Raw genomic sequence first — 115,343 nt, 5'->3', positions numbered from 1 at the left:
TCGTGTAAAATTTCTTCGCCGCCCGTTTTCCCGTCTTCAAAATAAACAGTTACCTCCCCAGCGGCCGTCTTTGGCAATCGTTCAATTTTCAAACGGCCGTACTTCTCTGTTTGTACAGTCATCGCCCCGCCATACTTGCCGCCTTCTTTCGGTTCATAACGGCGCTGTCCTCTCGTCGGAAAGCCGAACAAAATACTTTTCATAAACGAGCGAATTGTCGATTTTCCCGCTTCATTTTCACCGTACAACACCGTCAGCATTGAAAGATCCATTTCCACATTTTCTAATTTTCCGTACCCATAAATATGGAGTTTTTCCATTCTCATTTTTTATCCCTCTCTTGCTGGAATAATTGTTCTAAAATAATATTTTCCGCTTCCTTCTGAATCTCTTTCTTCTCTTCTTCTGTAAAAGATTCAATACTATTACGCGCTACAGGAGATGTCCAAATGGTGCGCAATACTCCGTCCATATTTGTGAAAGCTTCTAACTCCTTTAGCACACTACCGACGAAATGATTTTCTTCTTTCAAACGTTCGATTTCCGCAAAAGAGACCGTCTCATTTTTCCACTTCATCGCATGTACGAAATCTTTTCGTTCTTCGCCAGATGCTAATATATGAAAAATCTCTTCTACACGTTTTTCATCACGTAAATAAGGTGAAAGCGGGCCCTGCCCCGTGAATACGACAGTTAGTAGCGTACCTTCCTCTTCTCTTCGGCACTCATTCATCACAGTTGATGCCGCCGTCATAAGTTCATCAACAGTTTCAAGTCCATCAATATTCACTTCTATCTCATCCCACACAACATCAGCCGTATGGAAAAATGAACATTGCGTTCCTTGTTTCGTAAGTTCAATCAGGTACGCACCCTTCTCGCCTGTTTCCTTACGATGACGACCTTGTATGTTCCCTGGATAAACGATGTATGGCTCTTCTAATAAAATTTCACGTTTATGTATATGGCCAAGAGCCCAATAATCAAACTGCTTTTCTTTCAGCTCACGAATTTGAAACGGTGCATAGCGATTATGCTCTGCATCCCCTTCCACACTTCCGTGAAGCATGCCAATATGAAAAAGCGCATCACTCATTTTCGTATACTGCGCTGTCATATTATCCGTTACCGCTTGCTGCAAATAACTAAACCCGTAAATAGAAGCTAACAACTCACCATTTTTATAAAATGATTTCTCTTCTACGTAAGGCTCCGTAAACACGTGAACATTTTCCGGAAACTCAATTGCTGCCCAGCTTCCCCCTAAATGATCGTGGTTACCGTGAATAATAAAAACAGGGATATCGTACTGCGAAAGTCTCTTCATTTGCTCGCGCACAAACACTTGCGCCCTCAAACTTCTCGTCTCCGCATCATACAAATCCCCGGCTAGTAATACGAAATCCACGCGCTCTTGAATCGCTTTATCAACAATACGCTCGAACGATTCAAACGTACTTTGCTTCATTCTCTCCCAAACAGACTGCGGTACATTCATCTCCATTCCTTTAAACGGACTATCTAAATGCAAATCAGCCGCATGTATAAACTTCACTTGTTTCACAAATAACGATCCTTTCTATGTTTCAAAAGTTTCATTTTATCCGCATGAACACAAACAATAAATGCTCAATTGGTGAAAACTAGTAATAAGCGGGAAATAAAAAAACTCCCCACTGATTAAAGTTTCACCTTATTGTAACACGCAATGTCATATATTTCTTTGCATATTCTAGTGATTTATGCCAAAATAGTTATAAGATTCTGATTTTTATTATTGGAGGGAATTTTCATGGGAGTATACGTTCTAACAGTCTTTGAAAAAGATGGTTCAAAAGCATTAGACGAATCATTCGAGGCGGCAACTGAAAAAGAAGCGAAAACAAAAGGTGAATCTATTTTACGAGAAAAAGGATTGTATGAAAAAACACATCGCTGCACATCTTCTGCAGGTAAGCTCGTTTTATTCCAGCGCTAAAAAAAGAAGCGTCATCCGCTTCTTTTTCACTCTACTATATCTTCGTCACACCACGTAAACACCACATCTAGAATGCGATTACCGATACGTACGCGCTTATTCCATTTTCCTGTTTGGATCTGATGTTGCAATTCTGCTTTCATCTTTTCCGTCCAGTCGTGAATCGTTTCACTACCGTCGTACGGATATACGCTTGGAAACTCTTTCTGCAGTAGATGCAAGCTCTCTGCATCAAAATGAAAATGGAAGAAGTAGTTTGCTGTAAGCGATGGTTCTTGCAATCGTAAAAACTGATCATCAATTTGCTTTCTATTTCGATAGAAAGTAAAAATATTCACTTTACCGCTCGTAATTTGGTCAATTTGAATTTCGTGCTTCTCTATAATCACGTCTTGTCCACCTCGTTGTATACTATCTTTAGTATATATGTCTTTTGCAACAAAGTTAACCATTTTCGCGCGAAATTCATTTCCTTCATTATAATCCTGTACCTCCATATGCAATCAGAACAAATAAAACAAAGTTGAAGGGGAGCGATTGCATGTATTTCGGAAGCAAAGGTTGGTATGTAAAAGAACTAAAAAAATTAGGTATCCGTACTTATGAAGGTAAAAAACTAGAATCGTATCGTACGCATGTGTTATCTAGTTTACTTGAGAGAATGAAGAGAGCTTCGGCTTAATAAAAAATAGAAGAGGCCACTTTTCAAGTGGCTTCTTGTCAGAGTATTAGGAAACCCTTCCATGGTAGTATCTTTATCCATCTCTTTAACATAAGGTTTATCCGTGAGAATTAATTCCGTATGCTCACCAATCCACTTATGTATCCATAGCAAATCTAGCTGCTCGTAAATCAGTGTCATTAATTTCAAATCCACCTCCTTGTAAGGGTTCAACTGCAACATCAACTAGTGTAAAATTATGTCTTTCATTCACAAAGACATTTTTATTTTCCATTAAACCTGCTATGTGCATGGCTATCAATAATCATATTATTCTCCATCCCTTACGTTTTTTTACTTTGTTGCCATTTTTCTTTCTTCAAATACTTCCGTAGCAACTGTCAAAATCGTATTTAAAGCTATTGGAAAACCACCATAAATCAACATTTGCATCATTACTTCTACAATTTCTTCTTCTGTCCACCCTACATTTAAAGCTCCATTAATATAAAACTTAAGTTGTTGCGTATTTCCTAATACCGTTAACCCAGCTACTGTAGCTAATAGACGAGACTTTAAATCTAATCCTGGTCTTGAAAAAATTTGTCCGTAATTAAATTCAACAGCTAATGTGCCTAAATCTGTTGCAATAGAATCTTTAAAACTATCGACAATCGCTTGATAATTCTCCTCGTCTATTTTTTTCAGAATATCTAGACCTTTTTGATAATTCTCTTCATTCCTTACCATTATGCATCGCCCCTTTTCATATTTTCAACCATTTTTAAGCTCTTAACCTCATTTTTCATGTTTAAAAGACTCGTAAATCCTAAACTCACCATCACCATACCTGTTATGCAAACTCCTAGCCAACCCCAATTGCTCCAAGCTAATACCCCTATATACGATCCAAGTGCCCCACCTAAAAAAGTGGCTACCATATACAGTCCATTTAATCTACTACGTTTATCTGGGGAGAGCTGAAATATTCTGGCTTGACATGCAACTTGATTTGCTTGTGTACCTACAGTTACTAATAATGCAGATAAAATTAAAGCAGTTAACCAGTAACCTAACGTAATAGAAATAATAAATGCTATGAATGTAATTGTCATACAAAGAGTATTCGCATAAATTGGGCCCTTTTTATCAATTACCCGCCCAATTATAGGAGTAGCAAATGCACCTCCTATTCCAACTAACCCGACTAATCCTACAACATCACTTCCATATGAATAAGAAGGTGATTGTAGAAGGAAGCCAAGAGTTGTCCAGAACACGCTAAATGCACCAAATATCATTCCTTGGCTTATACAAGCTTGACGCAGTACTTTTTCTTGTATCAACATAGGGCCTAATGAAGTCAATAACTCACTATACTTCATAGAAGCAACCCCTTGACTTTTGGGTAGTAAAAGTCTTGTGAGTACAATGATTACCAGCATACTTGCAAAAGAGACCCAATACATTGCTCTCCAACCAAAATGCACGTCAATCAAGCCACTAACAAAACGTGCTCCTAAAATCCCACATACCAAGCCTATGGCTACATTTCCTAGGACCTTTCCGCGCACCTTTTCATCAACCAAACTAGCTACAAGGGGTACAATTATCTGAGGAATAACCGTACAAATCCCTATCAAAAAGTTGGTCACCACAAGCCAAGTCACATTTGGTGAAATAGCGGCTGCTGCTAGTGAAAGACTTACTGCACATAGCAACGTTAAAATTAATTTTCTTCTCTCAAATATGTCCCCAAGTGGTACTACTAAAAGATTCCCTAAAGCATATCCTACTTGTGTTAAAGTGGCTACAATACCAATAGATGCTGCTGCTACATTAAATGTCTTCCCCATGCTTACAAGCAAAACCTGATTTAAATACACATTCGCCACTGTAAATCCACAAGCAACTGCCATGAAAAAGATTACTCCCTTTGTAACTCTTGGGTTTTCTTGTACAGAAGCATTGGTTTTATTCACTTTATTCACCCCCTTTATCAAAACTACAACTTTAATATAAAACAAATATTTTAATGTAAATAGATATCCAGTTATACTAGTATTAACAGTACTACCTTAAAGAAAGGGGCTTTTTATGAACAGTGAACAGGAAAGAAAAAAAGAACTCGGAAATTTTTTGAAGTCTAGACGCAACCGACTTTCTCCACAAGATTTTGGATTACCAATTAGTTCACGCAGAAAAACCAAAGGATTACGTCGTGAAGAAGTAGCACAACTAGCTAATATTGGGGTAACTTGGTACACGTGGATTGAGCAAGGCCGAGATATCCAAGTCTCAATACAGGCTTTAGAAAGTTTAGCTGATGCCTTACGCTTAGATAAAGAAGAACGTGAGCATATGTTTTTATTAGCTCATCAACAGTTACCTCCTGAAAAGCCTTTAAAAACTGATGACGAAGTAAGCCCTGTACTACAAAATTTTATAGATGATTTAAAGTTTTACCCGATATATGTAACAGATCAACTTTGGGATGTTGTAACCTGGAACCGTGTTGCAAGTGCAGTATTTGGAGATTTTGAAACTATGAGTTTCAAAGAAAGAAATGCAGTTTGGAGATGTTTTGCCTCTCAAGAATATCGAACCTTATTAGCAAATGATTGGGAGGCCCATGCAAGGAGACTTTTAGCACAATTTAGAGCTACATGTAGTCGTTTTGTTGGTGAAGAATGGCTCAAAGAAGTAGTGGAAGAATTAATGGCTATTAGCGTAGAGTTCCAAGAATGGTGGCCCGCTCACGATGTTCTCGGTACACCGAGTGGAAAAAAAGAAATCCATCATCCAATAGTAGGCACACTATTATTCGAACATATTACATTCCGGGTGTATGACGCTCCAGACTTAAAACTCACTATGTATCGACCTAAAGACCCAGAAACTTTAAATAAATTAAGACAATTACTACAATTAACTTCCAATTAAATATAAAATACATACTCATACTAATTATTAAATAAGGCCTACACTGCAAATTATGCAATACTAGGCTAAACCTTACAAACTAGAACGGGAAGAATAATAGCCTTTTGTTCCCTTTTATTCATTTTCAACAAAATAGCCCTTCAAACCAAAAATGCTATAATAAACCCAATCAAACTAAGGGGGAACATTTATCGTGCACGGAAAACACATTCAATTTCACAAGTTCGGCAATCCAAAAGATGTACTACAAGTTGAATATAAAAATATAGAACCATTAAGAGATAATGAAGTGCTAGTTCGTATGTTAGTTAGACCGATTAATCCATCTGACTTAATTCCCATTACCGGAGCGTATGCACATAGAATTCCGTTACCTAACATACCTGGTTATGAAGGCGTTGGTATTGTAGAAGATGTGGGAGCTTTTGTTTCAAGAGACCTTATCGGCAAACGGGTTTTACCGTTACGTGGAGAAGGTACTTGGCAAGAGTATGTGAAGACGTCAGCTGACTTTGTAGTCCCTATTCCTTATTCTATTGATGATTTTACAGCGGCACAAATGTATATTAATCCTCTTACGGCGTGGGTCACTTGTACAGAAACGCTAAACTTACAGCGTAATGATGTTTTATTAGTGAATGCTTGCGGATCCGCCATTGGTCATCTTTTTGCGCAGTTATCAAACATTTTAAACTTCCGACTCATTGCCGTGACAAGAAATAATAAGCATACAGAGGAGTTACTACGCCTTGGTGCTGCATATGTAATCGATACTTCCACTACCCCGCTTTATGAAACCGTTATGGAATTAACGAACGGGCTCGGCGCGGATGCTGCAATTGATTCTATCGGGGGATCAGATGGAAATGAATTGGCTTTCTCCTTACGTCCAAACGGGCACTTTTTAACGATCGGTCTTCTATCAGGTGTACAAGTTAACTGGGCAGAGATTGTCACGAAAGCAAAAGTGCACGCGAACATATTTCATTTACGACATTGGAATAAAGAAGTGTCACCATATAAATGGCAAGAGACGTTTCGTCATTTAATTCACTTAGTAGAAAATAAGCAATTACGTTTTATGAAAGTACATTCTACATATGACTTAGCGGATGTGAAAACGGCGGTTGATGTTGTGCAGTCTGCTGAGAAAACGAAAGGGAAAGTCTTTTTGACGAGTTATTGAATGCACATGAAGCGTATAACAAAGAACTACGTTTAAATAACAGTGTTTGTTAGAACTTCTTGTTTTAATTTCAAATACAGGTTGTTGAAACGTTTTATTTCATTTTGATACTTATGGAGGTTACCATGTCCGCTGTAGGTTTCTATTCCTACCTCGGTTAGTTTGTTAATTACTAATTTCCATTCTTCCCATACTGTTGTTTTACTTAGCTTTCCATTGTAAAATGTATCAAATTGCTCAATAAGATAAAAGTTTGAGAATATCTCTGATACATCCCTTTTTGTATGTAGTGCAACAATGCAAAAAGGGATTATTTGTTGTGTAGTTGGTATAGATTCTCTAGTAAAACCTATTCTCTTTTCTAACCAATGATTTATACCTAAAACACCAAATGCTGTATCAATAGGAATCCATTTTTCAAGCTGTTTGTTGTAATATTCCAGCCATCTATGGTCGTTATGATTCCAACCAAAGATCGAATAGAAATCTCCATGTGTTTCAATTAAATGAAGAGAAAAGTTTTGTCTTTCCATACTTTCGGGATGAGAATTTATTTCCAAGATCCACCTAGTTTCTATTCCGATATGAGTTAATACTTTTTCAACTACCTTTGCCTGTTCAGCGCAATTCCCTGCTTTTCGTGCTAGAATCTCTTCTACTGTCCTGTCCACATAGTCAGTTTGCACCCATTCAAATTCTTCATTTAACCAAGAGAAAATTGTATTCACCTTTTCACTTTCATCTTTGATTTCTCGTATTCTCGCGTTAATTTCATTAGATATTCCAATATTAAATTCCAATTTTAAGTTTCCTCCCTTTATCTTTTTATCCACAATATTTTAACATATTCCCTAATTTTCAAATAACTATATCCACATTAATATTCAGCAAAAAAAGAAGCGAAGAGAAAGATCATATCTCCGCTCAAATAAAACAATGTTAATATATGGTATTGTTAAATCAAAAGGTGAAAGGAGATTCTAACATGTGGTTACTTACAGCAATTGCTCCCGTTTTAATAGTCGGTGGGATCGTATTATATGTGGTTGGAAGGCTTAAACATAAATATAACAACGGCACATTAGGTAAGAAAAAGTCAAAAAACGCTCAAATTTTATTAGATAGCTTCATACCAATGGGAATGCTCGTTGGCTGTATAATCGGTTTAATTTCCGGCATGTTTTTCCCGGGTTATTCACTTCTTGCGGTGAGTTTAGGAGCTGGAATCGGCTATTTATTTGGATTTTTTGCTTATGAAATTTATAGCAAGACAGGAAATAATTATTCATAATCCAAAAAAGAAGCGACCTTGGAATAAGTACGGACAAAAAAATCCCCTCAAAGCATAAGCTTCGAGGGGTGAGCCTGTTTTTTTACTTATATACGTACAGCTGTACCACTTACAGCAACCATTAACATTCCATCACGAACAACCTCGTAATCTACGTCAACACCAACGATAGCGTTCGCACCTTTTTGTTTTGCAAGTTCTTTCATTTCATCCATTGCGATATCACGAGCTTCTTTTAGCTTACTTTCATAAGAACCAGCACGACCACCGACAACATCACGAACAGAAGCGAATAAATCGCGGACAATATTTGCACCCATAATAGCTTCACCATTTACAATATCGATATACTCAATAATTTCTTTACCTTGAATTCCAGACGTTGTTGTTACAATCATGACTGACACTCTCCTAATAAATTGTAGTTTTAATTAGCTTTCTTATGTCTTTATTATGACATGGAACAAGCAACGAATCTATTGAATTACCTTACAGGAATGTGACAGTTTTGTAAGAATACAGCGACTATTTTGTTTAATAAAGTGCTTTAACATTAGGATACATAAACGATTCCCTATTTTCTTTCCAGTCGCGTTCTACTTCTTTAAAAGTTGGTCGTCCTAATTCTTCATTGTTTTCATGTTTACGAAACCATTTCTTCACATACTGATCCCCGTTTTTATTTTGCACTGTACAAAGGAAACTATTATTACTATCCTTTAATATTTTTACAATCACGAATAGACACCTCTTTCCTTTTAAATAATAGAATAGAACTTGATCTTGTACTATAAGCCCTTCCTCTCTTATAGTCATACGACTCCTCGGTCGCGCCAAATTTGTAAGACCAAAAACGATATTTACTTTGTTTACATTTTATTTAAAGAAATCAGAGTTATAAGCATTATGCTTATCAAATATTTTATAGATTTCTAACTTATCATCTAATTTTGCATCTACTAAAATTAATATATTTCCATCGTAAATGTATTCTTCATATTTCTTAGCGTGTTCTTCTGGAATGCCTAATCCGATAAATGCTCCTATTAAACTTCCAGCTCCTCCGCCAATACCGGCTCCCCCAATTGCTGCTGCGATCGGTCCTGCTGCTACAATTGGGCCCAGTCCAGATACAGCAAGTACACCAAGGCCTGTTAATAAACCTCCGAGTCCGCCTGCTACTCCTCCAGCTACAAGCCCTGTCGCTGAAAAGATATCTCCTTTATGTGCAGTTTCATGATTCACTTTCTCACCTGATTTTTCTTCCAGATGTTCAATTTCCTTTTGATCTTTCGCAATAGCTGAAATGTTATCTGCCGAGTATCCTTTTTCCTTTAATTCATTAATAACGAGTGCCGCATCATCAATTGTTTGAAAAACACCTACTATTTTTCTATCCACATTCATAACTATTAACCTCCTAAAGTTTTATATAATATATCTTTATTACTCTTCGTTTTTATATACACTAATTTTTTTATTCACATATCCATTCACAAAAAACGCCAATAATAAAAGGATTACAAGAGAACTACTTAACAAGTAAATGAAATTAAATGTAATATCCGTTATCATTTTATCCATATGTAACAGTCTCCTTTTTATTTAAAGTAAAAGTATAAAACCTTACAATTCATCTTCGGTCAATCTCTTTGTAGTATATGTATACCCTCCATAACTCTTTCTAAACGTAAAAAACTATAATTATATTTTTTAAATTTTATAGGTTTAACATTTTTTTAAACGGGTATGTTTATATTGTTATGCTTATTATATGGAAAGGAAAATTACGATGAACGCCATTCACTCTACTACTATTCTTTATAATGAAACACCTACAATAACGCAGATTCATCATTTTTATGCTTTAATGACAACATTTCAAACGAATGTATTTATAAGTAAACAAGGAACACTTACTTCTATTAAAAACTTAAGCACATTAGTATCATTTTTCCTTACTGTAAAAAAGAGAGAGCTTGTATTATTTATATTTGAAGGAATAGATGCAAAAAGAGCTTTAAGAACACTCTTTCCTTCTTAAAGGTTTTATTATCCCCTATTCCCTCGATTGTTACTTTTCATACATAGTTTTATACTTCAAAATGATTTCCTCTATTCAAAACGAGACCCCCTAATACAATAGGGGGATTTCTAGTTTAGCCCTATGAAAACTGATATAATATATATTACGTTTTTCATTCTTTAAAATAGAAAACTTTTAATAACCTTGAAGGTAGGAATTTTTAATGAAATCGAAAGCAAAATTTAGTATTCGCTACAAAATTATGGCTGGTTATTTAGTTATCATTTTGTTTTTACTTATTTCTTTTATTATGTTAAACAATCAGATTTCCAATTTACAAAAATCTCGCAATTTTATTATTGATCACGATTTTAAAGTTCTCAATTTAACGAATCAAGTGGAGAAAGACTTGCTAACAATCGAAAATAAAGCGAAAGGCTTTATCACTTCTAATAACGTGAACTATTTGCAATCTCTTAACTCTGCCGAAAGAGATTATGAAAAACATTACCATAATCTTTTTTCTTTATTAGAAGATAATCCATCTCAGCAAGAAAAATTAAAAGAGATTAACGGAAACATTACTAATTGGATGAATAAAGAGATTCACCCGTTAATTGCAAATCATAATAGTAATAAAATACAAGAAATCGACACTACCGAAATCCAATCATTACAATCACAACTAACTGACTTCCGTAGCACTGAGGAGCAATTAACGAAAAAAAGAGCTGCACAATTAGATACTAAAAATAATAAATTAGAGCTTTGGTTATACAGTTTATTGTTCTTACTATCTTGTATTTCTATTATCGTTTCACTTTATATTTCCAATTCCATTACAAAAACGATTAAAAATGTAATTCAAGCTATTAAATCCATTTCTTCTAAAGAAAAAATTACGGAAAGAATTCATGTAAATACACATGATGAAATAAAAGATCTTGCTCATACAACGAACCATCTGCTAGACGAAATATCGAAAAGAGAGTGGTTACAAACGGAGATTGCAGAATTAATTTTAATGTATCAAGGTGTATCTTCTATTGAGATGTTAGGTAACAAAATTTTGAGTGGCATTATACAAAAAACGCAAACTTCTTGCGGTGCATTCTATGTACGTGAAGAAGTTGAAGAAACTGTCTACTTTGTGAAAAAAGCTTCTTTCGCCGATCAAGGTATTGATATTGGAAAACAATCCATTAAAATGGGTGAAGGTTTCATTGGACAGTCTGCTTTAGAAAAGAAAAGTTTTATTCTTAGGGACATACCTGAAGAGTTTCGTTACGTTACTACTGGATTATTAGAAATACGCCCTAAAAATTTACTAGTCATCCCTGTCTTATTTGAGGATGAAGTGATTGCAGTAATGGAGTTAGTAAGTGTAACTGACATTTCAGATTTACATCAAGATTTAATTCACCAAACTGTTGATAATCTAGGTTTAACAATCCACAGCATTATGGGACGTATGCGAATTCAAACTCTTTTACATGAATCACAAGCAATGACAGAAGAGTTACAAGTTCAATCAGAAGAATTGCAAACGCAAGCGGAAGAACTACAAATGCAAGCCGAGGAATTAAGAACAACGAACGAACAGTTAGAGTCTAGAACGGAAGAGGCCGAGCAAAAGACAGCTGACTTACAAGTGACTAAATTAGAATTAGAAGAAAAAGCAAGCGAGTTGTTACGTAGCTCAAAATACAAATCAGAATTCCTAGCAAATATGTCACATGAATTACGCACACCATTAAATAGTATTTTACTATTATCTGAAATGTTAAAAGAAAATCACGATAACAATTTATCGGATGATGAAATTGAATTAGCAACCGTTATTCATTCATCAGGGAAAGATTTACTTACTTTAATTAATGACATACTAGATTTATCTAAAGTAGAAGCCGGAAAACTAGACGTCATTTTTGAAGCAACGAACATAAGTGACATGGCAGCAAGTATGCACCAAAACTTCTTACATATTGCTGCACAAAAAAATGTTGAATTTACTGTTGAAGACAGTGATACGATTCCTGATTTGTTTTACACAGATGCAAAACGGATTGAACAAATTATTAAAAACTTATTATCCAATGCATTTAAATTCACGGAAAAAGGATCCGTCTCTTTACATTTTGATTCAATCAAAACAAGCAATTTAAGTCATGATATGCAGTCTGTAAGTAAAGACTGGATTACAATTTCAGTAAAAGATACTGGTATTGGCATCGCTAAAGAACAGCATCAACTTATTTTTGAAGCCTTTCAACAGGCTGATGGCGCAACAATTCGGAAGTATGGTGGGACAGGATTAGGATTATCTATTTGTAAAGAGTTTGCTAGATTGTTAGGTGGTTGGATTACGTTAGAGAGTCATGTAGGAGAAGGCAGTACTTTCACCGTATATATTCCCAACCTTCCAAATGGATTACATGATGTACAGTTATCTAATTTAGAAGTCGCAGCAACCGTAGATGAAGTTATTCCTGCTGAAGTTGTGGAGGAAACTATCGTGACTCCTGAAACAAATAATGTCTTCCAAGAGAAAACTATTTTAATTGTCGATGATGATCATCGAAATATATTTGCATTACAAAATGCATTAAAAAAACAACATGTCAACATTATTACTGCACAAAACGGCATAGAGTGTTTAGACATACTAAAACACAATACAAATATCGACCTTATTTTAATGGATATTATGATGCCAAATATGGACGGTTATGAAACGATGGAACATATCCGAATGAATTTAGGCTTACATGAAATACCTATTATCGCATTAACTGCTAAAGCAATGCCAAATGATAAGGAAAAATGTTTATCTGCTGGCGCTTCAGATTATATAAGTAAACCATTAAATTTACATCAACTCTATTCAGTAATGAGTGTATGGTTAATAAAATAAGTGAGGTTTCGTTTCAGTGGAAAATAAGTATTATAATTTTGATCCATCAGTAGATACGGACAAGCGTACGAACTTAGAAATTGACTTACTATTAGAAGCGGTATTTAAACTATCTGGCTTCGATTTTCGCCAATATGCTCGTACATCTATTTATAGAAGAATTTGTAATCGAATGCAGCTCTCTCATATCCCAACCATTTCAAAATTAATTGAAAAAGTAATTCATGAGGAAGGGGTTTTAGAACAGTTATTAAATGATTTCTCCATTAACGTAACTGAAATGTTCCGTAACCCTATCTTTTTTAAAGCGCTAAGAGAGCATGTGATTCCGGAATTAAAAAAGTATCCTGAAATTAGAATTTGGCATGCTGGATGCGCAACTGGTGAAGAAGTATTATCCATGTCCATCTTACTTCATGAAGAAGGACTAAGTGAAAAAGCTATTATTTACGCAACAGATATGAATACAAATGTGTTAGAAAAAGCAAAACAAGGCGTCCTTCCGTTAAATAAAATGCAAACTTATACGAAAAACTATTTACAAGCTGGGGGTACACAAGCATTTTCTAACTATTATTCAACAGATAATCGTTTCGCTTATTTTAATCCTTCTCTTTTGCAAAACATTATTTTTGCGCAGCATAATTTAGTAACTGATCAATCTTTTAACGAATTTCATATTATACTTTGCCGTAACGTTTTAATTTACTTTACGAGTAAACTTCAAAACCAAGTACAACAACTATTTTATGAAAGCTTAGGTCACAATGGATTCCTATGTTTAGGAAATAAAGAAACTCTCCGTTTTTCTAATATAATGCCGCATTATATCCAATTTAATCCGAACGAACAAATCTATCAAAAAATACAATAAAAAGCGTATGAAATCCTCTGTTTGGATTTCATACGCTTTTTATTTCGCATTCGTTTGTATCATAATGAGACACATATCATCTGATTGCGCTTTCTTTTGTTCTTCCTTGTAAAACCCTTCTATCTCGCCTTCTAAATCTCCCCATTTTCTTTCTGTAAAAGTACGTAATTTCTCTTCAGACTCAAATTCATCATTTGCAATTGCTTCAAGAACACCATCTGTAAACAATAATATTTGAGCGTTCTTCTCAAAAGGTATAACTGTTTTTTTAACTTTTATTTCATCAAAAAACCCTACCGCACAACTCCCGCGATTTAGTTCCACTACATTTGTTTCATCAACTAAAACGTACCCAGAAGGATGCCCTGCATTTACATATTCAATCGTTCTCTTTTCTGTATCTACTACTAAATATATCGCTGTAAAATAATATGGAATATCGTCATTCTCATTATGCAAAAGAGTCATATATTTATTTAAGTCTTTAATGACAAGTTCTGGATCGATTAAAGATTTAATCGTTTCACGTAATACAGATGAAATAAACATACAAACTAATGAAGCAGATATACCATGTCCCATCACGTCTAATAATATAATACCGTAGCGGTTTTCATCGATTTTATACCAATAATACATATCTCCAGCTAGTTTGAATGAAGGTAAATAGCTTGCTTCAATTTTTATATGATCTTCTCTTAATGGGCTACTTAATAAGTTTCTTTGTACTTGTGTAGCTAAATCCAATTCATTACGAAGGTTTTCTTCTTGTTCTTTATGCCAATTTAATTCCGATTTCAAGCGTAATGCTACACGCATACGCGCTAATAGTTCCACTTTATTTATTGGTTTCGTAATATAATCCATTGCGCCTATATCAAGCGCTTCAGCTAATTTATTCGCATCTTCTAAAGCTGTTACAAAAATAATAGGAATATCTTTAAACTTCTCCTCTTTTTGTAATCGCCTACAAACTTCAAGTCCATCAATTTCAGGCATCATAATATCTAATAGGATTAAATCAATTTCATTATGCCTGGAAGAATCTTTTCCAAAATGGATGTATTCGAAAAGATCTTGTGCAGAATTCAGCGATACAAGATCCTGATATCCGGCTTGTTTTAAAATTTTTTCAATTACAAAAATGTTAACCGGATTATCATCAACAATTAAAATGGACACAAGTTATTTCCCCTTTTCTTATATAAAATGTAAATCGATTATCATTTTCTATTTTTCTAGTATTACATACTCAGTTATAAAATGAAAATTTCCTACTCTAACATAATTTTTATACAGCAAAAGAACAAACCCCCAGAAATGAGAGTTTGTTCTTTCATTCTATAAATTTCCACTATTAATTTAACACTAGTGCTTTGTCACTTAAAAGACGATCTAACTCTTCCATATGATTGGTTTCATCTGCGATCATATCTTCTAATTTTACAACTAACTCTGTCATGTTTAATTTCGTTGCCTGTTCTTTTCGCTTTTCATAACGCTTAATTGTTTCATATTCTGATTGTCTAGCGTATTCTAACATTTCTCTAACATCTTCTGCTTGTTTCACTCGTAAAGGGATTGTAGTAGGTGTACCACCTAGCGTCTTAATTTTCTCCGCTAAATATAGGGCATGTCCTTGTTCATCACTAATTTCAGATTCAAAGAAAGGTTTTAACACTTGTCTATATATACCAGAAACCGTAGCAGCATTATGGTTATACATAATAATTGCTGAGTATTCTCCTGCTAAATCTTCATTCAATCCTTCGATTAGTTCTTTCACATCGTGTGACATTTCATATCTCCTCCTATACTTAATAAGTACCCCTTTTCTCGTGTTTTAAACATAATTCTTTAAAATTTTTATGTATCTAAAAATGCGGCTTGTTTCAACTTACTTATCGCTTGTCTTTTAATACGAGAAACGTGCATTTGTGAAATACCTAACCGTTCCCCTGTATCTTTTTGATTTAAATTTTCTTCAAATATATAATGAATAACACTCTTTTCCGTATCATTTAATACGTTAAAAATATCCTCTAAAACGAGACGTCTTTCTGTCTCTTCATATCCTTGCTCTACTTCACCTACAGATTCAATTCTCGCTACCGAACTGCCATCAGATGCATTTTCAACTACATCATCTAAGGAAGATACGCGATAATTATTTTTCGCATCCATAATTTCTAGCACTTCCTCTTCGGATAGTCCTAAATGATCCGCAATCTCTATAATCTTCGGTGAACGTTGCAGGTGATCTGTTAGTTCCTCTATCGCAAGTTTAATTTTTCCGCCTAAATCTTTAATTCGCCTTGGAACGTGAATGCCCCAAGTTTTATCGCGTAAATACTTCTTTATTTCCCCTACTATCGTAGGTATTGCAAACGGCTCAAAAGCATTCCCTATCGAATAATCATACCTTCTTATTGCGCCTAAGAGCCCTAACATTCCTACTTGTATAATATCCTCATGCATCGGCCCACCTTTTGAATAGCGATATGCAATGGAATATACGAGATTTTTATAATGCTCAACTAACCTTTCCTGCGCTTCATCACATTGGTTTTGTTGGAAGTCTGCAAGTAGTTTAATAACGTCTTCTTTAGTAAGAGTTGTAGGTTGAGATTGGATTTCCATCATTCTCCACCTGCTCTCTTTGTATATATTTTGTCATTAAAACTGTCATGCCCTCATCATGCATAATTTGTATATCATCCATTAACGTATTGATTAAATATAAACCTAAACCATTTTCCGGCAAATGTTCTACTGGTTTACTAATATCATACGGACCAACTTTCCTTTTTAAAGTGCTAAAATCAAAGCTAACCCCATTATCAGCAACCATAATTTCTAATCGATCTTCATATAGCCCAAAGACAATTGCAATTTCTCCAACGTCTTCTTTGTATGCATGTTGTACAATGTTTGTACATGCTTCACTAATAGCAATTTTCATATCTTCTATATCGTCATAAGCAAAGCCCATTCGATTCGCAACACCAGCCATTGTTAAACGAATAATAGCGACATATTCTGCCTTTGCAGGAATTTTCATTTCTATCTTTTCAAATCTCTCCATCATCCCTAGTCACCTTCTTTCTACTTTTTCAAAATCGGAATTCAAATTTAATATTTCTGTTAGCCCTGTAATATCAAACAATCTTTTTAACCTTTTAGATACACCAATAAATTCTAGCTTTCCATCATTTTTCTTAACCGCTTTTAATAGAGCTATAAACACGCCTAAGCCTGTACTATCCATATACTCTACCTCAGTAAAATCTACTACAATATGAACCTCTTTTTCGCTTGCAATAGGCATCATCTTATTTTTTAAATCTGATGCCGTATATGCATCAATCTCACCATTAAGTTGTACCCTATAACCTACATCATTTTGCAAAATATTTATTCCCAAATTCATCATTTCCGCCCCCTTATCTCAAACTATTACTATGTAATTACCCATAAAAATTAGTTTTAAACATATTTTTTCATTTTCATTATAAATAAATTTTCTACACCTTTCTCAGCTTAGCACTTAAATCGTACTAATAAATGTTTAAAACTTATAAATTTGTGTATGTATAATGTATAAACATTATTTTTAGGGGGATCTATCTATGGAAGAGCACAGCTTTAAAAAGGGAGATTTCGTTCAATTTTCTTATCGACACGATCATGCTACAAAATTAGTTGGTTCCATTATTAACATACTAACGAATACAATTGTAGTGGATATAGGTAATAACGAAGATGTATCTCATATAGAACCGAGGCAGGTCGTAAGAATAAACAATTGTAAGAAAGTAACGATGGTTTAATATAAAGTGAAACTTTAAAGAGTGGGGGGATGAAGAATCCCCCCACTCTTTCCTATATAGATTACATAAAAAAGCATCCAAATTATTTTAATTGGATGCTTTTTTATGTATATTTATCACTCTTTTAACTTTATAGTTACATATAATAAACTTAAGATTACTATTCATGATCAAACTTACGCTTTCCGCAGCATTCTAGAGAAGAATGTAACGATTAAAATAAAGACGATTGCACCTAATAACGCTGGAAGAACGAAAATACCTCCCCATTCAGGACCCCAATGACCAAATAACGCACTACCTACCCAAGATCCGATTAATCCAGCAATCACATTACCAACTATACCTAAAGGAAAGTCTTTTCCCGTAATCATTCCAGCTAACGCACCAATAAGTCCACCTACAATACACGTAATAATAAGTCCCACAATTAAACCTCCCATATTATTTTTATAATGGATTTATCAAGCTTTGGTTTGTAACCAAAGCTTGATAAACATGTATTATTCTTTATTATCCAGCCCATCACTTATCTTTTGTTTCACTTTTCCGACTTTTTCTTTTATCGTTCCCTTCGTCTTCTCCCACTTCCCTTCATTTTTCAACTCTCTATCTTCTGTAACTTCACCAATTCCTTCTTTTACTTGTCCCTTTGTCTTTTCAACTTTACCTGTAATTTGTTCTTTTAGTCCGCCACTCATATTTCCCATCTCCTTTTCTTAATAGATTTATAGGATACAAATTTAAATAGAATACGTGCATCTTCTTTCTTGTAACCATTCACCGACTCTTTCTAAATCCTTAACGAATAACAAGATTTTCCCTTCATCCAGCTTTTCTTCATAGAAGTTCGCTTCTTCCTCATTAAGCCCTAACTCCTGCATCTTATTTCTTAACTGATCTCCCGTTTTTTGAAAGACATTAATAATGCTTGTCCCAAGCCCCTCCTCTTTTATACCAATTGTATTTACGTCTGCATTGTCTGCGATTCTATCTGTCCTTTCTTTCTCGTGTGTTAATACGTAAATATCTTTTTGGTCTATTCCTTTCTTCACTAGATCATTCGCCGCATTCATGACCTCTTTCTCCGTAATAAATTCATATACAAAAGGTTTACTATACTTCGTTTCCATCTTTAACTTCCTCCTTTAAAATGAATTATTTGTTATATTATATGTAGTACACCCATTTTCGAAATGTTAAACATAAAATTTGAAAAAAAATGAGAAGGAGAGTACATATGCACTTTCGTCTAGAGTTATTTGTAGAAGATTTGCAAAGGTCTATTCGTTTTTATGAGGAAATCCTTACCCTTGTATTCTCAAAAAAGAATACAACTGGTGCAATGATTAAACTAGGGGATTTTTCTTTATTATTGACCCCTGATTATATTCTTAATGAAAATCATTATTTAAAAACAGATGGACTTAATCCAAAAGGTAAAGGTGTTGAGATTATCATAGTTTTTGATCATATCGAACAAATATACCAACATGTATTAGAAAAAAATTATCCAGTGGAATCTAACCTTAAAATGCAATCTTGGGGAATGAAGGATTTTCGTATCGTAGACCCTGATGGTTATTATTTACGATTAACCTCCTCTTGAATTTTCTTTATCCCAAAACTAGTAGAATAAATCCCCTTACAATAACTACCTAAATTAACAGAAAATTGTTATAATTAAACATAAGGAGGGATACTATGAAAAAAATCATATCTATATGCGCTCTAACCGCTCTATCTTTCACTTTAATAGGCTGTACAAGCACCTCAGCTACAGATAAAGCTTCACAAGCTAAGCAAGAACATACACAAACTACCTTTCAATTAAAATCCGCAAATATTACAGACATTGAAATACTTAGTACAATAAATAACAACGTTTCAAAATCTCAAACAGACAACGAAGAAATGATACAATCTATCGTTTCAGCAGTTCAAAAAGGCACGCCTAAAACAATCACTTTAGATCAAAAAAAGCGAGAATCTGCACATTCTACTATTACCGTTACATATAAAGATGACGCAAAAGAAGAATTTCTTGTTTGGGTTGATAATAAAGAGCAAATTACGATTGCTAAAGATGAGAAGAAGGATAAGGTCGAAGGGGTGATTGTGAATATTGAAGATGCTAAAATGATGAAGGATTTTTTTAAGAAAACATCTTAGCAGATAACTTTTCTTTATACATTAAAAAAGCCCACCTATTTCCGTAGGCGGGCTTTATCTTTATTACACAATAAGAAAGTATACTCTCATTTCCTCTGAAATTTCATGTAATTATACATATTTATGAACATAAATGTATTGATGAACTTTATCTACATACGCATGGCATTAATCCATTGAAAATTTATCTTCTTTAAAGCTAAAGCAAAACTCTCTTTTAGAAAAAAGAAAAGACACCCTAAGGTGCCTTCCTCCGACTTGAACCATCTTAATTTTAATAATATGTATTGGACTCCCATCCAATTATTATTTTACCATGTTAAGTTGTTTTTGTTTATTGAGAAATACAATAATTTACTTGTGCTGGTTGTCTGTATGAGGTCTTTTTGTAGTCCATGCAGCGATTAACAAAAGAACAATAGCCGTGATAACACCTAAAAGTCCTTGCTTGAGCCACATGGATAATGCGGCATTTGAGCCAATGGCTAGAAACATAAGCATTACTGTGTATTTATTAAATCTCATTATAAGTAACCTCCCAATGTAACTGCACATAAGAAAATTTCACCATTCATTTATTACGTAAAAAATGGTATTAAACAAACTTTAGGTCCCTTATTTACAACTAAAATCTATATTTTAAAAAATGATATAGAAGCGAGCTTGAGTAAAATTATGCGCTAAGCCAATGTGACACTATCTCCGAAGGAAATACCGTATTGCAGAGTAAAAACATTATACTTCCTAGTGGAGTGAAATTCAGTGTTATTTTTATAACGCTCCATTTTTCCATTCTTTATTATGAATATCTAATCCTTCTTGGCCAAAGAAATGGAGAATAAATTCTTTTTCATCACTAACAGTTTTTTTAGCTAGTTTAGATCCTTCCATACTTTTCCTTGTTCCAGAACGTAAATAATGAATTTCCCCAAAGTCTTCAACTGCAGATTCGAAATTTCCATCGTACCATTTGTTCAGAATAGATTCATATTTTTGTCTTTCCTCATTATTTATAACATGTAAGTTGTTTTTTAAGTATTGAATGTTTTCTTTTATCATTTGAAATCGCCCTACATCACGAGTACCAGAAACATGAAGATTATTCCCATTGAATGTGAGTTTTTGTAAAGACATATGTATCATCATATCATTTATCGTTTGCTCGTTTTGGATTTCCCCAATCGACTGTGCCGCTTTAGATAATTCATCTTCACTTACTACATAACTATCTTTTTGTTGCTTTTGAATGGTTTGAACTTTTGATTTTTCCTGAACCTTTTCTTCTTGTTTAGGTTTTGATTCAGGTGTAGCCTTCTCATTTGAGCTACAAGCAGACGTTCCCATAAGCAATGTACTGCATGTTAACGTCATAAGTAACTTTCGTTTCATTTTTTCACGCCTATCTGTATTGGTTATTTTAAATAGATTTTTTAGAATGTAAGATTTCTCATCTCATAGTAGCAAACAATTGATTTGTACATTGTCATGTTTTGTCGAAGGGTAATAAAAAATACCTTATGATGTCTTCCTTCGATTTGAATTATCTTAATTTTAATAATATATATTAGACTCCCTTCGCCTATCAAGCTAAGAAAATACAACTACCCCAGAACGAGATTGTATCCTAACTTGCAATAAAAAAGTTCATCTTTTCCTTTTAGGGTAATTTTACATTTTCAAGTTGATAGGCACAGGGCACGCTCTATAAAGCAGATTTTTTGAACAGCGTAACATAATTAATAAAATGTATACTATATATCTTATATGTTATGTGGGAGCCAGAAGCTAAAGGAATTAGTACTTGATTATCATGAAGAAAAAGCCACAGTGAAAGTGTTGATGAAGATTTTTACTAAACTACGCATAGGTAGAAAAGTATATATACTTCTCTACCTATCTTAATGTTACTTGATAAGTGCTTATTTGTATTATATATACAAGGAAATGAAACCGGCTATAACAATCAATGGCAGGATTACTGCGAGTTTATTTTTTAGAGGGACACGTTTGTCTGGGACACCGGGGTGGATAACAAATGCAAGTAAAACAATTGCTCCAATAATACCTAAAAGTGTATGAATGACCATCCTCCTAAGGAATATTATTGTTAATTTTATCACACTCAAATAAAAAAAGGATACAAATAACAATTAACCCTAAATACACCATTATGAATTTCAATTATACAGCTTCACCAAACATAAAGTGAAACTATAATCAGCGATGAGTGCCCTTCCCCACTGATTATTAATTGACCCTCTCGAGCATTTACGGGCAAATGAGGGATAACAGTAAAAATAATATAATTAAGAGAGGAGTGAAATTTCACTCCTCTTTTTTACTTGTGGATTTTAACACTCATTAGATCGCTACTAGAATTTTGCTTCTCTAAGCTTATCTCTATTTTAAGATTGTTTTTATTTATATCAAAATTACCTGTGCGTGTATTAGAAGCCACTATATTATCAATCTCTGTACTCAAATCTAAGTTTGGATTTATCATATTGATCCATTTTTCCCCTAACTCTACTAACGCCTTCTTATCTTGACCTCTATCAATTACAAAATTAACAGTAAAGTTACTTTCATTATCGCCTTCTACAGTGAAATTCCCATTAAATTCTGGAATCCCTTCTAATACCGGAGAGAATAACACGACCTCTGAACGTGGACCGCCTATCCCTATATATTTTAGCTCCGCATTATATTTTGCGTTAATTTCAGTAATAAGATTTTGTGCTTCCTTAGATATAGATTTTTTTAATACCGAAGAGCTATCCATCCAACCTTCATGATAATAAATGAGCTCGTCTGCTAAATCTTGTGGGATAGCAGTAGGCTTTGACTCATGCTCTTTTTCCGATTTATTAATTGCATTGTATAAGAATAGTGCATACTGCTCACGAGTCACGAGACTTTGTGGTTCAAACTTATTATCACCTGTGCCCGTCGTAATTTTATTTTCTTGTAATGCACTGATAGCATTTGTTGCCCAGTAATTTTTATCTACATCTTTGAAAGTGGTAGTAGATGTTGCTTTAAAGTTAAAAGCCTTTGTTAATACAACAGCTAATTGTTCACGCGTTAAAACGTTATCTGGACCAAATTTCCCATTACCAAATCCGTTCATAATACCTGCTTTATTAAGAGCTAAAATTTCTTTTTTAAACATATGCTCTTCTATATCTGTGAAAGGGTTTTGTGTATTAAGTTCATCTACTGGCTTCAAGTAGGCATATATTAGTCTAGCTACTTGTCCTCGTGTAATATTATCACCAAAACCAAACATTCCGTTTCCATAACCAGCCACAATATTTTTCTCTTTTAAATCCATAATTGCTTGATAAGACCAGTGATTTTCAGGAACATCTTTAAATCCTAGTGTATTTTCTGCTTGCACATTTGTTAGAGGTGTTAGTGTTGTTGATGCAATAACTGCCCCTGCTAAAATTAATTGTTTAAAATTCATAATTGAATCCCCTTATCCTTAAAATAATATATTAAAAAAATACCGTAAATATTCTTTTTAATATTAACATATAAAGATACTTTTTGTAGGTTAATTATGGAATATTTAAAGAAGATTATTCCAGCATATAATGTTTATACAACTAAATTAAAATCATACTAACTTGCTTCCAATACGCACTCATTTCCTTTACCAATTTTTAAAAAATACAATTTATAAATGCAAAAAATCCCCTCAAAGCATCAGCTTTAAGGGGACCCCTCCTATCATCTTCTCTCTTCATACAACCGATGTGCCTTATATGAGCAAATTAAATACATAACAATTGCTGTAGGAATAAACAACCATGCAAAGCCTCTCATCAATGCTAATGGTGTTTCAAATAAGAATGACCATAGAAATGATACACCTTGCTTATCCCATAGTCCTGGCGTAAAATATAGTTCTTTCGGATTTGCAAGTGCTCCTAAATGAATCGTGTCATTAAACATAAATAGGATTAATATCGGAATAGAGCATATAGCTAACTCTAAAAATGTTTTAGATAGACGTTTATATTTCCCTGCTCGTGACATTTGATCTGAAAAAATGTCATCTTCGCTTTCCTCATCTACCTTTTTAAAATAGTGCGTACCTGACCACCAATTACCAGCTATATGCTCCCAGCCACTATCTTCAAATAATGTGCAGTAATTCATAAAATCACTTTTTCTACTAAATACTCTATGGTCTATTTTAATCGTCGCATCTTCCGGTTCTGTATATCTAAATGTATAACCAAATGTATTACTTTCTAGTTGATATCCTTTCCAAGCCATCTCTTCTAACCACTTTTCCTCTTTCTCAAAGTCTAAAAAGAATCTCAATCTCCACATCATCGTTTCCCCCTAACTATACGTGTAATAAACTTTTTGTAACCTCAATAATGTGCTGCATTCTCATAAAGTCTAAATGCAATACTTCTTTCCCACGTTCCGTAATGGCATACACTTTTCTTCGTTTATCTTCACTTTTTACCGATTCTATTAACCCTTGTTTTAATAAATTTTCAACCGCCCCATACAATGTACCCGCTGCAATTTTCACTTGATGATTACTCAATTCCTCTACCTTTTGCATAATTAAATAACCATGTGCTGGCTCTAATAAAGCTAAAAGAACGTAATACGTCGTTTCCGTTAATGGTAAATTTTTATCTCTATTCATAAAGACCTCCAATGTAACGATAAATATATAGCTAAACTATACAGTCAAACTGTATAGTTTGATTTTATACAGTTTGACTGTATATGTCAAATTAAGTTATAAAAAAATAACCTAGATCCCATAGGATCTAGGTTATTTTTTTACATAAATGTAATCGTTACTAAAGAATATCCTTCTTTCGCATTATACGGCTCCGCTTTATAAGAAACACGGTTCGCCCCTTGCGGATAACCAATTTCTCCAATTGCTTTTTTCACATCTTGCAATGCGCCATCCATTGATTGTTTATAAAGGATTTCAATCTTTGGTGACTTTTCATTATAACGTTGCTGCATTTTATTTTTGAATTCATTATAGTTGTTTGCAATGTATTCATTTCCTAAATAATTTAACTTTGTATCTTTTAAAATTTGCTGATATGCAGAAGTTTTCGTACCACCTGCCGCAATTTTATTTGTTAATGTACTATAATAATTTGTTGTAGCTTGCGGATAGTCCCCTCGGTTCCACTCATGATTTCTTGCGATTTGCTCATCTGATAAGTTGAAATAAGAATACGTTACGCGGCCTTGTTCATCTGGCACCGGATCATCGAATGTTGTATCAAGGTGATACCATTTGTTTTCGATTTTCACCAAGTTCCAAGCATGAGGCTGACCGTCTCCAGTTCCTACTACAAAATGATTCTCAATTCCCGCTTCTTTTAATAATTGATAAGTTAATAGTGCGTAACCTTGGCAAACTGCAGAACGATTTACGAGTGCTTCATATGCTGTGTAAGCTTTATAAGACGTATCATAAGAAACATGTTTTACGACATAATCATGAATCGCTTTCACTTTTTCATGATCATCCATCCCAACTTGTGTAATAGAAGAAACAATTGCCTTCGCTTGCTTCATTACATATTCTGTTTGTTCTTTCGTTTCACGATATGTAATTTTCAGCGTAAACGTATAATTTCCAGGTGATCCAGAAAGTCCATATGAAACATTCGATCTATTATTATTTGTATACTCATTTTTACTTGCCACTTCTTTATAAGCGTTAAAAAGTGTATTCATCACTTCTTTTGTATTACTATTTGTCGTTTTATATGGAAGTGTAATATTCGTTTCGTACGCATTAATACGCTTTTGCACTTCATCTTTAAATGCTGCTAATAGTGCTGCATCTCCTGTATCTTGCACCGCAACCGCAGGCTTTTTATACTGCAAAGCATTATATAAAAACTGTGCATATTGTTCACGCGTTACCGTTTTAGCAGGTTCAAATTTCCCGTCGCCTGTACCAGATGCAATCCCGTTTGACTGCACCGCACTAATCGCCCCTTCTGCCCAAAAGCCATCCGGAACATCATTAAATGTATGCTTTTGCTTAGCCGAAACTTGAAAAGCGTTTTTAATAATTTGCGCCATTTCTGCACGGCTAACAGAATCTTTCGGTCTAAAACCTCCATTTCCATCCCCGTTAAAAATCCCTAATTTCGTTAACGTTAAAACCTCTTCTGGAAACAATGTGGATCCTGCGCGAATATCTCGATACGGATTGTTTAAAGTAGATCCATCTTGTAATACGTAACGAGCACCATCATTACTAAACGTACCACCTTGCTTATTCGGTAACAACGCACGATAAATTAAAGCTGCAACTTGCTCTCTCGTCGCAACATCACCGAAACCAAACTTCCCATTTCCATAACCAGAAATAATATTTTTACCCGCTAAATCTTTAATTGCTGGATACGACCAATGCGATGTAGGCACATCGGAAAAAACACCCGCCTCAGCAGCTCTCACATCACTGCCGTTTGTATACAGTAAAGCACCACCAATAAGTGATAATGATGTAATTGATTTTAGTAGTTTCGTGTACATAATTCCTTCTCCCAATACCGTTCTCTATTTATGTTGTTTTTTGTCGAAAAATCTAAAAGAATATGACAAAACATATTATACAATTAAAACTTTTTGAGGGATACACTAATTTTTGAAATATGCAAAAACTCATATTAATATATTTTTTCGTATTAATATTATGTTGCTTTATTTATGAATATGTATAGGTAGTAACTCCTTATAACTCCCCTCATGATAATCTCTAATTTTATATTGATATTCTTTAGAATAATTATTCTTTATTTCTCAATATAAGAAGCCTTGGATTTTCATTAACATTCCTGTATTATATAAACAAAGAGTAAGGTAAGAGTTACTCTTTGCCATTTTAGAAAAGGTTCTGTTGGAGACAGCAGGATCTTTTTTCATATAGAGATAGTTTTGCTGAATTTTTCACCACTAACCACAAAAAACATCTTGTAATCATCATATATCGAATTAATATACCGAGAGAGAATCAAATACCAGTTACACTAGAACTTATTCTTATAGCAATTAGTGTGTTGGCTATTTAATAAAATAATTTCAAAAAACTAGGAAAAGAACGAAGAATTCCTTCGAATAAAACTCAATATTATGTCCATAATGTTGATAGGCTGTATGCCAAAACCCATTTAGGTTTCTCTGTATCTCCTTGTATTGAGCAGTTAGCCCTTGCTAGCTGCTCTTTTATTGGTAACCTTGTTAGACAAGTTTTCATATAATGTAGTCATTCCTTTCTTATAAATTAGGCTCGTCACTTGAATTATAGAAATGGGATTATATCCTATAACATTTTCAGGAATCATCCATATTTTATTTCTGAAAAAGTGCTTTGTTTTGCTGAAGGTGGTTGCGGAAACAACCGCCTTTTTATTTATGGCAAAATGAAATTTCTATTACGATTCATTACAAAGTATGTTATTACTGGTACAAGCTGGTATAATAAATACAGATCAAACATTGAAAGGAAATATGACAATGAAAAGATATTTCAACTTCATTTCACTTTTCTTAACTGTACTTGTAATAATTAATCTTACAAATATACATACGAAGTACCAATTCTTTATAGGTGCATCTATAGCACTATGTTTAACTATTCTTTCTACAAATGAAATTATAAAATTCCTTGCTACTAGTAGCTTGTTACTTTACGGATTTGCCGCTTTTACTTTTTTAAGTATTGCTTGCTAACTTTCAATTTCACCTTATATTAAAATAGCGTTTTTATTTAATTTCACTACAATAATATAGAGACACATACGATTTTCTTTGTTTATGGGTTCTTACGTAATAGTAAGAACCCTTTTTTATCGAGAATCAGTTTAAAAACTAAAAATAAAAGAACCTCATTAAATGAGGTTCAAAAAATCTACTATTTTAAATTACCTTCATAAAAAGCAACTCCATTTTGAACATGTTTTAAATACCATGTAATCGTCCCGCCACAAACATTTTCATTAAAACTATTAGCATATACTCCATTTGAGTAATAAAGAGTTCTTTTGAATTTACCATTAGAATACTCATAAGGAATTGAGCATGCTGCTTGCTTCGGAGAGCTCACATCTTTTTGCGTGTCAGCTGAAGCCGCTCCAATTCCTCCTGTTAATGCAATACCAGTTGCCAATAGCCCTACTACTAATTTCTTAAACATAATAAATCAACCAGATATTATGATATACTCACAAAGAACTGATACAAAATTTCTTTAGATTGGAAAACTAAAGTCTTATCTACCTAAAAGGAAGGCGCCTAATGGCGTCTTTTCTTTATTTTCAAAAGGACCTGCTCAATTCATTCTTTAAAACATAAGGTAAAGTGAACCCGTTAAAATCCATGGAATGAACCCTAGTTTTACCCTTTTATCTAAAGGAGGCACTATTGTTATGGGATATGGTGGTAGTTGCGGAGAAGGCTGCGGTTTCGCTGGAGGATTTGCTTTATTAGTTGTATTATTTATTCTATTAATCATTATCGGATGCAGCTGTTTCTGCTAAAAAACTATTAGAAAGAGGTTGTCCCAAAAGCAGCTGAATAAATACTTTTGAGCAACCTCTTTTTTATTGTTTCTTATAAGTAAATTATTTGTATTCCTGTCTATATAATTTAAACGAATAAATAGCTCCAACGAAGAATACAAAAGCTTCAAATAATATAAAGATTTGACGGAAATTCTCGATATCTTTACCAACTAAAGAAATAAATATAGCATTCATTAGAATTTGAGTAGTAAACATACGAGAAGTAATTTTTAAATAAATAGCATTTGTTCTTTCATCTGGTTTACCAATTTTTTTGTAAATAATAATAAGTGCAATTACTGAACCCAAAAATAGAAGTGCTGTAAGTCCTACAACAATATTGAAATTCCCTGTGCTTTCTAACATCCATTTATTTAATAAATCAATCATTATTATCTTCCTTTCCTACATAAGAGAATATTTCGTTCTTCTTCACTATAATAAAAAAAGAAAAAGGAAAACATCGAACTTTCTTACAAACATTCTTGTATTCTTACAATTTCGTCATTTTGTAAATGTATTCATAGCCTTGCCTTTCACTATTTTCTTTGGAAAACATAGTGAATTACGAGAAAGAGCGCTACAAGATCAACTTCCAAGAAGTAGTGCACGAAACCTCTTAATTAATGAAATTAGTATGTGGAATACAGCTTATTTAAATAAAGCAATAAAAACTTTGAAGAAAAAAGAACATTTCGTTAGCGCTACCCCACATCCATCATTTCAAGCTTGCTGACTATTTTTAAAATTGAATAGTTTTATCCATTAAGAAGATAAAGGAATGAGAAATACGATGAAGAATTAGAATAGATAATGTGAAAAAATGGAAAGAGGAGAAAAGATGAATCTAAAATTAATAGATGTAACAGAAGAAAATTTCTTTGAAATTATTAATTTAAAATCAGATAAACTTCAAGAAAAACACATTCAAATATATGAAAGATGGGTTGGTTCAAACGCTTTCTTTCTTGCAGCTTGCCAAACGTTTGGGTTTACTCCGAAAGCTATATATGATAATGATGTTTTAATAGGTTTTGCTTCGTATGGGTTTAGAAATGAAACGAAGCAATATGAGTTAATTAGCATGATGCTTGGCCATCAATATCAAGGGATAGGGTATGGAGTTCCTGTTTTAAAAGCAGTAATAGATAGTATGGTTCAGACGTACAAATGTGAAGAAATATTCTTATCGGTTATTTACGATAATGAACGCGCAAAGCGGATTTATGAAAAAGTGGGTTTTAGGCCAACAGGAGCGATTGAAGAAGGACACCATCCAGAATTAGTTTACTGTTTAAAATTAAAAAACTATGTAAATGTATAAAATTATATATACCTATAGTTCTGTACGAATCATTTCATTTTCTGATTTTTTCCCCATATTCTTTAACATATGAAGCAAAAAAAATCTTGAAACACCCATTGCATCTAAAAATTAACCAAGATGTATATATCTCTTATAACGTAAACGGCAAGTAACTCCAAAATATACAATGAAAAATCCCTGTAGGAATTTACATATGTCAAATATAATAGAAAGAATATTCTGTTCATTATCCCAACGCGCTGAATAAGTACATTATTGTATGTTAAAAATTTAGCTTAAGGTGGGATTGTATATGACTGAAGATAAAAGACTGAAAAAGCCCGTAGTAAGTTTTATATTACTAACCAACATTATTTTTTGGCCACTTTTTCTGCTTGTAGGAATTACAAAGTTATTACATGTTCCAACTTGGATTTTTGATGTAATGCTCTGCATATCAGCTTGGTCTTCCACTTTTGCTTTTATATTTCTATTTAAAAGAATTTATCCTGGACAGAGTTTTATTCAATTCGTAAAAGATAGATTTAAAAATAAACTTAATTACTCTATCGTTCTTACTGTAAGTATCATTCAAATAATTATATTTTGGACGATGTTGTTTCTCATTTCAACTAACAGTGAAGCAAACTCTATTTTTAATAGAACTACATGGGGCGTATTACTTTATTATGTTGTTAAAACTATTGTATCCGGACCACTAGGAGAAGAATTAGGGTGGAGGGGTTTTGCATTAATGGAGCTTCAGAAAAAATACTCACCATTAAAATCTTCAATCATTATTGGTTTTTGGTGGGGAATGTGGCATCTACCTATATGGTTTACTACAGGTTTTACAGGCAGTAATTTAATCAAATATATTTTGTTTTTTATGATTGCAATTATATCTACTACAATTATCATGACAACATTTTATAATTTAAATCAAAATTTAATTGTTCCAATGATCATCCACTTTTTCTTTAACTTATTTATTGGCATAATCAATGGACAATTAATTGAATTAATTATGTATACTGCAATTTTTTATTCCATAGTTGCGATTTTACTTATAATTATAAATCCAAAGAAAGTTTTATATGGGAATAAAATTAAAAAATTTGTTAATAAAGAACATGATTTGATTTAGTAATAGTTTCTACAATTTTTTATAGTTTTTAAGCAATATAATACCTTCTTACTATCAAGTACAAATAAGAGAAGACATCTTAATCGATGTCTTCTTTTCTTATATAATAACAACACAATAAAATTAAGTTGATTCAAGCTGCAGGATGCTACCCTGATATGACAGTAAAGAATACATCATCACGATGTCAGCAGGCAAGAGTAAAAGTATATTCTGCATTTCTGAAAACAGTAGATGGCAGATTGTGACCTGCTGAATCTGCTAAGAAAGAGTATACAAGAACATCCTTAACATCATATTTATTTCCACTAATGATGACATCAAGAAAATCTTCTATTTGGAATTCTGGAGTAAACAACACAATCTTAGTTGTACTGTTTGGTTCTAAAGAAACAAACGTACGAGAGATTTCAACTAATTCAGTTTGAGTTGGGAAAGAAATATTTCGACTTCTCTTAACACTTACCGTTACCTTACTAGTATGGTGACGTGAATCATTGTTTAACATAATGTTGAGAGCAGTTGGAATAATTCCATTCTCAGAAACTGGAACTCGAAACACTCCAGTAGATTTATGAGCCATATAATCACATCCTTTCAAAATAAAGTGAAACTTTAATCAGCCCTCGCCAATCGGGCTTTTACGGGCAGTTGATCCCTCACCTAACTTCTTTGCTTCCGCTGAATTTTTCGGTGGGGGTCTTACTGCCCGTTAATGCGGGATAAAATATAGTTACAATATATTAGATGCAAGAAACGTTCATTTTGATAGGAACAAATTATATGATTAATATATCTATTTGATTGAAGAAATCTCTCAAATAAGCAAAAACATTGAAAGATTTGATATAGGTACAAATGAATCATATATAAACATAAAGCTATTGATTTAATGAATCGTTGGTTTTCCCAAAAAAAATGCTCCATTAAAAACTAGGAAATAAAAAAGAACTAATCCCTAGAAGGGATTAGTTCAATATCTCAAAAGCTATTATATTACATAGTTTTATGAGCAAACGTTATATAATGTTGTGTGGGATACATAACCTGTCATCCCTTTATAAGTAACTTTTAACCACTGTTTAGAATTACTATAATGCCCTTGAACATACTCACCTGTTACCCATGTGCCAGTAATTTTCTCACCACTATTAAATGTATGTAACACAGGTGATCCAACAGTGTAACCACTGCGCATCTTTGCACCATATGTACCTACCGTACCTCCCTTTGCACAAGCTGCTTCTACTGTTTCATTTTCAGTAGTATTCGTAGCCGCGAAAGCAGAGCCGTTAAATGTAAACAAAGTAAAGATAAAAGCTGTTAATAAAGTACCAATAGATAAGCGACGTAACAAAATAAATTCCCCCTTTTTATAATTTATTTCTTCACAAACGATCACCCTAAATATTCTAACTATTTTCAATATATTAATGTTGAGAAATATTAGTTGTATTTTTGAAATAAGATTTTATCAAAAATATTAACAAACTCATATCTTTACAGAGAGAGCGTCGAAGAAGTCTTCTACATATCAACTATATAAAAGTCCCTCCGCCTTAAGGCAAAGGGACTTTCTCATTCCTATTTCAAACTACCCGCAATCTCCGTAAAGATCACTCCAAGTGCATGCGCACCTGCATCTGGATAGCCTAAGCTTCTTTCACCAACTGTACCGGCGCGGCCCATGCGAGCTACGATTTCTTTCGTATACTCTGCTCCTTTAACGGCTGCTTCTGCTCCTTTTTCAAAGGCAGTTTTCATGTTTTCTTCGTTTAAAGTGCTAGCTAACCAAGAATCTACACATGGAGCAAGTGCATCAACAAGTGTTTTATCACCAACTACCGCTCCTCTGCCGAATGATCTTTCACCGATAGATTGTATACCTTGCAGTGCCGCTTGTAACATTTCAGCGAATTCTTTCACTGTTAACTCACGCTTCTCGCCTGCTGCTTTACTAGCTGCACGGAATGCTCCGCCCCAAATTGGACCTGAAGCTCCGCCGCAATGTTCCATAATAATCATGGAACAACCATCAAGGAATGATCCGATCGTTACATTTTCTTGTTCTACAATCGAATGCCACTCACGTTTTAATTGCTTAAATCCTTTTGCTACACTCATTCCGAAGTCTCCGTCACCAGCATGCGTGTCTAGCTCACAGAACGGTACTTCATTTTTAATAATAATATCACTCATTTTATCAACGAGATAAATCATGTTGTTTAATGTAATAACATTATCTTTAATCACAGCGTGCTCTTCTGCTGTTTCTATTTCAAAGGAAACTTCTTTCTCTTCTGTTTCTTCAAGTACATTTACGTACTCTACACTTTCAACTGGCCCATCTACTTTAAACGCTGGTGTATTACACTCTTTTGATAGTAATGTTTTTAGCTCATCATCTAATTTCATCACCGTTAAAGACATACCAGCCATATCAATACTCGTCATATAGTTACCAACGAATACTCTATTAATTTTAATGTTTCTAGCAGCTAATTCTCGTGTAACTGCGTTGTTAAATAAGTAAAGTTCTTGCAGTGGTGTACCGCCAAAACCGTTAACTAGAAGTGCAATTTCCTCGCCGTCTTTTACTCCTAAATCTTTCATTAAATCATTTGTCATACGGTTCGCTAATTCATCAGCCGACAGCATTTTTTCACGTTTAATTCCTGGTTCGCCGTGAATACCTACGCCGTATTCCATTTCATCTTCCGCAAGTGTGAAAGTAGGTGATCCACTCGCTGGAACTGTACAAGACGTTAACGCTAAACCGATTGTGCGCACGTTAGCAGCTGCTTTTTCTGCGACAGCTTTCACCGCTCCTAAATCCATACCTGCTTCCGCTGCTGCACCAGCAATTTTATGAACTAAAATAACGCCCGCAACGCCGCGGCGCCCTACTGTGTACAGGCTATCTTCTACCGCAATATCATCGTCCACTTTTACGTAATCTACTTCAATTCCATCTTCCGTCGCTAAATGCGCACCATTTTTGAAATTCATAATATCGCCGCTGTAATTTTTAATAATTAATAACGTACCTTTTTTACTAGCTGTCTCTTTAATTGCTTGGTATACCTGAATTTGTGAAGGCGAAGCAAACACATCTCCGCATACTGCCGCATCTAACATTCCTTTTCCGACTAACCCTGCATGTGCCGGCTCATGACCACTACCGCCGCCACTAATTAACGTTACTTTATTTTCGTTCATTTCTTTCTTCTTAATCACTTTATATTTTTTCAAAAGCTCAAGCTCTGGATGAGCCATAACCATTCCGTTACACATTTCCATTACTAATGTTTCTGGTTTATTTATAATCTTTTTCATTGTAGTTCTCCCTCAATTCCTTTAATATATTGTGATATATTTGAAATCTTCTTCTTACTACTCATGTTAAAATGAAAGCGTTTTATAGTAAACGGACAAAATGGACAATCTGTCTAAAGACACCGCTCTCATTTATGGGTAGGATTTTCATATTACTAACATTCTAGGGATGATTCAGATGACCTCTTCTATAATTTCTAAAAAGATAATCGCGAACTCATTGAAACATTTAATGGAAACAGAGTCTTTTCATAAAATATCAGTGAGCGATATTATGTTACACTGTCAAATGCGTAGGCAAACTTTTTATTATCATTTTAAAGATAAATTTGAACTATTAAGCTGGATTTATCGAGAAGAAACGAAAGAAAACATTATCGACTTTCTCGACTATGAAACGTGGGAAAACATTTTCGATTTATTATTTGATTACTTTTATGAAAATCAAAAATTTTATCGAAATGCTTTTAAAGTCATTGAGCAAAACTCGTTCAATCACTATTTATTTGAGCATACGAAAAACTTATATATGAAAATTATTGATGAACTATCCGTGAGCTGCGGATTCAGCCTTTCTGATGAGACAAAAAATACGATTGCCTCCTTTTATAGTCACGGCTTCGTCGGAACGATAAAAGATTGGATTGAAAGCAAATGCGAAGTAGATCCTTCCATTATGTCTTCTCTTATGAAAAATATGATAAACAATCAATTACTACTATTACTGGAGCAATCAGCAAAGTAATTAAAGGGTGGCAAAAGCAATGAAAAAGATTATGAATGATGTACAACATATCGTTCAAGATATGATGCATGGCTTTTATTTTGAACATAACGACAAAGTAAATTATGACGAAACAAATAACATCATTTATGTGAAAAATATTGAAAAACTGAAGCAAAGCGTCGCTATTATAAGCGGCGGTGGTAGCGGACATGAACCTGCTGATATTGGTTATGTAGGGAAAGGTATGCTTACAGCGGCAGTAAACGGCAGTATTTTCACTCCGCCTACAGTGGAACAAATTGTGACGGCAACTCGCCTCGTGCCAAAAGATAAAAGTATACTATTCATCATCAAAAACTTTAAAGATGACGTTGAGAACTTTCTAGCGGCTGAAAAAATTGCCAAAGAAGAAGGAAGAAAAATTGACCATATCATCGTAAATGACGACGTTTCAATTGAAGATGATGCTTCTTTTAATAAAAGAAGACGCGGCGTCGCTGGCACTGTTTTCGTTCAAAAAATACTTGGTGCGGCCGCTCTTGAAGGTCACTCTTTAGAAGAACTGACTGCACTCGGCCGTTCTATCACTGAAAACTTACACACATTAGGAGTCGCTCTTTCACCTGCCAATGATCCAGTGAAAGGAAAAGCTTCTTTCACGTTAAACGACGATGAAGTCTTTTATGGCGTCGGTATCCACGGCGAAAAAGGTTACCGTAAAGAAGCGCTATCCTCTTCTGAAATATTAGCGATCGAACTAATGAACAAACTAAAAAGCATTTACCGCTGGAGAAAAGGCGACAACTTCGCCATCCTCATTAACGGACTAGGCGCAACTCCGCTAATGGAACAATACATTTTTGCAAATGACATTCGCCGTTTATGTGAGCTGGAAGGATTACAGATTACATTCGTAAAAGTTGGTACGCTACTAACTTCTTTAGATATGAAGGGTGTTTCTTTAAGTTTACTTAAGGTAGAGGACTTGAACTGGGTGAAGTGGTTGAAAGAAAATACGGAAACTGCTAATTGGTAATATAAATAAAAATAGGATGGCTTCAATTGGCCAGCCTATTTTTGTACGTAATTCAGCTATTTAAAAATTTTCGTCCTCAATATTACAGCACATTCACATCAAAAATGTAAATCCTCATTTCCTTCGTATTTTCCTTTATTAAGCCTTTTTCTTATGAATAATTCTGCGACAATTAAATTGGGTACCCATGCTAACCAAGCAATAATAGCGTAACTAAGTTCAAAATGTTCTATCCCAAATAGAACGATAAACAAAGGTAGCCAAATTCTTAATGTAACTGCCGCAAAGGTTAAAGCATAATTTCTAATCATCCAATTCCGATGCTCTTTAATTTTTTTATTCTTAACTCTATGTAATGCTTGATATGCTGATGTTAGCCAAAGTACGGATAACAAACCGAAACCTAGCTTCGCTACCAATCCTCCCGTAGCATAAAAGGATAGGTATAGTCCAGAAACGCCGCCTAATAATATACCAACCATATAAATTCTCCCAGCTATTCGATGACGGTTCATATTCTTTTCTCTAAATTGAGTGGATAATGTAAAAGGGCCAATTACTAATGCTACTATACTAGTTGTAATATGTATAAATAACATCATATACCAAAACTCACTTAATTTAGATCCATACATAAGCTTCGCTTTTACAAGCCCTGTTTGAAATCCATCCATAATAAAATATTGGACAACAATATAACTAGCTACTAAAAAAGCGAAACAAGTAAATACATACCAAATTTTCCTGTTCAAACTTTACTGCCTCCCTATTACATTCATGGAATTTAGATTATATATTACTGTTCATTCTCGAGAAAAATAGAAAAGCCTTCTTTACTGATTTATTCAACACATTGTTTTTATAAACCGAATGACTTACATGCAGCGACGAATAAAATATATGATATAAGTTCCTTCTTCATACATAAAAAACCCTCAAGTATATCGTTTTATACTTGAGGGTTTACTCGTCTCTCATTTTCTTAAATCAATAATTAGCTCATCTGTAATCTGCTCAAGATGGAAAAATCTTTTTATATAATGGATATCAGACCACTTTTCTTCTCCACCAATAATAAATAATTCTTGCGCATCATACATAAATGAAAAGCTTGGATAGAAACTGTCCGCTTTTATTTCAATCCCACCAGTACGATTACTGATAATCTTACAGTCTGCCGAATAGCTTACTAACGTATAGAGAGAATCTTGTGCTGATTGAAAGAAATACTTCATAAGTGTAGTTATATCATCACCATTGGTAATGCACACTTTAAAAAAGCTCGTATCCCTTTTCTTATTAGTAAAAACTAGCTCAAATTGAAGTTTATTCTCTTCTAAAAATCCTTCAATAAAGTCTCTACATAAATAAGTTTCAAATAACATATACATAGGAAATTTGTTATGTGTACCCATAAATCCTTTAATGATTTCTTCGAATCCTGTATGCTGATTCCAATTCGTTCCCACTCCTATCATAATAGGGTGATTTAAATAAATAGGATACAGTGATAACCCTTCATCTTTTAACATATACACTCGTTTTTCATCTGTATGAAGAGCTGGTTTAGATTCTTTTAGTAAGTATTGAGATAATTGAACATGTAACACCTTTACACCTACCTATCATGTAATACATAAACTATATCTATTAAGTTAGAAAAAGAGAATGCGTCATTCACATTTTACTGTGGTTGGGTGTGGAGAACGAGAATCATTTAATAAACGAGATGACACATCTCATTGGAGAATTACAGGTCTTCCAAACAAAGCTGGATAATAAATTAACATCGCTCCTACAAATGAACACACTAAACAAAAAATAGCCTCGTATTTTATGACTAGCGAAGAGTTCATATCAATCTTTTTTTCCTCTCTTTTCAATATCATTTTAAATAATGCTGTATATAATACTTTATATAATACATACCCAACAATCGTCCCGAGAGTATTCGTAAATAAATCATCAATATCTGTAATTCTATTATTTAGTAATTGATTTAACTCAATTGCCAATGAAAAAAAGAATCCCGCGCATACGGTGTTTTTCATTTTTCTAAATTGCGGCCAAATGGTCGGTAATAAAAAACCTAAAGGCATAAACAGTAAAATATTCAAAAGATACGTCGTACTACCTACCGTATCAAATAGAGTCAAATTAATTTGATTTACACGAATCCACGTTTCATATCTACTTATATCCCATACAGTCGCGATTTGCGTCACTTTATACACTAGCGAAAGGTAGAATAGAAAAACATATACCCATAAAAAATGCCGAATAGATATATTGTTTTTCGCTTTAAAATAACATCCAATTTGAAATACAATACAAAACATAATTGTAAAAAAATACGTATACAAATAACTCATCAAAACTTCTGTGTGCATGTGGAATCCCCTAACTTTACATTTTCATCTATTATTTAGAACATAGTTTAAGAGTCGGTACTTTGTTCATATATTTAATCTTCTACTTTGTCTTCGAATATCGGGAATATATTAAAAATAAACAATCCCCACTTCTTCATTTTCAGTCTCCTCCTTGATGTAACTTGTTTATAGGATAGGAGAAACTTTTAAAATAAAGAGTGGGGTAAATATAAAATTTTTCTTAAATCTTCACATGCAACCCTTGTAGTATTTTCATCAATACAGTATGGAAGTCTGACAAGAGAAAACAGTTAGCGTGAATGAAAAGGTACTTGCAATTTGTAATAAAATTTTAGAGTTGGATGCTTCTAATGAAATTGCTAGGGAAACTATTAAGGAACTAAATTAGTTAAGGGATTGCCATATAGCAATCCCTTAACTAATTCATATTTCTTCCTTCTCATCCCTCATACTATAATACCCCAAATTAACAATAACCAAGAAATACCCACCCATAATTCCAGCTGCAAATGTCCACATGTACTCACGGTGTTCAATTTCATACATAATAATCGCACCGAGTATGGCGGCTGCAAATCGATTCATCATGCCAAGCATCGGTGCTTTTTCTTTTTTTACGATGCTATTTCCAAACTTTTCGATACGCCTTCCTAAAATCCAGGCGCAGTACATACTAACTATAAGGCCAATGCTTATTCCTACAAACTGTGCTCGAAAAGGTGTCATCAGCCATCCCAGTAACATCACGCCTAGCAAACAATATATTTGTATGTTAAATGATCTTAATGCCATACGAATCATGTTATGCTCCTTACCTTTCCTATTACTCCCATCTTTCGGACTTCAAGCTTTCCGATATATCTTTTTTAAAATGAGGGAATTTGATTTTGCTCACCATTAAATAAGCAAGTACGCATGTGCCAAATGCCACGGAAACTGGTTTATTTAAGAGGCATAAAATGAGGAGACACATTGCTGCAAATGGAATGGGCATTCCGATAAATGTCGGGAGTTTGCTTTGTTGTGTATTAAATCTAGCGAGCCGAAGCATTCCGCAAATACTATAAGCTAGTGCACATATCATCCCGATAGACTGCAAATCTTTTAACGAGGCACTATAGGCAAGAATAGACGGTGCCACGCCAAAGGTAACTAAATCCGCAAATGAGTCTAACTCTCCGCCAATTTCCGAAACAGCATCCAGTTTCCGAGCCACCATACCATCAAATAAATCAAATACCATGCCTGTAATAATGAACATGACTGCACCATATATATCTTGAAAGAAAACAGAATAGATGGCCAATATCCCACAAATAAAATTCGCTATCGTCATCATATTTGGTATGTAACTCATCACACGCTTCTCCTCCTTTCTACTCATTACCTCATTCAAGTTCTTACTCATTACAATCAAGATCCTTCTGTTTTTCTTCCAATATCACCTTATTTATTTTCTTTAACGTATCCGTCATTTGTTCTAAAGCATTTATATCGATTTTAGAAAAATACTTCTCAATTAATACATCATCTAACTTAGACAACTGCTCCATATACTTACTACCGTTCGGACCAAGTGTAAGGAAATACTCCCTTTTATTGTTCGGATTCACTTGTTTTGAAATCATCTTCTGCTTTTCCAATTTCGATAAAACTTGGCTCACAGCACTTTTCGTTATATTAAACGTACTCGCAATGTTATTGGCTGTCGTGTTTTCATTTAAATTGATATGAAATAGCATACTCTCTTGCTGTCCAGTAAGACCATACTCGTCCTTTAAATCTTGAAATAGTAAAATGTAAAATTCAGTGTAGGCTCGGTTCATTTCATTAATTACTTCTTTATATGATCTCGTCATAGCGTTCTTCCTCCAGTCACGATTTTATATAGTTTAGTTTAGTTTAGTTAACTAAACTATATTATACCTTTATGTTCGTGTAAAGGGAAATATAGCTCCGTACTTTATTCACAATGAAAAAAGAAGACACCCATTAAGATGTCTCCTTCTCCTACTTAAGACTCCAAACTCTTACCATTCGTCGCAATTACTTCCTTATACCAATCGAAGCTTTTCTTCTTCGATCTTTTTAATGAACCTTTTCCTTCATTATCTTTATCAACATATATATATCCGTAACGTTTTTTCATTTCTCCAGTAGAAGCACTTACAAGGTCAATCGGGCCCCAACTTGTGTATCCGATAATATCTACTCCATCTTGGATGGCTTCGGACATTTCAATCATATGCTTCTCTAGATAATCAATACGGTATTCATCATTCACTTCATCTTCACCATTTAATTGATCGATTGCACCGAGACCATTTTCAACAACAAATAAAGGTTTTTGATAGCGATCGTACAGTTGGTTCGCTGTAATACGGAAGCCTTTCGGATCAATCGTCCATCCCCACTCTGATTTTTCAAGATATGGATTTTCAACAGAACCGAATACATTTCCGCTCGTTATGCTTTTTAACACTTCTGGATCTGTACTTGTTGCTCGGCTTGAATAGTAGCTAAAGCCAATATAATCAACCGTATGCTCTTTTAAAATTTCCTCGTCTTCTTTTTCCATTTCAATTGTTACATTATTATCTCTAAAGAAGCGTTTTGCGTATCCAGGATATGCTCCTCTTGCTTGTACATCAATGAAGAAGAATGATTCACGGTCTTGTTCCATCGCGCGTTGAACGTCATCTGGATTACATGTGTACGGATACGTTGCACCAGCAGCAAGCATACAACCGATTTTTGCATCTGGAATAATTTCATGACACGCTTTTACAGCTAACGCACTTGCGACAAGTTGGTGATGCGCTGCTTGATATTGAATTTGTTTTTTATTATCCCCTTCTTTAAACGCTAATCCTGCTCCCATGAAAGGTAAATGTAAAAGCATATTAATTTCATTAAACGTCATCCAATATTTCACTTTATCTTTATATCTATTAAAAATCGTTTTTGCGTACGTCTCAAAGAAAGTGACAAGCTCTCTACTTCTCCAGCTTCCATACTTTTCTACTAAATGAACAGGTACATCAAAGTGAGCCATCGTAACGACTGGTTCAATGTCATGCTTTAACAGTTCATCAAACAAATTATCATAAAACTGTAACCCTGCCTCATTTGGCTTTTCATCATCACCATTTGGGAAAATACGTGTCCAAGCAATCGATACGCGTAACGCTTTAAATCCCATCTCTGCAAACAACGCAATATCTTCTTTATAACGATGGTAAAAATCAATCGCTTCATGTGACGGGTAAAACTCTCCTTCTACCGGTGTAAAGGAATGAATATTTCCTTTCATAATATCCCAACGTTTCTCACCAGTTGGTAATAGATCAACCGTCGTTAATCCTTTTCCGTCTTCTACATATGCGCCTTCAACTTGATTGGCTGCAGTTGCTCCACCCCATAAAAATCCTTTTGGAAAATTAACTTTAGACATATAGAAAAACTCCTTTATATAAGAATGAACGAGGAAAGGTATTACGATTCTCAAAGAATACCTTTCTTCGTTTGAACCTGTATGAAATGTACTACTATTTAACTCCTAACTTTAGTAAGGAATCTCCTGCTTGAATCTTTTCTATTTCCGTTTTTTTGATGCTATATTTATCATAATTTGTAACAACAACTGGTGTTGTCACAATATAACCCGCCTTTTGAATTTCAGATATATGAAACTCAATAAGTAACTCCCCTTTTTCTACTCTCATTCCTTGTTCAATATGAGAGTAGAAAAATTCTCCATTTAATTTCACAGTATCCATCCCAATATGGATTAAAATTTCAGCACCTGAATCTGCCGTAATTCCTACTGCATGATTTGTCGGGAACAGCGCAGAAATCGTACCTGAAACGGGTGAAAACAACTTTCCTTCTGAAGGCTCAATCGCAACTCCTTCCCCTAACGCACCCGATGCAAATGCAGCATCGTCAATATTTTGAAGTGGCATAACGGCGCCATGGAAAGGACTAAATATTACTTCATCATCGCTTGATGCGGCAATTTTATTACTTGTTTCCTCTGTAGATGTTTGTTTTTTCGTAAAGCCGAATAAGTAAGTCAGAATAAAACCGACTAGTAAAGAAACAACCATCGAAACAATTGCGCCCCAAAATCCAGCTGTAATCCCATCTTTCGGACTAATAAATGTCGGAAGCGTAAATATGCCAAGTCCACCTGTCATATAAGCTTGTGTACCAAATACGCCAAGTATTGCGCCGCCAACTCCCCCAGCAATACAGCTCATAATAAACGGCTTTTTAAGGGGAAGTGTAATACCATAAATCGCTGGCTCTGTAACACCGAAAATACCTGAAATAAAAGCTGGAATACTAAGTGTTTTTAATTTCTGATCTTTCGTTTTCACCCAAACGCCAAGTACAGCACCTATTTGGGCAAATGAAGCAGCAAATATAAGTGCTAGTATCGGATCGATGCCGTGTACTGCTAAATTGTTATAGCCAATCGGAACGACGCCCCAATGGAGGCCAAATATAACAAGTACTTGCCAGAAAGCACCTAGTAAAGCACCCGCTACTAATGGGCTTGCATTATAAACCCAAAGCGTCGCCTGTCCTAAAAACTGTCCTGCCCACGTCGCAATTGGGCCAATAACGAGAAATGTAACTGGTACAACGATTAGTAACGTTAAGAATGGTAGTACAAATGTTTTCACAACATCCGGAATCACTTTCTTTAAAGACTGTTCAACTCTCGCTCCAAAATAAGCAGCAAGAATAATTGGAATAACAGATGATGCGTAGTTCATTAAAATAACTGGTATTCCTAAAAACGTAATATGAATTGGTGATTCAAACATCGTCCCCGCAAATAGCGTATATAATGGCTCACTTGCTTTTAAACCAGATAAAGCCGGATACACTAACGCTCCCCCTATTGCCATACCGATGAATGGTGATCCTCCAAATTTCTTACTTGCTGTATATCCTAAGAAGATTGGGAAGAAATAAAATAACGAATCGCCAACTGCATTTAATATTTGATACGTTCCTGACTGCATACTTAACCAGCCTAACGCTACAAATAGTGCATTCAATCCTTTAATCATCCCAGTTGCAGCTAACACTCCTAAAATAGGAGTGAAAATGCTAGAAAGAATATCTATAAGACTACTCTTTTTCTTCTCACTCGCACTTTCTTCCTCTGTTTCTTGAAACCCTCCAACAGCAATAACTGCTTTATATACGTCGGATACATGGTTACCAATTACAACTTGATATTGTCCGCCACTTTTCATAACAGTCACAATGTCTTCCATACTTTTCAGTACTTCTGTATTTGCTTTCCCCTCATCTTTCAACTGAAATCGTAAACGAGTGACACAATGTACAACGCTACTTATATTTTCTCTCCCGCCAACATTCTTCAGTATGTCTTTTGCTAATTTTTCATACTTCATAGTAACTTTCCCTCCCTACAATCATGCCTTTTATCATTTTTATAAAAGAAAAAACCTAAACTAACCGTAACGACGTGATACATACGAATCACTCCATTACAAGTCAATTTAGGTTTTGCCTGCCAAACAGTAACAATCCCGTTTATTCAATTACATAATGCATTGCGTTTCGTTACACGATGAATGTGCAACGTTAAGTACACTTTTTCATCTTTTGAAAGATGACTATTATGTGCTTTTTGTAAGTATGCTTCAATTTTTTCTGTACAACAATATGCCTCTTCATACTTAGTTTTCACTTGCTCGTATAAAAAATCATCCTCTGCCGAATGCAATTCCTTCTGCATTAAACGCTGGGCAAAGTATCGTAAATGCGTTACGAACCGACTATAATTAAATGAATTTTCATCTAAGTTCATCTTATAGTGGTACTTTACGACATTTAAAATATCTTGGACGATTTTCGTCATCGCCACCGTTTGCTGCATTGCCGGCTCTCCTTGCTGCGCATTCACGAAATGCAAGGCAATTGACCCTGCTTCATCTTCAGAAAGTCTAAAGCCAGTCTCTTCTTCAATAATGTTCAAAGCTTGTAGACCAATTTCAAACTCTTTCTGATAGAATCTCTTAATCTCCCAAAGCAAAGTATTTTTCAGATCCATTCCTTCTTTATGCCGAGTTAAGGCGAAACTTAAGTGATCCGTTAATGTAAGATAAATATAATCACTTAAAGTCCCCGGCAAAACTGTCTTAGCAAACTGAATAATTCTCTCGGTAATCTCTAAATTTTCTACAGGAATTTCAGTTAGCAACCTAGCAAGTTTCTCTGATAATTCTCTTGTTTCTAGCACAAAGGTCTTTTCTATCTTAGATTCATCAATCGTATCGCCTACTTTTTTCTGAAATCCCAAACCTCTGCCCATAAGTACAACCTCTGTCTCATTATCCTTCATCGTACAAACAACATTGTTATTTAAGATTTTATGGATTCTCATAGTGTTCCGCCTTCTTCTTCTTAAATTCACAAAAGGTAATAAAAAAACCTAAACTGATTCCAAAAGCCACACTACACCCGTAGCCTCTAGATCAATTTAGGTTTTGCCTGCCGAACAGTAACAATCCTTTTACTTATTAACTTACCTTCATTATACACAAAAAGTAAGCGGTTGCAATGGTGAATTATTGAATATTTTTTTACAAAGCAAACATCATTATATTTTACAATTGCTGCAGGTAGTATTTATCTTTCACTACATCTATCATTCTGAATAAATAAACATAATCATCACAAAAATTCCATATAGACCCATTACTGGTTAAAATGTTATAATGAAATCACCCTACATAGTTACTCATATTTAACTTGAGGAACTAGCGTCTTATTAAGCAATGCGCATAAATCAAATAAAAAAGACACTTTTTACAGTGTCTTTTTTATTTATATTCTCATAGAAAATATCTCTTTTATACACAAAATCTAGCAAATGAAAAAGGAGACTATCATATGGAGCATCCTCTAGCAAGAGAACTACGTAACATACGTATATGTCTTATTATCTTGATCATTGTCATTGCATTTTGGGATCGTGACAAACCTGTGGAAATCACTGATCATGATAGTGACCCTATCTTAAACACTAGCAATATGACCCAAATTGGCGATCATACATTTGCCTATAAAGATGAATCTGATCAAATTAAAATATTTAACTTTAACCCAGATACAAATGAAATAAAGCTAATAAAAGAGTTTTATGCTAACGAATATTAATTACATCCATTGAACAGAAGGCACCTCAAGGTGTCTTTTTTATTTTCAAAAGGACCTGCTCACATTCATGCGTCAAACATAAAGTATATAGAATCCGTTAAAACGCATGAGTGATCCTTTGTTTTCTCCCTCTTATTTAAAGGAGGAACTATTATGGGCTTTGGTGGTAGTTGTGGAGGCTGTGGCTTCGCTGGAGGCTTTGCTTTACTAGTTGTGTTATTCATTTTATTAATCATCGTTGGAGCTGCTTGCTTCTGCTAAACAAACTATCGGAAAAGACACTCTTATATGGGTGTCTTTTCTTTGTAAACTTAATAAGTATGAGAATCCGATCCTTTAGCCATAATTACGACTAAAGGCTTTTTTGTATATAAATAAAAAGGAGCTGACTGTATGGAACATAATAAAAACGGAATCCTTGCTTTAATCGTTTTATTTGTAGGACTAGCATTTTTTGTTATCGGTATGGTTTATCATTTATGGGGCACGGTTTAAGAAAAAAAGTACTCATATGAGTACTTTTTTCTTAAGATTTCATGTAAAACCATTCTAAACTTACTTACATGCATACAATTATCAATGACGGTTATATAACCGATAAGATTATAGATTATCAATTTAGCAATCTACATTTATATGATTAGGAAAGGAGCTAACAACTGAAAATGTTAGAAATCATTTTTGTTGCTGTATTACTTTTGTCTAGCATCCAACTTATCTTTATCAAGCGTGGGTTGACGAAAAAGAATGTATTCATCTTAATAATAAATTACATATTCTTATTAGCCACCATCGTATTAATTGGCGCAAACTGGCGTATGATACCTGCTTATTTCTTATTGTTCGTTTTAACATTACAAGTTTTTTTGAAACCAAAAACTACAGCTGTTTCTAAAAAGTTAGTGATGAAAATTTTAAAAGGGGTAGGAATTATCGTAACTGCTATCGCAATGTTCACGTTACCTTTACTTTTCCCGATCATAACACTCCCAGAGCCTACTGGAAAATATACAGTAGGAACGAAAGCTTTTCATTTAATTGATACAAATCGAAAAGAAACCACTGTACCGAATAATCATGGAAATCGCGAGTTAATGATACAAGTGTACTATCCTGCCGAAAAAGGAGCTGGGAAACCTTCTGCCTACTTTGAGAATATAGAAGCCCTCGCTGAACAATTGGCTGTAACAAAAGGTGCTCCGTATATCGTAATGACACATTTAGGGCTGACAAAAACACATTCTTACCAAGATGCTAAGCCACTTCAAGTTAAAGAAAAATTCCCACTCCTTTTATTCGGCCATGGAATGGAATTATACGGACAACAAAATACATTCCAGTTAGAAGAATTAGCTAGTCAAGGTTATGTAGTAATCGCCCTTAATTTCACAGGATACGCAGCAACAACAATTTTCCCTAATGGAAAACGTATAGATTCCGTACCAATTGAATTTACACCTAACGCTTTAAATAACATGGTTCGAAATTGGGAACAAGATACTACTTTTATTTTAAATGAAGTAATAAAAGGCAATTTTGATAAAAACTTTACAGCCATTGCAAATTTAATTGACGATGACAAAATTGGCATGTTTGGTCACTCTTATGGAGGAGCAACTGCCGCGCAAATGTTAGTAAAGGATAACCGTATTAAAGCTGCGATTGATATGGATGGTGGATTGTATGGCGATCCAATGCCTAAAGACGGCCCTCAAAAACCATTCATGTTGATGAATGCTGAAGCTACCATTCAGTATATGAAAGAAGCGGAGAATCAAAAGACAGATGGAATCCAAGATGAATTGTTTGAAATATCCTATTTAAGAAATAAAACCATTGAAAAACCTGGCGCGTACACAGTTGTACTTCCAAAAACAAATCATAATAGTTTTACAGATTTAGCAGCATTTTCACCTATTATTAACGAACCCGGTGAAGATGTATCCGCAAATTATACACTCATTAATAAACTAGTAACTAGCTTCTTCGATCAAACTTTAAAAGGGATAAACGAAAATCATTTAGAAGAAATTCAGAAACAATATCCTGAGCTTCATCTCATTAAACACTAATAATCATTTACCTAGTTATGGAACCCCTCTCTTATCCTTGAGGGGTTTCTACTTTAACACAATTATAAAAAAAGGCCCCATCACTGGGGCGCTCAAAAAATAATATAAGTAAATGAATTAAAACAAATAACAGACAACTAAAATATACAAGATTAACATTATATAATCTATATATATGCAATATTACATAAAAATCTTTATTATAACATGCTATACTAAAACAGGAGTCGACAATCGTTATTTTCTTCTTAGTTTTAAAGCAATATGGATATATACCTTCTTATCGCATTTGGATTGTACAAGCAAAAGAAGACATCTTAATGGATGTCTTCTTTTCTTATATTTTTATGAATTCCTTTGAGCAGATGCTCTCCAAGCACGAAAAGATGTTGGGTGTCCAGAATGAGCTCTTTGCTTTGCAGCAGCAGCAGCTGGTTTTTCTTCAATAGTCTTTGGTTTTGCTTCCACAATCGCTGATTTTTCTTCAAGAATAGTCACAGCTGTTTGAATCTTTCCTAACTGCTCTTTTAAAGCTTGCTGCTCAATTTTTAAATCGGTAAGTAATCGTAAAATCATTTCAGAATTGGCCATAAAGATCCTCCTTCCCCCAATGCACAGAATAAAATAGAATATGTCATCAACGGAATAGCGGTGACAAAAATAAGGTCGTCAACTCCCTTAAAATCTAAGCACCTTTATTTTTCAAAAGGACCTGCTCAAGATTATCCGTAAAAACATAAAGTAAATTAAATCCATTAATTAATGGTCTTTATGGAAGGAGGAGTTAATATGGGCTATGGAGGTAGTTGTGGTGGAGGCTGCGGTTTCGGCGGCGGTTTCGCTTTACTAGTTGTACTCTTTATCTTATTAATCATCGTTGGCGCTAGCTGTTGGGGCGGCGGATTCGGCTGCTAAGGGGAGGCACTCTTGAGAGTGTCTTTTTTTGTGTTTTTGGATGTACAGCCCCTCCCTATCCGTCGTTTACCAGCGCTAAAAAACAATGTTCTTGTTATCTTCTCCCTCAAAATTCGTACATTTTAAAATTGACATAGCATTTCATGCACCTTATACTGTTAATGACAGTATACTGTCATTAACAGTATAAATTCTAATTCATTCTAGGAGGTATATCCATGAAACATACAGGAAGACATACAGGCGCATTTCTTTTGTTATTTTTAGCTGAGGGCGATAACTATGGCGGGCAATTACTGCAAAAGTGCGAGGAAGAACTTCCCGTCAATCCAATCGATAGTGCCATTTTATATCGTACGCTAAAAAAATTAGAAAACGAAGGTGCAATTGAATCTTACGTAAGTACAGATCATCAAGACAAACCGAGAAAGATGTACAAAATTACGCCTGCTGGAAAGGAACAACTGGCAGATTTTCAAATGGATATTGAAGAAAAAATGAAGAACTTATCCTTTTTCCTGGGAAAATATAAAGACTTACAGGAATCCGATCATGATTAACGGCGTGATTCTTTACACGTTAGCCATTATTCTTACGGGGATTTCTTTTATGAAGGACCGCAGTAAAACGAAAGATGCTCTAATGAAGTCATGGAAAATGTTTCGCAACCTTCTCCCTGCGATGCTCTCCATCATGCTTTTCGTTGGCTTATCGCTTTCTATATTAACGCCGTCCTTTATCTCTTCTATCATTGGAGAACAGTCCGGATTATTAGGTATTATGTATTCGGCAATACTCGGATCTATTGCACTTATTCCAAGCTTTGTTGTATTTCCTCTCGGTCATACGTTAGTTCAACACGGTGCAGGGCTACCTCAAGTTGCGGCACTTATGTCTACCCTCATGTCAGTAGGACTTACAACTTTACCGATGGAACAAAAAATATTCGGACGAAGCTTTGCTTACGCACGTAATGCAGCTGCTTTGCTCATGTCTCTTCTATTCTCCTATATCATTTGGATGGTGATGGTATGAAAGAACTAAAAAGATATCGCTTCTTTTTCGTCTTACTACTCGGGCTCTTCATATTAACGTTTATAAATCAATCTTTAGGATGGAGTGCATTACAACTAACAGGAAATAGCATTTTAGATATGCTGTTTCTCCTCCCCCCTGTCTTACTATTTGTAGGGCTACTTGATCAGTGGGTGAAAAAAGAAACGCTCATGAAATATATGGGCAAAAAATCAGGTATATACGGAATCTTATTTTCTCTATTATTAGGAGGCATTGCAGCTGGTCCCCTCTATGTCGCCTTTCCAATCGCAGCACTACTATTAAAAAAAGGTGCAAGCATTCGGTACATCGTATTTTTCTTAGGCGTTTGGACAACTGCGAAATTGCCAATTCTCGTGTATGAATTTTCTTCATTTGGCACTACCTTTACACTTATTCATGTTGGTTTCGGTTTAGTATTCTTTTATGTAATGGGGATTATTTTTGAGAGGTTTTATAATCAGGGCAAGTTGCTTCGGTATGATGTTACGGAGGAAATGTAATCAAATTGACCATAAAATAGGAATATGATATATTTTCGGTAGAGTACTATATAAGTATGACATCCACTAAAATGGCATATAATAAAAGAAGAGATGCGCTAACATCTCTTCCCTAACTGCTACCGTATAGGGTGGTGGTTATTATACGTTATTATTTTTTACGAAACCCACCCTTTTGCTTCCTACGGCGCGGAGTGGGTTTTTTGTTGTCCTTACCCAGAAGTTGCTTCCGCAAAAAATACGCTGAAACTTCACGTACAGTCGCTTTTACAAATTCTTTTACAAGGTCAAACAAAAACTCCATATTATCACCCCCTTTCCTTCCAAATGGAAAGAAGGGATAACCACCCACCCTCACAATATGCAGTTGACTTTATTTTATCAAATGATTGTAAAGATATTATGTAAACAAATAAAATCTCACAGAAAAAAGTCCTTCTAAACTGGGCCTTTTTTTATACATACCAATACTTCCCCAGTATTCGGAAAAGAAAAATACGTCGATAAATTTTCATTTAAAATATTCAGAATTAATATTAAAATAAAAAATGGGGATAGGGGTATGGACTTATAAAATTTATACATAACGAGGAAATTGAAATGAAACTACAATTAAAAGCGGATTTAATGCTACTACTAGTTACATTCTTTTGGGGTGCATCCATCTTACTTACAAAAGTTGGACTCGAAGGCATAGAAGAATACAATTTAATCGCATTACGATTTATTATTGCCTTTGTTTTATCAGGTTTAATATTTTACAAACATTTATTCAAAATCGATTTTAAAACGGTAAAATATGCATTTATACTCGCTTCTGTCTTATTTATCGTTTACATTTTCGCTACTTTCGGCACAAAGTATACGAGTGTTTCTAATGCTGGATTCTTACTCTGTCTCACTGTCATTTTCATTCCGATCTTATCAGCTATATTTTTAAAACACATTCCGGAAAAGAAAGTTATAGTAGGAATCATTTTAACGATTATAGGAATCGGCTTGTTAACATTAACGAGCGAATTCAAGATCGGTAACGGTGACATATTTTGCATACTGTCCGCCCTATTTTATGCGATCCACGTCATCATTACTGGCAGCGTAACGAAACATGTGAACTCCATTGCACTTGGGGTAGTGCAACTTGGTTTCGTCGGTCTATTTAGTCTTATTTTTTCATTCATAATAGAAACGCCAAAGCTTCCTAGCACAATCAACTCATGGCTCATCATCTTAGCCTTAAGCATCTTTTGCACTGCAGTCGCGTTCATCGTGCAAGTGATTGCCCAGCAATACACGACGCCTACACATACCGGACTCATCTTTTCATTAGAACCTGTCTTTTCCGCAGGCTTCGCTTTCGTTTTCACCGGTGAAACACTTACAGGAAAAGGATACTTAGGGGCGACGCTTATATTAATCAGTGTGTTAATTGCTGAGGTAGATTTTAAGAGTTTATTACGAGTTAATTATAAAAAGAATGTGGAATAGATAAACATACCCCGAGAAAATATTCGTTACTATTATTTTCATTCTCTTTTAAATGAGACTTTTTTAGATGCTACCTTCGAATAAGATAGCATCTAAAAAATGTTACAAGGAATTATTATATTTATGTAGCTTGCATAGTTAACCTTTTCTACATTACTTACTGCACATAGTCATACAGATTTTTCGCTAACAATAAACAAGTTACTGTAATGAAAAGGGCGCGAACATACCCGCTTCCTTTTTTTATAGCAAATTTGGAGCCAACAATCCCTCCAGCAATTTGAGCAATTCCCATTATGAAACCATACGCATAGTTTACTTGCCCTACATACATAAACATGAACAATGCACCAACGTTACTTCCTAAATTAAGAAATTTCGCCGTACCTGCTGCTTTTAAAAAATCATACCCAATAAATAAAAGAGAAAACATTAAAAATGAACCTGTACCAGGACCTAGAAATCCATCATAAAAACCAATAGCAAAAATAAAAAAGGTAAAAATAATGAAGTGTCGACCAGACAATTTTTTATGAGTGGAAATACTTCCCCAATCCTTCTTGAATATCGTATAAATAGCGACCACACCAAGCATGATTAGCATTAATGGCTTCAATACTTCTGGATTCATTAAATGAACGGTCCATGCCCCTATTATGGAACCTATGAAAGTGATTGGAAATAATTTAAACGCCGATTTCAAATCAAGATTACCAGAACGATAAAACACAATATTACTAGTTGCACTTCCCATTGTCGATGCTAGCTTATTTGTGGCTACTGCACTTGCTGGATTCAACCCTGTAAATAATAAAGCTGGTAAGGCGATCAATCCACCACCACCTACAACTGAATCAATAAATGCAGCTACAAATCCAAAAACAATCAAAATCATTAATACAGATGGGTCTAAATAAAAATCCATATTAGTAGCCTCCCCTTTAGTCACTATTGTAATAGTAACTATCAATTTGCTAAATGTAAAGAGTTATTGTAACGTTGAAATATAAAGTGAAACTTTAATCAGTGGGGGGGTTTGTTCATCCCCACTGATTATCAGCCCTCACCAATCGGGCTTTAACGGGCAGCCCGATCCCCACCTAACTTCTTTGCTTCCGCTGAATTTTGAGGTGGGGGTCTTACTGCCCGTTAAAGCGGGATAAAAGCAAACATCGGAGGAAAAAAAGTGGACTACATAGTGCAACAGCTTAAAAAAATTGGTTTTAATGAATATGAAGCTAAATCTTATGTATCTCTTGTGAAACAGGGGCCTGTCACAGCCTACCAAGTGAGTAAAGATTCGGGTGTCCCAAGAGCGCGAATTTATGAGATTTTAGGTAACCTTGTAGAAAAAGGAATTGTCATGAAAGAAGAAATAAATGACACTACTCGCTATTCACCTCTACCCGTTGAAATCTTTTTACAGAAGGCGCAATCAGAATGGCAGTCTACTTATGAAGGAATTAGTGATTCATTAAAAAAACTAGAAACTTCCGAGGAAAAAACGGATAATCGAGTGATTACGTTAAAAGACAATCAAACAATCATTAGCTACTGTCAGACATTAATAAAAAAAGCAGAACAACGTATTGTCATTTCAATGTGGGATGAAATGTATGAAGCGTTAAAAGAGGATCTAACTGAGGTAGCTGATAAAGTCACAGTACAAGGTATTACCTTACATGTTGAAAATCCCATTAAAAATCTAGAAGCCCATCGTATCACACCCTATACAGAAACTCGCTCTACAGAACATTGGTTTATTTTATCAATAGATTCTAAAGAGATGATTTACGGCCCATCACTTGAAGAGCGTAATATTGCTTTTTATACAGATGACCCCGTTCATATATACTTATTAGAGGATTATGTATGGCATGATGTTTTAGTAAATCGCCTTGTCCGACGTAGCCAAGATGACTTGGAGCAATGGATTACTGCAGAGAGAAGAGCTTTCTTTATGGAGAAATAAGAAACATATTCAAAAAATAAAGCATAAGTGAATACATTGGAAAACTTATGCTTTATTTTATATGCAAAGTAATACTCAAATCTTTTCACTATTTCCCCTCCACAAACCTCCCAAACTCCTTCAAAAACCGCAGCTTAAAACTCCCCACAGGCCCATTCCGATGCTTCGCCACATGAATCTCTGTCATCTCTTTCTGCATCGTTTCCTTATCATAATAATCCTCGCGATACATAAGCATAATGACATCCGCATCTTGCACAATTTGTCCTGTTTCTCTTAAGTCGGATAAAAGAGGTCGCTTATCTTGACGCGACTCTACAGAACGAGACAATTGTGACAATGCTACTACACAAACATTTAATTCCCGCGCTAATAACTTAAGCTTACGAGAAATCTCACTAATCTCTTGGAATCGGTTGCCCTTATGCTTCGGATCGCCCGTAATAAGCTGCAAGTAATCTACAATAATTAAAATCTTTTTATCACCGTGCTTCCTCTTTAACTTACGAGTTTGCATCCAAATATCTTGCACCGTAACACCTGCATGATCGTAAATTTCAAGTGGTAGTTCACCAATCTCCGCAAATGCCCGACTCACCTTTTCCCAGTCTTCTATCGCAAAACGATGCTTCGGATTTTTCAATCTGCCTCCTGACACTTCACCTACGCAAGACGCCATTCTTTTTAACAATTGCTTACTACTCATCTCTAATGAAAATAGTCCAACCGCCGCTCCAGACTTCGCCGCATGCAGTCCAACATTTAACGCAAACGCAGTCTTTCCCATAGAAGGACGCGCACCAAGAACGACAAAATCCCCTTCCTGCAAGCCGCACGTCATTTTATTTAGCGATGTATAACCAGTCTCAATACCCGTAATCTCTTTCGCATCTTGATGAAGCTCTTCATATAAATTAACTAGCGCATCCTTCAAATCAAACTCACATACACAGTCCTTTTCCTCTAACTCACAAAGTGCCGTAATCGTCTCACCAATAATTCCCTCATTCTTCTCCGCAATAAGACGCTCTCCCATTTTGTGCCCGAGAACACCCGCCTGATACATTTTCCAGGCACCTCGAACAAGCCCCTCATAATAAGAGAAGTTGCTAGTAGTAGGCACACCATCCATTAACCCTATAAAATACTCCATTCCCCCGATCCCCTCTAAAAACTTCGGATCTACCCTAGAAATGAACGTCACAAGATCAATCGGTTGCCCCTCTTCTTCCATTTTTCGCATTAACTGAAATATAGACTTGTGCACCGACAGAGAAAAATACTGCTCCGTCAAACGGCACTCCTTAATAAGCTCTCCATCAAGTAATAGAGAACCTAACACCGTCTTTTCCGCCTCCACATTTTGAATACTCATGGACGCCACCCGCGCTCCGCTAAAAAGCGCTGCAACTCTTCCTCAGACGGCGCATTCTTCTCCCATTCCTCACACCTCGCCAAAAACTCCTCTGTCTCCCCCGTACTAACAGACGACTCCTTCTTCCGAAAGCTCGCCGTATCCGCCTCAACCTCACAAACTTTCGTAAACCCTTTCCCGTGCCAGCCTCTCAAAATGCCCTTCACATAAGCAACCGTCCGCTTATTATTCTCAAACGCAATTTGAAGAGCCTTCAGCACAAGCTCCTCTGACAAATCTTCCATCCACGCACTTAGTTCCTCCACAGTATGCGGAGACAAACTACCGAAATGTTGCTCATAAAAAGAAAACACGCGACTTCCCATTTCTTCTATAACCTCTTCTTCCTCTGTCTCCTCACAAATCGGATCAACATCATCCACAGCCAGATCACTCGGCATACCGAAATGTGCTAAAAGCATTGGAACATTCAGCTCCTCCTCTACGCACTTCTGAAGAAACATATGTACAAACTCCTTATTCTTCACACCCTTCAGCTCACGAAGAACGCACTTCTCCACATTCGTATTCGTCACAGGATTATAACGAAGCCAATTTAAAACGAATAACTCCCGCGTCTCCGCATCATAAAGAATCTTCCCATAATCAATGAAGCGCTGCACAAGCTTATCAACAGTCTCCCGATTATAACCCGTCTCCATCTCAGCTAACCGCTTCGGAAAAGGAAAAATCCCACACTGCGTCGTCTTCGAACAAGTCAGCAAATACACATAAAAATACCGCTCCTCCGGCGTCAAATCCAAAACAAAATCATCCTGCCAAAAATTCACCTGCACAGTACGATACACCGCCATCCCAATTCCTCCCGTCTCCGTTCAAAATAAAAACCTCTTCATAATATATATGGGAGACTGGCCGGGTTTTTGGCGTGTTATTTTAATTTTTTTTTGACTACTACTACGGTGTTTGTTGTTGTTTTTGTTATGTTTTTTCTTAGTGATTTATTACTTGGTAGGGGCTTGTAAGGGGCTTAGGAGGGGCTAGTTATCGGTTACTTCGATTAGAAACACTCGATCTGAGAAGCCACCTCGTTCTTCTGCTTTCTTTTTACGGATGCTGTTGATTTCTTCTATTGTTGTGCCCTCGTGTTCGGCTAGGGCGTTTATTAGTTCTAGTAGGTCGGATAGTTCTTCGAGTTTATCGGGTTTTGTTTTTGCTTCGATGTATTCTGTTAGTTCTTCTTGTGTTTTTTTGCAGATTTCTTTTATGTATTCGTCTTCGGGTAGGATTCTTGTTGTGGGTGTTTTCCCGTTGGATTTTATTATTTGTGGGATTTTGTTTCGGATTAATTTGTTGTAGGTTGGCATGGGGGTTTCCTCCGTTAGGTTTTTCTTCTATTATAATGGAAAAGCAGTTTAACTAGGTGTTAAACTGCTGCATTGCTTCTTTTATATAGTTTTCTTCTTCGGTTGTGAAGAGGGTTGGGAATTCGGATAGTGGAAGGTTTGATTTTTGGATTATATCCTCTATATCACTTTGAGGTGTATCAAGATAACTCGTTATCTCTTCTATTACATTGAAAAATTCCTTCAAGGTAACTTGAACATCTTGATGACTCGGATCCTTCTTTTCTACTTTATACTTTTTCAACTTCCCTATCACATCCATAAAGCGCCGATCGAACTTTTCTTTTATAAATTTCCAAGTTAGTTACCACTCCATCCAAATTACTCTCATCATAAATTATTTTTCGTTTTAATTGCCTTGTAAAGCAAAATTCATAGTTGCGATATGTCGCGTTAACGCCGTTGTTATATCATTAATACCTTTCCCACTTGAAAACCCACCATAATCAGGGCTATTCCAATTTAAAGGCAAATCCTTCCCATGGACACTTATCAATTCATTTGGATTTAAATTTTGAATAAGAAACTCCTTAAATTCGTGTGTCGTAGGTGTCTGTGATAGAGAAGTACGAGTAAATATTTCTCTGAATAAGCGCAGCATGATTTGAAATCCCATAGACTTTACCAATACATGAGTTTTTTCATCAGCCCAAGCCTCAGGATATACTTCAGCCCAAGCTTTAAAATAGTCATTTAAAATTCGTGCTTTTTGAGGGATAGAGAAAGTCTGTGGTAAATAATCTAAAACGTATGATTCAATTAATTTAATAAACGTGCTGTTCGTAACGTAAGGTTTCGGTAAATTTTTTGGACGTTTACCATCAGTGTCCTTAACTCGTTGATATAGAATTGACCAATTCTCACCATTTAATAAGGTAATAATACTATGAGCCATTTCTTCTGTATTACTTAAGGTACCCGCTATAGCTTTCATAGCCATAGAATGAACTGCACTTGGTTTTTCTTGATATATATTAATATCCGAAAACACTTTTGCTGTATCTTTATATGGTATATCAATATAAACAGTCGTTGGACACTCAAATGATAATTTACTAGCTTCAAATAAACCTGTTGTTCGATGATGACCATCGATCAATATCCCTGGGAAAATATCACTTTCATCTTTTAAATATCCTTCACTATCTACTTCTGATTTTTCAATTTTCTCTCTTAAAGCCTCTAAATCAACTTTATAATAAGCAATATCGCTATCATTAGGGTGAAATTCAAAAGAAACAAAATCACTTGAATTGAATAAAGCCAAAACAACCGCATTTGGTGATGAATAGCGTTGAGGGTCTTCTAATGCTATTTTAATTATATTGTTAACCTTTGATTCTTTTAAAGCACGTTGAATTCCCTCAGGATTATCATAATCTCTAGGTATTTTTCTTAGTAAACAATATGTTGCATCAATTGATATTTTACTAGAAAACATCATATATGAATTTTGTTGTTCAAGTTTCACCATTTTTATAACTAATTCTGGCCCAACTCTTTGCATTAGACCATCCATAATCATAAGTAATTCCATTTTTTTTACTGAATATGATTTTGACATTCTTTTTCCTCCTCAAATATATCAGTCTTAATACCAATAAATAATTTTATGTTTTTAGGAAGCCAAAACTTATTGAAATCTTCGTTGGCCAGTCTATCTATTCTTAACCTATGTTTCTCTCGGCATATTTTTAATTCATCTTAATAATAATTGTCTCTAGATAACCTGTTATGTAATGCATAAGATACATCATACATTAAATAGGAGTCTTAACATCGGAAATACATACTCATTGAATAAATCTCCTCAATAATATTCAAAAATTGTATTTTAGTTTTTGAATAAGAAGGACTTGTCCACATTCATTCCTCCCTATTAAATGATTACCTTAAACGAGTCGAAGCTACTAGATTTTCGCAAGTTACAACTCTGACATAAAAACTGCAGATTAGAGATTTCATCTAAACCACCTTGGTTTAAAGGTACTATATGATCTACATGAAATCGCCCCTTAGTTGTTCCACAATGTTCACATCTTTTACAGTGCATATGCATTTGCAGGTACTTATCAACTATCTTACGATCTCTAATTTTTACCTTTTTACCAGTAAAATTATTCCACAAAACTCTAACAATTGATTGTGTTGGAATTACTGTGAATTTTGTTAAAATGTATTGTTCAAACTTTTTTCGACCATCCTCAGTATTTTTCCAATTTAATAATTGCTCTTCTGTTGGTTTAATTTCCTCAATTATCCGATCTTGTAGTATTGGGAAAATATCTATCATTAACTTTTCTTGATCGATATTAAATTTCCCCAAAAAAGAAACCAGTGGATTTAGCCCTTCCAATACTATTCCCTCCTATTACATTGAAATTTTTAAAAAGGTCTTCCATTAAATAGATTTAGATTCTTGTTGTTAATTTACTTGATGCGAATTTTCATAATAAATACCTTGATGTAAATTTTAGATATGTTCATTTTGACACCTCTCGCACGAGGTTGGATTCGTGAGGTTGTTAACCTCACATGTTATAACCTCATATTACACCACCTCACAATATGTGTAAATATATTTTTTGAAAAACATAACATTTTTTGTCATATCGCTACAAATGAGAAATAATAGAAAAATATTTTTTTGATTAGAAGTACAATTAACAACATTAGAAACTGAAGACTGTGATAAAATTTATTCCGAGAAGTTTACTGGATCTAGGTCAAATAGACCACGATTACAAGAAGTTCTTTTACTATTAAAAGAAGGTGATACATTAGTTATCACTAAACTAGATAGATTAGCAAGAAACATTGTTGAGGGAACCGAGATTGTAAAAGAATTATTCTCTAAAGGTGGAAGCGTTCATTACCCAGAAGAGATAACAAAAGTATCCAAAACAACTGTGCGAAAGATTGTGCTAGAATACATTCATTACTAAAATTGTGTGCGAATTCAAGAAAAATTAAACCACCTGTTCCCTAAAGAATTTAGGGAACAGGTGGTTTATTAGGTGGTTTGATATGTGTCTCGTTTTCTGGGTTCACTTCAGTTCAAGGTGGTTTTCTAAAACTTTCATATCACTATTAAATTATTACTTCAACCTATCCTGCAACGCACTAATATTAATAATCACAGGACTACCCGACTTCAACGTACCATCCTTCTGTAACATTGGCCCAGAAGTGATACATTGACCTTTCTTTAATGTTGCCAGTCGCTTTTCCCATTCTTTACGCACAGCTGAATCTTGAGCAAGGTTCGATGCAATAGCACTTATTTCATTTTCTGGTGGCATGAAATACACTTTTTGACTTGAATTCTGTAGTCGTGAAATTTCATCCATTGTAAATTGTCCTTTTAATGATTGTGTTGCATACCAACCTGACCAACCAAATTTTCTTCCTTCAGTTAAAATTTTGGCACTTGGTGATTTTTCTCTATGATCAAGATTTTGCGCTTCATCTAATATAACTGGGAATGGTTTATTTTTGTCGCCATGGTGTAATTGATAGTTCCAAATATCCCATAAGATAAACTCTGTAATCATGAGCTGTACATCTCTATTAAAGCCCGTTAATTGTACAATAAACACTTTACCTTTTTGGTTCAGTATGTCTCCCCAATCATATACAGCATTATGATTAAATGGATTCTTATCAATAAACGGCTTAATTTGTGATCTTGCTGTTTTAGCCGGCCCAGAAGTATCCTCTTCTAATTCTGCTAATAAATAATTTAAATTCATACCTTCGCCATATTTATCTAAACCGCGCATTACCGCCTCATATATAGCGTTTTGTTGCTGAATGCCTAAATCTTTATATACAGCTGAAAATACATTTTTAATTCTTTCAGCAACATCTGTATTATCTTCATCGATATAAATTCCTTCATCCAATTCTTTTTGATTTCGCTTAAATGGATTTACTGGGAATTTATCTTTTGCTACTAGGAATTGTTCAATATTATCTTGGAGTTTCTCTTTAAATTCCGGTTCTAACTTAGAATTCTTAAATCCATCTGTATAGTCAAATATCATACTAGAAATTCCATTTTGCGCCAGCTCAAGTAGTAAACATTGAATGAAGTAACTCTTACCTTGTCCTGATTTACCCGAAATTAAAATGTGTCTATTTGCTAGCTCTGAATTTCCGAATTCCCAATATATTTCTTGAGTCGATCCCTCTACTGTTCCTAACAAAACGCGGATGTCTTTTAATTCTTTTGTTCCTCCCGTTCCTTTTTCTTCCTTTTCTTCTTCAGAATGAGGTACAGTTGGAACGACTTTATTGCTAGTTTTTTTTAACACTTGATTAGAATCATGATTCTGATTCAATAATCTATTTGGATTAATATCAGTTCCGCCAGAATGGATTTTCATTTTAAGTGCCTCAATTTCTTCGACTACTCCTTCATATCCATCCTCTTCGGTTAATTCCACTAATAAAATATCTTCTTCTATTTTAATGGATCTCCATGATTGTTCCTTTTTGAATGATAAAATTGCTCCTTTTCCGATTTTATCATCTAAATGTCCACTCATTTCATAATCATCATTTAATAATCTTTTCTTTAGTTCTTCAATTTTCTCATAAGATTTTTCTGGCCAAATGTTGTTTGCAATGAATTTCTCGGCATTCGCTAGCAATAACTGCACAAAGAAGTTTCGGAAAAACTTATGTTTAAACACATGTAAACCGTCTTCACTTGTTTTAGAAAGTTGTGTATCAAATAGTTGCTTAGTAGCATTAATTTGCTCTTTTGCTTTCGCAATAGCACTGTCTTGATTTAAGCCGATTTTCACTTCCACTGGATAATAATGCACTGATAATTTATCATCTTGCATTTCTACTCCGATTAACAGTAAATCGTCACTATGTGCACCTTTTCCGCCTAGATTTTTTGCAGAAAATACACCTTCACTTTTCGTTAATTTCACCGCTCCAGCAACACGCAATATTTCTTCTAATGAGATAGGAACCCATAAAATATTCTCATGATCTAAAGCACTTAATATATACTTCACAGCTGAAATAATGCTTAACTTTTCTCTTGAGAATTGTCCCTTACTTCCTATAATTCGTAGTAACCACTCACCATTTAAACTATTGAAAGCTCTAATAGCTGTATTAATTTTTTCAGGTGTCGATACAATTTCTTTTTCTGCCAGATACTGTTCAATAACCGCTCGGTATTGTCTCGCTTTATCCGTTACTGTAATTGCATCATACTGGCTTGATGAAGAATATTGATCACTATAATGAATGACCAATAAATTACGTGATGAATCTTGGAAGAAATCTAAACCTACATTAGGTTCAATAAATGTTACCCAATAAGAAGATTCATATAAATGTTCTAGAACTTGTTCATCATAGGTAGATGTTCTCGTAACAATTGTTTCATTCTTACGATAAGGATTTGTACCATCGTTATTTAAATTACTTCCTAATTCATTCATTCCTCTAGCAGTTTGAATTAACAAATGTTCATTATTCAATACATTTTTTAATCCAAATCCTGTACGATAATCTACTTCTGTACTAATAGATGATAGAGATGATAACATTCCATTTAAAGATAATCCTGTTTCAATATCTTCCATTGTACTTTTCGCATGCTTCTCATTTGAAATCATTTTATAGAATGAAATATGAGCGTAACCATATTCTTTCGTACCAATAAGTTTATAATAAAAAACATTTTCTCGAATCAGCCTTAATACGTCTACAGCATCGAGATTCTTTGATGCTAACGATAACTCAAAGAACTCCTCAAATTTTTGAACATCATCATATAGAGAAAATTTTTCAAAGGCGCTTAGTATATTACTCTCATGATATAAAGCAACCTCTACTGGTATAATTTTGGACGGCCCTTTTTTATCTATCTGCTTCTTAATAAACTGTACTAAACCTCTTACAACTTCTTTATCATTATTTATATTAATCACATTGATTCGTATCGGAGACTTAGATTCTTGTAAAAATAAGTATTGGAAATGTTCCACAAATTGTTGAAGCTTTTCTTCAACTACATTAGCTAAAAATGCATTAGATTCTCCAATCGCAACCTTATGAAGTGGTTCATAAACAGTCCATTCAGGCGCTTCATTTTGAGAAACCGGTCTATACAATTCATCATTCTGTCCATATATATATGGCAATAGATTGTTAGGATGCAGACGATTTAAAATATGCATCTCAACTACTTCGTTTTTAATTTCATCATTAACACTTAACTGATAGGCAACATTAAGCGGATGCAACGGTGTTAGTATGACCCTTTGTTCCTCTTCAATAACTCCCAATTTAAACAGATTCTTTTCTTCTTCTTTTAACATTACATTTTCTTGTATATGAGCAACACTTTCGTTAAAAGCCTTCAAGTATCTTATAGATAGCTCTCTTAATTGATCATCCACAAAACAAAGACTAGGAACCGTATTATTAAACTTATAGTAATTTAATAATTGTTGATACGCATCTCTCAATGATGGGTTCATTAATAATTCAACCTTATTTAGGCCTGATACCCCTCTAACTGCAAAAGCGATTTCATTTTCAATCCATACTCTCTCGTCTTGTAAATAATTTCGAAATCCTTCTCGTGCTGAAAATTCCCTTGCACCTTGTTTTAATTTATTTGTATCAAGGTTATATTCAAAGCTTTCTTGATGTTCTCTTTTTAATTTCCATACCCTTTCTCCTGATACTGGGACAGTCTTTGCAACTTGCTCTCTAATAAGAATAGGAATTAAAGATGTTTCAATTTGAACAGAAAATGATAAGCTATCATCATTCCATGCAGGGGAAGATTCAGAGACTTCAAAACTTCCACCTTGCCAATTTATAATCTGTGCATCTTCCTCAATAAATACTTCTTCTGGCTCATTAGAAATATCTCCAAAAATAATACGTTCTTCAGCTTTATTCATAACTACGTTTTTCTTATTTACATTCACTTCATAAATCGTTTGAAGCGATTGTAAAAACGCGGCTTCACATTCTACAACAGCAATATGAAACTCATATTTCGACTTAGATTGCATTTTATGCGTATATACAACTTTATGGAATGAAGTCACATTTTGCTTATGTGCTAAACTAACAGTTAGTTTTTTCCCAGATATCCCACAGAAACCCTGTGAATTTTTATGAATGTATTCCTTCTTCAACTTTTCTTCAAATTCAAAGTTCAAGTTGATATCTTCTATCTGTGTAGGATTAAAAACGATAATATGGCGTTTACGTCTCCCAGCCTTTGTTTCAGCTTGTGCTTTTTCCCAATATAGCAGACCTTCTTTTGAATATTTCTTTGGTGATTCGATATATTCTAATGGGCGATCTATCTCAGTCATTTTGTCGTAAGAATCTTTAACAAGAACATAATCCGCTTGCTGCCAATCATCTTTCTTCAGGCGAGAAACACCTTTCTCATCAAATAATTTTTCTAATTGACTCTCTAAATGTTCATACTCGTGCATCTGTTGAACTTTCTCAAAGAATGAAGCATTTTCTTCTAGCCTTTTTTTCATTTGAGCTGAAGTAAATTGATTTAAATTTTCATCATAGAAAATACCTAGATTAGAATAATCTTCTCTCGCAATCTCTTGTTTTGATAAAAATCCAAGAATTTCTTCATAATCCCAAAGAGATGGTCGCACAATTGTATCATCTAATTTTTTACGTAAATAAAATGAAAGTACTTCCTTCTCTTCTTTATTTAAAGAAGAAGTTTCAATTTCTTCTTTTAATGTTTTCAAAATTGATTTTACATTAAATGGCATACCTTCTTTTTGCAAATCACTGCTACCACCCTTAATACTGTCCAGTGTCTCATGACATATACTAAGTAAAGCTGTTTTCTCCCAAACATCCTTTTGTTCACCGACTTCATTACGAAGTGTTACTAAAAAGTCCGGAGTAACATTTGCCGATGTAGTCGCAACAACTACTTTCATCTCCTCTGAAACCTTAATAGCAATCGTTTCGTATGGAGCTCCCTGCTTATGCTGATAATAAAACGCGTGCGATAAATCTTGTTCTTTTAATGTGTCATAAAATGCTTGTACTTGTTCATGATTATCAAATTGAAGGTAAAATCGCTCTCCACCTCTAAGATTTTCTGCTTGTAAATAATTTATTAGTTTATCTGAAAGATAATTATAAAATTGGTTTAACATACTGTGCATCACCGCTATCACTTTTTTTGTCTATTAAATTCAGCTTATCAAATAACTGTACAATTTCTTCTTTTGAGTAACGATCGAAGAATAAACCTCTAGCCTCTAAATCTATAAATACTTGCTTCAAAGGTTTTCTTTCCTTTTTTAAACTCAATGCTGTTAGTAGCAATAACATATCTTGACTAAGATTAAGCATATAACCAAGTGAACCTCGAGTTTTTAAGAAATATTTTTTCCCAATCTCTTCTATTGATAAAGAGTATCTATGTCGAGGGCCTTGCATCGTATCTTTTTCATAGGCTTCTTCTATACTACGGAATAAGGATTGTACAAGCGTATCATATTCTAATTCTAAATTTCCTTCATAAGCCCCAAGACCTAAATGTCTTCTATATTCCATAACCCAATCACAAAGCATCTCTAAAAATACTTTTTTATCCTCAACGGATAATTGCTGATATGTTTCCTTTAACTCAGGATAGCCACCTGCTTTTTCTACTCCCATTAGGAAATTTAAATGTTCTAAGCAATTAATATGTAGTAGTAAATGTCTACCTGTATCTTTAATCATTTGATAACCATGAGTATAACCTTTTCTATTCTTACTCGTAGACTCCCAGTCAAGTGTAAAATAAACTTCATTGTTCTCACTAAAGTTCGCTTTCCCAACTTGTGAAAGCTTTAAAGTCAATTGAGTAATATATAAAAAGTAATAATAACTAAGAAACAAATGATAATGAGTTCTAAAATAATCTTTATGTTCCGCTAAAAATTGAAAATCTTCTTTGAATAGCTTTGAGATAAATGGAATTTGATTAATATAAGGACGGCGTTCTTTTTCGTCGCTCTCCAAATGATTTAATTGTTTTAACACAAGACGTGACATTAAATCTGTTGAATCACTTTTCCCAAAAATCTCTTCTACTGTTTCTTTTTCACCTAATAAGACGTCTAAAAGGAATCTAGCAATATCTTGTTCTCCTTTTTTATCAGCCTTATCACTTAATGGTAAATATTGAAACAAATGCAAATGAAAAATTTTAATTGTATTGTCACTATCCTGCAGAAAGGTACGTAGTATTTGTTCAAATTGCGACTTATCTTGCTTTGATACATCAACAGATTTACTAATCTCTCCAATAAGCTCTTCTAGATTAACTTCCATTTTTAACTTATTTCCGCTGACTAGACGCGTAAACTCTCCTAATACTCCCTGAAACCCTTTTGCGAATTTTGCCCGCTCTGTTCCTCGGGTAGAGAAAGGTAACAGAGGAGCTTTTTTATTTATTGTATGTTTTAATCCTAACTTTTCTGGTTTAATACTCAGTGAGTTTTTCAAATCCTCTAAATTCTCTCTTACAATCATTTTTTAATCCCTTCTAAACGTAAATTCTTCAAAATCTTCGTCGTATGTTAGTCTAAACATTCCATTTTCATTAGATTGAACAAACAATAATTCTTTTTCTCTATTTCCTAATTTCATTATCTTATCCACAAACTCAACGAACTGAATACAATCTTCTTTATCCTTTTTATTCGGGCGATAACCTTTTGAAAGTTTGACCATCATTTCATATAATGGATAATCAATTTCTAAATAGACAGGAGCTACTTTATCTTCATTGGAAAAAGCAAGTAATATATTTAATTTAAATCGATTTAAAACCTCCGGTTCTACCCCTTTCAAATGTCCTACAAACGGCTTAATTTTAAGAGACTGTGCAACCTGAGTAGTATCATTTGAGTAATCCATAAATACATAATCTGCCTTCGGACTTCCGTTCCATAAGAAAATTGATTTTCTCGCTAAATTATACATATCTTTTAAATCAGATCGATTTCCCTTATTAAAAGCATATAAATATTCCATATATTTTTTATAATTTTCATCCCCAAATATTTCATTTAAAACCGGAGATAAAAATAATGACATACGTATTAATGTTTTATTGAATACCTGTCTAGATGAATCACTTAGCTCAAAGAAAGAACCCATCTCTTCTAGCCCTTCTATCCACCCATCAAGTCCATGTAAATCCAAATGCTTTTGGAAAGTATTCTTCATGTTTACTGAATTGTTTAGCTCAATTAGCATTTGGTCTACACTATTTGATCGTAGATGAATAGGATCCATTTTAGAAATAACTGCTAGTAAATTTGATTTTTCTTGACCATCAAATAATAAATTCGGTAATAAGGCTTCAGTTTTTTCCATCATACCTGCCCCAAGAAAATCTTCTTTCCCATGAGAAGGCACTAAAATATCATAAATAAAATTAAGCATGGAACGTGTTGAAATAATCATCTTATGCTTAACTATTGCTTCAATTAATATACTTAAAACACCATCTCGTATTTGTTGCTGTTGCAATAACTCATAATTCACCATAAAGAATCCATTTATACCACGTTGCTTATCCTTCAAATAAGCTTGATAGAATGGATTTTTTTCTGATTCAACCACAATTCGCTTTAAAATAGATGAAAAATAATCTGATTTTGGCCCTTCACTAGTTAATTCAAAAGGTTGATAATCACTAAAGCTAATCAAGTGGAAATTACTGCTTTGTTGATTAGTAGCAATTTCATTTGCCTCGAATATTCCTGATTCCTCAATAAATTTTGTTAAAATTTGATAGTGCTCTTTTGCATAATCTGATTCAATAAAGTTATGCAGAACTCCTAAGTTAATAGCTAAAATTAGCTTAAATCTAGAACCATCAATCTCACTATCACTATATGGCTTTAATACTTCCGCTAATGTATCAAGGGAACTCTTTTGTGGATCAAAACTTTCCGTAGCATCATTATGCACCGAAAACTCTTCCATCAATTCAGGATACTTATTTTTCACATACGATAATAAATGTGATTTCCCATCTCCAACGCTACCACACAAGAAAATTAATTGACTTGTATTTTGCCCAGCTGCTGCTGTTAGAGCAGACATCATATCGTTCTGTATCGTTCTTTCCACATGTAAATAATCCTTAAACGAACTAAATTCATTAGGATTTTCGATAGCCTCTTGAGATGATTCTTTCAGCTTCGAGAGTTCTGCTAGTAAATAACTCTCTCCTTCTCCTAAAATAAAATCATCATACACAAAATTTTCATCTGCTTCTTCATTATCCACAGACTGTTTATCTTCAATTTCTAACCCTACCGCAATCTCAGCGTTATTTATTTCTGTTAATTCCTCAGTTTGATTTGATGTATTTTGTTTACTTGCAATCTCAATTAGCATTTTTAACTTTTCTTCTAAACTAGCAGATATCTTTTCTTCTAATTTCTCCACAATATGTACACTACTCTTCGGCTGTGGATGTTTGTATTTCGGGGCAACAAACTCATAACTCCCGTATACCTCCATAAACCACACTGCAATTTGGAATAGATTTTTATGCATTTTAAAAGCACTCTCTACCCCACTTTCAATATGTTCATGTGCCGCTTTATTTCCTAAATAGCGAACAGTATCAAATGAACGTGAAATTTCCTTTGATAAAATATCTTCTCTTTCTAATTTTTGAATACGCTCTACTTGCTTTAAATATTGTACGTCATACAGTTCATGCTCTTCCGCAATGCGTTTCGATAATAGCTCCGCAAATATTCTTCCCTTAATTAAAACCGATTGGGGATCTTGATAAAAAATATTTTCAATATCCCTACCCATCTCCGCTAACTCAGGAAATATCTCTTGTAGAAAATCAAATGTATATTTCTCCAATGATGTAACACCTCTTAATCTAAAAATACGTTTCGAATATATTCCATATTATACAATATCTATAGAAGAATTGTTGGTATTAAGAAAAAAGGAAATTAGTGGATTTTCCATTCATAATAAAATTAAACAGTTCCTACTACTCCATTCTTACTTTTAAAAGATTACATAAAAAAATAACCTGAGTCTTTAACTATAGAACCCAGGTTATCCAACACTATATACTTTTAAGTTTTCCACAAAAACATGCTACATTTACTTTCTAAAATAAACTTAACTGTACAACACTATCCGTCTTCTCTTCTTCTTTGTTAATCTCTAAAATCCTTTGACCCATTCTCTCCACCAAATCAACCACTAAAGCATTTCCCATACAAAAGTACCTGTTTCTTTGTGGCATACCTGTATTCGTCCAATCCATCGGAAATCCATTTAACAACTCACATTCAACTGGTGTTAAGTATCTTAGTTTTTTTGTGTAAGGATCTTCAATTACATGAGAACTTCTATTACAAGTCCCTTCACTTGTTAACATTGTACGTCCAGGTTTATTTAAATCATCAGGGAAAGCCATTCCTCCCTCGGCGTAGAAATATTTATGACCTGTCGCCTTTGATATTCTTTCTTCTTTTTTAGGCCCTTTAAGATACTTAAGTTCCTCAAATTCCGTTCTTCCCTTTTTGTTAACCTTATCCATTTTCAAGTAATATGATTCATCTGCAGGACCAAATTTATCATATGCTTTCTGAACGACCTCACCTAAAGTCTTTGGATTTTCAGTTACTGGAACTACTTCTTCAGTATATACTTGCCCATCTATCATCACGCCAGAATTATAGTATTCAGCTTTAAATGTATCAGAAACCTCAATAATATCGACCGGCAACTCAAATTGCCCTCTTTTTTTGTTTTCTTTAGACGCTTCATGCACATTAAAAATCGGAGCGAAAAATCCATTTTCACATAATATCTCTAACGACTTCATTTTACTTTGAACTGATGCAAATTGAGATTCTTTTAAGTACGCGAAAATAAATACTCTTCGCCTTCTTTGTGAATTACCATAATCTGCAGCGTTAATAACTCGCCATTCCACCGCGTACCCCGCGTCTCTAAAGCTCGCCAACATAATAGAAAAATCACGACCTCTTTGTTTTGCTGGTGATTTCAATAATCTATCTACATTCTCTAACAAAACAAATCTTGGCTTGCGAGAGTTAACTATGTTCATTATCTCCCAAAAAAGAACACCTTTCTTCCCTTGTATCCCTTTTTCATTTGATATTGTGCGTGCTACTGAATAATCTTGACATGGAAAGCCACCTACCAATAAATCATGCTCAGGTATTTCTGGCCAAACCTCTGCTATATCTTTATTTTCATGTATTCCTTTATTTTCGAATTGAGTGGCATAACAATTAAATGCATGCTGTGCTTTAGTTAAGGGCTCCCATTGATTCCCCCAAATAATTTCAAAATTCTCGTTCGCTTCAAGTCCTAACCTAAAACCCCCCACTCCCGCAAAAAGTTCTACTACTTTCACCATAAATACACGAACATCCCTTCGGTGTTTTATTTCTTTATGCTTCATTATAATAAAAAGTAAGGAAAAGATCAATCCCTCCATTATGAGAATAAACACTTCTATTCCATAATATAGATTTCGGATTTCCATATCTTATTTAGTAAGAAATTCTCTGATCTTCCTTTACATAATTTTTATCTCTATAAAATTAAAACAGCTTTTTATTATATCACAACTTTTCATTTAACGGTTTCTCAGCAAACTAATTAATATAGAATACGAAAGGGGATTAATATGGTTACATACGCTACACTAGATGAACTAATGTTAAAAGCAAAAAAAGCTGAAGGACAAAAATTTAGTGAAATTGATTCAACAAATAAACTTACAACAGCAAATTCTAAAGGTGAACTTGGTCAGTTAGTCAAAGAAGAATTTTTTGGGTATGAAAGCGCCTTAGACGCGGATATTAACTTTACAAACCTTGGAGTTAAACTAAAAGTAACACCTTTTAAGCAAAATAAAAATGGTTCTTTATCTGCTAAAGAACGCTTAGTTTTAAATATCATTAACTACATGGAGGAAGTTAATACATCTTTTGAAGAGTCTAGCTTCTGGGAAAAGAACAAAAAATTATTACTTATGTTTTACGAATGGAAAGCAGATTTAAATCGTCAAGACTTCCATATCGCAAAGAGTGTTCTATTTTCATATCCTGAAGCTGACTTAGAAATAATAAAGCAAGATTGGGAAACAATCGTATCTAAGATTCGTTCTGGAAAAGCACATGAGTTATCTGAAGGCGATACAAATTATTTGGGAGCCTGTACAAAAGGAGCAAATAAAAATTCAATCCGTCCACAACCATTTTCTGAAATACAAGCGATGCAACGAGCGTTTTCATTAAAGCCATCTTATATGACTACATTAGTTCGTAGATATATCAAAAATGAAGAGTTAATAAGCCTCACAACAGCAAACGACTTAAAAGGAAAATCATTAGAGGAATTCCTTCATTCAAAATTCGAACCTTATATAGGTTTGACAGATAAAGAGATTGCTCATTCACTAGAAATAGATTCTAAACCTACTGCAAAAAATTTCATTCCATCACTGGTAAGCTCTTTACTAGGTATTAAAAACACACGTCTTACTAATATTGAAGAATTCGCTAAAGCAAATATAGAATTTAAAACAGTTCGTCTAGAGCCAAACGGAAAGCCAGAACAAAGCATGTCATTTGAAACTATTGATTTTCATCAATGGACAAATGAATTATGGGAAGAGAGCGAAATTCGAGAACGCTTCTATCAAACCAAATTCTTATTTGTAATTTTTGAATTTAAACAAACAAAAAAAGAAAACCCAAACCGCGAGCTCTACTTTAAAGGCATTAAACTTTGGAATATGCCTGTCCCTACAATAGAAAAAGAGATACGTGAACTTTGGGAAGAAGTAAACGCTGTGGTAAATGAAGGTATTAAACTTGAATATAAAACACGTGGTGATAAAACCGTTGAAGTAAATAACCTACCAAAAATGAATTTCAACGGCGTTGCACATATTCGACCAAAAGCTCGTAATGGGGCTGACAAGGTCACTTTACCTGATGGACAGCAGATTACAAAGCAGTGCTATTGGTTGAATAATTCTTATATTGCTTCTGTTGTTGCCAATAGCATTAACGAATAATTTATGTTTAGTTTCTATAACCATAAAAAACACCTTCTCACTTCACATGATTAGTACATACAGTGAGAAGGTGTTTTTTACATAACTTATTATAGAAGTACTACCTCTCATCATCTCAAACCAATTCCTCCTATCAACTCACCATACCCTAAACTACTCTCCTCCAAAAACCCCCTCGTCTCCCCACTCCCCTTATAAAAACTCTCCCAACCCCGCTCCATCAAAATCCCCTTCCAACTATCACTCTCCACCATCCTCTTAATAACACCATCCCAATAAGCAACCTCTTCCTCCGTCATATCTTTCGGGCCCATAATTCCTTTCCAGTGCTGGAAGATGACGTTGATTCCTTGTTCTTTCCATGTTGGGATTTCTGGTAGTCGGTCTAGTCGTTTTGGTGCGGATACGGCTAGTATTTTTATTTTGCCGGCTTTGTATTGTTTTTCGGCTTCGGATAGGGTCATGGTTGCGGCGCTGATTTGTTTGTTCGTTAGGGCGTTTATGATTTTTTCTTTGTTTTCGTAGACGAAGAATTGTAGTTCGGCAGGGTTTATGCCGAATGCTTTGCTTACTTGTACGAAGGATAGGTGATCGTCGTTTCCTAGGCCTGGGGCAACGCCGATTTTGAAGTTTTTCTTGTTTTGTTTTAGTTGTTCCATGAGTTCATTTGCGTTTTCTATGTTTGATTCTTTTGATACGACAACAACTTCCCAGTCCGATGCGAGAGTTGCGAGCGGGGTGAAGTCTTTATATGTTAGTTTACTGTGACCTAGTAGGTTGTTCGTTATGAGTAAGCTTGAGTTAATCGCCAGTACGTGACCGCCTTTTTGTTTCGTATATTTCCATCCGACATCACCGCTGCCACCTACTTTGTTTGTGATAGTAATTGGTTTTGTGAAGATTTTTTCTTCTGTCAGTGTTTTTTGCATCGCTCGTGCCGTTAAGTCCCATCCCGCTCCTTGAACGTTTGGCGCAACGATTTCTACTTTGTCGATGTGTACTGTATTCGTATGGGATTTTTCCGAAGAACAACCAGCTATTACTCCAGTCATGATCCATATACATAGTAATAATCGTTTTTTCATAGTCCTCGTCCTATGCGATATTTTCGTTCTGGTCGTCCGATAATGCCGTATGTATACTCTACTGTGCATTCGTTTGTCACTACTAAATATTCTAAGTATCTTCTTGCGGTTGTTCTGGAGGCCCCCATTTGCTCTCCCATTTCTTCTATTGTAATGCCCTCTTCGAATCCTTTTATAATCCCTTTCACTTTTTGCAGTGTTAACGGGTCCACACCTGTCGGTAAGTTTTTTATGTCTTGTGTTTGCGAGATGCCGAAGAAGTTATCGATGAGTGCTTGATTTACTTCATTGTTACTATGTAATAATTGTTTCTTTCTTTTATAGTCTTCAATTGTGCGAACGAATTTTTCTAACGTGACCGGTTTTATAAGGTAGTTACTTACGCCGTTTCGAATTGCTTTTTCTAGCATATGGTTTTCATTTGCCGCCGTAACCATAATGACGTCAACGTTTGGAAAGTCAACATGGATTTTCGGTAATAGTTCCGTACCGATTCCGTCTGGTAAGTAATTATCTAATAGAAGCAAATCGATTTCTTCCCTTTGTAGTAATTCCATCGTTTCTTTCGCGTTCAATGCTTTTCCAATCACTTTTACATCCTTTATTTTTAATAAAAACTCTTCCTGAATTTGTGCGACGCGAAAATCATCTTCTGCAATTGCAACCTTCAACATATGCCCATCCCCCTGTTTGTCATGTACTTTCTCTCAATGTTTTCGGAAGGTAAATTGTAAAAATAGCTCCCCCATTTTTCTCGTTTTGAATTTCAATTGTTCCCTCTAGTACATCTACCATTTCTTTCACATTCGCTAATCCGTAACCACGATCATTCCCTTTCGTTGAAAACCCTTTTTGAAAAATGGTCGTGATTTTTTCTTCCGGTATCCCTATCCCGCTATCTATCACTTCAAATACAATATCGTACCCAATATCCGTAACAAAGAAGGAAACACTCTTTTCCTCTCGTTCACTCACCGCATCAAATGCATTGTCGATTATGTTTCCAAGAATCGTAATAAGGTGCGAAACTTTTATATGGTCTGGTAACGGATGAAGTGCACTATCTTCTTCAATATGAAAATCAATTTTCTTCTCAGACGCTGTTCCGAGTTTTCCTAATAAAATAGCTTGTACTTTTGCATCATGAATTTGATGGAATAAAATATGATTTTGGCTTTGATGAATATTAGATTCTTGCTGGATAAATTCAATCGCTTCTTTGTAATGCCCTAATTGCAATAATCCCGATAAGACGAAAAGCTTATTTGTAAATTCATGCGTTTGAGCACGTAAGTCCTCTGAATACTTTCTTACCTCAGATATTGTATTCACTAAGTTTTGCAGTTCTGTTTTATCTCTAAAACTACATACAACACCTACCGTACTGTTGTTTTCGAGTATTGGTGTCATGTTTAAAATAAACACTTTATCTTGAAATGCGATTTCTTGATCGTTTTCTAGCACTCTCCCCATATTAAAATCAGGTAAAACTTTTGAAATGTGCTGCTGCATATAATCACCATTTACATGTAACATCTCTTCTGCAGATGTGTTCATCATTGTAATAAAACCATTTTGATCAATGGCGATAATCCCTTCTTTTATAGATAGTAGTATTGCGCTTCGTTCCCGGTATAGCGCTGCGATTTCATTCGGCTCTAAACCGAGTGTATCTTTACGAATGCTACGTGCTAAAAGAATGCCGCCAACAATGCCTGCTACTAATACAGCTAAGGAAAAGAGTATAATTTCTTTCGTTCTGCTCAATATGTTAGATTCAATACCTTTTATTAAAAACTCTACTGTCACAACACCTACGACTTGATCGTAATCTCCGTTATGAACAATAATAGGTGCTTTCGCCATTAAAGCTGGACCACTTTCACCATTTCCTTCGAGCGTATAGTATCCGCCAAAAGTGAGTGCTTCATAGTTATATGGATTGTTACTCTTTGTACCAATTAACTCCGAATTAGAATGCGAATACATAACCCCATAGCGATCTTCTATAATGATATAATCTGCACCAGCTTGCTCACGAACTTGTTCCGCAATGGATTGGATTGTACTTTTATGTTCGTTATATTGAAAAGCCTCTTTTATAGCTGGCATAAAAGAAAGCGACTTCGCTGTTTGCAGTGCTAGCTGCTCCACTTGGCGCTTCGTATCAACGGACTGAATGTAAACAAATATTCCCGCTAATAGGAGAACGACAAATAAAATTAACGTAATAATTAAGCTTACTATTTTCGTTTGTAATGACACTTTGCGTGATTTCTTCATGCTTCATATCCTTTGATAAAATATTCAAAACTATCAATCTCCTTTTTCTATTATTATGACAAAACGAATAATGAAGCAACCATTAAAACTCTCCATGTACATAAAGTACAAAAAGAATAAAATTGTCATAATATTGAGATTTAATTCTATAGACAGTACAATTCAACTACAATGAACACGCTTTCATATATATACCTTTTATTACTAAGCAAGAGGAGGAATAATTATGGCTCAAGCAAAATCTAACCGAGTCGCCGGCAATATTTTCAAAGGTTCTGTCGGCAATTTAATTGAATGGTACGACTGGTACGTTTACTCTGCTTTCGCTGTTTACTTCTCAGCGGAGTTCTTTCCTAAAGGCGATCCAACGAGTCAGTTACTGAACACAGCAGCTATTTTCGCAGTTGGATTTTTAATGCGCCCTATCGGAAGTTTATTAATGGGACGTTATGCGGATCGGCACGGACGCCGGGCAGCACTAACGCTTTCTATTACCGTTATGGCCGGCGGTTCTTTCATTATCGCCTGTACACCGAGTTACGAAAGTATCGGTATTATGGCACCTATTATTTTAGTTCTTGCTCGTTTACTGCAAGGATTATCACTTGGCGGAGAGTACGGAACTTCCGCAACGTATTTATCTGAAATGGCTAGTAGTGGACGCCGCGGTTTTTATTCAAGTTTCCAATATGTAACGCTCGTTGCTGGACAGATGGTTGCGTTAGGCGTTCAAATTGTTCTTCAGCAATTACTAAGCGAACCAGATATGAAAGCTTGGGGCTGGCGCATTCCATTCATTATTGGAGCGATGGGCGCAGTAGCTGTATTATGGCTTCGCCGCACGATGGATGAATCGGAGCAGTTCGCAAACGTAAAATCACAAAATCGAAAAAGCGCAGGAACCGTTCGCGCGCTTATGAAACATCCTAAAGCAGTATTAACAGTAGTCGGCCTAACACTCGGAGGCACTGTCGCATTCTATACGTACACAACATATTTACAAAAGTTCATGGTAAACACAGTCGGTCTGCCGAAAGAAGTTGTAAGCTGGATTAACTTTGTCGCACTACTTATTTTCGTCGTACTTCAACCAATTGCGGGGCTATTATCCGATAAAATTGGACGCCGCCCACTATTAATGGCATTCGGTATTCTCGGAACTTTACTAACAGCACCAATCTTCTTCTTTATGGAAAAAACGACAGAACCAATCATAGCATTCTTACTCATGATGGTCGGCCTTATTATCGTTACTGGTTACACATCGATTAACGCAATTGTAAAAGCAGAACTCTTCCCAACTGAAATTCGCGCACTAGGCGTAGGTTTACCTTATGCACTAACAGTTGCGATATTCGGCGGAACAGCCGAGTTCATCGCATTATGGCTAAAGAGTATCGGAATGGAATCACTATTCTATTTCTACGTAGCTGGATGTATCGCGATAAGCTTTATTACGTATTGGCGTATGGCTGAGTCATCGAAGACTTCGCAGATTGAGGCGGAGCTTGGTGGTGGGGATAAACTAGCTAATAATAAATCTAGTTAAAATTATGTATTCTATGATCTTCGTTTATCTGAAAAAGTATAATTCATTAATGTGCAACTTAAAAACCTCTACTTATATGTAGAGGTTTTTAAACTTTATAACAGAAAACATATTCAAATTTACTTTTCTTCTTTTTTGATTATGACATGTATTATTTATAATACATCATTATGAAACGAAAAAAAGAAGATTATAGAGGTAACATCTCATGTGTATCAACTTAAGAAAAATAAATACCTACTTTATAAGATTCACCAAGCTCAAGTATTCTCTCATTTAAAGTCTTGAAATGCCGTAGAATACTTGAGCTATTGTTTTGCACTAAAACTTGAAGCCTGTCTACCATTTACATATAGATATCATTCGAAAACACTGGCGGTTCGTTTCACTTTGTGGTAAATTAAACCAATTGAAGTATAAAAATTATTTCCAAAATGAAGATAATAATTTATAAATATAGTTAACATTCTATTCTTAGTAAGTGGTTAAACAAGGTGATACTTTAAATCATTTAGAAGTTTTCTATCTAATTATACTAAAGTTGAGTGGTGAAACTAATATGAGCCAATGGCTAAGTAATGATAAAATAGCAGACCACGATTTTGGCGGTTGCATATTAAAATTTTTATTAGGTATGAGTATCATTTTTATACTTATTCTATATCCTATTTATTGGCTGTTTTTTCAAGAAATCGAAAAACCTCTTGTAAAAAATACGTCAACTAACCAAGCAAATCACATAGAAATTACAGGGATTTCATATGGACATCTCTTCGATGATAAATACATAAAAATTTACTTTAAAGAAAAAAACAAACTTGTAGAGAAAACAAAAATAAGGGTGGCTAATTTTAATATTGTTAATAGTTCAGACCTTTATGAAATTTCATGGAAAGATAATACTAAAGTTTCAATAGTAATGGAATTTGAATATGAAACTAAAACATTGGAATATGATTTCGAAACGGAAAAAATGGGTGGATATATGAACAGCACAAATAAAAACTTATTATAGCCTAATATTCCAAATATATAAGATACACTTCCAAATCATAAAAACTTTTTCCTACTATTTATATTAAAACAACGAAAGGGGGGTGACACTTTGAACAAGTGGGCTATATTATCTTTAGCTTGTGTACCTTACGCTCTTTTAACTATAGTAAATGAAGATACATTAGAAATAGGTGGCTCAGCAAATATATTTTGGAAGATTGGATTATTTGCACCACTTATAGGCGTTTTATTTTCAGCTGGAGCCAGTAAAACTTACCAACGCGTTATGCTTGCCCTATTTAATTTAAGTTACTATTTTGTACTCTACATCTATATGATATACACTTTTTAAAATACTCTTATACTCGTTTTATGAACATATATTTTGGAGAGAAAATCATGAAAAATAAAACATACTATTTATCAATAATTTTCACCAGTCTTGTTTGTTTATTTTTATTTACAAAAGCTTTAGGATTTATCCTCTGGATAAATGGTGCACCAATTGACAAATGGGTAGCTTGGGTTGGTTTATTTGCTATTCCGATTTTCATCTACTACTCTTTTCCAGGACGAAGTTTAAAAAAACACAAAAAATTGTAACCATAGTTATAATAATAGTTCAAATCATATGGCTAAAATGGGCCATTAATCAGTCCAAATATTATGTATATGTTAACAGTAATAACATTCTCCCATCTCCATATATAATTCAGGAGACTCCAAATTCAAATACTCCTATTTCTCTTGGTCAAAGGCTTTTAACTAACTATACATTTTATAAATCAATTCATTCATATCTATATGTAAGAGAAAATGTCACAAAAAGTGATCGAGGCATTGTTGATTGGATAAAACATTTTGATAGCGAAATAAAAGAAGAAGACGACGGGCGCATCTATATAGAAACTTATAAGGGGAAGTTATTTTTCAAGTAAATTGTAAAACTATCCTTAATATTATCTATATAAACAAAAAAGCACCAGGTCCCCCCAGTGCTTTTCCCCTCTCTAAAACAAATGACAAGCCACCTCATGCCCCTTCGCAATCTCCACCATCTTCGGTACTTCCTGTGCGCATTTTTCAGTCGCGAATTTGCAGCGTGTTCTGAATTTGCAGCCGGATGGTGAGTTGAGTGGGCTTGGTACTTCTCCCTCTAGGATAATCCGTTCCTTGCCTATGTTTGTTGGATCTGGTTCTGGCATGGATGAGAGTAGTGCTTGTGTGTATGGATGTGCCGGTTTTGTGTATAGGTCTTCGCTGTCGGCAATTTCTACTATGTTTCCTAAGTACATGACTCCGATTCTATCTGATATGTGTCTTACCATAGATAGGTCATGTGCGATAAATAAGTATGTGACTCCTGTTTCTTCTTGAATATCCTGCAGCATATTTACAACTTGTGCTTGAACTGAGACATCTAGTGCTGAGATCGGTTCGTCGCATAAGATGAAATCTGGTTTTACAGATAGTGCGCGCGCGATGCTGATGCGCTGGCGCTGACCCCCGCTAAATTCGTGCGGGTAGCGATATAAATGTTCTTCTTTTAAGCCTACCTTTTTGAGCAGGTCTAATATGATTTCTTTTTGTTCTTCTTTTTCATAAGATCCGTGAATGTTCATTGGCTCACTAATAATTTGGAATACGTTCATTGCCGGGTTTAATGATGCGTATGGATCTTGGAAAATGATTTGCATTCGTTTTCGATATTCTTTTAGTTCACTTTCTTTTAAACTTGCGATATCTTTTCCGTCGAATAAAACGTTACCTGAAGTAACGTCGTGTAAACGAATGATACTTCTTCCTGTCGTTGATTTTCCGCAGCCCGATTCTCCTACTAACCCGAATGTCTCACCCTTTTTAATTGTGAAGCTTAAGTCATCGACTGCTTTTAATTGCTCTGTTTTTCTGCCGAATAGTCCTTTTTTAATAGGAAAATACTTTTTTAAGTTCCGAACTTCAATTAAGTTTTCTTCACGCATGGGAATCACCTACTGTCTTATCGTTTAACCAGCACATAGAACGTCTTTCGTTTCCAATTTCAAAATATGGCGGACGTTCTTTTTCACAAATGTCCATCGCATGCGGGCAACGCTCTGCGAATGGGCAACCTTTTGGCGGGTTTAATAAGTTTGGCGTTACACCTTGAATGGGCGCGAGTCTTTCTTTTACACCGTTCGATATTTTCGGTAAAGAGTTTAATAACCCTTTTGTATATGGATGATTCGGTGATTGGAAAATATCAAGTACAGGTCCTTCTTCCATAATAAGACCACCGTACATAACGATAACGCGTGTACAGTTTTGTGCGACTATTCCTAAGTCATGCGTAATAAGAAGTAACGCCATGTTCGTTTCGTTTTTTAAGTTTTTCATTAAATCTAGTATTTGTGCTTGTATCGTTACATCAAGCGCTGTCGTCGGTTCGTCCGCAATGAGAAGGTCTGGATTACAAGACATCGCCATCGCAATCATAACCCGCTGCTTCATACCGCCACTTAATTCATGCGGATATTGTTTTATCCTTTCTTCTGGTGAAGAAAGACCGACTTGTTTTAACAAGTTGACCGCAATATGCTCCGCTTCTTTCTTTTTCACTTTTTGATGCCGTATAATTACCTCCGTCATTTGCTTCCCAATTTTCACGACTGGATTTAGCGCAGACATTGGATCTTGGGATATAAGTGAAATTTGATTTCCTCTAATAGAACGCAATTCTTTTTCAGATTTAGAAAGTATGTCTTCATTATGAAAAAGGATTTCCCCTTCTTTCACTTTCCCTGGTGACGCAACGAGAGACATAACGGACTTCGCCATTACACTCTTTCCGCTTCCAGATTCCCCAACGATACCAACTACTTCCCCTTTATTTAAACGAAATGTAACGCCTCGAACAGCTTCCACTTCGCCGCTTTCTATGAAAAAAGAAGTCTTTAAATTTTTCACTTCTAATAGTTTTTCAGACACGCTTCTCACTCCTTTCACGTAACACTTTAGTTTTCATTTCCAGCCCCTTTTGGCGCGAAAGCTTTCTTCAATGCTTCACCAATCACGTTAAAACTAAGTACCGTTAAAAGAATAAGGAATCCTGGGAAGAATGTTAAATACCAAGCTTCGCCAATATATCCTTGCGCATTGTTTAGCATGCTGCCCCAAGAAGAGTCTGGTTCTCTAATACCTAACCCTAAGAAGCTGAGTGATGATTCCATTAAAATCGATGTCGCAATTGTTAATGTCGCAGCGATAATAATGGTTGATAAAATGTTTGGAATGATATGTCTTACAATAATTGTGAGTGATTTTTGTCCTGATACTTTTGCATATAAAACATACTCCCGCTCTTTTACGGATAGCGTTTCTGCCCTTACAATACGAGCGGTGTCCATCCATGTTAGTAATCCAATAATAAGAACTAACGTCGTAATCCCTGGTTTTAAATAAGCATTTAATAACAGCATTAAGAAAAATGATGGAATTGACATAAGTACTTCAACAATTCGCATTAAAAAGTTGTCTAACTTTCCGCCAAAATATCCGCTAATTGTTCCAACTGCGGTACCGATTGTAATAGAAACAACCATCGCTAGAAAACCGACCGCAAGTGAAACTCTTCCACCATATAACGCCCTCGTCAAATAATCCCTTCCGTAATCATCCGTTCCGAAAGGATGACTCATACTCGGTTCTTGTAAGCGATCTGGAATCGACATTTTACTAGGATCGTACGGTGATACAAATGCGAATATCGATGCAATCGTTAAAACCGCCAGTATAATAACTCCCATTAGTACAAACTTATTTTTCGTAAAACTACTTTTTATCGTTTGAAATCTCCTATTATTCATTCCAAATCACCCCCTCATTCGAATGCGCGGATCTACTACGCCATATAAAATATCAGCAATTAAGTTACCGAGAATTAACATGAAGGATGATAGTAATGTAATTGCCATAATAATTGGATAATCAAATCTAAAAATAGCATTTACCCCAAGTGAACCAAGACCCGGCCATGAGAATACTGTTTCCGTAATGAACGCTCCGCCTACTAAACTTGGAATAGATAATCCGAAAATTGTAATGATTGGTATTAATACATTTCGAAGTACGTGATTAAATAAAACGGTTTTCTTCGAAGCACCGTACGCATATTGAATTTGTACATAGTCTTCTTCTAATTGTTGAATTGTACTGGAACGAATATATCTCATATAAACAGAAACGTTTTGGAACGCAAGCACCATACAAGGTAAAATACCGTGCTGCACAATATCCAAGAAGGAATCTCGGCCGACTGTACGCATGCCCATACTTGGAAGAAGGTTCAACTTTAAAGAGAATAAATAGATTAATAGTAAAGCGAACCAAAAGACTGGCATTGAGATTCCCACATAAGAGATAAAGTTTACAATGCGATCAAAGATAGAATTCTTTTTCACACCTGTAAATAGTCCAAGCGGGATTGCAATTACAAATGAGACGAGTAAAGACGATCCCATTAAGCCAATTGTCGCAGGTAACCTTTCTACAATAAGATCTAAAACTGGACGATGGTTTTGAAGTGAATAACCAAAGTTCCCTGTTACAATATTTTTTAACCATAAAATATACTGCATATAAATTGGTTGATCGAGCCCTAAACTTTTACGAATACGCTCAACATCAATTGAACTCATATTCGGCGTGACAAAGTTTCGAACAGGATCACCCGGTGCTAGTTTTATTAATAAAAAAGAGATAATAGAAATAACAAATAAAAGCGGAATTGCATTTAAAAGCCTCTTCGCAATTACTTTATACACAAAATTCCCCCCTCAAGCTAAAGAAGCTGATTTCCACCAGCTTCTTTACTGTTTGTTTCTTATTTCACTTCATAAATCTTAGATAAATCTTCAAACATTGTTACAGGAATTGCTTTTGCTTCTTTTAATCCATCAAACTTTTTATCTACTGCAATAACCGCTTTCGGATACGCAATTGGTAGATAAGGTAAATCTTCTCTAGCTGTCTCTTGAATTTTATGGTATAGTTCTGCTCGTTTTGTTTTATCTGTTTCAACTGCAGCTTCTTCCCATAACTTATCAAAATCAGCGTTTTTATAACGTGCATAGTTGTATTCAGCATTACTTAAGAATAAGCTCTTATATGAATCTGGCTCAGGTCCCATTATGTAACCACCGAATGTAATATCGAATTCTTTATTCTCTTTATCTAAGCTTTTTTCACTTGCTGCACTAGCATCTAATGCATTCAGTTCAACTTCTAAGCCAACTTCTTGTAATTTTTGTTGTGTATAAAGCGCTAAGCTTTCCATAATTTTATTATTCGTTACATACATGACGCGTACTTTTTCTTTATCTTTCACGCCAGCTTTCGCTAATAAATCTTTCGCTTCTTTCTTATCATACTTATAGTCTTTAATATCTTTCGCATAATACATAGCATCCGGCGTTAAAATTGAATTTGCTGGTTCTGCAAATTGACTAGAAACGAATGCAGAGTTAATCATTTCTTTCTTATCTAACGCATGCGCAATTGCTTGGCGCACTTCTTTTTTCTTCATTAGATCTGTATTTTGGTTATAAGATAAGTAGAATAATCTACCTTCAGGGAATGTCACCATTGAGAAGTTCCCTGTGCTATCTAATTTCTTAAAATCTTGCGGCTCAATCATCTTCATGTTGATTTGGCCATTTTGTAGTGAAACATTTGCTGTATTACGGTCTTTTACAACGCGATATACGATAGAGTCTAATTTCGCTTTACCACCTACATAATCATCGAATCGATCTAATGCAACGTACTCATCTGATTTATACTCTTTAAACTTAAATGGACCTGATCCTACAGGCTGTAAGTTTTTCTTACTCTTCGCTAAATCTGCTTCCCCTTCAAATACATGTTTCGGAATTGGGAAGAAATCATTCATCACACCTTCAAAAGATGCGCTTACTTGTGGTAAAACGAATTGAACTGTTAACTCGTCTACTTTTTTCACCTCAAGCGGTTTTCCTTTAAAAACAAAGTTTTCACGACTTGAACTATTTTGCTTCTCATCTAAAATAGATTGGAATGTAAATGCTATGTCGTCTGATGTAATTTTCTTACCATCATGCCATTTCAAATTATCTTTTAACTTCAATGTCCACGTTAATTGATCCTCTGAAGGCGTAAAGCTTTCAGCAAGAACAAACTTTTTCTTACCGTCTTCCATATGATACAGCGGTGCATATAAAGCTTGCTGCACAGTTAACGACACACGATCATTCGCATAAAGCGGATTCATCGTCTCTGGGTTATCGCTAACACCAATCGTTAACGTTCCTCCATCTTTCGGAGTCCCTGATTTACTAGTGCCCGCTTGCTTCGAAGAATCTTTTCCTCCAGAACAAGCCGCTAATGCAATAAGTAGTATTAGGACAAATGGTAATGCAAATAATTTCCGTTTCATCTTTCGGCCCCCTCAAACTAGTTATACCCATAAGAAAACTCGGAATTAATCCCGAGTTTTCTTATAAGTTTTAAATTACCACTACCCCTATATAAAGTCAAACTTTTTTGTAAAACTAGAAGGTTTGAAATCTATTTATGCATTCTTGCGATAAACGATATTGATGCGAAGAGCAAAATAAGTTAAAAAACTAGTAGCCTAAAAAATTTCTCTTAAATGATTGTTATAATCGAAAGAATCGAATGGATGTTTTATATACACCTAACTCTTATGAAAAACATAATTTCCTTATCAAAGGAATTCAACTTATTACATAGAAAATAACTATAGAAAAGAAAAAGCTTGACCAATTGGGGAGTTCACAGTAAAAACAAGAAAATGTTAACAAGAAGAAAGGAACTAATATACCATGTCCACACAATTTTCTGTTCAAATGGATGAAATGCTAAAAATTTTATTTCATTTGTCAAGAAAACCGACCATTCATTTAGTTAACGGACTATTTCATGAAGCATTTGAACTACACGACCAACTGACTATTACACATCTTAATGTCGAGTATACTCAAAAACGTCTAACAAATAGTTATCAAACGAAGCGATCAGATAAAGTTCTTCAAGTTAAAAACAATGATGATGTTTTTCATTATCATTTAGAATTTCAATTAAAAAATGATTCAACCATGCCTTATCGAATGTTTGATTATGGCTGTTGTATTGCAGAAGAGTGCCAGAAATCGATAGGTATTTATGATAAGTTCGTCTTTCCAAGACAGTTAGTTCTTTTTATTGAAGAAGATGAAAAAATTCCAGATTTTCTTTCCATGGAATTGCATTTTACAAGCGGGGGATTCCATTATCAAGTACCTGTAGAAAAGTATTGGAAACAGGATGTCAATCAATTAATGAAAAGAAATTTATATGCCTTATTACCTATACAGCCTTTTAATTACCGAAAAAACTTAAATAAAATTTTGGATAGAAAGCCATCTAAAAATAGAGATGAGGAAATCCGCGCAATCTTGGATAAGATTCAAGATGAGGTGAAAATTTTAGTTGAAATTATTATAGGTTATTATAATAGAGATGAATTAACATTTGACGATACGGATAAAATGCTTATTGTATTAACAAATGTTACGGAGCATGTATTTCAAAAAAACAGTGAATATCATATAATAAAAAAGGAGGTGGATAATATGATTAATACATTGTGGAGTCCTGTTAAAGAACGTAAAGTACGTGTTGAAGCGTTCAAGGAACTTATATACGATGTCTTACAAGATAAGAACCTCGATACTCAAAACGAAGAGCTACGAACAAAATTAAACAAAATTGATGATCCAAATCAGATGAAACAATTAGCTCGCCGAGTTCATAATGTAAAAAAAATAGATGATTTATTTTCCAAATAATAAAAGGGACTAATCCTAAGGACACGTAAGTGTTTTTTAAGGGTTAGTCCCTAGCCATAACGGCTATCTTTTTCATTACTGATAATATTTAGCGCTTGTCCAACAATATCCAACTACTCCACCTGTAAGGAAAGATAACCCATAGTAGCAAGCTGATACAGCTGCGGGTCCCAAGCAATACCGGCTGCAGAATATCCCATGCAGCAATTCCTTGAGATGCTAAGCAATTGTTAAAACCTCTTAGAAAATCTACAAAAGAACCTCCTGCACTTGCAGTTTTTACACTAAATGGATTTAACGAGCTCAATAACCCCTCATCTTCCTTTTTTTCTTCTTTCTCAAAATGTTTTGCTTCTAGTTGAACTGTATTATCTAAAACTTTTTCATTGTTGTTCCAAGTTTCAATTTTCACTTTATAGAATTTTAAATTTTCTGAATATTTTTCTATATAAGACTTTAATTTTCCATCCGAATATAAATCTCACCTTTTATCATTCTCTTCGTGATTATCCCCTCTCTCTAAGCAACCAATTCCACAACCGTATAAAACACCCCAAACAAAAAAAGACCACCAAAAGGCAGCCCCTCAAAACTCAATCCTACTCCCTATCCCCTGCTCCACCGCTCTCTCATACAAATACTTCGCAACAATAATATCCACTACGGCCAAACCAACCGATTTAAAAATAGTAATCTCTTCATCACTTTCGCGGCCTGCTTTTTCTCCGCTTATGATTTGACCAAGTTCGGCATGGATGTCGCTAGGTTTGAATAAACCTTCCTGTATCGGAACTTGAAGGTCTCCTGTTTCTTCTAATGCTGCTTCTTTTGATTCGACTACTACTTTGTTTGCATTAGCAATGGCGTGAGATGGTAGTTCTTGCATACTTGGCCTGAATGAACCGACGGCGTTTACGTGGACGCCTTTTTGTAGTTTTTCTGAGAAGACTGGTGTGGATGCGTTCGTAGTTGTGACGATGATGTCTGCTTCGCTTATTGCTTCATTTGCACTTGTGTAAACGTACGCAGGTTTATTGAATTTCTCTTGTATATATTGCGAGAATGCATACGCCTTTTCTTCTGTTCGATTGTATAAAATGACTTTTTCAATATGTCTAACCGCAAATACAGCTTCAGCAATTCCCTTTGCCTGTTCACCTGTCCCGATGATGCATAAAGTTTTTGCATTATGACGAGCTAAATATTTTGTCGCTACTCCGGATAAGGCGCCTGTTCGAATCATCGTTAAGTAGGATCCTTCTAACAGTGCGAGCGGTTCTCCCATTTGAAAGTCTGATAGCATCACAATCCCGTTTATCGTTTTCTTTCCTATCTTTTTGTTCTCGGGGACTACTGTTACTACTTTTAAACCAAGTGCCTCAAGCCCTTCTGCGACTGAAGGCATAATTAATGCCGTATTTTGCTCGTTCGCAAATGGTAATGAACCGCGAATTGGCGTGATTGTTCTTTCTGCGGAAAACTCTTTTAAGGCAAGCGCCGCATATGCAATGACTTCATTCATATTTACTAAGTTTCGTTGTTCGTTCGCGCTTATGACTAGCATATATTTCCACCTCCTCCTTCTATCCTAACAAAAATCCCCGATTCAAATCATCTCTCGGGTCTACAACGAACTGATGAAATCCTGTAATAAATGCATGCCCCGTTACTTTCGGAACGACAGCTTCATATGTATGTACCGCTGTTACCGACAATACTTCTCCCTCGAATTTCCCGTCAGTAATACATTGGTGGACGAAAATTTCTCCCTTTTGTAAAGCATCTTTTGCAAAAAGAGTTGCGATTCTTGCGGAAGTTCCTGTACCGCAAGGAGAACGGTCTACTTGCCCATCAGCGAAGATTGTTACATTTCGTAACGTTGCGTCTTCCCCTTTCGGTTCATCTGAGAAAATAACGCCGTATATTCCTTTTAACCCTTCTTCAAGTGGATGCTTTACTTCCATTTTACTCTCGATGTAGTGCTTAATTTTACCGCCCCACGTTTGAATAGCAGCTAAGTCTTTAAAATCAACTTTCAAACCAAATTCTTTACTATCCACAACAGCGTAGAATGCTCCGCCAAATGCGATATCTACTTGAAATTCATAGTCATCTATTTTAATAGGAACGTCTTTTTTGTATACAAATGAAGGAACATTTTCAAATGATACGGACTCTACTTCACTCCCCCTATATGTTGCGTACGCAATGACTTCCCCAGCAGGGCTATCAATAATGAACTTTTGTTTCTCACCTGTCACTTCAAACATACCTGTCTCAATTCCGACTGTAATAACAGCAATAATGCCGTGTCCACACATCGTACTCCATCCTTCATTGTGCATAAATAACACACCAAAATCAGCGTGAGCACTGGCAGGCGGAGTAATGATACAACCGTACATACCGTGATGTCCTCTCGGTTCATACATAAGAACTTCGCGAAGATGATCCAAATGTTCCATGCAATATGCACGTCTTTCTAGCTGCGTTTCTCCTTTTATTTCTGGCACACCACCCGTAATAATTCGAAGCGGTTCCCCAGCTACGTGCGCATCAATTGTCGTATACACTTTACTAACCTTCATTTCTATCTCTCCCCTATATGTTAATACTCTTTTCATAGCAAATATCATGCCAACGCATAGGGTATAAAGTGAAACGTTAATCATTGGGGGTTTTGTTCATCTCCCACTGATTATTAGTTGAACCAATCGGGCTTTTACGGGCAGTTGATCCCCCACCTAACTTCTTTGCTTCCGCTGACTTTTGAGGTGGGGGGTCTTACTGCCCGTTAATGCGGGATAAATTTGTATACATTGTTTGAAAAAGCATACAGTACTGTCTATTTTTTTATACACAATCCGGAATCCATTTTATGGAACCACTTGATACAGCCAGGCTTATTATTTTCAATGGAAAGTTACTTCCATCCCCAACATATACTGTTCAAAAGCAAAAAGGAAGTGATCCAATGTACTACGGAACAAAAGGCTGGTACGTAGCTGAATTAAAAAAATTAGGCGTGCGCTATCATGAAGGTCGCAAACTAGAAAGTTACCGTGGACACATCTTGCGCAATTTACTACTTGCACAACAAGAGAAATTAAAAGAACAGTAATATACTAATGTAACGATATCGACGATTCTCGGAATATATCAGCGATTCCACACAATATATCGGCGATTTTTTAAATTTATCGACGATTCGACATGGAATATCGACTTACCGACAAATTTCGCCAAATTCCTCCTCCATTCCACCAACCAATCACACATCAAACCACCATAAAAAAGGTCACCTCTGTTTTATATTTAGGTCATAGAACTTAAACACAATAAAATCAAAGGTAGGAACATATTTGATATATACAAAATGTTTCTGCCTTTTTATTATGCGGCGGGACTCCACACCTATCAACTTAAGATTTTTTTACACTCATAAAACAAAAAATGTACATTTTCTCATTTTGGGGTATTTGCTTTTCTAAGCTTAATTGTGGTGGGGTAGAAGTAAAGCATCTGTTTACATAATACACCTCTCTTCTCTTAAAAAGATTTATTCAATGTAGTGTTTATACATACTATAAATCACAAAAGAAACCGTTGTTTCAAAATTCATTAAGAACAAGTAGAAGGATTAGAAGCAAGTAAGAAGCGTGGCAAAAGTTATAGGTAGGCCAAAATTAGAAAAAAGCTCTCGATTGCATTACGCATGTATGACTATTAAAGAAATTATAGAAGAAACACAGAAGTAAAAAACTTTGTGTTTCTTTTTTATATATTCTATAGGAACTACTTTGCGCTTCACGGCATGGTTACTCTTTCTACCCCAGTACAATAAATTTTTAAAATAGGTAATAAATAACCCCAAATTCACTGATATAAAGGATCAAAAAAAGGAGGCATACTTTTTATGGAACGATAGAGCAATTCAGATACTGTGACACATTTATATCCATTGTTGTTTAAATACTTCATGATACTTTCTAATGCTTCAACTGTCTGAGATATCTTAGAAAATTCACTACCATTCCAATCATGAAGTAGAATGATATTACCAGGTTTAACACCTTTCGTTATATACCTCGAGATTTTGCTAGCTGCTGGACTCCTCCAATCTTGTGGATCCTGATGCCATGACCACAAGATCACAAGCTTGCGATTTTGTATAGCTGTATTAATAATTAAATTGTTATGAAGCCCTCCAACTGGACGATACAGAGTTGGTTTATAACCAGTGATCCGCTTGATAATTTCATCCGTTTGATTTAATTCTGATGTTAATTTAGCTGCAGTAATGTTTTTATCATAAATGTGAGTATATGTATGATTCGCAATTTCGTGTCCTTCTTTTATTTGTCTCTTTAAAATAGCTGGGAACCTGTTAACTTTATTACCCGCTACGAAAAAAATTGCTTTCGCATTGTATTTAGCTAATATATCAAGTATTTGAGGGGTAAAAACAGGATGAGGACCGTCATCAAATGTTAGTGCAACTATTTTTTCCTTTGTATTTACTTCCCAAATTACTTTCCCTGTTCTTTCATATGCTTTACGACTATCTGTAAAAGCATATATGGATATTGGTTTGAAACAAAAAGAAACCATAAAGAAAATGAGGAATATCCAATTTTTTTTCACAACTAATACACTCCTATGAAATACAAGTAAGTTTAGTTTATGAAGATATTTTCAAATTATTTAAAAAGAAACTAAAAAATGAAAGAGATTGGAAAGAAGGACTATTATTTTTTCATTAGTTGAAACTTCAATTTTTATTGGTAATATTCAGCGTACTGATTTCGTCTTAATAAACCATGCTGTATAATACCTCTAACTGTAAACAGTTATTCTTAACGAAGGGAATAGGACTCTTTTCTTATTCTAATATGCTAAGCCTGTTTTTTTCTAAAATGTTAGTGATCCCTAGAATTAAAAAGACTATATAAATATCAGAGAACAAATAGGTAACCCTTATGTTACATTCAATTTAAGGATATATTTTTTGTACCGACATTTTTAGGCATGAAATGTCGGTTATTATTATCTATTATGTATTAAATTAAATATTTGAAAGGGAGTAAAATTATGGATTGGCTAAAAAGAATGAATAACGCATTGGACTATATTGAGAATAGTTTGGATGAAGAGATAGATTATAAGGAGATTGCAAAGGCAGCTAATTGCTCTGAGTTTCATTTTTCAAGAATGTTTTCTTCAATCTCAGGTGTGTCGCTTTCAGAATATATTAGACGAAGACGTTTAACACTTGCAGCATTTGAAATTCAAAAAAGTGACATTCAGATCATTGATGTGGCAATTAAATATGGTTATATTTCTTCTGATGCTTTCTCACGTGCTTTTAAAAAAATGCATGGAATAACCCCTTCTAATGCTCGTAATAAAGGAGTACAGTTAAAAGCCTTTCCGAAGATTTCCTTCCAAATTTCTATTAAAGGAGATACCGAGATGGAGTACAGAATTGAAAACCTCGATTTTGAGTTAAGAATTGTAGGAAAGAGTAAACCAGTAAAAACAAGCAGCGCCTTTAAAAAAATCCCTACACTTTGGAACACTGCGAAAAAAGACGGATTTATGCAAGAATTAATAGATATGTCATGGGAAAATCCAAAGTGCACGCTTGAAAGTCTTTTAGGGGTTTGTGGGAAGGAAGCTGCCATAAAAGATGAAGAATTTTCTTATTTTATGGGTGTAAGATATGATGGGGAGGTATCAGCTAATATGGAAACACTAATTATTCCCGCAAGTACATGGGTAGTTTTCCCGAATATAGTAGACGCATGGAAACGATTATATTCCGAGTGGGTCCCAACTTCTGAGTATGAACTTGCCAATTTACCGTGCATTGAATGTTATTACGGTCCGAAACATAAGCCGAGACATGAACTTTGGGTCCCTGTCATCCCAAAATAAGACACGCATTCAATAAAAAAGAGCTGTTTAAGTTGTAATCAAAAAAACTTAACTTAAACGCTTTAGAATTTGAGCTTTTTATATTGTGAGTAGTCACATAATGACCTGAAAACTTACGTTTCCGTTATACAAAAGCTAACTTTCTAGCAAATTCTTTTAAAAATAAAGGGGTAAGATATCGCTCTAATTCTTCAGCAAATAATTAGAGTTCACTTCGAATCGAAAGATCCATAAAAACGTCTTCTAATTTATTTTGTTTAAAGAGAATACTGTTTCTTTATAATTGAGGAAGTTAATATTCTTAAATTGATGGGAGTGTCCTTCTACCTCTATTTAGTAATAAAAAAGAGCACCTCGAATAGTACTCTTTGAAAAAGAACTGTATAAGGTTAAAAATTCAATTGAAACCTTTATTTAAAAACTAACATTGAAAAAGAATACCACGTGATATTATATGTATATTTAAAAGGTATGTCCAGTTTTAGAAAGAAATCGTAATTTTAATAAGGGTGTAGCCCTTACATAATAATAAGGGCTCGTATGGAATGGAATTTTATCTTTACTTGATTGTATCATGCTTTTTCATTTATAGGAATTATAAATATACAAATAAAATTGAACTAAAAAACAAAGCAATTAGCGTGATTAGCTAACTGCTCTGTAAAAAAAGAAAACTGCGCTTATCAAGCACTGGTTTTTGTAACTATAAGTTACAGTGATAGTATAAACTGAATCGAAAACATTATGCAGGAAAGACAAAGAAATTAATAAAAAAATCATTTTGTATGAGTTTAAAACATAAAAAGAGCACTTAATAAAATACTCTTTTAACGAGATCATTCTTTTGTAAAGACTACCTCATTTTATATAGAAAGAAACACAAAATATTATATATGCATCCAGTCCATTGCGTATATTTTTACAAAAAAGAGCAGCTAGCAAAAGCTAACTGCTCGGCTCAAAGATGGCAATCTAGATGCAAGTATAGTATTAACGAAATTTAGATCTTTATTCAAAAGGGGATAAATATTGAATATATAAAATGATATGAAGCTCAGTAAGTAACTTAAACATATCTTGAATCAAATAAATTCATAAAAAACGCTATATTTCCCTACAAAAATATAGCGTTTTTTTTCGCTTTATGAATATAATTTCTTTTTCATTTGAAGATGACCTTTTATCTTCCTCGATGTTTTGCTTTTCGTTTTTGAATTTTCATTTGTCGCTTTTTTTCTAGTAATTCTTCTTTCTTTTGACGCGTAATACATTGTTTCATTTTCTTTTTTTGTTCTAGTTCTATTCTCAATACTTCATAAGATTTGTTAGAAACTCCTTGATTTTTCATTTCTTTGGCGGCTAACCTTATTAATCTTTTGGGATTAATAATTTTACTTTTCCTTTTATCAATAGAGTTTTTAACGCCTGATGTACTTTTTAATAGCGGAACCATATCATGAAAAATAAAATCTAGTATTTCACTATCTTTTGGCTCTGAACCAAAAGTATGTTTACATACTTTCAATTTATTATTTTCAAACATTTCTACAATTCCAATCCAAAATTGTCCATCAAAATAAATTGTAAGTTTCATTGAGAATCCCCCTTGTTTATTACATGAGTGATGGACATCCCAGGGGGGAAGGTTACTGACAATAATTAAATAATTATTGCGTCCGGACTACCAACCGAACTGTGTTTTTTCACTCTAAAGTTATTATATTCCAAATTCTCAATTTGTAAACATTTTGATATTATCAGTTTAGTTAAATTATTTCTTTTAATATTTACAAATACATATTAAACTACTTTTCCTCTAACTTTTTCATCCATCTTCAAAAGTTAATTACCATAATAGTGACAATCATAGCCAGTTTCTTAAAAAATCATTTGTTTTCCAAAATAATTTAATGTGAATAATTGTAAGATTATAAAGTTTTATAATGTCTTTAAAATAAAAAAGTTGTGCACCTTTTAAAAATATAATTCATTTTTATCTTGTATTCTTATTAGTTTGATGGTATGTATGGTGATCTCTTTTAACGGAGTAAAACTCAATTCTTTTCCTATATGAATTTGTTTAGCTTGTTTTTTTAATACTGGTAATCCTCTAATATGTGTGGTCTTGCTTTATAACTTCGAAAAGTAATCAGTAAGCTTTTCGTTTTCTCTTTCGCGTAATCGCTTATTTTCCTCTTCGAGCTCTTTTTTTCTTTTTTCCAGCTTTTCAATCTTTCTTTTAAGAGATGCAATTATGGCTTTTTGATTACTTTCATCTCGTTTAATTCTAGAGTCTACAAATGCTTTTTCTTGTTGATTCCGTAAGAATTTAATACGTTCTTTAAGTTCTGGGTGATTATAAAGCGTAGCTTTACTTACACCAGCTTCTTCCGCCACACTGTTAAAGTTAATTGCCTTAGAAATCTTTGTTAAGCGTTTAATAGCTTCTTCAACTTTAACTTTGGTTGTTTGCTTTCTTTTTTCGTGTAGCTGCTTCAATTGCTCTTCACGGTTAAAATTACCCACGGTTAACACCTTTCCTTTTCTTGTCCTCTAACTGCCTCTTTATACGTTCAAAACGTCCAAAAATGACATTTCCGTTTTTAATCGTTTCATAAATGTTTTTGTATCTATTTAAGTTCTTTTCGTTTGCTTCGACCATATCTTGGCGACCATATTCCTTTGAGACTTCAATTATTTTAATTGTACTTTCTATATGTAGCTCATATTTTTTTACATCAAAGCTTGTCATACCAACCGATAAGTCAAAACAAGGTTTTCCATCGTTTGCTGTAAGGCAAGGGGGCTCTACTGCTAATGGACAATTACCATTAACTCGAGCACGACACGTCCCGTAAGGGTTGTCCAATGCATTTAATTTCTCGTCTTTCCATATCATATCCATAATACCTTCCGGAATGTCTTGAGCCTCTGATACCTGATGAATTTCACCATTCAAATCAAAGCTAAAAACACCTTTTTTAATGACCTCTTCAAAAGCCTTACGCTTCGTGTCATCTAATAAACGGGCATATCGCATTGTCATTTCAGGTGATGCGTGTGCTAATAATTCCTGAACGGTTAAAATATCAGCTCCGCCATTTAACATCTTTACTGCGTAAGTATGTCTAAACGCGTGATTTTTAAAGTGGAAGATATCACCTGTTTCATCCGTAATATTCTTTTTGACTGATAACTCATTAAGTTTTGTTTGTACCCAATACCGGATAAATGGCCGCCCCTTACGTGTACCACTATAGCGGACGAAAATGTATTTGTTGGGATTATTGTCATCATTGCTGCGTTCTTTAGAATTACGGATTAAAATGGCGACTATATTAGCTAATTGTTCATCAATGGGCACTTTATGGTCTTTTACATAAGTTTTTTCAACATCCGTCTGAATCCAGTATTTACCGTTTAACTTAATCAAAGAATCTTGAGTCAAACCAAGTGTATCACTAATGCGCAAACCAGTTTTGTACGCTATCCAAACGATTGGCTGAACATCTGGATGAAGATCGTTAATGTGCGTAAATAATTGCTCCAATACATAATCAGGAATGTAATCAATATCATCATCGGATTTCTTATCTAATTTTGGATAATCTTCGGAATAAAGTAGTCTAGAAGTGGATTTCTTAGGTGCAATACTGTATTCAAAACGTTGGATATCACGTAAAAAGGTGTAAACACATTTTAGACTATCATTTATATGTTGCTTTGGATTAGTTTTTTTATATTTCAAATTATTTTTTGCATAATAATGAAGATACTCTAAATAGTTCTCGATATGTTTTCTTGTAAGCATATTTAGATTACTCCAGTTAGGTTCTAGTTGACTGATAAAATTTAGAAACCTTGAAACAAATCTTAGATAATTCATAGCTGTACCCACCGAAAATTTCTTTCCGCCTAGTAATCTAGTTTTAATATATTTTTTAAAATGCTGTTTAAAAACATCATTATGAATAGTTGTAAAATCTATATAATAATGAGAATCAGAAGTATTATATAAGATCCCATACTTCTTATTTAACACCCTGGCATCCCATTTATCTTTTTCCCATTCTTCCCGTGTATCTGTCAGATAATATAATTTCTCATACATTCTTCGCAAGAAAGTTGCTTGTTGTGTTTTAGTTTTATAATCGCGGTTCTTTTTTGATGAAGTAGTTTTTAATCCCTTATTATTTAACCACAAAACCCACTCTTTCTCAGCTTTATCGATATTTAAATCAAGTAAAGAATGTAGTTGATTGTGTTTTTCATTTAGAAATTGAATCAAATTTTTTAAATGCACGTTGTAGGTGCAAAATACAGTGTTAAAACTTAACTCATCGTTAAAAAGGTAGCAATAGAATACAAATTTCAACTCTTGGGATATTGTAATGCACTTAGTAGCTAACTTTAATACTTTTCTTGTCCCCGTATATTTCTTAAAGCGTTCTTCAAAGTTAGGAATTTGACCAATTTCATTCACGTTCCATATATCATTAATAGAAAAATAATTATCTTTCACAAGTTTTCTTCTTAGTGTTCCATCGCTAGATATTTCCTTCACCTCGTAAGAGATGAGGGTAGAAGTGATTAAGTCCCAATATTCACTTTGCGGAATTAGGTAATTTTCTATATTTTTTTTCAAAGCTTTTCCTCCTACATCACTCGTTTAGTTTTAAATTAAAAAGGAAACGCTTCGTCAGGAATTTCTAAGGCAACGTCGTCCTTTTAGTTATCTATTTTGGGTCCAATTTTAAACGCATGAGCTGCTTTTTCCCAATCCTCCCGGATTGCATCATCAGAAGGGTGAACATATAGATTGATTGTTGTTTGGACTTGCGAATGTCCCAAACGCTCTTGCACCATTTTAATATTTTTCGTTTCGAGATAGTAAATCGTTCCGTGAGTATGACGAAATAAATGTGGAGTTATATAAATACCAGTTTTTCTCTCAATCTCTTTAAAAGTGGCATATACATCCGAATAGGTCATTGGTTCACCAGAATTCTTCCCAAAAAGCTTCACAAGAACAAAGTTATGGTCCGGATTATAGTCATCAATCACTTCATACAGATAGTCATCATATAGGTTCATTAATGACTGAGAAATTTCTAATTCCCGAGATCCTGTTTTTAACTTACCACCATTAGGTAATTCTCCTCTATCTGTTAATTTAAGCTTATGTTTTCTTTGTTTAGCATCAAATTGAAAATCTTTAAGGAATAAAGAGAGAGCTTCACCAATACGTAAACCTGTTTCAAAAAGCAAAAGAACTAGAAATCGATCTCTAATATTCGTAGTTGAATGATAGATGGTTTCAACTTGTTCTTTTGTAAATATCTTTATTTTTTCTTTGGGTTCTTTTAATTTAAGGATATTTTTGGAGTAGGGTTTTCCCTCGTTGACATGATGTAAAAAGCTCTTGTATCCATTTCCACCGGCACCAGTAAACATCTTTTTCATTAGCTTTTCAACTATATCTGAATCGATTAGCTCGCTACGATACAAATAGTCATAAAAGTTGGTTACGGCACTGATGTAGTTATTTACTGTTTTCTCAGTCAGTTGTTTGGGTTCTTTTTCTTTATTATGTTTTTGAGGTATTTTGTAAGGAATTACCTTGTTGTTTCTATATGGGTTTCTAAGCCAGACCACATAGTTAGATAAAATCTCAAAATTAACTTGTTGGTAATCAATTTTTATTTGTTGTAAGTATGTGAAATAGTGTTTTAAAGCCGTACAGTATGTCTTTAAAGTATTACTTTTACTCTCATTGTTATAGAGATGTTTCATATACTTAGCTACTGATACAACAGGTACTCCTTCCGAATTTAGTAGAAGGTATGCCTTTCTATTACCAATACATATTTCTTGAACTCTCATTAAAACACCCTCCCATCCTTTGTCTATCTTTAAGAGTGCCTCTAATTGTTTTTTAAGGTCCTCACATCGAAACTTTGTCCTCTTTCCAAAACCTAACAAACACTTCAAATTACACACCTATATTATACTGATTAAACTAAATATTCAATCTTTATTTCCCCCATTCATTATGTAAATAAAAAAGGATAATCAGCCCTCATAATGGACTAACTATCCTGTAATTTATTATCTTACTTTAACAAACGGGTGACCTTTCTTCCTTATTCACAAACAAGAATTTGTCTAGAAAATGTTCCTTTTTTTGTAGTGCAACGATCTATAATTTCAAATCCTGCTTCATGAATCATATCGTCCATTGTTTCCATTGTGACAACGACTACCTTTTTAGCAATGCGGCGTGCGCTTGAAAGAATGGAGAGCTGATTTTCTGGTGTTGCGTGCGTAAATAAGTCATATGGCATGTCGATAATTGCGACGTCATAGTTCTCCGTAATCTCCTCGATCGGACCTTTCGTTATCGTCCCATCGAATCCGAAGTGCGCAATATTTTCTCTCGCTCCAATCGCAACGAGCGGGCTTATATCTCTACCAACGATGTTAATTCCCATCGAAAGAGCTTCTACTACAACCGTTCCAATGCCGCAGCACGGATCAATCGCTCTTACTCCCTCTGGATTTGGCACCGCAATATTTGCAACGGATCTTGCAACGCGTGTGCTAAGAGATGTCGAATAGCTACGTGGTTTTTTTATATGATGGTACCAAACTGGTTTACTCTCTACATAATGTCCAAAATACCAACGTCCGCCTAATGGAACAATACCAAAAGTACGCTCTGGATTGCGCACATCTGCTTCCGCATCAATACAATCCCCAATACGTCGTTCAATGATACGTCTTTCCGCATACTCTATTTTATTTTCTCCCTCAAGATCATTGATTTTCACGAAGATAACTTTAAACGTCATTTCTCCTAATTCAATTTCCTTTACTTGTTCCAAAATACTTTCTAAGTCGTCTCCTTCATACATAACCTCAACGCGTTCTTTCATAAAAGGACTTCTACTCGGGTCAATTTTGACATCACTTTTCAAAATATTAACGTGGGACTCCATTCCAAAGAACGAGCGCATTTCCAAGTAACATAAAGCACGCTCCTCCTCACGAAATGCATACGTATATATACATGCAGGTGTTTTCCTATGATTATTCAATCTATGATCATCCTCTATATCGTTATAATTACAATACTTTTTTGTATAAAATTAAATGATATCACATGCCTGAAATAAAGAGAAACGTTAATAAATAAAAGAGACTGCCTATTGGCAATCTCTTTTAATGTATTAACGGAAAGAAGATACGTTATTACCCTTTGCTTCGTAATAATCTAAAATACCTTGATAAATCGCTTCTGCTGCAGCTTGTCTCTGTTTTGGTGTAGCAATTTTATCTGCATCACTTTTATTATCTACAAATGCTAATTCTGTTAATACAGCTGGCATTGTATTTTCTCTAGTTACGTATAAGTCCTGATGTTTTATACCACGATCTTTTGTTCCAAGTGCTGCTACAAGACGATCTTGAATTTTTTGTGCTAATAACATACTGTCTTCTACATGCGGATTCGTTACTTTTGCTCTTGCTGACTGATAATATAACGTTTCTGTACCTTGTCCATTTTTATATTCAGAGCCATTAGCATGAATACTTACAAAAATATCTCCATTATGTTCCTGTGCAAACTCTACACGTTTCTTTAATGAATCAGGACCACTTGTTCCTGGACGTGTATCATTTGTACGAGTGAACATAACAGTAAATGGTGCCCTTTGCTCAAATATTTTCTTTAATCGTAATGATACATCTAATACAGTTTCACTTTCTTTCTCATAATAACCAACATTACCCGAGTCAATTCCACCGTGACCTGGATCAATAATAATTGCTTTACCTTCTAAGAAGTTCTCTTGTTTTACTGGGTTTAATTGATTTTTATCAACCCATTGGAAACCAGCGCCTACGCGGATACGAATCCAGCTTCCACTCTCTTCCATAACCGTTACTGTTTGTGCATTATATGTACCTAGCACTTTAGAACTATGTGAAGCTGTTTCATAAGTAGTAAATCCTTCATTAATCGTTTCTGTTTTTTCTGTTAGAGGTGTCCATTTCTCACCTTTACTTGTTACAATTTTTAACCAGCCGTCTGCTCTTTGTTCTTTCACTACAACCATTTGTGGCTTATGCTGAACATCAGTAATACCAGATGATAATGATGGTTGATGATATGTAATAAAGTTTCTGTTCATATACATTCTTTTTGATGTATCTGTTTTATTTTGATCAGCCATCGCAATAAACTGAGCTGCTTCTGCACGAGTTACAGTTCCTTCAGGCTCCCAGCCATTTCCCGTGCCTTTAGAAATCTCTAAAGCTACTAAAATATTAGCTTGTTTCTTACCCCAATGAGTTTCCAAATCTTTAAACTGTGTTGGAAGTTCTCCAATAATTTTCTTATCTAATGAGTATGCTTGTACTAACATAGATGCCATAGATGCACGGTTAATTTGGCTTGATGGATTGAATTTACCAGTACCATCCCCATTAATTACACCTGCTTTTTCCACTGCAGCAATGTACGGAGCTGCCCAATGGTTTTGTGCATCTTTAAAAGATGGCTTTGCTTTTGGATCAATTGGTAAACCAAGAACGACTGCTAAAATTTTTGCAGCTGACCCTCTATCTACTGCTTCAGATGGAGAAAACGTTCCATCTGGCTTTCCATCAAGCGCCTTTTTTCCTACTAAATAATCAACTGATTCTTGCGCCCATGAAGGAACATCCGAAAACTTCTTCGCTGCTGCGAAACTACTTACTGGAGACGATAATAAACTTGCGGCTAAAATACCTGCCGCGACTGCACGATACTTCATAAAAAATAATACTCCTCTCGACAATCATCTTTTTATAACGCGTAATCTTAATATATAAATCTCAAAAAATCCAAACAAAAAAAATTAGTGCGCCTCTATTATTTTATAATACTCGAATTATGTAGTAAACCTACTTTCTTAATATTGTAAAACAAATTACAATTAACTTACTTTTTGTTAAATAAAGTCGATTTCTCTGCAAATAAAAAATAGGCTACTAGAGGTAGCCTATTTCTTTTCTTATTCTGCAATCATCTCTGATAATACATATGCATAAACAAGTGCTTCTGTATGAGCAATCGAACTTTCATGTGTACGCTCAAATGCATGAGAAGAATCAATACCTGCTCCAATTAATGCATGCTTCACATCAAATCCAGCGCGAATCGCAGCTGATGCATCCGATCCATAGTACGGATAAATATCTACTTTATATTCAATATTGTTCGTTTTCGCAAGCTCTACTAAATGTTTACGTAGTGCATAATGATACGGACCACTAGAGTCTTTTGCACAAATAGATACTGTATACTCGTCAGATGCTTGTCCATCACCTAGCGCTCCCATATCAACCGCTAAATATTCAACTGTTTCTTCTGGAATGTTAGAGTTACCACCGTATCCAATCTCTTCATTGTTAGAAATTAAGAAATGAGTTGTATATGGTAATGTTACGTTTTCATCTTGTAATCTCTTAATTAATTTTAATAGAATTGCAACACTTACTTTGTCATCTAAATGACGTGATTTTATGTATCCACTCTCTGTAATTTGAACGCGTGGATCAAATGAAACGAAGTCTCCTACTTCAATTCCTAATTCACGTACTGCATCAGCTGAAAATACGCGCTCATCGATACGAACCTCAATATTTTTCTCATCGCGTTTCGCTTCACCTGCATCTTTATATACATGTACAGATGTTTGATGCATTAAAATCGTTCCTGTATACGTCTTGCCACTTGATGTTTCAATTTCGCAATATTCCCCTTCTACAGAGTTCCAGCGAAATCCGCCAATCATAGAAAGACTGAGACGACCATCTGGCTTAATTTCTTTCACCATCGCACCTAACGTATCAACGTGTGCTGTTAATAAGCGATGCTGTGCATCATTTTTCCCTTTTACCGTTAAAATAAGAGCACCTTTATTGTTACGCTTCGTTTCTACATTCCACTCACTTACATAGTTTTCAATAAAACGAATAATTTTATCTGTATTTCCAGATGGACTTGGAATAGAGACAAGCTCCTTAATCAATTCCATCGTTTCTTTCGCATAATGTGCCATTGTCGTTTCCTCCTCATTTTTCCTATTATTTAGTATACCGAATTTACTATAAATCCTCTACTCATATAGCTTAATTTTCTAAATTATAGTAAAATTCACTTTAGTATATAAAAGGAGTTATACAATATGAATATATCAAAAAAATATGTACACATTGCACTCATTTGGTTTCTAGCATCATTACTTTGTTTACAAGTTTCTTATGCAGTTCATACTACTACTTCTATTACAATTGGCTGGGTATTAACAGCTATCTTCTTCATTATTAGCTTAATCGCAACAAAAAAGCATAGCGTTCGTTAATGAGTAACGCTATGCTTTCCCTACAAATCTATTCTTCTGAAACATCCAACAAGTAAATACCTCTTTCAAACCCACCGCGCTCTATCTCTTTCTGCTTACGAAGACGTTCTACATCTTCAATTGTTGCACCTTCTGCACGCGCTAATGATATGATTACTTCCAGTGCATCCGCAAGAGAATCAAGCGCATGTTCACGCTCTTTCATAGAAGCAAATTCACGAATTTCTTCTGTTCCAATTTTCGCCAAAGCTTGTATGTATGCTTGTCCTGTTAATTTTTGTGCTGTATATGTTTTTCCAGACATTAAAATCTTCTCTGGAACACGATCTCTTACTAACTTGTTATATGCTGACATCATTCATCCTCCTATGTTTAATAGCAGCCGAGCTCTGCCTTATAAAGTGAAACTTTAATCAGTGGGGGTTTTGTTCATCCCCCACTGATTATTAGTTGAACCAATCGGGCTTTTACGGGCAGTTGATCCCCAACCTAACTTCTTTGCTTCCGCTGAATTTTGAGGTGGGGGTCTTACTGCCCGTTAATGCGGGATAAAATAACCACTCTTTTTTCACACAAGCACTTAACATATCAATTCCTGATCCGTGCGCCCTTACTGCCGGAAAGAAATAATGCTCTGGTTCTTCTTTCTTCTCTCCATATAAGGTTTGGTACTCATCAGGAATCGCTTCTTTTTTCACATCCCGTTCTTTCTCCACTTCACCTGAGAAAACAGCAATTGGATGCCCTTCAAAAAATAGTGCAGTCCGTACCGCAAGAGATGGTGTACTATGCAAAGCATAATATGTAAGTAAAATAATAACGATAATACCAATAACTTTCTTCATATATTACTCCTAAAAAAAAGTGCTAACACAATTATACTAAAATGTGTTAGCACTTTCTCCCCTTTATCCTAAATTAACCGGCAGTAAAACTGCCACTACACTTTATTCTCCTTTAAATGCCGGTAAACGTTTTTCTAAAAATGCAGCGATGCCCTCTTTATGATCTGCTGTTTGTCTCATCGCATATTGGCCGCGTTTTTCAAGCTGCAGCGTTTGTTCTAAATTGGAGCGATTTACTTCACATAAAATTTGCTTCGTTTGAATCATCGCTTTGATTGGCTTTTGTGACCATTCACTAATTTTTTGCTTCACAGCCGTTTGGAAATCTTCGCCGATTACTTCATCAATTAAACCAATATCAAGCGCTTCTGTTGCTGATAATTTCTTTCCTTCCCAAATAATTTGCTTCGTCATATTTTCACCAACGCGCTTCTGAAGGAAGAAATGGCCGCCACCATCTGGAATTAAAGCGATTCCAATAAAGTTCATCGCAATAATTGATGATATATCTGCCATCACATAGTCAGCTGTTAGTGCAATACTTAATCCAAGACCAGCAGTTGGTCCATGAATAGCACTAATAACAAGCTTCGGCATCGTATATAAAGTCACAACGACTTCAGAAATAGTATTCATAATACCATCAAACTTGCTTTCATCATTACTTGAAAGCATCGATTTAATATCTCCACCCGCAGAAAAACCACGGCCGTTCCCGCATAACACAACAATGTGTGCAGAACTCTCCGCTACTTCTTTCAGTTTTTGTAATAACTCTTTTAACGTTGGTTCATCTAATGCATTTAACACCTCTGGGCGATTGACCATAACCGTTGCAACGTGCCCTTCATATTTCACAATGACAGATTCTGTTTTACTTGTTACTTCCATTATATATACCCCTCTTTTCTACACAAAGATTATACTTATATAATTATAGAAAGGATGTGAAAAACCCTTCTTTTTTCTTAATTTTCTGTCTAATAATCTCGTAATTTGTATATCACCTTGCATAAAACATACAATTTCGTTACAAAATATAGAAATTAAAGTCGGTTTATCCCCGCTCTTCATCTATTTACCATTACAATGAAATGGTGTATTCTTAAGTCTGATATAAAAATTAAATATAGAAATTCATTCCCCTTCCTATTATATAGAGGGGTGCTGAAATAAAGGAATGAAGAAATGGAGGAACATATGGTTACTAAGTTAAAACAGACGGATAACTACTTCCCGCATTTCCTACTGCTATTCATCGTGTTTCAACCAATTTTAGATTTATTAACGTCTTTTTCAATCTATATATTACACATGAGCGCAACAGTCGGAATCGTAGTCCGTTTCGCCTTTATGCTTCTTGCATTAGGTTATCTACTTCTTCATCATAAACAACAAGGCGCGAAAAAGTACATTCTCTATTTATGTTTACTCGGAATTGCACTGGCAATCGGTCTTGTAAATAATATGATGGTTAAATCTCCAGTTTCATTTGGAGAAGAAGTTAAATTTATTTTAAAGAGCATATATCCAATTGTGCTACTGTTTGGATATATTATCGTCTTTAAAGAGCTAAAAAATAAAGAATATGTGTTTCATAAAATCATTACATATTTCTTATATGCAACTTTAATTTTAAGCATCACAATGATTATCGCAATGCAAACTGGCACTGATTTCCCAAGCTATCCTCACTCAAAAATTGGCTCAAGAGGTTGGTTCTTTGCTGGAAATGATTTAAGTGCTCTCTTCGCGATTATGTTCCCAATCGTTGTCTTATATTCGATTTATAAAACAACTTCTTTCTCGAAAATATATTACTGGATTCCAACAATACTTGCGATGTATGCAAGTATTATGGTCGGAACAAAAGTTGGATATGGTGCAATTGTGCTAACATTAGGCGTAGCACTTTTCTTCTCGTTCATTGAATATATGATAAACCGTAAAAAAGAAAAAAAAGGATTCACATATCTTGTAAACACCATCGTTGCAGCAGTTGTACTAGGAGGTTTAATTGTTCTTACACCGCATACTCCTATCGCAAAAAATATGGGAATCCACATGCAAATATACGAATACAAAAAATCAGTACAAGAAGAACAGGATAAAAAAGAAGGAAAAGTAATTAAAGAAAATCCAGAGGATGCAAAAAAACACGCAAAAGGTGAACTAACAGACTCTGAAGTGAAGAGTTTAATTTATAGTGATCGGGACAAATTCTTAAAAGTATACAAACAATACTATAAAGAAGCACCGCTCTCACAAAAACTTTTTGGAATGGGTTACGCTGGTAACTACACAGTTAAAATTAAATTAATTGAAATGGACTTCCATGACCTATTTTTCGCCTTTGGAATTATCGGTTTCCTTATTTACTTAATACCACTTCTATACTTCGGTATTAAACTATTCATCCGTATGATTACAAACTTTAAGAAAATTATAACTGTAAAATATATGCTATTATCTAGTACACTCATCCTATCACTTGGCATTGGCTTTATGTCTGGTCACGTATTAACAGCGCCATCTGTTAGCATTTTTTTCATCGTTATACTTGCCTACTTAATTGTTGATTTAGAAATAGAATAAGAAAGAAGCAGCATCTATTTGGATGCTGCTTCTTTCTATTCCAGTCATAATTGCTTTTTCTCGCTTAATTAAATTTTTTGTGGATTACTAAAAAAAGATCGAATCACATGGCGATTCGATCCTTGAAACAAAACTATTTCTTTCTATTGAAACGATGCATGAATCTGCTCCAGCACCTCATCAATATTATCCTTCGTAATAACAATACCGAAATCTTTCGGCACATTACGATCTTCTTCATTTACAACTTTATGTGCAATTATCTTTCCGACTTCTGGTCTGAAATGATGTCCATCCATATAGTTATCTAAGTTCTTTGTTACTGAATTTAAATACATGAAATGATGTACTTCTCCAAATACATCGACAGTATCATGGAGCCACCTTTTATAATCTTCCCAACGTCCTGATTGAATCATCGCACGGAACAATGGCTCTGAAACAGGAGTTGTAAAAATATAAAACTTTGTATTCGGATTATGAGATTTTACAGTTCCTAATATTTCCTTCATATTTTGATACTCATAATTCCCGCCATAAATCTCTCTACTAAATTTATCTACTTGCGCGGCAATTTGTGTGTCACGCTCTTCTTTCGTATACTCACGCATCGATTTTATGTTATCACGATTATATACATCAATAGTCTTATTGTGATGAATGGAGTTTTGAATTGTATTTCGAGAATATGTAATTCCATCCATACTCACATACGATTTAATTGGATATAGTAAGCTTTGCGCCTCATTAATATATACTTCTGGCTTTTCAAAACCGATTTCTCTATTTTTGTTCGTTCCAAGGAAATCTAAACCAATCACAATAGAAGATAATTCACTACCTTTTCTCTCTTTTGCATATTCAATGTACGCATCGTACTCACGCGGATCCATACTACTTACCGCATAATTAAATGCGTTTAATCCAGTAAAATCATTCTCATTGATAAACGTTGTTCTACTACTTCCAAGTATAACGCCATCATAAGTAAACGGACGATATGTTATATAATTCGTTTTTTGTTGTCTCTCATTAAACCCAAACTGAACATCATTCCACTTATTTTTATGAGAGAATAACCAAAGTGAATCTGCATAGCCATTAAATATTCCAACACCTGCAAGTGGAACAAAAACACATACAAAAACGAAAATAAGCCACTGTTTGTTTTTCATATTCTCCACCTAGAAATTAAAGTATAAAAACTCACTAATACTCGTTAAATGCAATACACTATACACAAGTAATATTGCAGTAAATAACGCCGTCCATACTGTCGGACGGAATGAGTCTTTTAACTGAATTGAATTTTTTAAGAAGAAACTAATACATAATGCTCCGAAAATATACGCTACTATTTCCGTATTTAATAATGAAACATGGTATGCTTCAGTAAATGAAACACCGTAACCTTTTAAAAATTGTAGCTTCTCAATAACAAATACCGGGAATACGCTATTGGCTAGTTCGAATCCATTAAATCCAAACATTCCTTTTAACACTTTCACCGCATCATGCATCGATGTTGCTCTAAAGAATACCCACGTTATATTAATGAAGAAAAACGTCACCAGCCATCCCGCCCAGGCCGGCATGCACCCTCCTGCTTTGTTCCACAAACGATGAACGACAGAAGCTAATCCGTGCAGAAATCCCCAGAAAATAAATGTCCAACCAGCCCCATGCCAAAGTCCACTTATTAAGAAGACAATCATAATATTGACGTATGTACGCGTAATACCTTTTCGATTTCCTCCAAGAGAAATATACACATATTTCGTTAAAAACTGGCTTAATGTCATATGCCAACGATGCCAAAAGTCTTGTATACTCACCGCTTTATAAGGTGAGTTAAAGTTTTGAGGCAATTTAATGTTGAACATTAACGCAATTCCAATTGCCATATCGCTATATCCACTGAAATCAAAGTATAACTGAAATGTAAACGCTAATGATGAAAGCCACGCTTCAACAAAAGTTAGCGACTGCTGTACATCAAACCCTTCCCGTACGACAGGAGATAAAACGTCTGCAATCCCTACTTTCTTGAAAATACCGATGGCAAATACAAAAATACCGAGAACGATATAATTGGATTGCCAACGCTTTTTACTACGATCCGCAAACTGCGGCATAATTTGCGCATGGTGTACAATTGGTCCTGCAATAAGTTGCGGGAAAAATGTTACAAACAGAGCGTAATCAAGAAAATGACATGCCTCCGTTTCCCCGCGATATGTATCTACTAAAAACGCAATCTTTTGGAATGTATAGAAACTAATCGCAAGCGGTAACGTTAATGATAATAATGTAAAATGAGTTCCAAATAACGAATTTACATTTTGCAAAAAGAAATCATAGTACTTGAAATAACTAAGCATTCCGATATTAAATAGTAAGCCTACTGTTAAAAGAAGTTTACTCTTATGCTTCACGAGCCTCATTCCGATAAAGTAGTTCACAATGAGCGATACTAACATAAGCGGCAAATACTTTATGTTCCAATAACTATAGAAAAATAAAGATGCTGCCACAAGCCAAGCTTTCGCTAAAGTAGTTTGTCCAAATTTATTTAATAAAAAATATAAAAGAAATGCTATCGGTAAAAATAAAAAAATAAACTCAAACGAGTTAAATAACACACCATCTCTTCCCTTCTAAACAAATCACACCTTATTCATCTTATCTTATCCAGATAGTGGGTGTCAAAAGGATTCCATACCGCTTTCCTTCTATTATATAGAATAATTATTTTAATCGAATTATTAACATGCTAAAATATTAAAGGCGCTATTATAAAAAAGAATATATAATAGATATGTCGGTTTTTGTGTACGAAATGTATTTCGAAAAAGTGAGGAGAGTCCTTTGGTATTTAGTAGTTCGATTTTCTTATTTATCTTTTTACCTCTCGTATTATTTCTCTATTTTATAGTGCGTGCCGAGCTACGTAATTTCGTATTACTTGCATTTAGTTTAATTTTCTATGCATGGGGCGAACCACGTTTCGTTCTTTTAATGCTCTTTTCCATTGTATTAAACTACTGCTTCGGCCTACTCGTGCATCATTATGATAAACGAAAAAATATGAAAGTCACATTTTTAATTATGGCTGTGGTCGGAAATATACTATTACTTTCTTATTTTAAGTATATTTCATTTTTCACAGACATTTTAAACAACGTCTTGCACTTATCTATTCATGTGGAACCTATTCCACTACCAATTGGAATTTCATTTTATACATTCCAAGCGATGTCCTATGTCATCGATATATACCGTAAAGATGGGGATGTTCAAAAAAACCCACTTAACTTAGCGCTATATATATCTATTTTCCCTCAGCTTATTGCCGGACCAATTGTTCGTTACAATATCGTCGCTGAGCAAATTAAAACGCGCATCCATTCTTTTGAACGATTCACAGAAGGTATTCAAATTTTCGTTCTCGGACTAGCAAAAAAGATATTAATCGCTAACCAAGTTGGATTCGTCGCTGATAAAATCTTTGCCTTACCACCATCTGAAATGAGTGTTGGAACGGCATGGATTGGTATTATCGCCTATACCCTGCAAATTTATTTCGATTTCTCAGGGTACTCTGATATGGCAATAGGACTTGGAAAAATGTTCGGATTTGATTTCCCGAAAAACTTCAACTATCCGTACATCTCTAAATCTATTTCAGAGTTTTGGAGAAGATGGCATATTACACTCGGCTCTTGGTTCCGCGATTACATATATATCCCGCTCGGCGGAAACCGCGTTTCAAAACTAGCGAATTATCGTAACCTCTTCATCGTATGGGGGTTAACTGGTTTATGGCACGGGGCGAGCTGGACATTTATCGCCTGGGGCTTATATTACGGCTTTATTATTTCAATTGAAAAAGCTGGATTCGAAAAAATATTAAACAAACTATGGAAGCCGCTGCAACATGCATACGTATTACTAATCGTTATGATCGGTTGGGTCTTCTTCCGAGCTGACAACTTCGCTTACTCGTTCCAATATTTAAAAGCGATGTTCGGCATAAGCGGCCAATCTTTCATCGATGACAATACGATGTTATACGTACATGAATACATTATCGTATTTCTCATTGCCTTTATCGCAGCGACACCAATTTTAAAAAGAATGAAAAACATACTAGAACTTGCGCCAAAAACGTATATGTTCACAATGCAATTTGTACGTCCTATATTATTACTAACATTATTTATGATTTCGGTTATGTACTTGATTAACTCAACATATAATCCATTTATTTATTTCAGGTTTTAACTGATGTAGGAAGGAAACGTTATTATGAAAAAATTGGGGAACCTCATCCTGTTTATCGGTTTTCTCACCATTATCTTTTCATTTGGCATATTATCGTTACTCAAAACAGACCGAGACATTTCACCAGTTGAAAATCGGCCGCTCGCTCAAAAACCAGCACTTACGAAAGAAGCTCTCCTAACTGGTAGCTTCTTTAAAGATTTCGAAACATACACAAATGATCAACTAATTGGACGAGATGAGCTTATTAAAAACTATACAATTGCTCAAATTAATATGGGCAAATCTCTCATTAACGACATTATTTTAACTGATGATAAATGGCTCCTGAAAAACCCGGCGTGGACAAAAAAATATAATGAAATTGACCAATCCATGCCCGCTATAAACGATTTGTCTCAGTTTTTAAAAGAACAAAACGTTGAGTTTTACTTTGCTTTACCACCGTCAAAAACGAATGCATTATCATTTAAATTACCTTCTCATATTCACACATATGCACAGGAAAATTTAAATTACTTTCTAAAGAAGCTTCCAGCAGACGTAAAGCCAATAAAGCTTATGGAACACTTTAAACAGAACTATACAAACGAAGAAATACAAGACATGTATTTCAAAACAGATCATCATTGGAATATGGACGGTGCCTTCTTAGGTTACCAATATATAATGAACACAATCGAGCAACAATCTTCTATATATAAAGGAAAAGAAATAAAAAAAGAAGACTACACTCGGACATGTGCGCAAAATAAACATTTAGTCGGTAGCTTCAACAACCAACTATACCAACTCATCGATGCAACGGGTGAAAAATTATGCTACTACACACCGAAAGACGGTTTCAACTTCACAAGCGTAACCGCAAAAGATGTGCAAGGTACTATTCACCAAAAATTAGATGAAATATACGGCGTAGAAAAACAAAAAGATACAACATCATACGCAGGTTATTACACAGATGACTATCCAGAAATCGTCATCGAAAATAACAATGCACAAAATGAAGTACGCGCCCTAGTCCTAAAAGACTCATTCGCAAACGCAATCGTGCCACACTTAGCACAAAGTTTCAAACACACATCTATCCTCGACCTACGTCACTATCACGAAAAAGATGTACATCAATACATTCAAGACAACAACATTAACATGGTATTGTTCGTGTATAGTGATTCGAATTTGAGCGGAGATATGTTTAAGTTTAAGAAATAGAAAGAAGGCTCTTGTAAATTTACAAGAGCCTTCTTTCTATTAAAAAATCAGTGGGGATGAATCCCCACTGATTTTTTACTTTATCTATAATCGACTTATAGATTTGGGTTGTTAAGAACGTTCACTTGTACAGCTTGTGAACCAATTTCACTTGTTACAACATTCTTATCGCCTAATACTTTGAACACTAATGTACCTTTGTCAGTGTACTTCGTAGTTAAAGCATCATAAATGTCTGCTTTAAAGTTGTTGAATACTGAATCACTTGATGCTGTTACTGTTACATCACCAAGTTTTTGGTCAAAGATGTCATAATGAGCATTACCATTTGTATCAAGGTAAAGAGTTCCTTTATCTTTGCCAGACTTCACAACACGTACTTTATGTTGTGTTTCTTTCGTTAAGTTAATACCTTTTACGATATCATCAAGGTTACTCTTCTCAAGTTCTAATACAGTACCGATGTTAATTTTCTTCTCCACGAAGTTTTCTGTTTGAACTGGTTTGAAGTCTACAGATTTAATAGCGATTTTCTCTTGAACGATTTCTAATGTCGCTTTACCAGCAGTTGCACCATTTTTCGTTAAGTGGATATCAACTTTACCTGGTTTTAAACCTTTAACAACAACTTTATTTCCAACAATTTTCGCTTCAGCTACTGCTGGATTTTTAGATTCAACTACATAACCTTCTAAGTTCTCAGGATCAGAGTATACGCGATCTGAAGTGTACTTAGATAATTGATACTCAACTGTGTTAGCCACATTTAAGTCAAGTTTTGAATCAGGTGATTCACCGTATTTACCTACTTTAGATACAAGTTCGAAGTTTTTGAATGCAACGTTACCTTCTGTTACGTTCACATATAATGAACCTAAAGTTTCACCGTTAGCATTTTGGAAGTGAACTGTACCTTCGCCTACTTCATTACCTGTAACACCAATTGTTTTTGTACCGATTGAGCCAGCATCAGTTGTTGTTACATCTAAAGCTTCCACTACACCAGTTTTTGGAAGAACTTCTTTAATTGCAGCTGTGTTAGCACCAAATGGATCGCCATATTGGTCAGTTGTTACGAATGTAACAGGTAATGTTTTACCTTGAACAACTTGTAATTTATCTGGATTAGCTTTTACTGATTTTAACGTACGAGAACCAGTCGTTACTTTGAATTTAACGTCTTTTGTAACGTCGCCTACTTTAATAGTAAGTGTAGCTTCACCAGCAGCTTCAGCTGTAATGTAGTTGTTTACTACAGAGATAATACCGCTGTTTGAAGATTTAATGCTAATTGAGTTTGGATCAACTACTTTATCTTCTCCAGCAATTGTAGCAACTACGTTATGGATTTGTGCTTTTTCACCAACCACTAACGTTTGGCTGTTTAGTTTGAAGTCTTTTCCAGTCAATTTATTACCGTATACTACACCGTTTTTATCTGCATCTACCGCAAATACAGTACTCTTAATTGCAGAAGCTGGTGTATCAAGGTTTTTCACTGTAATAATACCAGTGTTAGAAACCGTTAAACCACCGCGTTTTGTAACTTGAACCTCTACTTTGTAATCACCGTGAGAAAGGCCAACACCAAGTTTACCTGTAGAAGAAGTTGACTTTCCACCCTCAAAAATGTTTGCTGGTGAACCGTCTAAGTTATTTGCTACAAATTTGACGTCATGGTTTGCTAAGTTTAAGTACTCAACATCAGCGTTACCTTTTTCGTCGTTTAATTTGAAGACAATTGCTTGACCAGCACGATCATCATCAAATGTAAGTTTTTCTACAGCTAATTTTTTCACTTCGTATACGAATTTCGCTACGAATGATTGATTTTTAACTTTAATGCTTAAGTCTTTATTAGGAGCTACTTTGCCACCAAGTGTTACTACAGCAGAAGTACCATCAGCGCTTGCTTCAATCGCAACAGCTTTATCTCCTTCAAGAGTTACATCATCAGCAGAAAGTTTATCTAAACCAGTACCTGTTAATGTTAATTTCGCTGGTTCAGAAATTTTCACATCTGTTACATATGCTTGTTCATTATCTTTTTTACCATACTTTTTATCTGTTAATGCGATAAATTGAGCTGCTTCTGCACGAGTTACAGTTTTATTTGGCTCCCATTTCGTACCAGTACCTACAGAGATTCCAAGGTTAATTAGGATGTTTGCTTTTTCTTCACCCCAATGTTTTCTTAAATCATCAAATGTTGTAACTAACTCGCCATTAACTTTATCTTTTAAGTTATAAGCACTTACTAACATAGAAGCAAATGAAGCACGGTCAATCTTTCCTTCTGGATAGAAGTTTTCTTTGCCGTCACCTTTAACGATACCAGCTTTTTCAACTGCTGCGATATATTTAGCAGCCCATGTATTTTTAGCATCTTTGAAAGAAGGTTGAGCATTTTCATCAACTGGTAAATTTAAAATTTTAGTGAAGATTACAGCTGCCGAAGCACGATCGATTGATTCGGCTGGACCATATGTACCGTCTGGCTTACCTACAATTGCACCTTTATCTACTAAGTAGTTAATAGAATCTTCTGCCCAATGTCCAGCTGGAACGTCTGGGAATGATTTACCTGCTGCTGCTACTGGAGATACAACACCTGCTACCATTGCTGCTGTCATTGTACCTGCGATTACTTTTTTGTAAGAGTTAGTCTTTGCCATTTTATAAATTTCCTCCTTCAGGAATATGCTACTAGTTTCACATCATATTAAATTTGAAAACTAGCTAGTTAGAAAAGCCATAAAACAATAAAAACATAAACAAAAACACTATAATGAAAAGTAGTTCACATAAAAAATGATACAAACCGTTAAATGTAAATATAAGGTTTAAATACCATTTTCTGAAACAAGTTCATCATACTATACAAAACCATTCGTTATCAAGAACTTTCTCAAAAGAAAATTCGACACATTCTGATAATTCAGTCTTTTAATCGTGCTATTAGGATATTGATAATACTTAAATATAGAAATGAATAAACTGTTTTCCTATAAACCACTCTCAATGCGCTTCGTATATTTTTCATATCGAATACACAATTGGAATTATAGCACATATTTCCACTTCATCACCTAAATATTTTTTACAATAAATACAATTTTCAGACTACATTCGACTGAAACTATTTTATTTCGACATTATTTTCTTCTTTTCGAATGTTTTTTTAACAGAAAAAGGTGTTAATTTACAAAAAATTTACATATTAATGAGGTATTCTTCTATTTTTGAAAGCGCTTTTGATTTGTTTCTCAATAAAACTAACTATTAATTTGCAAAATATGATCAATTTTTTAGAAATCGTTTTATATAAAAATTAAACATAAAAAAAGAGCCCACATAATGTGGACTCTTTCCATTGAAATAAATTTCAATTAGCGAGTTACTGTTACTGGTTTGAAAGCAACAAGTTTGTTATTTTCTGTGTCAACTGTATTTAAAGTTGCATTATCTTTAAGCTCTTTAGCTTTAAGAGTTAATGTACCAGTTGCAAAGTTAACATTCTCTGCAGTTTCTAACTTAAGTACTACTTCTTTAGAAGCAGTTTCTTTTGCTGCTTTAGCAGAGTCTGCCGCTACTGTGAATGGCACACCATTTAAGTCAAATACAAGATCAGTTGCATCAACTTTTACAGCTTCAGAGAATGTAAGAGTTACTTCTTTCTTCTCTACATTTGAAACTTTAGCTGATTTGAATTCAGGAGCTTTTGTATCTTTAACATCTAATAATAGGTTTGTTGTACCCATTTTCACACCAGATGCATTTGCAACATTAGAAACTGTGAATTTCACTGTTTCTGATTTTTCGAAAGTGAATGTTTTTGGTAATTCGATTGTAGCTGTATCACCAGATAAAGTGATTAGTGTACCTTCTGGTAATTTAGCGCCTGCTAATGTGTAGTTGTTTACGTTAGCAGCTGACTCTGCACCTTGGCCACCTTTAACAACTTTATCAAATTTTACTGTAATAGTATTTTCATCCTTATTGAACGCTTTATCTGTTACCTTTGGAGCTTCTTTATCAACTACTACTTCTTCTTTGTTCTTGTCAATTTTTACATCTGTAGTAAATGCAGCTGAATTATTACCAGCTTTATCTTGAATAAATCCTTTTGAAGCAGAAACTTTATAGTTACCTGCAGCTGGGAATTTTACAGTGATACCTTTTTTATTATCTTTCGCAGCTTCTACTGTCACATTTGTTGTTACATCTTCGCTTGTATCTTGATTAATGATACGAACAACTTTTTTATCAAATGTAGCTGTTTCAGCATTTACTTCTTTATCAAATGTAAATGTAGCTTTTTGATCTTTCTCTGCTACAACTTTTACGAAGTTAGGAGCTACAACGTCTTTTGTAACTTTTACTTCTTTAGATACTTTTTGACCTACGTTGTTAGCTACATCTTTGTAACCAACAAACTCAATTGTAAGATTTGTAGCTGTTTCCTCTGCTTTAAGAGCGCCTTTTACTTCAACAATTGCTTTTGTTTTGTCTTGAGGATCAACAGTGATTGTAGCTGTTAAAGGATCTTTACCTTTTTTAACTGTTACAGTACCTAAGTTCTCGTTAGTCATCTCTTCTGAGAATGTAACTTCTAATGTAGCATCTTCTTTAGTAATTTCTTTCACTTTAACATCTTTAACTTCTGGAGCTGTAACGTCTTTTTCTACTTTATAAGTAGCTTTACCTTCGTACATTTCCATTGTGTTATCAACTAAATCTTTA

At 34.6% G+C, this 115,343-nt stretch carries 114 protein-coding genes and 4 pseudogenes (2 of these 118 only partly in view); 40 read left to right on the top strand and 78 right to left on the bottom strand.

The genetic code is table 11. The features are described from left to right. Both PDK19_RS08310 and PDK19_RS08305 read right to left on the bottom strand, forming a co-directional pair. A protein-coding gene (locus PDK19_RS08310; protein ID WP_049111146.1) for an ATP-binding protein crosses the window boundary here: on the bottom strand, nucleotides 1-326 show its start. 2,599 nt of this gene lie to the left of the window's left edge; 326 of the gene's 2,925 nt are visible here — the first part of the coding sequence; it begins with the start codon at nucleotides 324-326; its stop codon lies off the left edge, out of view. Then, nucleotides 323-1,564 (bottom strand): metallophosphoesterase family protein, encoded by a 1,242-nt coding sequence (locus tag PDK19_RS08305; protein WP_000815723.1) that lies wholly within the window; start codon nucleotides 1,562-1,564, stop codon nucleotides 323-325. The genes PDK19_RS08310 and PDK19_RS08305 overlap by 4 nt, the downstream gene beginning before the upstream one ends. A gap of 228 nt (nucleotides 1,565-1,792) precedes the next feature. On the opposite strand from PDK19_RS08305, the gene PDK19_RS08300 reads away from it, so the two are divergent. Then, nucleotides 1,793-1,978, top strand: coding sequence for a YhzD family protein (locus PDK19_RS08300; protein ID WP_000539555.1), 186 nt, complete (start codon nucleotides 1,793-1,795; stop codon nucleotides 1,976-1,978). A 26-nt stretch (nucleotides 1,979-2,004) separates the two neighbouring features. Here the strand turns inward: PDK19_RS08300 and PDK19_RS08295 are convergent, their stop codons facing one another. Beyond that, the gene (locus PDK19_RS08295; RefSeq protein ID WP_000582792.1) at nucleotides 2,005-2,367 is read right to left on the bottom strand and encodes a hypothetical protein; all 363 of its coding nucleotides are present in this window, start codon (nucleotides 2,365-2,367) and stop codon (nucleotides 2,005-2,007) included. Between the two features lie 152 nt (nucleotides 2,368-2,519). On the opposite strand from PDK19_RS08295, the gene PDK19_RS08290 reads away from it, so the two are divergent. Continuing rightward, nucleotides 2,520-2,660 carry a YflJ family protein gene (locus tag PDK19_RS08290; RefSeq protein WP_000273537.1) on the top strand — a complete coding sequence of 47 codons (141 nt, stop codon included), beginning with the start codon at nucleotides 2,520-2,522 and terminating at the stop codon, nucleotides 2,658-2,660. Nucleotides 2,661-2,796: 136 nt separating this feature from the next. On the opposite strand, the gene PDK19_RS08285 is transcribed toward PDK19_RS08290, so the two are convergent. From PDK19_RS08285 to PDK19_RS08275, 3 genes are read right to left on the bottom strand one after another with little or no spacing between them, the layout of a single operon-like run. Further along, nucleotides 2,797-2,961, bottom strand: coding sequence for a hypothetical protein (locus tag PDK19_RS08285; RefSeq protein ID WP_154214273.1), 165 nt, complete (start codon nucleotides 2,959-2,961; stop codon nucleotides 2,797-2,799). 32 nt (nucleotides 2,962-2,993) lie between these two features. Then, nucleotides 2,994-3,389, bottom strand: coding sequence for a carboxymuconolactone decarboxylase family protein (locus PDK19_RS08280; RefSeq protein WP_049114127.1), 396 nt, complete (start codon nucleotides 3,387-3,389; stop codon nucleotides 2,994-2,996). Continuing rightward, entirely contained in the window at nucleotides 3,389-4,558 is a 1,170-nt protein-coding gene (locus PDK19_RS08275; protein WP_049114128.1) for an MFS transporter, read from the bottom strand. The genes PDK19_RS08280 and PDK19_RS08275 overlap by 1 nt, the downstream gene beginning before the upstream one ends. Before the next feature lie 178 nt (nucleotides 4,559-4,736). On the opposite strand from PDK19_RS08275, the gene PDK19_RS08270 reads away from it, so the two are divergent. Together PDK19_RS08270 and PDK19_RS08265 are read left to right on the top strand one after the other, a co-directional pair. Beyond that, on the top strand, nucleotides 4,737-5,582 hold the full coding sequence (locus PDK19_RS08270) for a helix-turn-helix transcriptional regulator (RefSeq protein ID WP_001083675.1): 846 nt from the start codon (nucleotides 4,737-4,739) through the stop codon (nucleotides 5,580-5,582). Between the two features lie 193 nt (nucleotides 5,583-5,775). After that, nucleotides 5,776-6,768, top strand: coding sequence for a zinc-dependent alcohol dehydrogenase family protein (locus PDK19_RS08265; RefSeq protein WP_049114126.1), 993 nt, complete (start codon nucleotides 5,776-5,778; stop codon nucleotides 6,766-6,768). Nucleotides 6,769-6,800: 32 nt separating this feature from the next. On the opposite strand, the gene PDK19_RS08260 is transcribed toward PDK19_RS08265, so the two are convergent. Further along, nucleotides 6,801-7,568, bottom strand: coding sequence for a transglutaminase-like domain-containing protein (locus PDK19_RS08260; RefSeq protein ID WP_270706925.1), 768 nt, complete (start codon nucleotides 7,566-7,568; stop codon nucleotides 6,801-6,803). A gap of 185 nt (nucleotides 7,569-7,753) precedes the next feature. On the opposite strand from PDK19_RS08260, the gene PDK19_RS08255 reads away from it, so the two are divergent. Then, a complete protein-coding gene (locus PDK19_RS08255) occupies nucleotides 7,754-8,059 on the top strand; it encodes a hypothetical protein (RefSeq protein WP_270706923.1) in 306 nt (101 codons plus the stop codon). A gap of 86 nt (nucleotides 8,060-8,145) precedes the next feature. Here the strand turns inward: PDK19_RS08255 and PDK19_RS08250 are convergent, their stop codons facing one another. The 4 genes from PDK19_RS08250 to PDK19_RS08235 all read right to left on the bottom strand — a co-directional run bounded on the left by PDK19_RS08250 (nucleotide 8,146) and on the right by PDK19_RS08235 (nucleotide 9,643). Then, nucleotides 8,146-8,457: a YbjQ family protein gene (locus tag PDK19_RS08250; RefSeq protein ID WP_000637511.1), complete on the bottom strand. Its 312-nt coding sequence runs from the start codon at nucleotides 8,455-8,457 to the stop codon at nucleotides 8,146-8,148. Between the two features lie 136 nt (nucleotides 8,458-8,593). Beyond that, on the bottom strand, nucleotides 8,594-8,797 hold the full coding sequence (locus PDK19_RS08245) for a DUF4028 family protein (RefSeq protein ID WP_001996867.1): 204 nt from the start codon (nucleotides 8,795-8,797) through the stop codon (nucleotides 8,594-8,596). Between the two features lie 138 nt (nucleotides 8,798-8,935). Then, nucleotides 8,936-9,466 carry a general stress protein gene (locus PDK19_RS08240; protein ID WP_014893247.1) on the bottom strand — a complete coding sequence of 177 codons (531 nt, stop codon included), beginning with the start codon at nucleotides 9,464-9,466 and terminating at the stop codon, nucleotides 8,936-8,938. A gap of 39 nt (nucleotides 9,467-9,505) precedes the next feature. Next, a complete protein-coding gene (locus PDK19_RS08235) occupies nucleotides 9,506-9,643 on the bottom strand; it encodes a hypothetical protein (protein WP_270706920.1) in 138 nt (45 codons plus the stop codon). A 208-nt stretch (nucleotides 9,644-9,851) separates the two neighbouring features. Between PDK19_RS08235 and PDK19_RS08230 the strand changes: the two genes are divergently transcribed. The 3 genes from PDK19_RS08230 to PDK19_RS08220 all read left to right on the top strand — a co-directional run bounded on the left by PDK19_RS08230 (nucleotide 9,852) and on the right by PDK19_RS08220 (nucleotide 13,873). Continuing rightward, a complete protein-coding gene (locus PDK19_RS08230; protein WP_000991339.1) occupies nucleotides 9,852-10,103 on the top strand; it encodes a hypothetical protein in 252 nt (83 codons plus the stop codon). Nucleotides 10,104-10,308: 205 nt separating this feature from the next. Continuing rightward, on the top strand, nucleotides 10,309-12,999 hold the full coding sequence (locus PDK19_RS08225; RefSeq protein WP_000836725.1) for an ATP-binding protein: 2,691 nt from the start codon (nucleotides 10,309-10,311) through the stop codon (nucleotides 12,997-12,999). A gap of 16 nt (nucleotides 13,000-13,015) precedes the next feature. Further along, entirely contained in the window at nucleotides 13,016-13,873 is an 858-nt protein-coding gene (locus tag PDK19_RS08220; RefSeq protein ID WP_270706918.1) for a CheR family methyltransferase, read from the top strand. 39 nt (nucleotides 13,874-13,912) lie between these two features. On the opposite strand, the gene PDK19_RS08215 is transcribed toward PDK19_RS08220, so the two are convergent. The 5 genes from PDK19_RS08215 to rsbV all read right to left on the bottom strand — a co-directional run bounded on the left by PDK19_RS08215 (nucleotide 13,913) and on the right by rsbV (nucleotide 17,306). Then, entirely contained in the window at nucleotides 13,913-15,055 is a 1,143-nt protein-coding gene (locus PDK19_RS08215) for a fused response regulator/phosphatase (protein ID WP_270706916.1), read from the bottom strand. Nucleotides 15,056-15,230: 175 nt separating this feature from the next. Then, entirely contained in the window at nucleotides 15,231-15,671 is a 441-nt protein-coding gene (locus tag PDK19_RS08210) for a ferritin-like domain-containing protein (protein WP_263704292.1), read from the bottom strand. Nucleotides 15,672-15,739: 68 nt separating this feature from the next. Then, nucleotides 15,740-16,516 (bottom strand): RNA polymerase sigma factor SigB, encoded by a 777-nt coding sequence (gene sigB / locus PDK19_RS08205; protein WP_263704293.1) that lies wholly within the window; start codon nucleotides 16,514-16,516, stop codon nucleotides 15,740-15,742. Next, nucleotides 16,479-16,961, bottom strand: coding sequence for an anti-sigma B factor RsbW (gene rsbW / locus PDK19_RS08200; protein WP_263704294.1), 483 nt, complete (start codon nucleotides 16,959-16,961; stop codon nucleotides 16,479-16,481). The genes sigB and rsbW overlap by 38 nt, the downstream gene beginning before the upstream one ends. Before the next feature lie 6 nt (nucleotides 16,962-16,967). Next, nucleotides 16,968-17,306: an anti sigma b factor antagonist RsbV gene (rsbV, locus tag PDK19_RS08195; RefSeq protein WP_270706913.1), complete on the bottom strand. Its 339-nt coding sequence runs from the start codon at nucleotides 17,304-17,306 to the stop codon at nucleotides 16,968-16,970. A 196-nt stretch (nucleotides 17,307-17,502) separates the two neighbouring features. Between rsbV and PDK19_RS08190 the strand changes: the two genes are divergently transcribed. Then, nucleotides 17,503-17,703 carry a methyltransferase gene (locus tag PDK19_RS08190; RefSeq protein ID WP_074615002.1) on the top strand — a complete coding sequence of 67 codons (201 nt, stop codon included), beginning with the start codon at nucleotides 17,503-17,505 and terminating at the stop codon, nucleotides 17,701-17,703. Between the two features lie 176 nt (nucleotides 17,704-17,879). On the opposite strand, the gene PDK19_RS08185 is transcribed toward PDK19_RS08190, so the two are convergent. The 3 genes from PDK19_RS08185 to PDK19_RS08175 all read right to left on the bottom strand — a co-directional run bounded on the left by PDK19_RS08185 (nucleotide 17,880) and on the right by PDK19_RS08175 (nucleotide 18,836). Then, on the bottom strand, nucleotides 17,880-18,131 hold the full coding sequence (locus PDK19_RS08185; RefSeq protein WP_000522903.1) for a GlsB/YeaQ/YmgE family stress response membrane protein: 252 nt from the start codon (nucleotides 18,129-18,131) through the stop codon (nucleotides 17,880-17,882). A gap of 75 nt (nucleotides 18,132-18,206) precedes the next feature. Next, nucleotides 18,207-18,413 (bottom strand): CsbD family protein, encoded by a 207-nt coding sequence (locus PDK19_RS08180; RefSeq protein WP_370530088.1) that lies wholly within the window; start codon nucleotides 18,411-18,413, stop codon nucleotides 18,207-18,209. A 33-nt stretch (nucleotides 18,414-18,446) separates the two neighbouring features. Further along, complete coding sequence (locus tag PDK19_RS08175; RefSeq protein ID WP_000448809.1) at nucleotides 18,447-18,836, bottom strand: general stress protein; 390 nt, start codon at nucleotides 18,834-18,836, stop codon at nucleotides 18,447-18,449. 107 nt (nucleotides 18,837-18,943) lie between these two features. Here PDK19_RS08175 and PDK19_RS08170 point away from each other — a divergent pair, with 107 nt between their 5' ends. Further along, nucleotides 18,944-19,312, top strand: a complete 369-nt coding sequence (locus PDK19_RS08170) for a VOC family protein (RefSeq protein WP_000545706.1) — start codon at nucleotides 18,944-18,946, stop codon at nucleotides 19,310-19,312. A gap of 95 nt (nucleotides 19,313-19,407) precedes the next feature. Then, complete coding sequence (locus PDK19_RS08165) at nucleotides 19,408-19,875, top strand: hypothetical protein (RefSeq protein WP_000720853.1); 468 nt, start codon at nucleotides 19,408-19,410, stop codon at nucleotides 19,873-19,875. 354 nt (nucleotides 19,876-20,229) lie between these two features. Here PDK19_RS08165 and PDK19_RS08160 read toward each other — a convergent pair whose 3' ends face one another. The 6 genes from PDK19_RS08160 to PDK19_RS08135 form a co-directional block, all read right to left on the bottom strand. Beyond that, complete coding sequence (locus tag PDK19_RS08160; protein ID WP_001211982.1) at nucleotides 20,230-20,400, bottom strand: hypothetical protein; 171 nt, start codon at nucleotides 20,398-20,400, stop codon at nucleotides 20,230-20,232. A gap of 246 nt (nucleotides 20,401-20,646) precedes the next feature. Then, nucleotides 20,647-21,264: a DUF6241 domain-containing protein gene (locus PDK19_RS08155; RefSeq protein WP_049111634.1), complete on the bottom strand. Its 618-nt coding sequence runs from the start codon at nucleotides 21,262-21,264 to the stop codon at nucleotides 20,647-20,649. Between the two features lie 949 nt (nucleotides 21,265-22,213). Next, entirely contained in the window at nucleotides 22,214-23,344 is a 1,131-nt protein-coding gene (locus PDK19_RS08150; protein ID WP_001009751.1) for an S-layer homology domain-containing protein, read from the bottom strand. A gap of 266 nt (nucleotides 23,345-23,610) precedes the next feature. Beyond that, nucleotides 23,611-24,222 (bottom strand): DUF2812 domain-containing protein, encoded by a 612-nt coding sequence (locus PDK19_RS08145; RefSeq protein WP_049111631.1) that lies wholly within the window; start codon nucleotides 24,220-24,222, stop codon nucleotides 23,611-23,613. A 13-nt stretch (nucleotides 24,223-24,235) separates the two neighbouring features. Beyond that, nucleotides 24,236-24,550, bottom strand: coding sequence for a PadR family transcriptional regulator (locus PDK19_RS08140; protein WP_049111630.1), 315 nt, complete (start codon nucleotides 24,548-24,550; stop codon nucleotides 24,236-24,238). 140 nt (nucleotides 24,551-24,690) lie between these two features. Continuing rightward, nucleotides 24,691-26,427 carry an S-layer homology domain-containing protein gene (locus tag PDK19_RS08135; RefSeq protein ID WP_049111629.1) on the bottom strand — a complete coding sequence of 579 codons (1,737 nt, stop codon included), beginning with the start codon at nucleotides 26,425-26,427 and terminating at the stop codon, nucleotides 24,691-24,693. Nucleotides 26,428-27,408: 981 nt separating this feature from the next. On the opposite strand from PDK19_RS08135, the gene PDK19_RS27275 reads away from it, so the two are divergent. Continuing rightward, a complete protein-coding gene (locus PDK19_RS27275; protein ID WP_033686203.1) occupies nucleotides 27,409-27,624 on the top strand; it encodes a hypothetical protein in 216 nt (71 codons plus the stop codon). 181 nt (nucleotides 27,625-27,805) lie between these two features. Here the strand turns inward: PDK19_RS27275 and PDK19_RS08130 are convergent, their stop codons facing one another. After that, on the bottom strand, nucleotides 27,806-28,087 hold the full coding sequence (locus tag PDK19_RS08130; protein WP_000473839.1) for an LCI fold-containing protein: 282 nt from the start codon (nucleotides 28,085-28,087) through the stop codon (nucleotides 27,806-27,808). A gap of 232 nt (nucleotides 28,088-28,319) precedes the next feature. Here PDK19_RS08130 and PDK19_RS08125 point away from each other — a divergent pair, with 232 nt between their 5' ends. Next, complete coding sequence (locus PDK19_RS08125) at nucleotides 28,320-28,430, top strand: YjcZ family sporulation protein (RefSeq protein WP_000540371.1); 111 nt, start codon at nucleotides 28,320-28,322, stop codon at nucleotides 28,428-28,430. Between the two features lie 84 nt (nucleotides 28,431-28,514). Here PDK19_RS08125 and PDK19_RS08120 read toward each other — a convergent pair whose 3' ends face one another. Then, complete coding sequence (locus tag PDK19_RS08120; RefSeq protein ID WP_014893252.1) at nucleotides 28,515-28,844, bottom strand: hypothetical protein; 330 nt, start codon at nucleotides 28,842-28,844, stop codon at nucleotides 28,515-28,517. Nucleotides 28,845-28,980: 136 nt separating this feature from the next. On the opposite strand from PDK19_RS08120, the pseudogene PDK19_RS27390 reads away from it, so the two are divergent. The 3 genes and pseudogenes from PDK19_RS27390 to PDK19_RS08105 form a co-directional block, all read left to right on the top strand. Continuing rightward, a pseudogene (locus PDK19_RS27390) lies at nucleotides 28,981-29,151 on the top strand (Tn3 family transposase); the annotation flags it as partial. A gap of 144 nt (nucleotides 29,152-29,295) precedes the next feature. Beyond that, nucleotides 29,296-29,778: a GNAT family N-acetyltransferase gene (locus PDK19_RS08110; RefSeq protein ID WP_001049723.1), complete on the top strand. Its 483-nt coding sequence runs from the start codon at nucleotides 29,296-29,298 to the stop codon at nucleotides 29,776-29,778. 295 nt (nucleotides 29,779-30,073) lie between these two features. Next, nucleotides 30,074-30,907 carry a CPBP family intramembrane glutamic endopeptidase gene (locus PDK19_RS08105; protein ID WP_088300149.1) on the top strand — a complete coding sequence of 278 codons (834 nt, stop codon included), beginning with the start codon at nucleotides 30,074-30,076 and terminating at the stop codon, nucleotides 30,905-30,907. A 187-nt stretch (nucleotides 30,908-31,094) separates the two neighbouring features. Here the strand turns inward: PDK19_RS08105 and PDK19_RS08100 are convergent, their stop codons facing one another. The 3 genes from PDK19_RS08100 to dhaK form a co-directional block, all read right to left on the bottom strand. Continuing rightward, the gene (locus PDK19_RS08100; protein WP_014893254.1) at nucleotides 31,095-31,490 is read right to left on the bottom strand and encodes a hypothetical protein; all 396 of its coding nucleotides are present in this window, start codon (nucleotides 31,488-31,490) and stop codon (nucleotides 31,095-31,097) included. Between the two features lie 423 nt (nucleotides 31,491-31,913). Beyond that, complete coding sequence (locus tag PDK19_RS08095) at nucleotides 31,914-32,264, bottom strand: SH3 domain-containing protein (RefSeq protein WP_270706909.1); 351 nt, start codon at nucleotides 32,262-32,264, stop codon at nucleotides 31,914-31,916. Between the two features lie 227 nt (nucleotides 32,265-32,491). After that, the gene (dhaK, locus tag PDK19_RS08090) at nucleotides 32,492-34,243 is read right to left on the bottom strand and encodes a dihydroxyacetone kinase subunit DhaK (RefSeq protein ID WP_065423441.1); all 1,752 of its coding nucleotides are present in this window, start codon (nucleotides 34,241-34,243) and stop codon (nucleotides 32,492-32,494) included. A 178-nt stretch (nucleotides 34,244-34,421) separates the two neighbouring features. Between dhaK and dhaS the strand changes: the two genes are divergently transcribed. Together dhaS and dhaQ are read left to right on the top strand one after the other, a co-directional pair. Then, a complete protein-coding gene (gene dhaS / locus PDK19_RS08085; RefSeq protein WP_000204205.1) occupies nucleotides 34,422-34,988 on the top strand; it encodes a dihydroxyacetone kinase transcriptional activator DhaS in 567 nt (188 codons plus the stop codon). A gap of 19 nt (nucleotides 34,989-35,007) precedes the next feature. After that, nucleotides 35,008-36,006: a DhaKLM operon coactivator DhaQ gene (dhaQ, locus tag PDK19_RS08080; RefSeq protein ID WP_270706907.1), complete on the top strand. Its 999-nt coding sequence runs from the start codon at nucleotides 35,008-35,010 to the stop codon at nucleotides 36,004-36,006. Between the two features lie 98 nt (nucleotides 36,007-36,104). Here dhaQ and PDK19_RS08075 read toward each other — a convergent pair whose 3' ends face one another. The 9 genes from PDK19_RS08075 to licT form a co-directional block, all read right to left on the bottom strand. Next, nucleotides 36,105-36,758: a DUF2306 domain-containing protein gene (locus tag PDK19_RS08075; protein ID WP_049113862.1), complete on the bottom strand. Its 654-nt coding sequence runs from the start codon at nucleotides 36,756-36,758 to the stop codon at nucleotides 36,105-36,107. Nucleotides 36,759-36,980: 222 nt separating this feature from the next. Next, nucleotides 36,981-37,616, bottom strand: a complete 636-nt coding sequence (locus PDK19_RS08070; protein ID WP_049113863.1) for a hypothetical protein — start codon at nucleotides 37,614-37,616, stop codon at nucleotides 36,981-36,983. Between the two features lie 129 nt (nucleotides 37,617-37,745). Further along, nucleotides 37,746-38,396 carry a VanZ family protein gene (locus PDK19_RS08065; protein ID WP_014893258.1) on the bottom strand — a complete coding sequence of 217 codons (651 nt, stop codon included), beginning with the start codon at nucleotides 38,394-38,396 and terminating at the stop codon, nucleotides 37,746-37,748. A 426-nt stretch (nucleotides 38,397-38,822) separates the two neighbouring features. After that, nucleotides 38,823-39,200 (bottom strand): ATP synthase subunit I, encoded by a 378-nt coding sequence (locus PDK19_RS08060; protein ID WP_000620584.1) that lies wholly within the window; start codon nucleotides 39,198-39,200, stop codon nucleotides 38,823-38,825. A 22-nt stretch (nucleotides 39,201-39,222) separates the two neighbouring features. Beyond that, nucleotides 39,223-39,807: a CDP-diacylglycerol--serine O-phosphatidyltransferase gene (gene pssA, locus PDK19_RS08055; RefSeq protein WP_154214274.1), complete on the bottom strand. Its 585-nt coding sequence runs from the start codon at nucleotides 39,805-39,807 to the stop codon at nucleotides 39,223-39,225. Continuing rightward, complete coding sequence (locus PDK19_RS08050) at nucleotides 39,800-40,258, bottom strand: MarR family winged helix-turn-helix transcriptional regulator (RefSeq protein ID WP_000198624.1); 459 nt, start codon at nucleotides 40,256-40,258, stop codon at nucleotides 39,800-39,802. The genes pssA and PDK19_RS08050 overlap by 8 nt, the downstream gene beginning before the upstream one ends. A 155-nt stretch (nucleotides 40,259-40,413) precedes the next feature. Then, nucleotides 40,414-41,853 carry a 6-phospho-beta-glucosidase gene (locus PDK19_RS08045; protein ID WP_000049018.1) on the bottom strand — a complete coding sequence of 480 codons (1,440 nt, stop codon included), beginning with the start codon at nucleotides 41,851-41,853 and terminating at the stop codon, nucleotides 40,414-40,416. A 94-nt stretch (nucleotides 41,854-41,947) separates the two neighbouring features. Further along, nucleotides 41,948-43,834, bottom strand: a complete 1,887-nt coding sequence (locus PDK19_RS08040; RefSeq protein ID WP_049113865.1) for a beta-glucoside-specific PTS transporter subunit IIABC — start codon at nucleotides 43,832-43,834, stop codon at nucleotides 41,948-41,950. 146 nt (nucleotides 43,835-43,980) lie between these two features. Beyond that, the gene (gene licT, locus PDK19_RS08035) at nucleotides 43,981-44,829 is read right to left on the bottom strand and encodes a BglG family transcription antiterminator LicT (RefSeq protein ID WP_001219867.1); all 849 of its coding nucleotides are present in this window, start codon (nucleotides 44,827-44,829) and stop codon (nucleotides 43,981-43,983) included. A 509-nt stretch (nucleotides 44,830-45,338) separates the two neighbouring features. Here licT and PDK19_RS08030 point away from each other — a divergent pair. The 3 genes from PDK19_RS08030 to PDK19_RS08020 all read left to right on the top strand — a co-directional run bounded on the left by PDK19_RS08030 (nucleotide 45,339) and on the right by PDK19_RS08020 (nucleotide 47,677). After that, nucleotides 45,339-45,605, top strand: coding sequence for a YmzC family protein (locus tag PDK19_RS08030; protein WP_049113868.1), 267 nt, complete (start codon nucleotides 45,339-45,341; stop codon nucleotides 45,603-45,605). A gap of 153 nt (nucleotides 45,606-45,758) precedes the next feature. Then, nucleotides 45,759-45,866 (top strand): YjcZ family sporulation protein, encoded by a 108-nt coding sequence (locus PDK19_RS08025; RefSeq protein ID WP_000505670.1) that lies wholly within the window; start codon nucleotides 45,759-45,761, stop codon nucleotides 45,864-45,866. 404 nt (nucleotides 45,867-46,270) lie between these two features. Further along, complete coding sequence (locus tag PDK19_RS08020) at nucleotides 46,271-47,677, top strand: alpha/beta hydrolase family protein (protein WP_049111122.1); 1,407 nt, start codon at nucleotides 46,271-46,273, stop codon at nucleotides 47,675-47,677. Nucleotides 47,678-48,022: 345 nt separating this feature from the next. Here PDK19_RS08020 and PDK19_RS08015 read toward each other — a convergent pair whose 3' ends face one another. Next, nucleotides 48,023-48,268 carry a hypothetical protein gene (locus PDK19_RS08015; RefSeq protein WP_049111123.1) on the bottom strand — a complete coding sequence of 82 codons (246 nt, stop codon included), beginning with the start codon at nucleotides 48,266-48,268 and terminating at the stop codon, nucleotides 48,023-48,025. Nucleotides 48,269-48,466: 198 nt separating this feature from the next. Here PDK19_RS08015 and PDK19_RS08010 point away from each other — a divergent pair, with 198 nt between their 5' ends. From PDK19_RS08010 to PDK19_RS07995, 4 genes are all read left to right on the top strand, one after another. Further along, complete coding sequence (locus PDK19_RS08010; RefSeq protein ID WP_000540377.1) at nucleotides 48,467-48,592, top strand: YjcZ family sporulation protein; 126 nt, start codon at nucleotides 48,467-48,469, stop codon at nucleotides 48,590-48,592. A 218-nt stretch (nucleotides 48,593-48,810) separates the two neighbouring features. Then, nucleotides 48,811-49,152, top strand: a complete 342-nt coding sequence (locus tag PDK19_RS08005; protein WP_000683189.1) for a PadR family transcriptional regulator — start codon at nucleotides 48,811-48,813, stop codon at nucleotides 49,150-49,152. Beyond that, nucleotides 49,145-49,627 carry a hypothetical protein gene (locus PDK19_RS08000; RefSeq protein WP_049111124.1) on the top strand — a complete coding sequence of 161 codons (483 nt, stop codon included), beginning with the start codon at nucleotides 49,145-49,147 and terminating at the stop codon, nucleotides 49,625-49,627. Before PDK19_RS08005 ends, PDK19_RS08000 begins: the two co-directional genes overlap by 8 nt. Further along, the gene (locus tag PDK19_RS07995; RefSeq protein ID WP_270706902.1) at nucleotides 49,624-50,151 is read left to right on the top strand and encodes a permease; all 528 of its coding nucleotides are present in this window, start codon (nucleotides 49,624-49,626) and stop codon (nucleotides 50,149-50,151) included. The genes PDK19_RS08000 and PDK19_RS07995 overlap by 4 nt, the downstream gene beginning before the upstream one ends. A gap of 151 nt (nucleotides 50,152-50,302) precedes the next feature. Here PDK19_RS07995 and PDK19_RS07990 read toward each other — a convergent pair whose 3' ends face one another. Further along, the gene (locus PDK19_RS07990; protein WP_000394757.1) at nucleotides 50,303-50,455 is read right to left on the bottom strand and encodes a hypothetical protein; all 153 of its coding nucleotides are present in this window, start codon (nucleotides 50,453-50,455) and stop codon (nucleotides 50,303-50,305) included. Between the two features lie 296 nt (nucleotides 50,456-50,751). Between PDK19_RS07990 and PDK19_RS07985 the strand changes: the two genes are divergently transcribed. Further along, nucleotides 50,752-51,639 carry a DMT family transporter gene (locus PDK19_RS07985; RefSeq protein WP_049111125.1) on the top strand — a complete coding sequence of 296 codons (888 nt, stop codon included), beginning with the start codon at nucleotides 50,752-50,754 and terminating at the stop codon, nucleotides 51,637-51,639. Between the two features lie 157 nt (nucleotides 51,640-51,796). On the opposite strand, the gene PDK19_RS07980 is transcribed toward PDK19_RS07985, so the two are convergent. After that, the gene (locus PDK19_RS07980; protein ID WP_049111126.1) at nucleotides 51,797-52,564 is read right to left on the bottom strand and encodes a TSUP family transporter; all 768 of its coding nucleotides are present in this window, start codon (nucleotides 52,562-52,564) and stop codon (nucleotides 51,797-51,799) included. Nucleotides 52,565-52,825: 261 nt separating this feature from the next. Between PDK19_RS07980 and PDK19_RS07975 the strand changes: the two genes are divergently transcribed. After that, entirely contained in the window at nucleotides 52,826-53,611 is a 786-nt protein-coding gene (locus tag PDK19_RS07975; RefSeq protein ID WP_000384602.1) for a TrmB family transcriptional regulator, read from the top strand. A gap of 88 nt (nucleotides 53,612-53,699) precedes the next feature. Here PDK19_RS07975 and dnaB read toward each other — a convergent pair whose 3' ends face one another. The 6 genes and pseudogenes from dnaB to PDK19_RS07945 form a co-directional block, all read right to left on the bottom strand. Beyond that, nucleotides 53,700-54,986, bottom strand: coding sequence for a replicative DNA helicase (dnaB, locus tag PDK19_RS07970; protein ID WP_270706899.1), 1,287 nt, complete (start codon nucleotides 54,984-54,986; stop codon nucleotides 53,700-53,702). Then, entirely contained in the window at nucleotides 54,983-55,840 is an 858-nt protein-coding gene (locus PDK19_RS07965; protein ID WP_049111128.1) for a DnaD domain-containing protein, read from the bottom strand. The genes dnaB and PDK19_RS07965 overlap by 4 nt, the downstream gene beginning before the upstream one ends. Nucleotides 55,841-56,026: 186 nt before the next feature. Further along, a complete protein-coding gene (locus PDK19_RS07960; RefSeq protein ID WP_049111129.1) occupies nucleotides 56,027-56,353 on the bottom strand; it encodes a nucleoside triphosphate pyrophosphohydrolase in 327 nt (108 codons plus the stop codon). Nucleotides 56,354-56,405: 52 nt separating this feature from the next. Beyond that, nucleotides 56,406-56,687, bottom strand: a pseudogene (locus PDK19_RS07955) (MerR family transcriptional regulator); the annotation flags it as partial. A gap of 54 nt (nucleotides 56,688-56,741) precedes the next feature. Then, the gene (locus PDK19_RS07950; RefSeq protein ID WP_098639298.1) at nucleotides 56,742-57,956 is read right to left on the bottom strand and encodes a DGQHR domain-containing protein; all 1,215 of its coding nucleotides are present in this window, start codon (nucleotides 57,954-57,956) and stop codon (nucleotides 56,742-56,744) included. Nucleotides 57,957-58,271: 315 nt separating this feature from the next. Further along, nucleotides 58,272-58,748: an HNH endonuclease gene (locus tag PDK19_RS07945; protein ID WP_103574502.1), complete on the bottom strand. Its 477-nt coding sequence runs from the start codon at nucleotides 58,746-58,748 to the stop codon at nucleotides 58,272-58,274. A gap of 310 nt (nucleotides 58,749-59,058) precedes the next feature. On the opposite strand from PDK19_RS07945, the pseudogene PDK19_RS07940 reads away from it, so the two are divergent. After that, a pseudogene (locus PDK19_RS07940) lies at nucleotides 59,059-59,409 on the top strand (recombinase family protein); the annotation flags it as partial. 81 nt (nucleotides 59,410-59,490) lie between these two features. Here the strand turns inward: PDK19_RS07940 and dptH are convergent. From dptH to dcm, 4 genes are all read right to left on the bottom strand, one after another. Next, entirely contained in the window at nucleotides 59,491-64,584 is a 5,094-nt protein-coding gene (dptH, locus tag PDK19_RS07935) for a DNA phosphorothioation-dependent restriction protein DptH (protein ID WP_270706897.1), read from the bottom strand. Next, on the bottom strand, nucleotides 64,565-65,953 hold the full coding sequence (gene dptG / locus PDK19_RS07930; RefSeq protein WP_270706896.1) for a DNA phosphorothioation-dependent restriction protein DptG: 1,389 nt from the start codon (nucleotides 65,951-65,953) through the stop codon (nucleotides 64,565-64,567). The genes dptH and dptG overlap by 20 nt, the downstream gene beginning before the upstream one ends. Before the next feature lie 3 nt (nucleotides 65,954-65,956). Beyond that, the gene (dptF, locus tag PDK19_RS07925; protein ID WP_270706894.1) at nucleotides 65,957-68,320 is read right to left on the bottom strand and encodes a DNA phosphorothioation-dependent restriction protein DptF; all 2,364 of its coding nucleotides are present in this window, start codon (nucleotides 68,318-68,320) and stop codon (nucleotides 65,957-65,959) included. Nucleotides 68,321-68,579: 259 nt separating this feature from the next. Next, the gene (gene dcm, locus PDK19_RS07920) at nucleotides 68,580-69,863 is read right to left on the bottom strand and encodes a DNA (cytosine-5-)-methyltransferase (RefSeq protein WP_270706892.1); all 1,284 of its coding nucleotides are present in this window, start codon (nucleotides 69,861-69,863) and stop codon (nucleotides 68,580-68,582) included. 273 nt (nucleotides 69,864-70,136) lie between these two features. Between dcm and PDK19_RS07915 the strand changes: the two genes are divergently transcribed. After that, entirely contained in the window at nucleotides 70,137-71,534 is a 1,398-nt protein-coding gene (locus PDK19_RS07915) for a Sau3AI family type II restriction endonuclease (protein WP_270706891.1), read from the top strand. 110 nt (nucleotides 71,535-71,644) lie between these two features. Here PDK19_RS07915 and PDK19_RS07910 read toward each other — a convergent pair whose 3' ends face one another. The 3 genes from PDK19_RS07910 to PDK19_RS07900 are packed head-to-tail and all read right to left on the bottom strand — an operon-like array spanning nucleotide 71,645 to nucleotide 74,902. Further along, nucleotides 71,645-72,619, bottom strand: coding sequence for a tripartite tricarboxylate transporter substrate binding protein (locus PDK19_RS07910; protein ID WP_270706889.1), 975 nt, complete (start codon nucleotides 72,617-72,619; stop codon nucleotides 71,645-71,647). Next, the gene (locus PDK19_RS07905) at nucleotides 72,616-73,293 is read right to left on the bottom strand and encodes a response regulator (protein ID WP_270706888.1); all 678 of its coding nucleotides are present in this window, start codon (nucleotides 73,291-73,293) and stop codon (nucleotides 72,616-72,618) included. Before PDK19_RS07905 ends, PDK19_RS07910 begins: the two co-directional genes overlap by 4 nt. A 19-nt stretch (nucleotides 73,294-73,312) precedes the next feature. Next, nucleotides 73,313-74,902 carry a sensor histidine kinase gene (locus PDK19_RS07900; protein ID WP_270706887.1) on the bottom strand — a complete coding sequence of 530 codons (1,590 nt, stop codon included), beginning with the start codon at nucleotides 74,900-74,902 and terminating at the stop codon, nucleotides 73,313-73,315. A gap of 226 nt (nucleotides 74,903-75,128) precedes the next feature. On the opposite strand from PDK19_RS07900, the gene PDK19_RS07895 reads away from it, so the two are divergent. From PDK19_RS07895 to PDK19_RS07880, 4 genes are all read left to right on the top strand, one after another. Continuing rightward, nucleotides 75,129-76,451 carry an MFS transporter gene (locus PDK19_RS07895; RefSeq protein WP_270706886.1) on the top strand — a complete coding sequence of 441 codons (1,323 nt, stop codon included), beginning with the start codon at nucleotides 75,129-75,131 and terminating at the stop codon, nucleotides 76,449-76,451. A 559-nt stretch (nucleotides 76,452-77,010) separates the two neighbouring features. Beyond that, complete coding sequence (locus PDK19_RS07890) at nucleotides 77,011-77,466, top strand: hypothetical protein (RefSeq protein ID WP_049113198.1); 456 nt, start codon at nucleotides 77,011-77,013, stop codon at nucleotides 77,464-77,466. Nucleotides 77,467-77,556: 90 nt separating this feature from the next. Beyond that, nucleotides 77,557-77,799, top strand: coding sequence for a hypothetical protein (locus tag PDK19_RS07885; protein ID WP_001045661.1), 243 nt, complete (start codon nucleotides 77,557-77,559; stop codon nucleotides 77,797-77,799). Between the two features lie 47 nt (nucleotides 77,800-77,846). Further along, entirely contained in the window at nucleotides 77,847-78,050 is a 204-nt protein-coding gene (locus PDK19_RS07880; RefSeq protein WP_239665606.1) for a hypothetical protein, read from the top strand. Between the two features lie 407 nt (nucleotides 78,051-78,457). On the opposite strand, the gene PDK19_RS07875 is transcribed toward PDK19_RS07880, so the two are convergent. From PDK19_RS07875 to PDK19_RS07855, 5 genes are read right to left on the bottom strand one after another with little or no spacing between them, the layout of a single operon-like run. Continuing rightward, nucleotides 78,458-79,429, bottom strand: a complete 972-nt coding sequence (locus PDK19_RS07875) for an ABC transporter ATP-binding protein (protein ID WP_049113200.1) — start codon at nucleotides 79,427-79,429, stop codon at nucleotides 78,458-78,460. Continuing rightward, a complete protein-coding gene (locus tag PDK19_RS07870; protein ID WP_049113201.1) occupies nucleotides 79,422-80,414 on the bottom strand; it encodes an ABC transporter ATP-binding protein in 993 nt (330 codons plus the stop codon). Before PDK19_RS07870 ends, PDK19_RS07875 begins: the two co-directional genes overlap by 8 nt. 26 nt (nucleotides 80,415-80,440) lie before the next feature. Further along, entirely contained in the window at nucleotides 80,441-81,292 is an 852-nt protein-coding gene (locus tag PDK19_RS07865) for an ABC transporter permease (RefSeq protein WP_270706884.1), read from the bottom strand. A gap of 6 nt (nucleotides 81,293-81,298) precedes the next feature. Beyond that, entirely contained in the window at nucleotides 81,299-82,249 is a 951-nt protein-coding gene (locus tag PDK19_RS07860) for an ABC transporter permease (protein ID WP_049113203.1), read from the bottom strand. 59 nt (nucleotides 82,250-82,308) lie between these two features. Further along, nucleotides 82,309-83,898, bottom strand: coding sequence for an ABC transporter substrate-binding protein (locus PDK19_RS07855; protein ID WP_074615246.1), 1,590 nt, complete (start codon nucleotides 83,896-83,898; stop codon nucleotides 82,309-82,311). A gap of 409 nt (nucleotides 83,899-84,307) precedes the next feature. Here PDK19_RS07855 and PDK19_RS07850 point away from each other — a divergent pair, with 409 nt between their 5' ends. Further along, nucleotides 84,308-85,312, top strand: a complete 1,005-nt coding sequence (locus PDK19_RS07850) for a hypothetical protein (protein WP_074567690.1) — start codon at nucleotides 84,308-84,310, stop codon at nucleotides 85,310-85,312. Nucleotides 85,313-85,400: 88 nt separating this feature from the next. Here the strand turns inward: PDK19_RS07850 and PDK19_RS07845 are convergent, their stop codons facing one another. From PDK19_RS07845 to PDK19_RS07835, 3 genes are all read right to left on the bottom strand, one after another. Continuing rightward, nucleotides 85,401-85,724, bottom strand: coding sequence for a hypothetical protein (locus tag PDK19_RS07845; protein WP_014893271.1), 324 nt, complete (start codon nucleotides 85,722-85,724; stop codon nucleotides 85,401-85,403). Nucleotides 85,725-85,898: 174 nt separating this feature from the next. Beyond that, the gene (locus PDK19_RS07840; RefSeq protein WP_000960296.1) at nucleotides 85,899-86,876 is read right to left on the bottom strand and encodes an ornithine cyclodeaminase family protein; all 978 of its coding nucleotides are present in this window, start codon (nucleotides 86,874-86,876) and stop codon (nucleotides 85,899-85,901) included. A gap of 19 nt (nucleotides 86,877-86,895) precedes the next feature. Beyond that, nucleotides 86,896-87,948: a proline racemase family protein gene (locus PDK19_RS07835; protein WP_270706944.1), complete on the bottom strand. Its 1,053-nt coding sequence runs from the start codon at nucleotides 87,946-87,948 to the stop codon at nucleotides 86,896-86,898. Nucleotides 87,949-88,190: 242 nt separating this feature from the next. Between PDK19_RS07835 and PDK19_RS07830 the strand changes: the two genes are divergently transcribed. Further along, nucleotides 88,191-88,433 carry a YflJ family protein gene (locus PDK19_RS07830; protein WP_000433493.1) on the top strand — a complete coding sequence of 81 codons (243 nt, stop codon included), beginning with the start codon at nucleotides 88,191-88,193 and terminating at the stop codon, nucleotides 88,431-88,433. Between the two features lie 755 nt (nucleotides 88,434-89,188). Here PDK19_RS07830 and PDK19_RS07825 read toward each other — a convergent pair. Continuing rightward, a complete protein-coding gene (locus PDK19_RS07825) occupies nucleotides 89,189-89,956 on the bottom strand; it encodes a polysaccharide deacetylase family protein (protein WP_000742568.1) in 768 nt (255 codons plus the stop codon). A 447-nt stretch (nucleotides 89,957-90,403) separates the two neighbouring features. On the opposite strand from PDK19_RS07825, the gene PDK19_RS07820 reads away from it, so the two are divergent. Continuing rightward, nucleotides 90,404-91,249, top strand: coding sequence for an AraC family transcriptional regulator (locus PDK19_RS07820; RefSeq protein WP_000383890.1), 846 nt, complete (start codon nucleotides 90,404-90,406; stop codon nucleotides 91,247-91,249). 1,180 nt (nucleotides 91,250-92,429) lie between these two features. On the opposite strand, the gene PDK19_RS07815 is transcribed toward PDK19_RS07820, so the two are convergent. The 7 genes from PDK19_RS07815 to PDK19_RS07785 form a co-directional block, all read right to left on the bottom strand. Further along, on the bottom strand, nucleotides 92,430-92,843 hold the full coding sequence (locus PDK19_RS07815; protein ID WP_000778908.1) for a YjdF family protein: 414 nt from the start codon (nucleotides 92,841-92,843) through the stop codon (nucleotides 92,430-92,432). Between the two features lie 536 nt (nucleotides 92,844-93,379). Then, entirely contained in the window at nucleotides 93,380-93,775 is a 396-nt protein-coding gene (locus tag PDK19_RS07810; protein ID WP_000526290.1) for a DUF6262 family protein, read from the bottom strand. Next, nucleotides 93,768-95,894 (bottom strand): tyrosine-type recombinase/integrase, encoded by a 2,127-nt coding sequence (locus tag PDK19_RS07805; RefSeq protein WP_000739305.1) that lies wholly within the window; start codon nucleotides 95,892-95,894, stop codon nucleotides 93,768-93,770. Before PDK19_RS07805 ends, PDK19_RS07810 begins: the two co-directional genes overlap by 8 nt. 83 nt (nucleotides 95,895-95,977) lie before the next feature. Then, on the bottom strand, nucleotides 95,978-97,132 hold the full coding sequence (locus PDK19_RS07800; protein WP_001265869.1) for a tyrosine-type recombinase/integrase: 1,155 nt from the start codon (nucleotides 97,130-97,132) through the stop codon (nucleotides 95,978-95,980). 260 nt (nucleotides 97,133-97,392) lie between these two features. Then, nucleotides 97,393-98,346 (bottom strand): TRM11 family SAM-dependent methyltransferase, encoded by a 954-nt coding sequence (locus PDK19_RS07795; RefSeq protein WP_001059298.1) that lies wholly within the window; start codon nucleotides 98,344-98,346, stop codon nucleotides 97,393-97,395. Between the two features lie 132 nt (nucleotides 98,347-98,478). Further along, on the bottom strand, nucleotides 98,479-100,068 hold the full coding sequence (locus PDK19_RS07790; RefSeq protein ID WP_000877251.1) for an N-acetylmuramoyl-L-alanine amidase: 1,590 nt from the start codon (nucleotides 100,066-100,068) through the stop codon (nucleotides 98,479-98,481). 240 nt (nucleotides 100,069-100,308) lie between these two features. Beyond that, complete coding sequence (locus PDK19_RS07785) at nucleotides 100,309-101,358, bottom strand: M42 family metallopeptidase (RefSeq protein WP_000951653.1); 1,050 nt, start codon at nucleotides 101,356-101,358, stop codon at nucleotides 100,309-100,311. A 126-nt stretch (nucleotides 101,359-101,484) separates the two neighbouring features. On the opposite strand from PDK19_RS07785, the gene PDK19_RS07780 reads away from it, so the two are divergent. Then, complete coding sequence (locus tag PDK19_RS07780; RefSeq protein WP_001027096.1) at nucleotides 101,485-101,661, top strand: hypothetical protein; 177 nt, start codon at nucleotides 101,485-101,487, stop codon at nucleotides 101,659-101,661. 28 nt (nucleotides 101,662-101,689) lie between these two features. On the opposite strand, the gene PDK19_RS07775 is transcribed toward PDK19_RS07780, so the two are convergent. From PDK19_RS07775 to PDK19_RS07765, 3 genes and pseudogenes are all read right to left on the bottom strand, one after another. Continuing rightward, the gene (locus PDK19_RS07775) at nucleotides 101,690-102,016 is read right to left on the bottom strand and encodes a nucleoside triphosphate pyrophosphohydrolase (protein ID WP_001277353.1); all 327 of its coding nucleotides are present in this window, start codon (nucleotides 102,014-102,016) and stop codon (nucleotides 101,690-101,692) included. A gap of 178 nt (nucleotides 102,017-102,194) precedes the next feature. Next, nucleotides 102,195-102,506, bottom strand: a pseudogene (locus PDK19_RS07770) (hypothetical protein); the annotation flags it as partial. A 102-nt stretch (nucleotides 102,507-102,608) separates the two neighbouring features. Beyond that, nucleotides 102,609-103,397: an enoyl-CoA hydratase gene (locus PDK19_RS07765; RefSeq protein ID WP_000454174.1), complete on the bottom strand. Its 789-nt coding sequence runs from the start codon at nucleotides 103,395-103,397 to the stop codon at nucleotides 102,609-102,611. Nucleotides 103,398-103,706: 309 nt separating this feature from the next. Here PDK19_RS07765 and PDK19_RS07760 point away from each other — a divergent pair, with 309 nt between their 5' ends. Then, nucleotides 103,707-105,101 (top strand): O-antigen ligase family protein, encoded by a 1,395-nt coding sequence (locus tag PDK19_RS07760; protein WP_000256702.1) that lies wholly within the window; start codon nucleotides 103,707-103,709, stop codon nucleotides 105,099-105,101. 143 nt (nucleotides 105,102-105,244) lie between these two features. Here PDK19_RS07760 and PDK19_RS07755 read toward each other — a convergent pair whose 3' ends face one another. Further along, nucleotides 105,245-106,276 (bottom strand): hypothetical protein, encoded by a 1,032-nt coding sequence (locus PDK19_RS07755; protein ID WP_014893272.1) that lies wholly within the window; start codon nucleotides 106,274-106,276, stop codon nucleotides 105,245-105,247. 9 nt (nucleotides 106,277-106,285) lie between these two features. Further along, a complete protein-coding gene (locus PDK19_RS07750) occupies nucleotides 106,286-107,743 on the bottom strand; it encodes an MBOAT family O-acyltransferase (protein WP_000898519.1) in 1,458 nt (485 codons plus the stop codon). Nucleotides 107,744-107,969: 226 nt separating this feature from the next. On the opposite strand from PDK19_RS07750, the gene PDK19_RS07745 reads away from it, so the two are divergent. Together PDK19_RS07745 and patB1 are read left to right on the top strand one after the other, a co-directional pair. Continuing rightward, entirely contained in the window at nucleotides 107,970-109,385 is a 1,416-nt protein-coding gene (locus PDK19_RS07745) for an MBOAT family O-acyltransferase (RefSeq protein ID WP_000232141.1), read from the top strand. Between the two features lie 24 nt (nucleotides 109,386-109,409). Beyond that, complete coding sequence (gene patB1, locus PDK19_RS07740; protein ID WP_270706881.1) at nucleotides 109,410-110,600, top strand: secondary cell wall polysaccharide O-acetyltransferase PatB1; 1,191 nt, start codon at nucleotides 109,410-109,412, stop codon at nucleotides 110,598-110,600. A gap of 95 nt (nucleotides 110,601-110,695) precedes the next feature. On the opposite strand, the gene PDK19_RS07735 is transcribed toward patB1, so the two are convergent. Beyond that, complete coding sequence (locus PDK19_RS07735; protein WP_270706879.1) at nucleotides 110,696-113,275, bottom strand: S-layer homology domain-containing protein; 2,580 nt, start codon at nucleotides 113,273-113,275, stop codon at nucleotides 110,696-110,698. Nucleotides 113,276-113,989: 714 nt separating this feature from the next. Continuing rightward, nucleotides 113,990-115,343 carry the 3' portion of an S-layer homology domain-containing protein gene (locus PDK19_RS07730; protein WP_270706877.1) on the bottom strand. It continues 1,139 nt past the right edge of the window, so the window shows 1,354 of its 2,493 coding nt (coding positions 1,140-2,493); the start codon falls outside the window, past its right edge — the gene reads right to left on this strand; the stop codon is at nucleotides 113,990-113,992.

Origin of the sequence: Bacillus cereus group sp. BcHK124 (assembly GCF_027712065.1) — a bacterium.
GTDB classification, from domain to species: Bacteria; Bacillota; Bacilli; order Bacillales; family Bacillaceae_G; genus Bacillus_A; species Bacillus_A pacificus.
Note: the sequence above shows the minus strand (reverse complement) of the source record. Positions and strands in the feature narration are given on the sequence as shown.

Bases quoted from the DNA above. Each gene is read 5' to 3' on its own strand.
- patB1 (WP_270706881.1), top strand. From the start codon at position 109,410: ATGAAAAAATTGGGGAACCTCATCCTGTTTATCGGTTTTCTCACCATT.
- PDK19_RS07785 (WP_000951653.1), bottom strand. From the start codon at position 101,358: ATGGCACATTATGCGAAAGAAACGATGGAATTGATTAAGGAGCTTGTC.
- PDK19_RS08210 (WP_263704292.1), bottom strand. From the start codon at position 15,671: ATGTCACACGATGTGAAAGAACTAATCGAAGGATTGAATGAAGATTTA.
- PDK19_RS08225 (WP_000836725.1), top strand. From the start codon at position 10,309: ATGAAATCGAAAGCAAAATTTAGTATTCGCTACAAAATTATGGCTGGT.
- PDK19_RS08165 (WP_000720853.1), top strand. From the start codon at position 19,408: ATGAAAAAAATCATATCTATATGCGCTCTAACCGCTCTATCTTTCACT.
- PDK19_RS07765 (WP_000454174.1), bottom strand. From the start codon at position 103,397: ATGGAAGTAACAAGTAAAACAGAATCTGTCATTGTGAAATATGAAGGG.
- PDK19_RS07815 (WP_000778908.1), bottom strand. From the start codon at position 92,843: ATGAAACTTACAATTTATTTTGATGGACAATTTTGGATTGGAATTGTA.
- dhaS (WP_000204205.1), top strand. From the start codon at position 34,422: ATGACCTCTTCTATAATTTCTAAAAAGATAATCGCGAACTCATTGAAA.
- PDK19_RS07760 (WP_000256702.1), top strand. From the start codon at position 103,707: ATGGTTACTAAGTTAAAACAGACGGATAACTACTTCCCGCATTTCCTA.
- PDK19_RS07995 (WP_270706902.1), top strand. From the start codon at position 49,624: ATGAAAGAACTAAAAAGATATCGCTTCTTTTTCGTCTTACTACTCGGG.
- PDK19_RS07905 (WP_270706888.1), bottom strand. From the start codon at position 73,293: ATGTTGAAGGTTGCAATTGCAGAAGATGATTTTCGCGTCGCACAAATT.
- PDK19_RS08180 (WP_370530088.1), bottom strand. From the start codon at position 18,413: ATGGGAAATATGAGTGGCGGACTAAAAGAACAAATTACAGGTAAAGTT.
- PDK19_RS08015 (WP_049111123.1), bottom strand. From the start codon at position 48,268: ATGGCCAATTCTGAAATGATTTTACGATTACTTACCGATTTAAAAATT.
- PDK19_RS08020 (WP_049111122.1), top strand. From the start codon at position 46,271: ATGTTAGAAATCATTTTTGTTGCTGTATTACTTTTGTCTAGCATCCAA.
- PDK19_RS07900 (WP_270706887.1), bottom strand. From the start codon at position 74,902: ATGAAGAAATCACGCAAAGTGTCATTACAAACGAAAATAGTAAGCTTA.
- dptG (WP_270706896.1), bottom strand. From the start codon at position 65,953: ATGATTGTAAGAGAGAATTTAGAGGATTTGAAAAACTCACTGAGTATT.
- PDK19_RS07990 (WP_000394757.1), bottom strand. From the start codon at position 50,455: ATGGAGTTTTTGTTTGACCTTGTAAAAGAATTTGTAAAAGCGACTGTA.
- PDK19_RS08280 (WP_049114127.1), bottom strand. From the start codon at position 3,389: ATGGTAAGGAATGAAGAGAATTATCAAAAAGGTCTAGATATTCTGAAA.
- PDK19_RS07780 (WP_001027096.1), top strand. From the start codon at position 101,485: ATGAATATATCAAAAAAATATGTACACATTGCACTCATTTGGTTTCTA.
- PDK19_RS08270 (WP_001083675.1), top strand. From the start codon at position 4,737: ATGAACAGTGAACAGGAAAGAAAAAAAGAACTCGGAAATTTTTTGAAG.
- PDK19_RS08235 (WP_270706920.1), bottom strand. From the start codon at position 9,643: ATGGATAAAATGATAACGGATATTACATTTAATTTCATTTACTTGTTA.
- PDK19_RS07915 (WP_270706891.1), top strand. From the start codon at position 70,137: ATGGTTACATACGCTACACTAGATGAACTAATGTTAAAAGCAAAAAAA.
- PDK19_RS08135 (WP_049111629.1), bottom strand. From the start codon at position 26,427: ATGTACACGAAACTACTAAAATCAATTACATCATTATCACTTATTGGT.
- PDK19_RS07800 (WP_001265869.1), bottom strand. From the start codon at position 97,132: ATGAGAGTTCAAGAAATATGTATTGGTAATAGAAAGGCATACCTTCTA.
- PDK19_RS07965 (WP_049111128.1), bottom strand. From the start codon at position 55,840: ATGGCGGTGTATCGTACTGTGCAGGTGAATTTTTGGCAGGATGATTTT.
- PDK19_RS08110 (WP_001049723.1), top strand. From the start codon at position 29,296: ATGAATCTAAAATTAATAGATGTAACAGAAGAAAATTTCTTTGAAATT.
- PDK19_RS07735 (WP_270706879.1), bottom strand. From the start codon at position 113,275: ATGGCAAAGACTAACTCTTACAAAAAAGTAATCGCAGGTACAATGACA.
- PDK19_RS07910 (WP_270706889.1), bottom strand. From the start codon at position 72,619: ATGAAAAAACGATTATTACTATGTATATGGATCATGACTGGAGTAATA.
- PDK19_RS07830 (WP_000433493.1), top strand. From the start codon at position 88,191: ATGGAACCACTTGATACAGCCAGGCTTATTATTTTCAATGGAAAGTTA.
- PDK19_RS08145 (WP_049111631.1), bottom strand. From the start codon at position 24,222: ATGATGTGGAGATTGAGATTCTTTTTAGACTTTGAGAAAGAGGAAAAG.
- PDK19_RS08105 (WP_088300149.1), top strand. From the start codon at position 30,074: ATGACTGAAGATAAAAGACTGAAAAAGCCCGTAGTAAGTTTTATATTA.
- PDK19_RS07790 (WP_000877251.1), bottom strand. From the start codon at position 100,068: ATGAAGTATCGTGCAGTCGCGGCAGGTATTTTAGCCGCAAGTTTATTA.
- PDK19_RS08000 (WP_049111124.1), top strand. From the start codon at position 49,145: ATGATTAACGGCGTGATTCTTTACACGTTAGCCATTATTCTTACGGGG.
- dhaQ (WP_270706907.1), top strand. From the start codon at position 35,008: ATGAAAAAGATTATGAATGATGTACAACATATCGTTCAAGATATGATG.
- PDK19_RS08005 (WP_000683189.1), top strand. From the start codon at position 48,811: ATGAAACATACAGGAAGACATACAGGCGCATTTCTTTTGTTATTTTTA.
- PDK19_RS07855 (WP_074615246.1), bottom strand. From the start codon at position 83,898: ATGAAACGGAAATTATTTGCATTACCATTTGTCCTAATACTACTTATT.
- PDK19_RS08045 (WP_000049018.1), bottom strand. From the start codon at position 41,853: ATGTCTAAAGTTAATTTTCCAAAAGGATTTTTATGGGGTGGAGCAACT.
- dcm (WP_270706892.1), bottom strand. From the start codon at position 69,863: ATGGTGAAAGTAGTAGAACTTTTTGCGGGAGTGGGGGGTTTTAGGTTA.
- PDK19_RS08040 (WP_049113865.1), bottom strand. From the start codon at position 43,834: ATGAAGTATGAAAAATTAGCAAAAGACATACTGAAGAATGTTGGCGGG.
- PDK19_RS07880 (WP_239665606.1), top strand. From the start codon at position 77,847: ATGAAAAATAAAACATACTATTTATCAATAATTTTCACCAGTCTTGTT.
- PDK19_RS07835 (WP_270706944.1), bottom strand. From the start codon at position 87,948: ATGATATTTGCTATGAAAAGAGTATTAACATATAGGGGAGAGATAGAA.
- dptH (WP_270706897.1), bottom strand. From the start codon at position 64,584: ATGTTAAACCAATTTTATAATTATCTTTCAGATAAACTAATAAATTAT.
- PDK19_RS07820 (WP_000383890.1), top strand. From the start codon at position 90,404: ATGGATTGGCTAAAAAGAATGAATAACGCATTGGACTATATTGAGAAT.
- PDK19_RS07850 (WP_074567690.1), top strand. From the start codon at position 84,308: ATGTCCACACAATTTTCTGTTCAAATGGATGAAATGCTAAAAATTTTA.
- PDK19_RS08175 (WP_000448809.1), bottom strand. From the start codon at position 18,836: ATGGAAACGAAGTATAGTAAACCTTTTGTATATGAATTTATTACGGAG.
- dhaK (WP_065423441.1), bottom strand. From the start codon at position 34,243: ATGAAAAAGATTATAAATAAACCAGAAACATTAGTAATGGAAATGTGT.
- pssA (WP_154214274.1), bottom strand. From the start codon at position 39,807: ATGAGTAAGAACTTGAATGAGGTAATGAGTAGAAAGGAGGAGAAGCGT.
- PDK19_RS07980 (WP_049111126.1), bottom strand. From the start codon at position 52,564: ATGGATTTTTATTTAGACCCATCTGTATTAATGATTTTGATTGTTTTT.
- PDK19_RS08120 (WP_014893252.1), bottom strand. From the start codon at position 28,844: ATGATTGATTTATTAAATAAATGGATGTTAGAAAGCACAGGGAATTTC.
- dnaB (WP_270706899.1), bottom strand. From the start codon at position 54,986: ATGAGTATTCAAAATGTGGAGGCGGAAAAGACGGTGTTAGGTTCTCTA.
- PDK19_RS08025 (WP_000505670.1), top strand. From the start codon at position 45,759: ATGGGCTTTGGTGGTAGTTGTGGAGGCTGTGGCTTCGCTGGAGGCTTT.
- PDK19_RS08100 (WP_014893254.1), bottom strand. From the start codon at position 31,490: ATGGCTCATAAATCTACTGGAGTGTTTCGAGTTCCAGTTTCTGAGAAT.
- PDK19_RS07875 (WP_049113200.1), bottom strand. From the start codon at position 79,429: ATGCGTGAAGAAAACTTAATTGAAGTTCGGAACTTAAAAAAGTATTTT.
- PDK19_RS08130 (WP_000473839.1), bottom strand. From the start codon at position 28,087: ATGTTTAAGAAATTAGTAGTAGGGCTATTGGCAACTGGTATTGCATTA.
- PDK19_RS08010 (WP_000540377.1), top strand. From the start codon at position 48,467: ATGGGCTATGGAGGTAGTTGTGGTGGAGGCTGCGGTTTCGGCGGCGGT.
- PDK19_RS08190 (WP_074615002.1), top strand. From the start codon at position 17,503: ATGGAAGAGCACAGCTTTAAAAAGGGAGATTTCGTTCAATTTTCTTAT.
- PDK19_RS07840 (WP_000960296.1), bottom strand. From the start codon at position 86,876: ATGCTAGTCATAAGCGCGAACGAACAACGAAACTTAGTAAATATGAAT.
- PDK19_RS08125 (WP_000540371.1), top strand. From the start codon at position 28,320: ATGGGATATGGTGGTAGTTGCGGAGAAGGCTGCGGTTTCGCTGGAGGA.
- PDK19_RS08300 (WP_000539555.1), top strand. From the start codon at position 1,793: ATGGGAGTATACGTTCTAACAGTCTTTGAAAAAGATGGTTCAAAAGCA.
- PDK19_RS27275 (WP_033686203.1), top strand. From the start codon at position 27,409: ATGAAAAGATATTTCAACTTCATTTCACTTTTCTTAACTGTACTTGTA.
- PDK19_RS07895 (WP_270706886.1), top strand. From the start codon at position 75,129: ATGGCTCAAGCAAAATCTAACCGAGTCGCCGGCAATATTTTCAAAGGT.
- sigB (WP_263704293.1), bottom strand. From the start codon at position 16,516: ATGATGGAAATCCAATCTCAACCTACAACTCTTACTAAAGAAGACGTT.
- PDK19_RS08160 (WP_001211982.1), bottom strand. From the start codon at position 20,400: ATGAGATTTAATAAATACACAGTAATGCTTATGTTTCTAGCCATTGGC.
- PDK19_RS07960 (WP_049111129.1), bottom strand. From the start codon at position 56,353: ATGCCAACCTACAACAAATTAATCCGAAACAAAATCCCACAAATAATA.
- PDK19_RS08150 (WP_001009751.1), bottom strand. From the start codon at position 23,344: ATGAATTTTAAACAATTAATTTTAGCAGGGGCAGTTATTGCATCAACA.
- PDK19_RS08060 (WP_000620584.1), bottom strand. From the start codon at position 39,200: ATGATTCGTATGGCATTAAGATCATTTAACATACAAATATATTGTTTG.
- PDK19_RS08140 (WP_049111630.1), bottom strand. From the start codon at position 24,550: ATGAATAGAGATAAAAATTTACCATTAACGGAAACGACGTATTACGTT.
- PDK19_RS07755 (WP_014893272.1), bottom strand. From the start codon at position 106,276: ATGAAAAACAAACAGTGGCTTATTTTCGTTTTTGTATGTGTTTTTGTT.
- rsbW (WP_263704294.1), bottom strand. From the start codon at position 16,961: ATGATGGAGAGATTTGAAAAGATAGAAATGAAAATTCCTGCAAAGGCA.
- PDK19_RS07950 (WP_098639298.1), bottom strand. From the start codon at position 57,956: ATGTCAAAATCATATTCAGTAAAAAAAATGGAATTACTTATGATTATG.
- PDK19_RS07985 (WP_049111125.1), top strand. From the start codon at position 50,752: ATGAAACTACAATTAAAAGCGGATTTAATGCTACTACTAGTTACATTC.
- PDK19_RS08240 (WP_014893247.1), bottom strand. From the start codon at position 9,466: ATGAATGTGGATAGAAAAATAGTAGGTGTTTTTCAAACAATTGATGAT.
- PDK19_RS08170 (WP_000545706.1), top strand. From the start codon at position 18,944: ATGCACTTTCGTCTAGAGTTATTTGTAGAAGATTTGCAAAGGTCTATT.
- PDK19_RS08290 (WP_000273537.1), top strand. From the start codon at position 2,520: ATGTATTTCGGAAGCAAAGGTTGGTATGTAAAAGAACTAAAAAAATTA.
- PDK19_RS08065 (WP_014893258.1), bottom strand. From the start codon at position 38,396: ATGCACACAGAAGTTTTGATGAGTTATTTGTATACGTATTTTTTTACA.
- PDK19_RS07775 (WP_001277353.1), bottom strand. From the start codon at position 102,016: ATGTCAGCATATAACAAGTTAGTAAGAGATCGTGTTCCAGAGAAGATT.
- licT (WP_001219867.1), bottom strand. From the start codon at position 44,829: ATGAGAATCCATAAAATCTTAAATAACAATGTTGTTTGTACGATGAAG.
- PDK19_RS08255 (WP_270706923.1), top strand. From the start codon at position 7,754: ATGTGGTTACTTACAGCAATTGCTCCCGTTTTAATAGTCGGTGGGATC.
- PDK19_RS08155 (WP_049111634.1), bottom strand. From the start codon at position 21,264: ATGAAACGAAAGTTACTTATGACGTTAACATGCAGTACATTGCTTATG.
- PDK19_RS07890 (WP_049113198.1), top strand. From the start codon at position 77,011: ATGAGCCAATGGCTAAGTAATGATAAAATAGCAGACCACGATTTTGGC.
- PDK19_RS08230 (WP_000991339.1), top strand. From the start codon at position 9,852: ATGAACGCCATTCACTCTACTACTATTCTTTATAATGAAACACCTACA.
- rsbV (WP_270706913.1), bottom strand. From the start codon at position 17,306: ATGATGAATTTGGGAATAAATATTTTGCAAAATGATGTAGGTTATAGG.
- PDK19_RS08275 (WP_049114128.1), bottom strand. From the start codon at position 4,558: ATGGCAGTTGCTTGTGGATTTACAGTGGCGAATGTGTATTTAAATCAG.
- PDK19_RS08250 (WP_000637511.1), bottom strand. From the start codon at position 8,457: ATGATTGTAACAACAACGTCTGGAATTCAAGGTAAAGAAATTATTGAG.
- PDK19_RS08030 (WP_049113868.1), top strand. From the start codon at position 45,339: ATGGAGCATCCTCTAGCAAGAGAACTACGTAACATACGTATATGTCTT.
- PDK19_RS08050 (WP_000198624.1), bottom strand. From the start codon at position 40,258: ATGACGAGATCATATAAAGAAGTAATTAATGAAATGAACCGAGCCTAC.
- PDK19_RS07865 (WP_270706884.1), bottom strand. From the start codon at position 81,292: ATGAATAATAGGAGATTTCAAACGATAAAAAGTAGTTTTACGAAAAAT.